Here is a 103,380-nt window from a genome sequence, read left to right as displayed (position 1 = left end):
GGCGGCCAGCGCCACTTTTGCCTTGAATTCCGGGCTGTATTGTTTCCGTTTCTTGATCATGTAAAGCTCCTTTCATGTTGTGAATCAGAGCTTAGCACATTGTCCAGTTTTTGGGGACCACCGCAGACAGCACCTTGACCTCATCCCCGTGTGCCAGCACCCAGGAAACCACCTCCGGCGCGGATGCGGCAGTAAACGTCAGGATATGTTTTCCGTCTTTATTCTCCCTGATTTTCTGGTCCGGACTAAACCGTCTTTCACGGGCATAAGCCGCGGCACAATGAAGGGCGGACAAGAGAAGGCTAAGTCGATTGTTGCCAAAATTAGATTCGGCTCGCTGGGGGATTTATTTTTGTGGAGATTGTGGAGGTGTTCATGCTATGTCTTTTTGAGGGGAAAAAGGGAATTAATGGCCGTTAAAAAATGAACGTTTGGTTTGAAATTGCAAAACAAATAAGATCCGGTGCTTTTAGAGCAAACCAAGGGAACGACTACGATCGAAAACACCCTATAAACAAATTTAAAACGGGCTTTAAAAAATGAACAATTTGTTTGAGTGTTCCCCAAAGGAGTTGGTTACAGATGGGTTTTTAGAGTGGTTTATAACAGAGCTTGATGCTGATCCGACTACTCGCAGCCCAATAAGCATGTTTTTCTATACGCTTGGACTATGTGATTCCTCAATGGATTCTATTGCTATCGATAAAATTTCAAGACAAGAAAAAAATACCGATTTAATTATACGGTACCATGTTAATGGTATAAAAACAGACGCGCTTTTTGAGAATAAAACATACACCTCAACACATTCAGGCCAACTTAAAAGGTACAAAGATGAATTTCCCGGCTTCAAATACTATAAGTATATGAAGCTTGGGTATATTTTTTATCAGGAAAGAAAAGATGCTGCACAGGCAGGTTATACTGTTATCGATGTATATCAACTTAAATTAGCATTGGATAGCGTTCCTTTAAACAATATGCTTGTAAATCAATATAGAGAGTTTTTAGGCGCTCGTTTTATTGATGTACAAAATAAAATTTTCAGGGAACTTGTTAGAGATAATAGACATTCTCTTTTAGAGGATAGCCATGGCCAGGCACAACAATATATTTTAAGTGAACTACATCACGATTTAGATAGTCAAATACCATACCTTAATTTCAAATATGCGGGGAATAAAGGTGGTACTCTTTGGACACAACTAGATATTGCAAGAAGAAAAGATGCTTACGGTAGTAATTCAGAGGAACTTTTGTTCTGGCGGATTGATAAACGTGGCAAAGGTTATTATTTACGGTTAAATCAATATTCAGAAATTAAGGATGCAAATTATTGGCCGCAAAAAAAGGCCAATCTTCAAATATTAAGAAACCATATTGAACCGTTAATGAAATCTAAAGGGCTTGTATTGGATAAACCCAACAACAAAGGTATGAACGAATCTGAAATAACAATATTATTCTTTGAAGATAATCATATAGAGCTGATAAAGAAACATTTAACAGATCTGAGTATAGATATTTATAAATTTTATTCATCATACAACTGGGTATAACAGCAACAAATAACACTCCTTCCAGGCAGTTTGACCTCTCATGCTGTTAAGCTACCCTTTCTGAAGTTTCTCTTCGAAGTTCAATAGTTTTCCACGCTGGTTTTCCTTTGTCAGGCCATCCTGACTTCACTTTCACTGATTCCCCGGCTCATTTTATTGTAAAAACTGGTCTTTTTTTGTTCAAGTCGCTGCCATTTCGATCAAAGTTCGAGAAAAACAGGTCTGTGCGGCACTTGTTTTATTCGAAGGACAATCAATTTTTCTAAAAGCACTTATCGAAACGTCTAATGAAACGATTGCCTTCTATAATGGTATCAAAAGAAACAATCAAATGGACGATTACGCCATAGACGAAATGGCACAGTGGTATGTGCGGCGCACAAAAATAATGGAGGAAGGCAATTATGGAGTACTGGCAATACCGGATAATCAAAAAAAATCAGATGCGAGGAAGGATCGTGTTCTCTCCCCACGGAGTTCGTGACAGGGACGAATCGTTCGTGGTGAAAAAATGTTGTGTTTACATGCTAAGGCTTATGTCCTGGCGGCTGGCGTTAACCGACGAAACTATGGAATTTCTTTGCTGGATCGCCGGAAATAACATGTCCCGGATCGGGGATTTCTTGCTGCCCTGCATACCGGAAGAGCAGCGGCATGAATATGAGGACGAGCTGGCATCAGAAAAGGGAAATCTCTGGTCTTACGGCCGGACGCTTATGAAAATTTTGAACTATTGCCCGATTAACTGGGTTGTCGCGGATTTTACCAGCTTTATCACATCAATACTGGAAGAAGTTGAGCGTGACCTGGCCGGTTGCCCGGGTTCAGATCTTGAGAAAAGTATTGCCCGTTTGAAGAGAATATTCAATTTGACCGATCTTGAAGCTGACCTGAGCTTCTTCTTTTTTATGATCGATGCCTACAACGGCCCGGAAAGCTACTTTGAAAACCATCTGAAACTGACTACTTTTCAGGGGCGCGGAAATTTGAGCACAATTCTCGGGGCAACCAGAAGCGATATCGACGCCGCTTTCTACAAAACACTGGCCCCTGCCGGTCTGATTGACCCCAGCGGCGGTCGCATAAATGTTTGTGATGAAGTACGTGCTTTTCTGGAGGGTCCCGGCGCTGACATCCTGACGGAAAAAAACCTGAAGCGAATAAAAGGCAAGGACACATTGCCCCTGGATGCACACTTTATTCCTTCGGAAGATATAAGCCACATGCTTTCCCTGCTGGATAGAAAAACAGATTCGGCCACTCACTTTCTGTTGTACGGCCCTCCCGGAACCGGCAAAACCAGCTTTGCCCGGGGTCTGGCAAGGCATCTGAACGACCCGGTTTATGAAATTGTTTCGCAGAAATCCGAAGAGAATGAAAGCAAACGGCGGCGGCTGGTATTAAGCGCATGCGTCAGCAGTATGAATCGGGATAAAGGCGCGGTCTTTATTATGGACGAGGCGGATAACGTCCTTAACACGGAAGATGCTTGGTCTCGGCGCGGAGAAACCCAGGACAAAGGCTGGCTGAACAACTTGATGGAAAATCCCGGCCTGCGCATCATCTGGATTGTTAATCATATACATGCCATCGAGGACTCTGTCCGGCGGCGGTTTGCCTTCAGTATTCATTTTAAATCGTTTAACCGCCAACAACGGGAGCGCCTATGGGAAAACATCGTCCGGCGTCATCGATGTAAACGATATATCAACGACCAGGATCTGAAGATGCTGGCGCAGGATTTCCAAACCAACGCCGGGGTTATTGACCTGGCCGTTAAAAAGGCCAGGGAGGCCGGGCATCATCATCGCACGGCTATGTTGCAGGCCATCAGGCAGGGGGTGGAGGCGCATCAGACCCTGGCCAATGGCGGTTACAAGAAAGACGACCCGGCCTCCCTTGATGCCTGCTATTCCCTGGAAGGGTTGAATATATCGGCCGACATTCAGTCGGTATTGTTCCAGGCGGAGCAGTTTGACGGTTATTTGAAAAGCGCCGGAAACATTCAGGCGACTTACAGCTTTAACCTGCTTCTTTACGGTCCGCCCGGTACGGGAAAAACCGAATTCGCCCGTTTTCTGGCGCGTCACCTGGATCGGGAACTGCTGGCCCGGCGATTAAGCGACATACTGGACCCATATGTTGGTATGACCGAACATCACATCCGCGAAGCGTTTGATCGGGCCGCTAATACGGGCGCGGTTCTGGTTCTTGATGAAGCGGACGCGCTTCTTTTCCCTAGGCAGGGAGCAATCCGATCGTGGGAAATCAGCCACACCTCGGAACTGCTGACCGCCATGGAACGGTTTCGGGGGGTTCTGATTGCCACCACCAACCGGCTGGACGGCGTGGATTCCGCGGCCATTCGACGGTTTAACCACAAGATTGCGTTTGATTTTCTGACCACGGACGGCAATCGCCTTTTTTATGACCGTATGCTGGGTCCGATTGCATCAAGCGGGCTTAACGAAGAATCCGCTTGCGCGCTTGACCAGTTACGTTGTCTTGCGCCCGGGGATTTTAAGATTGTCCGTGATCGGTTTGCCTTTTACCCGAAGGACAGGGTCACGCCGGCCATGTTAATCGAGGCCCTGCGGCAGGAGGCGGATATTAAGCAGAAACAGAGCGGGAACAAAACAATCGGCTTTTAAAGCGGGAAAAAGAAAGTAGGGCGCTATCATGACTGCTGAGAAAAAAGAGTTTGTTCATCTGAGCGTACACACCGGTTTCAGCCTGTTTAACAGCACCATTGGCATGAATGACCTGGCCAGACGTATCAGCGACCTGGAAATGAAGTCCGTGGCCATTACCGACGATGGCGTCATGTACGGTGTGCTGGGTTTTTATAAAACAATGATTTGGAATGGTATCAAACCGATCATCGGTTGTGATTGTTATCTGGCGCCACGAACCATCGCGGATAAAACCCTGATTGACCACCAGAAGGTCACCCGGCTGACCCTGCTGGCCGAAACAATGGAAGGCTATCGCGGCTTATGCCGATTAGCCACCATTGCCGCCACGGACGGGTATTACAATTGCCCCCGGATAGATCAGAATCTTCTGCGGCAGCACCATCAAGGGCTGATCTGTTTATCCGGAGGGATGCAGGGAGATATATCCGGGTTGCTGGCGCGGGGAGAAGAGAAGGAGGCTGAAGCAAAGGCCCGGTTTTATCAGCAGGTGTTTGGTGAAAACAATTTCTTTCTGGAAATCCAGTGCACTCAAATGGCCGGTCAGGCGGAAGTCAATCATGCCTTGTGCGAAATGAGCCGCAAAATGTCCATCCCTTTGGTCGGCACCAATAACTGCCGGTATCTTGAATCCGGTGACGGGGAGTATCTCGAAATTCTGCGCTGTGTGGGAGAAGAAAAAAAGCTCAGCGATCCGGATCGGCCGACAGTTGAATGCCATCAGCTTTATGTCAAATCGGCTGAGGACATGCACGCTTTGCTGGCTGATTTTCCTCAGGCCGCGGAAAACACCAACCACATAGCCGCCCGCTGCACCGTTGAGTTTGATTTTGAAACACGTCATCTTCCTTGCCCCGGGCAGGAAGAAGAAACCGGTCAAAATGCCGATGACATATTGAAAGAAAAAGCCGAACAGGGGCTTCTGCAGCGATTAAATGCGCGACAACTCTATGAAACCAGGCAGGGCGATCATCTTTATAAAACAAGACTGGCCCATGAACTGGCCGCGATAAAACAGGCCGGAATGGCCCGATATTTTCTGCTGGCCGCGGAGATTGTAGATTATGCCCGAGGCAATGACATACCCGTCGGTCCCGGGCGGGGTGCGGCACCCGGCATTCTGGTCTGTTACTGCCTGGGCATAACCGGTGTCGATCCCCTGTCTCACGGCCTGCTGTTTGAGCGGGCCTTTAATGCCCGATTTACAGCCGACATCGGTCTGGATGTCTGCGTCAATGGGCGGGACCGGATCGTCAAGTATGTACTGGATAAATATAATCAGGGCGATGTGCTGGAACATGGGGCGGCGCATATCATTACCTTCGGGAAGATGAAAGCCAGAGCAAGCGTCAGGGAGGTCGGCAATGTGCTGGGAATTCCCCGGGAGGAAACAACCAAAATTATTAGCATGATCCCTCCTGATGCATGGGACCTGGAAGATGCTCTGACAAGAAAGCCGGTATTAAGAGAAACAATTATGTCCGATTTGATATCCGGCGCTATGCTTGTCCGGGCCTGCCATAAATTGAATGGATTGCCCCGATACCCTTCAAAGCATGCTGCCGCAATTGTTATCGGGGATAAGCCGTTGACCCGCTATTTACCTCTTTCCGTAACAAGAGAAACGGTTGTCACCCAGTTTGAGACCTGGCAAGTGGCATCTCTTGGCTTATATAAAATAAACCTGCTGGGGCTCAGGGCGCCAACCATAATGAAGGAAACGATTGCCCTGATAGAAAAACAGGGGAAAACACCGCCGGATTTAACCGCTCTTGATTTGAAAGACGAGCCGACTTACCAGCTGCTGTGCCGGGCCGACACCGATGGCGTTTTTCAACTGGAAAGCCAGGGGATGAAGGACCTGCTGACAAGGATAAAACCGGATGTTTTTACGGATATTACCGCGCTTATTACCCTCTATCGCCCGGGGCCATTGGAAAGGGGCCTGGCAGATGAATTTATTGCCCGAAAAAACAGAAAAATAGAACCGGCCTGTCTTGTTTCTGAACTAAAGCCGATTTTCGAAGAAACCTATGGCCTCATATTATACCAGGAGCAGATCATGCAAACTGCCCAGAAACTGGCTGGATACTCCCCTGAAGAATCAGATATTCTGCGCCGGGCTATTGGTAAGAGAAAAGTCGAAGAAATCGCATTTCACCGGCAAAAGTTTATCCATGGTTTGGTGGCTAATCAAATCAACGAAAAATCCGCGCAGACACTGTTTGACCAGATTGCGGAATATGGGCAATACGGATTCATCAAGTCACACGCCGTCGCTTATGCCATGCTTTCATATCAAACAGCTTATTTAAAGGCACATTTTCGGGAAGAGTTCATGACAGTATGGCGGAACTACCGCGTTCATTAACCGCCTTCAGATGTGTGATCCGGACGGATCAGATAAAGGCTGAGAAGCTTTCGGCTCCGATCGTTCCGGCCGGAAAACCTGTTGACGGTTAAAGCAGATGAGCGTTATCATCCTGAAAAATGAGGGGGAAACAGGAGGGGAACTGGAATGTCTTTTTATCAATATTTTGATGGGCTATGCCCCGAATGCCTGTCAAAAGACATGAATAAAGAACTCTGGTTGAATCGGGGCGATCTGTTTGAATGCCCACAATGTCACCTCCAGATTTCACTCGCCTCTGGTTTACGTGCAACCATCTGCCGGAGACGGGGCCACGGAAAATTCAAATCACTTGAAGACAGATATTACGCCGCAACCAATCACGCCAGAGGATTATTACTGGTACGAGAAAGCCTTACCAGGCCTTATGAAGCCGACGGGCTTGATACATTTGAATCCGCGGGTGAATTGATAAATTATTTGAGCGAAATCAAAGAAGCTGAATGATGCGTCGGAGGTGTTATGGGTATCATTGATGATCTGGCAAAGGAAATCAGGCATGAGATCGATGCGCTTGAAGAAGGCGAATTCGGAGAAGCATTGATCGGGCGCAATAATGTTCCCGTAGTTTCCATAGAGAAATATCTCAACCCGGAACCGGATGTCCTCAAAGAAAACGAGTCGCCTTCCGAACGTCTTGAATGCAGAAAGATTCTTGGACTTTACATGCCCATGAGCAGTCCCGGCCGGATCTATCTATCAGCACGTAATCTCCGCGGCTTTTTTTGGAGCCTCGTCCACGTAGTCATGATGCGTGTCCGATATATTTCCAAAAACGATTTGGTGTTCGGATTTCATCTAGTTACCTTAAAAACATACCATCATGAGCTCTTCCATTTTTATTGTGACGTTTTAAGGGCTTGGTTCGGCGGCACCTATGATGCACTTACGGAGGAGGCCCTTGCCGTTGCCTGGGCCAGAATAAAAATAGCCCGAGAGAGGCAGAAATGGCAGGCTCAGATTGGAAGAATGAACCCCATTGTTTTTAATCAGATGATGTTCAATGCGTTCAATTATACATCGCCGGGGTACAGGGACTGGCCGAAATATGCCGACGAAGCCATGTTTAAACAGGGCGTAACAGCGTATTTGTCTCCCCCGAACAATACCCGTTTGCTCAATAACGGTGTTGATGTAGACGGAATGCTGTATGCCCTCCTTAACAATATCAAGGGCGGATACGTTGAGGCGGTATTATGAGACCTTTCAGATTATATGGATTGAGGTAACAGGCCTAAATTATATGCCTGGAAAAAGCGATATTGAGGGCCTTCATAGGACCGATTAAATCAAGAGGTGTAAAAATGCAACAATTGATAACCGATGTAGAAAAACTTTGGACCTCGAATCAAACTTTTGAAAAAACAATTTCGGGCTGGATAAATGATATAAACAAAAATATGCCAGAGGTTCAAAAGGCACGAAAGGCTTTTCATGAATGGAAGCCTCTCAAGGTATATACAAGTGTTACAAAATTGAAGAAAGCTACACCATCTTTTTCTGTCCGTCTTTTAGGGCAGGAAGTGGCTGAAATCAGGGTACTCAAGCATGGCGCTGTTAAACTTTATATCACGGAAAAACCTATCAATCATGTGGCGTCAAATAAAAAATACTTTGGACTTACTTTTAATAAAGATGATTTTCCAGTCGATTGGGATAGCAAAGAAGCAAAAGATTTTCGCAATACATTTAAGTTTTTGCAAAAAAAAACAACTCATTCACCGGAGCACCAGATTGAAACAAAAATTATAGAGGCGATGAAAAACCCGCCCACAAAACGGGGTATGCCCGGTATCCAGCCAGTTCTAATTGTTGGTTGTCCCCTCCAAGTACCGTTACCAGTAAAAGCTTGTAATGGCAAACCGGAGCCAAGTAATAGAGGCGGCAATATAGATATCCTTGCACGAAGAGGTAGGGGCCGGGGGACAAGGCTTTCTGTATGGGAGCTAAAAAAGCCGGGATTATCAACGCAAGCCCTAATAAAAGCCATTAAACAGAATCTTATCTATGCGAGTTCACTTGTCATGATGTTGCGTTCAAGCTCTGGCAATGCATGGTATAATTTATTTGAGTTTGGGGGTAGTGTCCCCAAAGAATTAAAAGTTGAATCTGTATTGACAATTGCGCTAAGCGACAAAACAATTTTTTCAAACGCAATCAGCATGTTTAAACAAAGGCCTCCGTTATCAATAAAGAACGATAGTATTATCCCTTATGTGGCTTATTATGATGACAGAACTTACAAAGTAGTATCAATAAATCAAATAACATAACGGTAAATGTTAATGCAGATCATCCCCCACAAAGGTACCCATGAGATCGGCGGAACTTGTGTTGAGTTAAGGTCCGGCGGTCATGGTCTGCTTCTGGATATGGGGTTGCCCTTGGTCAATCCCGATGGCTCGGAGTTTGACGACAAGACGGTCAAACGACCGGTGGATGAACTGATAAACAGCAAGGTTCTCCCCAATGTACCGGGTCTTTACGATGATTCAGATTGCGGCATTTCCGGGATTGTGCTGACCCATGCCCACCGGGATCATCATGGCCTCGGCCATTTTGTCAAACCCGGGGTTCCGGTTTTGGCCAGCGAGGTCACAAAAAAACTGATCGGAGCAAACCGTCTGTTTTTCCCCGACCAGATCGATCCGGCACGCATAACAACCCTCCCGGCCTGGAAACCGGTCTCGATCGGTCCATTTACCATCAAAGCCCATCCGGTAGACCACTCCGCGCCTGGCGCCATTGCGGTTGAAGTCGAGGCAGACGGAAAAAAAGTGTTTTTTACTGGTGATCTTCGGGCGCATGGTTATAAGCATCGACTCTTTGCGCATCTTATCGTTCACCCGCCAAAAGATGTGGATGCCATGTTAATGGAGGGGTCATCGCTGGGCAGAAAGCCCGGGGAATATCCGTATCCGGACGAACCCGCTGTCCGGGACGCGATTATCGATGAGATCAAAGACAGCAACAGGCTGGTACTGTTATTCTGCGCGGCCCAAAATGTGGACAGAATTGTGACCGCCTGCCGGGCGGCCCAGGCAACGGGCCGAAGCCTGGTCATAGACTATTATACCGCCTATATCCTTTTTTTATTAAAGGAGGAGTCGAAAAACATTCCCCAGTATTTCTGGGATGATATTCGGCTGCTATATTTCCATGGCCATGGTAATGCGCTTGCCGATGCCGGCCATTTCGGGTTCTTAAAAGCCCTGAAAAAAAGAGACGCCAGAATTTTTCCGGATGAATTAAAGGCCAACCCCGAGAAGTTTTTTGTTTTAGCCCGGGCCAACAGACGGTTGGCAGAACTGACAGACGGACTTGATCCCGCCAGGATACAATGCATCTGGTCCATGTGGACAGGCTATTTGAGTGACCCGGACAGTATCTTCACCAGTTTTTGCCAGAAAAAAAACATCACCTACAAACAGATTCATACCAGCGGCCATGCCACCATTGCCGATCTGGGCCGGCTGGTCACAGCTGTCAATCCCGGCATTCTTATCCCCATTCATACGTTTTTCCCCGACGATTATACGCAGTTCATCGATCCTGCCCGCGTTAAGGTGCTAAATGACGGGGAGGTGTTAGATTTAAAAATATTGCAATAGTAAAGCTGAAACACCTCAAAGCGAGAATTATTGCTTACCATAATTATACCAATCCACTGGATTCTTGGCGAAGATAAAATCTTTTAAGTTTGAGCAAGAACTAGGGGGAAAAAATTTTTCTGTTGTTCTGTTACGAAATGACTGGAATAAAGGGTGTGTTGACCAAAAGCATCAGGCAATAATGATCCAGCACAAACAGTTAGAACAATTGACATAAATAGCAGCCTTAATGTATATATAAAATATTAGGGGATTTTGTCTTGTGTCGCATAATAAGCGTTCTTTATTTTTATTTTAGCTTTTTAGAACAGTAAAGAAAGGGTCGGACCCGTGAAAAGTCTGATCAACTATTTTTTGTTAATTGCGGCTTTTGTGATGGCCTATTGTATTAACAACGTTTCTGCAGAAGGCAATAAAAACCAAGCAGAAGCAATTACAGTGGTGGCCACGGGAATCGGGCTGGATTATGAAAGTTCCTTTAAAAATGCACTTTCAAATGCAATCCAACAAGCTCTTGGGACAGTTGTGGATGCCGAAACGTTAGTTAACAATGAGACAGTAATCAAAGATCAGGTTCTGACGTACAGTGACGGGTTTGTAAGTGAAGTCCAAAAAATAAAAGATGAAAGAAGGCCAGACGGTTTATTCGAGTCATCTATTAAAGCCACTGTCCAAAAAAAAAAACTAATTGAAAAATTACGGGAAAAAAATATCAGTATAATTTCAGTGGATGGAACGTCGTTATTCGCTGAAACATTAACTCAGATAAAGACGCAAACGGATGCTAAAGAGTTATTCGCAAAAGCATTAGAAGGTTTACCAATCGGATTACTATCTCCTCGAATAGTTGATCAAAATCCAGAAATTACAACAAAAGAAAATGATGGCGCTGTGGTCTCCTGGAAAATGGAAATTTTATATAATCAAGCAGACTACTATGATAAAGTTGCGCCCTCACTTCAGGGAATCTTAGAGCAAGTTTGTGTCGATAAATCAAAAGACTATACATCTACCAACATTCCTCCCCCAAGTGGTATGCAGCAGCCAGGATGGGAATATCCACTATGGGATGTTGAGCAGAGGTTAGCAAAAAAATATAATAGCGACCAATATAGAGTAATATATTTGAATATTGGAAGCAATAGCAGCGGGGATAATTTAAGATGGAATTGGTATGTTCTTGATGAGAAAATATTTACATTTGCATTGAACAAGTTTAAAAGAACGCAGTATCCACTACGAATTGAATTGATTGGGTTGCAAGGAGGTATATTAAAATCAAACGAATTGAAGTGGGATGGCCATCATGAAACAAGAGGGTTTGTGCCTAATGTTGAACTTTATTTTTTACACTTTCCTTTTTTTGTTCATTCCTTTTCCGATCCGTCACGGGATGCCTTTGTTTGGATGATTTCACCTTTTTTCTTTGGCTCTGTAGGAGAATATCATCGAGGATTCAGCTTAAATTATATTACTAAATTAAGTTTAGAGGAAATGAAGAATTTAAAAGAGATAAAATGCTATTTTATTGAAGAAGAGCAGGCAGGAGAAGAAGATGATTAAAAAAATTTTTGTTTATCTGCTTATGTATTCCGCCTTCTGTTTTTGTGAAAATGCTTCATGCGCAACCATTAACGCCGATGACTTTCTTCCTCCCGTTCAAGCAAAAACTCCTGAGGAGCACGCTAAACGGATAACAGTAAATCAACCGCAATCAGTTACCATTGAAAAAGATCAATTGACCAGCCAGAAAGCAGTTACTGCCAGTACAGCTCAAGATGCAATCAATACCGTTGTTCAAAAGAGAGAAACTGGCTGCAAAATGATAAAATTCCCAAGCGGGTTTGGTTGGGTCGCGTGTGGTCAGAGCAGCTATCGAGAAATGAATAACTCTACCGCTACTCGTATTTCAAAACGTAATGCATATCTTAAAGCTTTTATGCAATCAAAAACCAGCTTAGCAGAATCTTTGAATGGGCTTTCAAATTCCGGAAAAGACAAGATCCGGCAAACACTTAGCACCATTAATACTGAAACTGAATCGTTGGCAACGTCTAAGGATGATTCACAAGAAACCCTGGAGCAAACGGTTCAAATGTTGTTAAGGGGATTTGTGGTGTATGAAGTCTTTGATGATACCGCTAACAATTCGGTATGGGTAAGTATTGTTACCACTCCCAAAACACAGGGAAAATATAAACGCCCGGATGTTAACAGCCTACAGGCAGATACAATAAGTGATGGCTTAAACGCAGTTTTAGTTGAAATCCAAAACGGTCTTGTTCCACCGATAGGGGGGAAAATTGTAACAGTTGACCAAACTGGTGAAATTGCTTTTGTCGGCTTTGGAAGCGCAGTTGTGCAGGCGCACCAAAATTCTACCATGCAGAACAAGTTAAATCTTCAAGCTGAAAGAAATGCGAGCTTGCGCGCCAAAGATGCCCTCTGCGGTCTGATCTTGGGTGATGATACCAGTTGGCGTGGAAAGCTGGATGAGCAAACCAAAGAAAGCATCGAAGATTTTGAAGAACTTAAAGCCAAAGATGTTGCTTCTTCCCCCGATCCTGTTGAATATAAAAAATTTGATCAGACTAAACAGACATTTATAAACAAGATTAAGTCTTCCGATGAGTGGGGAAGCATTCGCCAGGGGATTCTACCACCTGGGGTTACTTCAAAATCTTGGATGGATGATGATAATGCAATTGCATATGCTGTTTCAGTTTATCTTCCTAGTGTTTCGGCTCAGGCGGAAAAAACAGCTAAAGAAATGCATGAAAATACAATTATTAATCCTGACACAAGCCAGTCCGCTGTGGACGGAGGTGAAAACACTCAAAGCGGTTTTTTAGATGAAAACGATCCAAACATAGATCGCCCCAAAACGGAGATCAAGCAGGGCCCCTCTGGAAAAGTTCAGAAAGACGAGGATTTATAAGGGTTGAGTGGCGCTTATTGCTCGGCTTAAACTGTCCGGGAAGATTTTAACTTTTACAAACAATCAACCCTCTGGCAACACATCAGCATTTGTTTTTGACGGCCCATTGTTCCCAAAACGACTTTTGGTGGCCAAAAAAGCAAATAAAATCAGGTGGAATACGCCTGGGGAACGCTTTCTCACGCCTGTAACGAGGGTTCAATTCCCCGTGGGATCACCCAAAAATCAAAACGGGTTGGGAGATCTCTAAGCCCGTTGATGATATCGTCATACAAAACATGCTGGTTCACGGCTTATCGGTATGACGGGGGCACTCGGGTTTCCGATATGTTTTCAATCATGTTCCGGGGAGGATTAAAATGAACGTACTGGGTATCATGGGAAGTCCGCGAATCGGCGGCAACAGTGATGTTCTTCTGGATGACGCGCTGGCCGCTGCGGAAGCGGCCGGGGCCAGGGTGGAAAAAATCATCCTGGATAAAAAGAAAATATCCGGGTGCAAGGACTGCAAGAAGTGCAACCAGACCGGTCTGTGTGTCATCAAAGACGACATGCCGGCCATTCACAAAAAGATACTGGAAGCGGACGTCATTATCCATAGCGTTCCGGTCTATTTCTGGTCCATGACCGCGCAGATGAAAGCCTATCTGGACAGGTGGTGCGCTTTTTTTGATGAAAACTGGAGCTGGCACAAGGAGTACGGTGCCATAATGAAGCGCAAGCGCGTCGGGGTCATCACGGTCTGCGGGGACACCAATGTCCATACGGCCGACCCCGTAATGCATAGCTTTAAATCAACGGTTGATATGACCGGTATGCACTGGCTGGGCGTCGTCATGGCTTCGGCCGCCAACAAGGGAGATATCATCCGGGACGAGAAAGCCAGGAAAAAGGCGGCTGACCTGGGCCGGAAGGCCGCCACGCCTTAACGACTCCACCCGGGGAGTTCGATATAGTAATACCATAGCCTATTCGGCACCTTATTTATTGACTCTCCGGCAAAACTCTTCTATTGTTCCCATCTGCCGTTCCGGAATGGATTTTGCCGTCATCTGCTGTCCGTATTCCCGGACGGGAGCCAAAAGTGGATTGGAATTTATATGAAAGTCGTTCTGATCGCCTCTCCCTATCCTCTGGAAGAGGCGCCTTCTCCCCCGCTGGGCCTTTGCTATGCCGCCGCCGCCTTTGAGGCCGCCGGTGCGAAGGTGCGTATCCTGGATTACATGGTCCGGTATTATTCACCGGAAAAGATGGCGGCCGAACTGGCGGACTTTGACCCGGACGTTATCGGCGCCGGATCGGTGACCTTAAATTTTTTTGCCGCCGCCGATATTCTTAAAACCGCCAAGCGGCTTTTTCCGCGGGCGGTGACCGTTATGGGCGGCCCCCATGTCAGCTTTGATTATGAAAACACCCTGCGCCAATTTCCGGAAATCGACCTGATCGTTGTCGGCGAAGGAGAGGCGACCATTCAGGAACTGGTGCCGGTCATCGGCGACCGCAAGGCCTGGGCTGAGGTCCGCGGGATCGCGTTTGCCGACGGCGACCGGATCCGGTTCACCGGTCTCCGCGATCTGATCGACGATCTGGACCGACTGCCCCTGCCGGCCCGGCACCTGCTGCCCATGTCCCGCTATAAGGCCCTGGGGTTTCCCATCAGCATCATCACCAGCCGGGGCTGTCCCGGCCGGTGCATCTTCTGCCAGGGCCGTCGCATGGTCGGCAGCCGCATCCGCAACCGCGATCCCCGTCTGGTGGTGGATGAAATCGAAACCCTGCTGGGCTACGGGTTTGAGCGCGTCAATTTCGCTGATGATTTTTTCACCTCCAATCCCCGGCGGGTGCGGGAGATCTGCGCCGAAATCGAACGGCGGGGTCTTTCCTTCAGCTGGGCGGGCTTTGCCCGGGCCGATTCCGTGACCCCGGAAATGCTGGCCATGATGCGCCAGGCCGGGTGCGACTCGATTTTTTTCGGTTTTGAATCCGGAAACCAGGCGGTCCTGGACCGCATCAAAAAAGGTATTAAGCTGGACCGCGTCCGTAAGGCCGTGGCCGACGCCAAGGCCGCCGGCATGCGGGTGTTCGGTTCCTTTATCGTCGGCCTGCCCGGCGAAACCCCGGAAAATCTCATGGAGTCCCATCGCTTTGCCCGGGAGCTGGACGTGGAATACGGCTACCACTTCCTGGCCCCCTTTCCGGGCACCGAGGTCAAGGAGGAGATGGACCGGTACGACCTGGAACTGCTCACCGACAACTGGAACGATTTTGACGCCAACAGCGCCATCGTGCGCACCTCGGCCCTGAGCCCGGAAGACATCGAGCGGTTTGTGAAAACCTATTATTCCGATGAAATCGAAAAGGAAGAGGCCCGCATGGAAAAGGAGTTTGGCGAGGGGACGCTCAGTGTTGAGGAGCAGCTGCGCTACATGGGCAAACAGAAGCTGGAGATCGTTTTTCAACTCCTGTCCGAAGACCTGCTGGAGAACGCCCCGCCTTTTTCCATGGCCAACGGCCTTTCGCCGGTCAAGGCCCTGGCCCGATACCTGGCCGATGTCACGGGAAAACCCATGGACTTTGTCAACCTGAGCGTGCAGCAGTTTTCCGACCTGGGGTACATCGGTTATCGCGAGCAGGACCGGCAAGCCGTCTGGCACTGGTGCTGATTCGTTCCACAGTAAATCCATATGTCGGAGGGTTTTGTTCATGAAAAAGCGTTCCATTTTTCTGGCTTTAGGGCTGTGCCTCGCCGCCCTTGCGGGTTGCGCACCCTACTGGGTGAAGACTCCGGTAGTTGATCAGAATGAGGTTACGGTCAGCCTGGAACACAAGGTCCGCAAAGGGCAGGTGGTCCAACAGCAGTTCCACCATCCGGCCGATATCAGCCCGGAGAACCTGAAAAACCTCCTGACGCAACTGTCCTATCTTGCGGATTCCGCGATTTATGGAAAACCGGAGCGGAAACCGGTTTTTCAGGAAGTGGAAATCGAGCACCTGGCTCCCGCCCTGGTTCAGGCCCTGGCCAAAGCCAATCCGGAACAGCGGGTGAGGTTTGTTTCCCGCAACCGCGGCGGCGGCCTGCTGTTTAAAAAAGACCGGCAGACCGGCGGCGTGGCCTTTGTGGAAACCGGAGACCGTCTGAACCTGGCCTTTGGGTATGTGAATGAAGAAATTTTAAGCAGCAGACCGGATGCGTTATCACAGGCGGATAATGCCGATCCCCTGATGATCCGTTCCTCTTTTGCTCCCATCGTCGCGCCTGATTTTGTGGAACACCGTCTGACGGAAAAAGGTAACCCCTTCCCCCTGTGGATAGTGGCGGACATGAAACATATCCCCGAGCCGCCGCCTGCCCCGGCGGCTTCGCCCGCGACCGGAACACCGGAAGCCGCGGCTCCGGTTAAAACCGACTCCTTGGCGGCTTCTGAACCTGATAAAGCGCTAAAGACTGAGCCGGTAGTTGCGCCTGAACCCCAGACCATAAAAGCCGAACCGGTCCCTCTGCAGGAAAGCCCTTCTCAACCGCTCAAAGCGATCGAAAAAGAACCGGCGCCGGTTGCCGCTGATAAGCCGGCGGCCATGAAATCCGGCGATTCTTGGGAAACCCGCAAGCAGGAGAATACCGAAAAGCTGCGTTACCTCAAAGAGCTTTACGACTCCGGCCTGATCGATGAAAAGGAGTATAAGGCCAAGAAAGAAAAGCTGCTGGAACAACTATAGGCCGAGAGCCAGGTTTTTGCGTAGAGGCGGCCTTCCCGGCCGCCTTTTTCTTTCTTCGACAATAAAAGCAGCCCCTTGACAGCTTTTTGCCGATTATTATCTTTTAAATCAAAAAGCAAGGCATTCATCCAGAAACCATTCCGGTCAATACCGGAAAAAGGGAGTAACCATTAGAAAAGGGGGTATAATTATGATTAACTTTCCGACATTTGATTTAAGAAGCTCCTTTGACGAACTGGACAGCATGCGCCGCCGGCTGGACAATCTTCTGGGAAACATCAAAAGGAGCGGTTACCGCCTGGTCGGGAGCGGGGTGTTTCCGCTGATCAATCTGACCGAAGACAAGGACAATTATTATCTCCGGGCCGAGCTGCCGGGCGTGACCGCGGCGGATCTGGACATCCAGACCGCCCACAACGACATCGTCCTTTCCGGCGAACGCAAGGTCACGGAAGAGGGAGATAGTGTCCGCTATCATCGCCGGGAGCGGGACGCGGGGAAATTTTCGCGTATTGTCAAGCTGCCCACGGAAATTGACAGCGCCAAAATTGAGGCCAAACTGGCCCTGGGTGTTCTGACCGTGACCATACCCAAGGCCGAGGCCGCCAAACCCCGTCAGATCCAGATCAAGTAATCCGATTTTTCCCAATATAAGGAGGAACGACCATGTCAAACGATAAAACCAAGGAAATGCAGGTAAAGGAAAAACAGGAAGTGGCGGCTCCGGAACAGACGTTTCCGGGCCCGTATTTCACGCCGGCTGTTGATATATTTGAAACCGACAAGGCCATTACCCTGCTGGCCGATCTTCCCGGCGTCAAACCCGAGGGGTTGACCATCGATCTTAAGGATAATGTGCTGACCTTGACCGGAGACATAGCGCCGTTTGAATCCGCCAATGAGGAAGACCTGGTCATTGAATATGAGGTCGGAAAATATTTCCGTCAGTTTACTATTTCCGACATTATCAACCAGGAAAAGATAGGGGCCAACCTGAATGACGGTGTCCTGAAGCTGACGCTGCCCAAGGCGGAAAAAGCGCAGCCCAGAAAGATCACGGTCACCACGTAACCTGTGGGGGGTAATCATGCTTCGGGTGCGGTAAGAGATTTACCGCACCCGTTATTCAGTCGTTAAGATTATTTTGAAGAATTTTGTAGTCGTCTCCGAATATTTCCGTGAAGGCGACGCCGACCTCATATCCCGCCCCGTGGGCGGCCGGTCTGCACCAGGCCACTTTGACAACCGCCCGCACGGGAATGGAAGAGGCCATCAGGTAAAGCGACGTATGCCCGGTTTCATCCTTGACGCCGGAGATTCGGATGGTCATCTGCAACTCGGATCCGGGCGCATAGGGGTCATCACTGTAAAAACACAGCCCGCCCTGACTGATGTCCTTGCCCATGGTCTCCAGAAGGGGTTGGTCCTCAGCATCCGCCGACTTCAGCTTTCCTGCCACCTTATGCGTCTTCTTCTTGATATGGACGGAAATTTTTTTGTTGTATCTGGGGTAGTTCCTCCGCTCGAACCCTTTGGTTAACAGTCCCATGATCCACCCCCGGAATGATTGTGACGAAAAAAGAGGAAGGCACCTTAATAATAAAATATTGTACCCGCTGTTAGAGAGAACTGTCAACGGGTATAAGACATTTGTGTCTCGTTGCCTCAGCGCAACCCGCTATTAAAAATTGACGGACCGGCTGGCATGATTAGTCTTCATAACTGTAGCCTCTTGATTTTAGGGGAAAAAACTTGTAAATAGGAAGACAGGGGTTTTTTCGAACAGGCTCTTTTACTGGTATGATTCTTGAAGAGAACGGTTAATATAATTCCATATTCTTAAAATCCAGGCGTGATCGGATTTATTAGAGACAAAAATATCATGAGGAGGGAAAAATGAATTTCAAGGAATTGATGGAGGCACGGCGGGCTATCAATTTTTTTGATCCGGACAGGGCCGTCCCCGACAGTCTGATCCGCGAAATGGTGACCCTGGCGTCCAGAGCGCCGTCGGGGTTCAACCTTCAGCCCTGGAGCCTGATGATTCTGCGCGACCGGGAAAAAAAAGAAAGGTTAAAGGGCCATGCCTGGAAACAGGAAAAGATTACCGACGCGCCGGTAACGATGATCATTCTGGCGGATATGGACGGCTGGAAGTTTGAAAATCCCTTTGCGGAGAAAAATTTTGTCCAACTGGTCAATGCCGGAGAGATGAAAGAGGCTCAGCGGGAATGGTTTGCCAACGCCGCGTCCTCCCTTTACGGGGTCAGCGACGAGCGGAAGGTGGCCTTTGCCTGCAAGAATGCCGGTTTTTTTTCCATGTCCCTGATGCTGGCCGGGAAAAGCCTTGGGCTGGAGACCCATCCCATGGACGGGTTTGACATCGACGGTGTCCGAAAGGAGTTCAAGATTCCGGACAACTACTGGATCATGCTGCTTCTGGCTGTCGGTTATCTGAAGCCCGGCATTACCCTTCGTCCGCCCAAATGGCGCAAGTCGTTTGAGGAAATCGTGGTGGATTTTTCATAAAGGAGAATATTCGTTATGCTGGCATTAGGCCTTATGGGCAGCCCCCGCAAAAACGGCAACACCGCTTTTCTATTAAAAAGCTTTATGGATGAACTGGAGAAAAAAGGCGCGACCATCCGGATGATAAATGTGCCGGAAAAAAACATCAAACCCTGTCAGGGCTGTATTTTCTGTGAACAAAACGGTTACTGCCGCATGCAGGATGATGACATGAGCCGGGAACTTTATCCTTTGCTGCGGCGGGCGGAGGTGATCGTGGCCGCGTCCCCCATGTATTTTTACAGCGTCACTTCCCAGCTCAAGGCCCTGATCGACCGGTCCCAGGCCCTCTGGTCGCGCCGGTACCGGCTGAAACTGGCCGATCCCCGGGCCGCGACCCGGGCGGGCGTGATGCTGGCCGTGGGCGCCACCAAGGGGAAAAATCTGTTTGAAGGAACGCATTTTACCGCCAAATATTTTTTTGACGCCGTTGCCGCCAATTTTTCCGGAGAGATGGGTTACCGTCGGGTGGAAAACCCCGGAGATCTGCGCAAGCTCCCGGCGGTGCCGGACGAGGTAAAGGCCGAAGCCGCCAAGCTCGATCCGCTGTTCAGCCGGCAAAAGATATTGTTTTTGTGCGTGGAAAACGCCTGCCGCAGCAAAATGGCGGCGGCCTTTGCCGGGCACCTGGCCGGAGCCCGGTTCGAGACGGCCAGCGCCGGCAGCGCGCCGGCCGGAGCCGCCAATCCGGTCATGGTTGAGGCCATGGCGGAAAAAGGTATCGACCTGTTTCTGGATTCGCCCCGGTCCATATCCGAGGCCCTGGCGGAAATGAAACCGGACAAGATCGTGACCATGGGGTGCGAGGAAGACTGTCCCTATGTCCCGGGAGCGGAAGTCATTCAATGGAACATTCCCGATCCAAAGGGCCTGGGGATAAACGGCATGCGGTCGGTCCGGGATGAGATCGAGCAAAAGGTGCGGGAATTGACGGGGATATAGGGAGGTTCAAAACCATGAGATGCCCTGTATGCGGTTGTCTTCATTTTCATGTAAAAGACGCTGTTGACGAATACGACACCCATGAATTTACCATCGCCAACGATTCGGCTATTTTCCCCGAATCGCGGGAGGACCTGATCGTTGAAGACCTGACCCATGTTTATTGCAACGGCTGCGCCTGGCACGGTGAGTTCGGCAAGGTCCGAAAAACTCCTTGAGGCAAAAGATCATGCCCTTTATCGATGTACCCGGACTGCCGGGAAAGCTTTATGTTCCGGAGGCGATGGCGGCAACGAAGAAAAAACATGCCTGCCCGGACTGTTTTTCCTGCCAGCACTGCGGCGATGACCGCTGCCAGGTGTGTCGGTGCGGGAAAATGCCGGCAGACCGGAACGCCATTCATATTCAGGAGGGAATGAACAGCACACCATGAATGTCAGCCAGACCATTATTGCCTGCCCCCAATGCCGCGCCAGAAACCGGGTGGCCCTGAACCGGCTGGATGAGCGACCCCGATGCGGCAAGTGCGGAGCGGCGCTGCCGCCGGCCGCGGGCGACCGGCCGGTAGCCGTTACTGACGCCACCTTTGATCGTGAGGTTTTCGCGTCTTCTCTGCCGGTGCTGGTGGACTGCTGGGCCCCCTGGTGCGGCCCCTGCAAGGCCATCGGTCCTGTTCTGGACGAACTGGCCCGGGCCTACCGGGGCCGGCTGAAAATAGCCAAACTCAACGTCGATGACAACCCGCGCACGGCCGCAACCTACGGCATCCGCAGCATCCCCACGCTTCTGTTCGTCAAAAACGGTCAACTGGTCGACACCCAGGTGGGCGCGCCCCCGAAAAACGCCCTGGTCCAGCGGATCGAGCAGGTACTGTTGTCCTGAAGAAAGCGGCTACTCCGGTTTTTTGGCCCCGGCCAGCCCCAGTTCCTCCAGAGAGTGCTTGATCTCGTCGATGATCTGCGGGTCATCGATGGTGGCGGGAACGGTAAACGTCTGGTTGTCGGCGATCTTCTGGATGGTGCCGCGCAGGATCTTGCCGGAGCGGGTCTTGGGCAGGCGCTTGACCACCGTGGCCAGTTTGAAGGCGGCCACCGGACCGATCTGTTTTCGCACCTGCTGCACCGCTTCCTGGATGATCTCTTTCGGATCACGGGAGGTGGCCGCGTTTAACACCAGAAACCCCACCGGCACCTGCCCTTTGAGCGAATCCTCCACGCCCAGCACGGCGCACTCGGCCACGTCGGGTATGCCGGCCAGCACTTCCTCCATGGCCCCGGTGGAAAGCCGGTGGCCGGCGACATTGATGATGTCGTCCGTGCGGCTCATGACGTAGATGTAACCATCCTCGTCGATCATGCCGGCGTCGGCCGTCTTATAGTAGCCCGGGTACTCTTTCAGGTAGGCGTCGATAAAGCGCTGATCATTCTGCCACAGGGTCGGCAGGGTGCCGGGCGGCAGGGGCAGCCGGACCGAAAGGGCGCCGATCTGTCCGGCAGGCATTTCTTTGTTCTCGTCATCCAGCACCCGCACGTCCCATCCCGGCACCGGCTTGGTGGGGGAGCCGTACTTGACCGGAAACCGGTGCAGCCCCATGCAGTTGGCGGCAATGGCCCAGCCGGTTTCCGTCTGCCACCAGTGGTCGATGACCGGCGTGCCCAAATGCTTTTCCGACCATTGAATGGTGGCCGGGTCGGACCGTTCGCCGGCCAGAAAGAGAATCCGAAAATGGGACAGGTCGTATTGTTTGATCAGCCTGGCCTCCGGGTCCTCCCGGCGGATGGCCCGGTAGGCCGTGGGCGCGGTAAACATGCATTTGACCTGGTGCTGGGCGATAATCCGCCAGAACACGCCGGCGTCCGGCGTGCCCACGGGTTTGCCTTCGAACAGGACCGTCGTGCAGCCCTTGAACAGCGGGGCATAGACGATGTAGGAGTGGCCGACCACCCAGCCGACATCGGAGGTGGCCCACCAGACATCGTCCTCGTCGATATCATAGATAGCCTTCATGCTCCATTTCAGGGCCACCAGGTGGCCGCCGTTGTCCCGGACCACGCCCTTGGGCTGGCCGGTGGTGCCGGAGGTGTAGAGAATATACAACGGATCCGTGGCCGCCACCGGCACGCAGGCCGCGGGTGCGGACGCGGCCATGGCCTCGTCCCAGTCAATGTCCCGGCCGGGAACAAGGGTTGCCGCCAGTTGAGGGCGCTGACGGATGACGCATCGCCGGGGAGGGGATGAGGCGAGTTTGATGGCCTCGTCCAGAAGCGGTTTGTAAGCAATGACCCGCTGGCCTTCCATGCCGCAGGAGGCGGAGACAATGACCTTCGGCCGGGAGTCATTGATGCGGGTGGCCAGTTCCCTGGGCGCGAACCCGCCGAACACCACCGAATGGATGGCGCCGATACGGGCGCAGGCCAGTATGGCCATGACCGCCTCGGGGATCATAGGCATATAGATGACCACCCGGTCGCCCTTGACCACGCCCTGGCCGGCCAGGACGCCCGCGAACCGGGCCACTTCATCCCGCAGCTCGGCGTAGGTATATTTTTTAATAGTGTCGGTCACCGGGCTGTCATAGATCAGTGCGGTCCGGTCTCCCCGGCCCCGTTCATCCACATGATAATCAAGCGCATTGTAGCAGGTATTCAGCTCTCCGCCCGTAAACCAGCGGTAAAGGGGCTTGGCCGTATCGTCCAGAACCCGGTCCCATTTCTTGTACCAGTGGCAGTCTTCAGCTGCCTCGGCCCAGAACGCTTCCGGATTATTGATGGATTGCTGATAAGCGGTCTCATACCGATTGGTCATGGCAGGCTCCTTTCGTGATGGGAAAACAAAGAAAACAGGAGAACTCATTGAAACGAAAAATCAACGGATAACAACATGCTTGAAAAGGCATTATCACATAGCTGGCGTTATTCGTCAATTTCGTCAGGGCCGGAAAGGGGCTATTCCAGGCACCCCTTGGACACCCCGGCCTCGATGGGCACCGGGTATTGGCCGTCAAAACAGGCCTTGCAGAATTGCTTAACAGCACTAATGAATAGGCCCTTTTACTACGGCGATCACGTTCAGCAGGGCCTGCTCAAAACCAAAGTACAGATCTTTATAAAAAATTATTGTTTTTTTATTTACAATGGACTACGGTCAAAAATCAACACATCCAATTTCAACGGGAGGGGGATAATGTTCAAACAACGTACCATTGTCTTGCTTGTCCTGTCAGCCGTATTGGGCATCTTCGGGTTTAATGCCGGCAAAGCCCTGGCTGATCAAGCCGTGTTCGGCCCCAAGCAGTATTTGCGAACCACTGCCGCGCAAAATGTTTATGAAGACAGCTTTACAACTGCGACAGGATCCGGTGAACTGGTTATCCGCAACTGCGAAGAAGACAGCATCCATCGTGTTACCAGCGCGCGAATTCTATTAAATGGCGTCCCGGTTTTTACGCCTGAAGATTTCAAGCAGAACCAATTTGTCTTAAAATTTCCGCTCAGCTTAAGCCGGAGCAATAACCTCAAGGTTGAAATCAGCGGCAAGCCCGGTACTTATCTGGTCATCGAGATCAGGCAGGGCGGTGTGACCAACCCGCCGACGGCATCCTTATCCGCCGATCCGGAGACAATTGCCGGCGGCGGATCATCGACCCTGACCTGGACGTCAACCGGCGCGGATACCGCGATTATTGAACCGGGCGTGGGCAACGTGGATGTGAACGGCTCATTGACGGTAACGCCCGGAGAAACAACCCTTTATAAAATCACCGTCTTCGGCCCGGGCGGAACAGCCACGGCCGCTGTTGCCGTCAATGTGCTCTATCCGCCCACCGTGACTTTTAATGCCGAACCGTCCGAGATAAACGTCGGGGAGGCGGTCACGCTTTCCTGGACCACCACCCATGCCGACTCCGTGACCATTGAACCGGGGATTGGTCCGATTGAGTTGAACGGAACGCGGATAATTAAACCCGCGCAGACCACCACGTACACGCTGACGGCCGGCGGCGGCGGTGGGACAAGGTCCGCTTCCGTCACCATAACGGTTCATAACCCGCTGACTCTTTAGATCACAACCCCTCTTGACGGCGCCGGTATCATCGGCAACACGGTATCAGTAAAAGGAACCTTTACCCATGCCGGCAACAAAGAAACCGGGGTAACAGTCAACGGGGTTATGGCCCTGATCAGCCGCAATGAATTTACGGCCGATCATGTGCCTCTGTTGAGCGGAGAAAATACGATTACGGCCAGGGCTACGGATGTTTCCGGCGCCTTCATGGCCGATTCCATTACCGTCCAGGCGGATACATCTGGAGATTATATTGAGTTGACGGCCGATCCGGTCTCCGGCATGGCGCCCTTTGAAACCACGTTGCGGATCGATGGACCGTTTGACTTTGCCGTTTCCGATATCACGTATACCGGACCGGGCACGGCCGAGTTTCTGGAAAGCGGCCGCGATCAATACCGGGTTCGGTTGTCTGCCAGAGGGATCTATACCTTTACGGCGACCGTGACGGATGCGCAAGGCTATTCATATACAGACAGCATGTCCGTGGAGGTGGTGGATGAAGCGGCCATAGATGGGCTCCTGAAGCAAAAGTGGCTGGGAATGAAGGCGGCGTTAAATAGTGGCGATATTGAAGGCGCCCTGACGTTTATTGCCGATGGCGGCCGGGAAATGTACGCATATAACTTTGAGCTGTTAAGGCCATATCTGCCGGAAATTTCCGCGGGCTTAAACAATATTACCCTGGTGAACATTATCGATGGAGAAGCCAAGTATTACATGGTCGGCGAACAAGGAGGTCAGACATATTCGTTTTATGTCCTGTTTATAAAAGGCCCTGATGGCATCTGGCGGATCAGGTTTTTTTGATTATTAAGGGGGGATTAAAAAAATGAAGACAAGCCGATTGAAAATCATATGGTTTCTCCTTTTATTGGTTTTCTGTCTGTTAATCACGGGTTGCGGTATCCACCACAATGTCAAAGGAAGGGTGGTGGATGCAACAACCGGCGATCCTATTGAAGGGGCGTCCATTGCCATAAGCTGGACCGGGACGAAGATTGGCGCTCTTTTCGCTCCCTACGCTGACGGGACGTATATTTTAGAAGAGGCAAAAGACACCTCTAATAAAGACGGATACTTCAGTATTCCCAAGTATTTTTTAAAAAGTTTTAGCATGGGAGTTTATAAAAAAGGTTATGTCTGTTGGGATGCTAAAAATGTTTTTTTGCAAGGAGAACCCATCAAAATTACGGATCAGTACGGGACAAGAACATCTGATGATGTTAAGGAGAGAACCGGTTTTAAGGTAAGAAACGGGATGGTTATTGAGCTTGAGCCTTTTACAGCAACGGCCAGAGAGAGACTCCTTCGACATGCACAATTTACAGACTCTTTATCCGGTGAAGTCGGTGGTCTGGATGGAATCGGAGAAGAGATTGAGATGGTGATGGAAGATATACAAAAGAAGAAAGAAGCCCTTAATAAAAAAGAAAAGCAGGAAAAAGCAGGAGCGCCAAAATGAAGAAATATTCCTTTTTATTAATATTGAGCATTGCGATGTTACTTCCCATGAATGGGTATACATGGAATGACGAAATAACACATCCTAACATAACAAAAAATGCTGTTCGTTTTTCGAATGCTGATAAATATTTGCAGAGCAATTTTGGCTTTACTAAATCGGGAGATCCAAAACAGCCCGGGACGTTCTTTAAAGGTCAGTATGTTACAGAACTAATCAGCAAGGGGGCTATGCTTGAGGATGATCCTATATGCCGCGCATCCAACCATTTTCATAATCCCCTATCAGGCTGGGGTGATTCCGAATTAACGGATACTCGCTGGCTGACAGAGTTGTGGTGCTGGGGCTTTGGTATGGGACAGTATCCTCCGGGTGAAATCGCATCAAATATCACCTGGCAACTGGATATTTGTCGGTCGACCCGCTTATTAAAGATAATGAAGTTCAGAAATCCAACCAGTGGGACTGGGACAGTGCCAGAGAACACTTTTATGCTTATCTTACGGGAAAAGATTTTAATGGGGTGAACGTCGCGCCCGATGAAAGTACGCGGGACGAATCCATGATCAACTGCTTCCAGGCTATAGGTCAGGTTGTTCACCTTCTTCAAGACATGGCTGTGCCGGCCCATGTCCGCAATGATTTTTCCCAGGGCCATACCATGGTACGGATAGAAAAAGAATGGCCATCGAAATGGTTTGGAAACGGCTTTGAATTTTATGTCAAGCGGAACAATAGAGCGCCTTGGTTTGAAAGCGCAATAAAAGAAAATTTTACCGATCCATTTTTAACGCAATTCTGGGATACGGACCAACTGAATGCAAGTTACAACGGAATCGGCATGGACACGCTTGGATTGGCCGAATACACCAATTTTAATTTTCTTAGCGAATATACCATGTTTACCCAAAACTTTCCTTTCCCCAAGGCTGAACATTGTGAAGTCATCCTTGATTACGTACCGGAGGGTATTCCCGATCTTGACCGACAATATCTATCAAGCACCAATGGTCACCCTGGGGAGCAAATTAACCATTTGGCGGTCATCAGCTATTTGGAGTCTTTCCGGAAAGAGTATTTCCCTAATGTCAGCAGCAGGCAACTTCCTGTTTTTTTGGATGAAACCTGTTATGCCGACTACGCCGCCAAGCTCATTCCCCGGGCGGTGGGATATTCCGCTTCCCTGCTTGACTATTTTTTCCGCGGCAACATGAAGCTGGCGGCTGACGGCGAGGGGTGTTACATTGTCAACCCCATGGATGAGGATATTCAGGGCCGGTTTGAACTCTATTACGACAATGTCAATGACGAACGGGTGCCCGTCAACAATGTGGACAGCTATCCCTGGCAGGATGCCGTTAATCCAACCGAAGAAGACATCTTCAATATGACAGCCGCCTATATGTCAGTCGCGGCCGGAGGACAAAGCAATCCCCTGGAATTGTTCGCCATTCCTCAAGACGCCAAGGTGCCCGGAGAATTTATGCTGGTGATGAAAGGCCGCATGGGACAGGAAACAATCAATGCCGTGGCCGCCTCAAAAATTACCATCCCCCTGATAGAGCTTTCCCTGCCGACGGAGAAGGTTTACGCCATAACCGACCGGCATCCCTATTATGCGGATACATCAGACCCCAGATATGTCAATGACCCGGCGCACCTGGGGTTTAACAAGATCGTGATCAACGCCAAAAACATCTCCCAGGCGGGCAACATGACCGGCGGTTCGGTGGCCCTTCAGGTAAAATACCGGCTGGGACAATCAAACCAGTTTACCTATCCGCCGGGCGCCACCAGCAACGATACGTTTTACCGCATTGTCGCCGGCAAAGAAGGCGTCTCCCTTCCCAGCGGGGTTTCCACGCGGCTGGAGTTTAACCTGCCCACGGAATTGCCGTTGTGGGCCACGGATGTCCATCTCTTCCTGATCTATAACGGGACCGTGGGAGATAAATCCAATGCGTTGTGCCTGGGATATAAGGATATTTCGGAGCCGACGCCCGTGGATATCACTAACCGGATGGATAAAATATGCCTGTATAACAAGCTATATGACGCCGGATCGGCCGGGGCAATCGAGGCCGGGGATACAGACGGTGACGGCGTTGCCGACAGAGATGTTTATGCCCATGCGTTAAGAGACCTTGCTCTCCGGATCGGAGGTACAACTTATACAACCCCATATCTGGATGCGGGTGCTACCGCCCGCCCGGTGCTTGCGCTTTGTGATTACGCCCGGTCAGGCGTCATTGATGTATCGGGTCGGGTGACGAAGGTGCAGGACGCGGATCCCTTCAGTCACAGCAATATCAATTACTACAGCTCGATATATTTAACGGGCATCAAAAATCAGATGGTTTACTACAACAGTTTTCCAACCTGCTCGACAAGCCCCTGCTGGATCCGGCATGTGCCATGGTTTAAGCCGTACAACGGCTTCTACTCATGGGGAGGCTTTATTTCTATCAACACGCCTTATCCCAGCGGGTCGGTCTGTTCTTATACGGATTGACGGGTTTTCCGCGATTGGCGCGTTCATTTAAAATAGACGGGAGGAAGTATGCATAAAATCATCATATACAGCCTGTTTTTTGTAATCGTGATCGTCGGGGTCGCCTGTGGTGAAAATTTACAGGCCAGGGATTTTCGGCATGATCCGCAAATGGAGAATGCGGAAACAGCCGTTCTGGTTGATGCCGATACCGGAGATGAATGGACGGTACGTAAAGGTGACGAGGTTGACGGGTGGACGGTCGTGAAGATTACTTCTGAATACGTGGAAGTATCCCGCAACGAGGAAGAGCAGGGCTATGTCGCAGTCTACACGCTCTACTATAATGATGGCCCCGCCATCATGAAACCGGCTTCAAATCAGTAGGCAGGTTGCGACACAAACCCCAAAGCTCTCTATTCCAGGCACCCCTTGGATACCCCGGCCTCGATAGGCACCGGGTATTGGCCGTCAAAACAGGCCTTGCAGAATTGCTCTTTTTCCGCCGGGCTGCCGGCAGTGGTCGATTCCAGCAGCCCTTCCAGGGAAAGGTAGTGCAGGGAGTCCAGGCCGATAAAGGACTCGAGTTCCCTGACCGTCTTGGTGGCGGCGATGAGCTCGCCCCGGGTGGAAAAATCAATGCCGTAATAGCAGGGGAACCGGTGCGGCGGGCAACTGACGCGCATGTGAATTTTTTTGACGCCCAGTTCCCGCAGGGCTTTGATGCGGGTGCGGGCGGTGGTTCCCCGGATGATGGAATCCTCGATGATGATGATTTCTTTTCCCTTTAACAGTTCCCGGACCGGGTTGAGCTTGATCCGCACGCCGAAGTCGCGCATGTTCTGGGTCGGCTGGATGAAGGTCCGGCCGATGTAATGATTGCGGATCATGGCGATCTCGTAAGGCAGGCCGGACTCCTCGCAGTAGCCCAGGGCGGCGTAATTGCCGGAATCCGGAAAGGGCATGACCAGGTCGGCCGATACCGGCGCTTCCCTGGCCAGTTGCCGGCCATGGGCCTTGCGGGTCTGATAAACATTGCGGCCGTAAATGGTACTGTCCGGCCGGGCGAAATAGATGTATTCGAAAATGCAGAAGGTCCGTCGCCGGGGCGGCTCGCCGAACAGGCTGCGGATACCGGTATCGTCGATGATGACGATCTCGCCGGGCTCCAGTTCGCGGACAAATTCCGCCTGAAGCAGGTCCAGGGCACAGGATTCCGAGGCCAGTACGTAATGGCCGTTCAGCATTCCCAGGCACAGGGGCCGCAGACCGTTGGGATCCTTGATGCCGACGACCTCGCCGCGGCCGGTCAGCAGTACAAAGGAGTAGGCGCCTTTAATGCGGGCGACCATGTTCAGCAGGGCCTGTTCAAAGCCGAATTTCAGATTTTTGATGAAAATATGCAGGGCCAGTTCGCTGTCCATGGTGGAGCGGAAGATGGACCCGTCCTGCTCCAGTTCCTGTTTTAAAATATGGGCGTTGACCAGGTTGCCGTTGTGGGCCAGGGCGTAATCGTTGTTCATGTAATGGACGGTCAGGGGCTGGGTGTTGACCAGGGTGGAGCTGCCGGTGGTGGAATAGCGGACATGGCCGATGGCGCTGCCGCCGTTAAGCTTTTCCAGGTGGTCCATGCGGAAGACGTCGGAGACCAGGCCCATACCGTTGTGGGTGGTGATGCAGCGGTTCCGGGCCACGGCGATGCCGGCACTCTCCTGGCCCCGGTGCTGCAGGGCATACAGGCCGAAATAGGTGATCTTACCGGCTTCGGGGTGGGCGTGAATGCCGAAGACGCCGCAGGCCTCCCGGGGTTTGTCCATGTTACATGTCAAGCGGTTCATTGGCTGTCATTCCCCATACGCCGCACGGGCAGGCTCCGGCACAGAAGCCGCACCCGATGCACAGGTTTTCATCCACCACATAGGCATACCCGGTTTCATCCAACGTTTCCTTACGGCTGATGGCCGCCCGCGGACAGACGGCGACGCAGATGCCGCAGTCCCGGCAGTCGCCGCAGGAGGCGCACTGGGAACCGCACTGGCCGGTGTCCGTGAAGGACGACAGCCGCGGATCAAAATAGGCCAGGTGCACCCGGCGCTTGTCAATGGTCGGCCGGTTGTCAACCGCGGCCGGGGTTTTCCCCGCCAGCAGGGCATTGATCGTCTCGGCCGTCCGCCTGCCGGCGCCGATGGCGTCGGTCAGCAGGCCGGGTTTGACCATGTCGCCGATGGCGAAGATCTTCTCATCGGAAGTCCGGTAATAGTCGTCAACCCGGATAAAACCGCCTGCCAGGGTCACGGAGGCGGGCAGAAAATCCGTTTCCGGCGCGTCGCCGATGGAGATGACCACGGTATCGGCCGGGATCAGTTCGCCGCTGTCGAGCACCACGCCCCCGGCGGTGATTTCCTTGGTGAAACAGGGCCAGCGGAACCGGGCGCCGATAGCCTCGGCCGCCTCCCGCTCCTTGCCGAAGGAGGCCGGCTGCTGCACGTCGATCAGCGTAATCTGCTCCGCTCCCAGGCGATGGGCCTCGGTGGCCACGTCGCAGCCCACGTTGCCGGCCCCGATAATGACGACGCGTTTTCCGGGCTTTTGTTTTCCGGATCTGGCGTCGGCCAGAAAGTTTAAGGCCGTGATCAGTCGTTCCTTTCCGGGAACGGGAATCGACCGGGGCTTCCAGGCGCCGGTGGCCAGCACCACGTAGTCGGATTCCTTTTTAATCTGTTCGATCTGTTTTTTGGTCAGTTTCCGCTGAAGATGCACCTGCGGGATGACCTGCCGGACCCGGTCGATTTCAGCGGCGAGCACGTCTCCGGGAATTCGGGATTCCGGGATCACCGCCGTCATCTTGCCGCCGAGGACTTTTTCGGTATCGTAAATCACCGCCTCATGCCCCTGGCGGTTTAACTGCCAGGCCACGGAGATGCCGGCCGGACCGCCGCCGATCACGGCGATCCTGCGACCGGTCTTCGGAGCCGGAGCCGGCGTCACCGCCTTGATGCTGGCCCTGCCGAGCAGGGACACATCCACCGGTTTCATCAGGGAGGAGGTGCGGGTGCAGCCGTCCATGCAGAGGTTGGGGCATAAATAGCCGCAGACCGAAGCCGGAAAAGGGGTGTAGTCCAGGGCCAGTTCAACGGCCTCATCCATCCGGCCGTCGCGGATCATGCGCCAACGTTCCTGGACCGGAATGCCGGCCGGGCAGGCCGCCTGGCAGGGGGCCCGAAAGCGCCGGTTTTCCCAGACAGGAACATACCGTCGCATCACCCCGGTGGTAATCAAAGGAATGGGGTCCCGTGCGATGGTGGTCAGATCGCCGATCAGGCCGCCTTTTCCCAGCTCCCTGTCCCAGGTGCCGGACCGGAAATCGGCCATGGATCGCGGGCTTGATGTTTTCTTCTCACCGGGGCCACGGGCCGTAAGCAACTGCCATTCGTCGCGGACGGTAAGTCGTTCCAGCAGGTTGGCGCGATTGATGCTGGAAAGAAAAGCGGCCATGTTTTCGCAAAGCCACCGCCAGTCTTCGTCGGAAGGGGCGCGGATGTCGGCATCGGCGGCGCTGTATCCGCCATGCGGCCCGCGGAAATAAACGCTGCCGCCGACCATGCCGACCAGTGGCCGGTAGCCCAGGACGTTGTCCGGCGTCTGGGGATCGACGCCGCAGACCACGGCGATGCCGCCGGCCATGAATTCGCCGAAATAGTCGCCGACCGATCCCAGAACCCATAATTCCGGCGGGGCGAAACGGGGGTTGTGTTTGGTCATGGTCATGCCCCGGGAACCGATATTGCCGGCCACGTAAATTTTCCCCTGGGCCATGGCGTTGGCTACGCCGTTTCCGGCCTGACCGTGGACGACAATGGTCGCGCCGGCGTTCAGCCAGCCGACGTCGTCGGAAGCGGGCCCCATGATCTCGATAAAGGTGTTGGGAAACCCCATGGCGCCGGCCCGCTGGCCGGCCTGGCCGGTGATTTTCACCCGGACCGGTTCGCTGCCCGCCTTCCACAGGCGTCCGCCGATGCCGTGCTGACCGAAGGCCTCCACGGCGATCCGCCGCTCGCCCCGCTCCACCGCCTGCTGCAAGCGTTCTTCCATAACCCGGGATTCGATACGGATACCGTTATCCTTCCCGGAGATAAGATAAAAACCAGGACTGCTCATGAATGGTTTCTCCCGCGTTTTCTCTGACTACACCACATATTTGATCTGCAACCGTTCCGCCGCCGCCTGGTCGTCGATGCCCAGCGCATCGGACATGCCGATGGGAAGCGAGGTGGACCGTCCCAGGGGCGCGATTATTTTTTTAAATTCCGTATCAAAGCTGACGAATACGTCCACCACTCGCTGGGCCACCTGCTCCGCGTCCAGGCGGCGGTACAGCCGGGGATCCTGGGAGGTGATGCCCTTGGGGCAGAGGCCGACGTTGCAGATATTGCAGCGGTCGGACTCGGAGCCGAGGCACCCGGCGGCGGCCTGCATGATGTATTTGCCGGTCTGGACCCCGCTGGCGCCGAGCATGATCAGGGCGGCGGCGTTGGCCGCCAGGTTGCCGCTCTTGCCGACGCCACCGCCGGCGAACAGGGGCAGTTCGTTCTGCATGCCCAGCCGTACCAGGTTCTGGTAGCAGTCCCGGATGTTGCTGGCGATGGGATGACCCATGGTGTTCAAGGACACGTTGTAAGCCGCGCCGGTGCCGCCGTCTTCACCGTCGATGGCCAGGCCGGCGGCGTAGGTGTTCCGGGTCAGGTTGTTGAGCACCGCCAGGGTGGTGGAGGTGGCCGAAATTTTCGGATACACCGGCACCCGGAAGCCCCAGGCCATGTACATGGACTGGATCATTTTGGCCACCGCCTCCTCGATGGAGTATTTGGTCTGGTGGGTGGGCGGGCTGGGCAGGTTGACGCCTTCCGGAACGCCGCGGATGGCGGCGATGAGTTTGTTGACCTTGTTCCACATGAGCAGGCCGCCGTCGCCGGGCTTGGCGCCCTGGCCGTACTTGATTTCCACGGCGCAGGGATCGACCTTCATTTCCGGAATGGCGTGAATGATCTCGTCCCAGCCGAAGTAGCCGCTGGCGATCTGCAGGATGACATACTGCAGGAAACGGCTGCGCAGCAGCCGGGGCGGGCAGCCGCCTTCACCGGTACACATGCGCACCGGCATGTGCATTTCCTCATTCAGGTAGGCTACGCCCATCTGCAGGCCTTCCCACATGGGCGGCGAGAGGGCGCCGAAGGACATGCCGCCGATGATCAGGGGATAGATTTCCCGGACCGGCGGAATCCAGCCGTTTTCTTTCAGATGACGCAGGTTCTCTTCCGGCGTCAGCACCCGTCCCAGCAGGGTGCGGAATTCAAATTCGTGGCGGCCGGCATCCAGGGCCGGGTCGGTCAGCATGGAAATGCGGATGAACTTGATGCGGTCCAGAATGCCGCCGGGCGCGTTGCGGCGGCCGCCGCGTCGCCGGGGCGCCCCGCCCTGATTGATGTGAAAGACCAGCTTGTCGGCCTCGTCACCGCGAACCGGCAGGATGGCGTCATTGGGACAGACCAGGCTGCACATGCCGCAGCCGATACAGGCGTTTTCCGGGGCCGTCTTCTGGCGGATGCCGTAGTAGACGGAAAAGCTGCTGGCCGAGGCCTGGCGGATATCGATGACCGGCGTGATGGCCCGCTTCTGAAACACGCCCAGCTCCAGGGCGCGGACCGGGCAGACGGCCGTGCACTTGCCGCAGAGGGCGCACTTTTCCTTGTCCCATACGATCTGCCAGGGCAGGTCCTTGATGCTTAATTGGGAAGGTCCAATGCTTCCGTTTGACGACATAATTGAATCTCCTTGCGATCCGGTCCCACCAGGGCGGTATCCAAATGCATGGGTTGAATGTCCCGGCTTTTATCCCGGTAGGGCAGAACGGCGTCAAGGCCGCAGATTTCCGAAGAAAAAGCGTATCGGCCGGGGTACCCTCCGACCACGCCCGGGCGCAGTTTTTTCCTGTCCTGGGCCATGAACAGGGAGTGGTCCGGCAGGCAGCCGATGGTGCAGTTGGGGCCGTCGATGATCAGCCGGCGGCAGGTTTGTTTCAACTGCTTCAGCAGGGCGGCGCTGGGATGCCGCGCGATGTCCTCGTCCTGCAGGGGGGTGATGATATGCTTGTAGGCGTCTATCCCCAGGCCGAGCCTTTCCATGGTGTAGTGCAGGATATGGGTAAAGACCTCGGAGTCGGAATAAAAACCCGAATAACCGTCAAACCCCCGGGACATCAAATATTCCTTGATGGGGACAAAGGCGGTGTTCTCACCGTTGGTCATGGTGGCGTACCCGTGCAGGAAAAAGGGGTGGCAGGCATACAGGTTGATGGCATAGTTGGTGTTCTGCCGTCCCTGGGCCATGATTACCCGGGCGTGCAGTTCCTCCCGGTCAAGGTCCAGGTACCGGGCCACGGTCAGGGGGTCGCCGATTTCCTTGATCATGATCACGTCCGGCCAGAAGGAAAAGACCACCATGTCCTCTTTTTCACTGCCCATTTCCACCAGCTGCAGCCGGATCCGGGTCAGCCGGTTCTGGGTCTCCTCCCAGGTCAATTTATCCCACTCATCGGGATATTCATAGGCCCGGATCAGGTACACGTCACGCCGGGGGATTCCCTGGGGCTGGGCTTTGGGAATCTTGATGGATATTTTATGCTTGGTCAGAAAGCCGATGTCCATCATAAAATGGTCCAGCCGGCGCAGGCCGTCGGCGGTGAAGATACCCGACAGCACCGGGGAGTTTTTGATTTTTTCAAACGGCCCGCCGAGGTCCCGTAAAAAAAGGCCGACGCCGGAGCCGTCGTGGCCCTCCCTCATGACGTCCAGCGCTTCCAGCGCCACGATAGGGGACAGCGGGGTTTCACTGGTGATGGCGAATAACCGGCACATGGTTGATTGTCTTCCTTCCCGTCAAAAAAATTACGGTGTGTTCTCCAATTTTTTAAAAGGAAAGTAAAGCGCTTATTTCGTCAATCTCTCATATATTCGCACAAAACGGGGCCGGCGTCGAATCACTTCGCCACCGACCCCGTTTCCGCGGAGGAGTTGTCTTGGCCTGCGCTACAGTTTCGGCAGGTATTCCTCTAACTCAAACTGGCTGACATGGGTCCGGTAGCGATCCCATTCCACTTTTTTGTTTTCAAGGAACTTGTTGAATATGTGTTCGCCCAGGATATCCCGAACCAGCTCACTCTTCTCCGTTTCCTTGATGGCGGCATAGAGGTTGCCCGGCAGTTCGGTGATGCCTTTTTCGGCCCGCTCTTCCGGGGACATTTCGAAAATATCCTCTTCAATGGGTTCCGGCAGGGGATACTTGTTCTCGATGCCCTTCAGGCCCGCGCCCAGCATGACCGAGAAGGCCAGGTAGGGGTTGCAGGAGGGGTCGGGCGCCCGGAATTCCATGCGGGTGGCCGCTTCTTTGCCGGGTTTATACATGGGCACCCGGACCATGGCCGAGCGGTTGCGGTTGGCCCAGGAGACATACACCGGGGCTTCATATCCCGGCACCAGGCGTTTGTAAGAGTTGACCCACTGGTTGGTCACGGAGATAATTTCGGGCGCGTGTTTCAGGATACCGGCGATATAGTGCTTGCCCGTTTCGGACAGATGGTATTTGTCCTTGGCGCTGTAAAATGCGTTCTTGCCGTTTTTCCACAGAGACTGGTGAACGTGCATGCCGCTGCCATTTTCACCGAACATCGGCTTGGGCATGAAGGTGGCGTGAACGCCGTTTTTATGCGCGATTTCCTTGACCACCAGCCGGTAGGTCATGGTGATATCGGCCATGGTCAGCCCTTCGGCATAGCGCAGGTCGATTTCGTGCTGGCTGGGGGCCACCTCGTGATGGCTGTATTCCACCCGGATGCCCATGGACTGGAGGGCGAAGATGGTCTGGCGCCGCAGATCACCGCCCATGTCCGTCGGGCGGGCATCAAAGTAGCCGGCTTTGTCCAGAATTTTGGTGCCGGTGTTGTCGGCGAAATAAAAATACTCCAGCTCCGGACCCAGGAAAAAGGAGTACCCTTTCTTGGCCACCTGGGCCAGAAGACGCTTGAAAACATAGCGCGGATCACCCTCGTACGGTTCGCCGTGCGGGGTAAGAACATCGCAGAACATGCGGGCCACCGGCCGGTCGTTTTCTCCCCGCCAGGGAACGAACTGAAAGGTGGTGGGATCGGGCTTGGCGATCATGTCGCTTTCGTGAATCCGGCAGAAGCCCTCGATGGATGACCCGTCAAAGCCCATGCCTTCCTCCATGCCTTCATCCAGCTCATCCGGGGTAATGGCGAAGCTTTTCAACCGCCCCAGCACGTCGGTGAACCAGTACTGGATAAAGCTGACATTTTTTTCCTTGACGATTTTTTTTACATCGGCTGCTGTTTTGCATTTCATCATTTTCTGTCCTCTCGCGTCGTTATAGTAAAAAGGGTTTAACCACTTTTATCCGATGTCGCGTGTTTAGTCAATATTTGAGCAATATGCGTGCCAGACGAATAACCATATAAAATAACGACAATTTTAACAACACCGACGGCACGGCCAGGCCGGAGCGTAAGACAATTACGTAATTTTTTTAAAAAAAATATTACGTAATTGTCTTCCAATGTTTCTCCCGTTGTAGGTGGCCGGACTTACCGTCACCGGTCGGGCAAGACCATAAAAGCCCGCCGGCGGCTTTTGGCCGCCGGCAGGCATAAGGCGGGATCTTCAAATTTATGCTGCTGGATATCGATCTCTGCGGGTAGGGTTATAGCGGGCTTTCAGCAGTCTTTTTTAGTCGCTTATTGACTTTCAAAGCAGGTATTTGTTTTTCGGTGTCTCTTGACCGTCGCTTAATGCAAAAACGTTATTTTCTAAATAATCGTTCATGGTTAATCGACCAAATACGTTTTACAAAGTTCTGAAACGGCCGATCTGTAATCTGCAAAGTCAACAGCAGGCACAACGGACGGTTTTTCCTGAAGATTTAATTTGTGAATTTGTGCCCGCATGGCGACGTATGACTTTTTTAAACGTCCGGCTGACTCAACGTCAAGGATACCATGCTCCGCCATGGTTTCCAGAAGCCTGATGTTATCGGTCCATCGTGATAATTCCGGATGCTCATGGGCATTGGCCAGGACAAGATACTGAACAAGAAATTCAATGTCGATGATCCCCCCTTTGTCCTGCTTGAGATCAAATAGGTTGCTGTCCCTATTGCCATGTTCGGCTCGCATTTTTTCACGCATGGAATTGACTTCTTCAAGAAGTGCTGACCGGTTCCTTTTTTTACAGAGGACCGCCTTGCGGATGCTTTTAAACCGGTCAAAAAGCGCCTGGTCCCCGCATATTGGCCTGGCCCTGACCAGGGCCTGATGTTCCCATGTCCAGGCGTTGTTCTCATAATATTCACCGAATGATGATATATGGCTGACAATCATGCCGGCATCTCCGTTGGGCCGGAGTCGCATATCCACTTCATATAAACGGCCGGCAGTCGTTCGGGTTGTTAAAAAATGGATGATTTTCTGCCCCAGGCGGTAGTAAAAATGCGCATTGTCGACGGGCTGGTCTCTTCCGGTGGTGCGGCCGCTGTCCCCGGCATGAATAAACACCAGATCCAGGTCACTGCCGTAACCAAGTTCAATCCCGCCCAGCTTGCCGAACCCGATAACGACGAAGTCAGTATCGCTGTCTCTCCTGTGATGGGCCTGTGAGGGGAATCCGTGTTTTTTCGTAAGCTCATTCCAGATGATGCGATATACGATTTCGAGGATCACCTCCGCAATGTCCGTGAGATAATCGCTTACCTTCATCAGCGGGAAGGCGCCACTGACGTCAGATGCGGCCACACGAAACGTATTGACCTGCTTGAAAATACACGTTTCGACGATCATGTCTTCAAGATCGGCAATCGAAATTTTTTGAAGCCGCGCCTTCAATTCTTTTGACATTTTATCTTTTTCAGGCGGGACGGAAATGATCCGGTTATCCAGTAGTTCGTCAAGGAGAACCGGATGCTGGGTTAAATAGGAAATGATCCAGGGGCTTTCCTTGGTTAGCTTTATCAGATGATCGATGACTGAAGGGTTTTCGTTGAGAAGCGCGATGTAGCAGGTGCGTTTTTCAATCGTCAGGACAAGATCGATAAGCTTGTTGAGCAATCTTTCCGCGTTTTCCTGTAGCAGTGTTTTTTTTAAAATAACCGGGATGAGCTTGTTGACCCTTTCTCTTCCTTCACGGCTTAACGTCCGGGTATGGGAGTGCGTTCTTAAATGGTCGATCATCCGGTAAATGTGTTCGGGCATGTCAAATCCGGCTTGGCCTAAATCCTTGACGGCCTGCTCTTTATACTCGAAATTTTTCCAGGCATTTAAAAGTAACAGATCCAATTGGTCGGACGGCAGGGGGGGCTCTGAAACACCAAGAATCTGTGTAAAATGATGGTGGACCTTTGCCATGTGACTGTCTAGAACAGGAAGAAAATCACGCCAGTCGTTAAACCCCATCGATGCCGCCAGTCGGGCTTTTCCCGCGTTATCTCTGGGAAGGGTATGGGTTTGGGCGTCCGCATACTCCTGAAGCCGATGTTCGGTATACCTGAGAAATGTATACGCATCTTTCAATTCCCGGCTGACGGTCTGAGGAATATGGCCGCCTTCAACAAGAAGTTCCAGTACTTCAAAGATTTTTCTTTCCCTTAAAGCTGGTTCCACGCCGCCACGAATCAGCTGAAAAATCTGGCCGAAAAATTCGATCTCCCTGATTCCGCCGGTCCCTATTTTGATGTTATTTTTCAACCCCTTTCTTTTTATCTCCGTGACAATACTCTGCTTCATATCTCTTAAGGAATCAAAACTTGCATAATCAAGATGTTTACGGAAAACAAAAGCATGCAGGATTTCCTTAAGCCGGATAATGTCTTTTGTGTTCCCTGTTATGGCACGAGCTTTAATATAGGCATACCGCTCCCATTCCCTCCCCTGGGCAACCAGATAGTCTTCCATGGCATCGATGCTCATCACGACCGGCCCTGAGTCACCATAGGGACGAAGTCTGAGGTCGACCCGAAAGACGATCCCCTCGTCTGTGGCCTGGCCCAGGACTTTTGTCAATCGCCTGGCCAGCCGGGTGAAAAAATCTTCATTGGTTATGGCGTGTCGGGGCGGCGTTGCAACATTGCTGCCCGGGGATAATCCCGTTTCACCGTCATCGGGATAAACAAAGACCAGATCGATATCAGATGAAAAATTGAGTTCTTGGGCGCCCAGCTTGCCCATGCCGAGGGTGATTAGTTGATATTCTGCCCCGCCTGAAGAAACAGGCGTGCCGAATTCCTTTTCAAGAAAAGAGTGCAGCCTGAGAACAGTGCTTTGTATGCAGGCGTCGGCAAAGGAGGAAAGATCTTTCAGCGTCTCGAAAAGGTCGGCTTTCCGGCAAAGGTCGCGCCAGGCGATTCTAATCATTTCACGCTGTCGGATACGCCTCAAGGCACTGCCGATTTCTTCATCGTCCCGGGCAGGAGCAGTCACCTGTTGAACACGCGAAAAAAAATCCCGGTCATGATATGAACGGTTCAAATCACCGCTTTGGAAAAGATCAGCCAGGAATTCAGGGGTGTTCATTACCGTCCGATACACAAATTCACTGAACAAAAATACTTTTTCTGCCTCAGCAGCTTGTCTTTCACTTAATTGAAAGTGGCCTGCTTTTTCCGCAAATTTTTGTGTGAAAGCGGCCATTTTATTGCGGCCTTCAGATGTCAGCACTTCCGGAAGCAGTAATCGTGATGTCATGCGTGCTCGTTATGTCGATAAGTTTCTGTTTTCTATATAATACTTATAACAAAAGCAGTTTGGCCTGTAAATGGATCTGTAGGTATTACTCAGGCCATGCTATCGCGGACGAAGGGTTATGCATAAGGTCGATATTAAAAAAATTATTGAAATGCTTCTTGTTACAGGAATATGCAGCCTGATCAAAACAAAAAAAGGGGTGAAGGTTCACAATTGTGAAGCTTCACCCCCAGACGATCAAACGGTTTTTTATTTATATATCATAATAAAGGTGGAACTCATGGGGATGGGGCCGGAGTCTGACGGGATTGACTTCGCTGTTTATCTTATAATCAATCCAGGTCTCAATGACGTCTTTGGTAAATACGTCACCCTTGATCAAAAATTCGTGATCGTTAGCAAGCGCGTTCAGGGCTTCGTCCAGGGAACCCGGGGCGGATTCGATGTTGGCCAGTTCTTCTTTGGGAAGATCATAGATGTTCTTATCAAGCGGATCACCCGGATCAATCTTGTTCTGGATGCCGTCAATAGCCGCCATGAGTACGGCCGAGAAGGCCATGTAACCGTTACAGGACGGATCGGGCGTACGGAATTCGATCCGTTTTGCTTTGGGTGAGTTGGAATACATGGGAATACGCACGGCCGCGCTTCTGTTGCGGCTGGAGTAAGCCAGGTTGACAGGGGCCTCAAAGCCCGGAACCAGTCTCTTGTATGAGTTGGTGGTGGGGTTCGTGATCGCGCACAGGGCCTTGCAGTGTTTTAAAATCCCGCCGATGGCATACAGTGCTTCCTGGGATACGCCGGCATATTTGTTTCCCGCGAACAGCGGCTTGCCGTCTTTCCAGATGCTCAAGTGGGTATGCATACCCGAACCGTTATCACCGAACAGGGGTTTGGGCATAAAGGTTACGGTATGGCCATGCTTATAGGCCACGTTCTTTAAAACATATTTGAACCATGCCAACTGATCACCCATCTGAAGCAGCGGTTTGAACCGCATGTCGATCTCAGCCTGCCCGGCGGTGGCCACTTCATGATGCTGACATTCCATGTCGATACCCAGATCTTGAAGGATAAGCATCATTTCCGTTCTCAGGTCCTGAAATTTATCCAACGGCGGAACCGGGAAGTAGCCCTCTTTAGGTCTGGGTTTGTATCCCAGGTTGGGCCCTTCTTCCCGGCCGGTATTCCAGGTGCCCTCGATCGAGTCGATCTCATAGTAAGCCATATTCGAGGCGGAAGCATATTTGATATCATCAAAAATAAAAAACTCCGCTTCAGGACCGATAAAGGCGGTGTCACCGATACCGGTACTTTTCAGAAAAGCCTCTGCCTTCCTGGCGATATTTCTGGGGTCACGGGAATAGGACGCTCTGGTAATCGGATCGACAATGTTGCCGATGAGCACAAGTGTCGGTTCAACGCAAAAGGGGTCCATCTTGGCGGTTGTGGCATCCGGAACAACCAGCATGTCGCTTTCATTGATGGCCTGCCAGCCGCGGATACTGGAACCGTCGAAACCGAATCCGTCCTCAAAACTTGATTCTTCAAGTTCGCCGATGGGTACGGAAAAATGCTGCCAGACTCCGGGGAAATCCATAAAGCGGACATCCAGGACCTTTGACTTATTTTCTTTTGCCATACGCAATACTTCTTTTGGTGTCATGATCAGTTCTCCTTAAATGTTTTTTACAGTCCGTCCGTCATGCTTGTCTAAAAAAGCGAAGGCACGCTAACCTATATTCTTTTTCCTGATGCGGTGGCTTCATGCACAAACACCGACAATACTGCATTACATAAAGCAATAGCTATGCCATAGGCCTAATGTTAAATATCCCGCTGGTATAATTAAAAAACCGCTTAATTTCGGATACTCTAAACAATTTTCATGCCTACATTTCTGTGATTTCAAAATTCAAAATATTACATATTTGTCAGGATAGTTTCCTGTATCCCCTATACGTTTTCCGGAAAAGCGCCTTGCCGTTACGGAGAAAGTCCTCAAAACGCCACTCAGACGCCTCGAGAGAATCCACAAATGCCGGCTGCACGACGTAGGTCGCGGCAAGAAGCGTCGTTCCTTGCTTCAACTCGATCTTTACACATTGGCGCATGTACATCTCACCCTCAAATCGATCCAGGCGGGCCCATGCCGAAACAGGCAAATTCCGGTAAACGACACCTTCGACACATCCTTCACCATCCGGAACAAGAGCCGGATAATACTCTCCCTTGACTGCCCGTCGACTATAGCCCCACACCTTTCCGACGAGACAAGACAAGCGGCATCCTGAGACCTCTTCCATTATGTCTTCACACATCAAGGTTCCGTATGCAAAAAAATCCTGCCCTTTAGCAGCAGATATCAAATGGCGTTCTCCCCTGTCTCTCCGGTTCTGACGCGGAGGGCCTGTTCAACGGGAGAGACAAAAATTTTCCCGTCGCCCAGCTTGCCGGTTCTGGCGGTGGTTTCTATGGCGGCCACCACCTTGTCCGCCATGTCCGCCGGAACCACGACTTCAATTTTTACCTTGGGCACAAAGTCCACCACGTACTCCGCGCCGCGATAGATTTCGGTATGACCCTTCTGCCGGCCGAACCCCTTGACTTCCGTTACGGTCAATCCCTGCACCCCGATCTCATTTAAGGCCGCCTTGACGTCATCCAGCTTGAACGGCTTGATGATCGCTTCGATTTTTTTCATGATGCTGTCTCCTTAATATATTAATCCAGTTCAAATGCTCTTTCGCCGTGGATGGCGCTGTCAAGCCCCATCATTTCATCATCCCGGGTTACCCGCAGGCCGCCGGTAATTATTTTGGTAATGAAGACCATGACCAGCGTGGCCACGGCGGTAAAGCCGATGGTCGCCGCGATGGACAGGCCCTGAATCAAAACCTGCCTGGGGTTTCCGTAAAACAGGCCGCTGGCGCTGGCCGTGACCGAGGGGCTGGCGAAAAGACCCGTGGCCAGCGCGCCCCAGATGCCGCAGATGCCGTGAACGCCGAAAGCGTCCAGGGAATCGTCGTAGCCGATTTTATGCTTGAGCTTGGAAACGCTGTAGAATCCGAGCACGCCCGCCACCAGGCCGATGACCAGGGAGGCCGGCAGGGTGACAAACCCCGCCGCGGGCGTGATGGCCACCAGTCCGGCGACCACGCCGGAGGCGATACCCAGCACCGTCGGCTTCCTGCTGACCAGCCACTCGGCCACCATCCAGGATACGGCCGCCATGGCGGCGGAGGTGTTGGTGACCAGGAAGGCCGAACCGGCGATGCCGTTGGCCGCCAGGGCACTTCCGGCGTTGAATCCGAACCAGCCGAACCACAGCAGGGCGGCGCCCAGGGCCGTCAGGGCGATGCTGGAGGGGAACATGGCCTCGCGGCCGAACCCTTCCCGCTTGCCGAGCACCAGGGCCAGCACCAGCCCGGCGACGCCGGCGTTGATGTGGACCACGTTGCCGCCGGCGAAATCAAGGGCCCCCATTTTCGCCATCCAGCCCCCGCCCCAGACCCAGTGGGCCACCGGGCTGTACACGAAGGTCAGCCAGAGCAGGGAAAAGACCAGCCAGGAGGAAAATTTCATGCGGTCGACGATGGACCCCAGCACCAGCGCCACGGTGATGGCGGCGAAGGTCAGCTGGAACAGAATGAACACGTAAGTCGGAATAGTGCCGGTCAGCGTGTCCGGCGCGATGCCTTTTAGAAATAGAAAATCCAGGCCGCCGATCAGGCCGCCCCGGTCCGGACCGAAAGCCAGGGTGTATCCCCAGCAGACCCAGACCAGGCTGGCCAGGCAATAAGCGGCAAAAGTCATGCCGTAAGTGTTGAGCAGGTTTTTGCTCCGGGACATGCCGCCGTAAAAAAGCGCCAGCCCGGCCGGGGTCATCATCATGACCAGGGCAGTGGCCACGATGATCCAGGCCGTGTCGCCGGTGTCCAGAGCTGCCTCCGCGGCAAAAGCCGGAGACAGCGGAATCAACAAGCCCGTGAGTAACATGAAAATTCGCTTCTTCATTTTCTTCTTCTCCTTTTCATTACGTGTTGGTTGAAAGCGCGCGTTGTTTATCCGTAAGAGCAATGCCTGTGCCGAGTTCGGCGGCAGGCAAATGATTTTTTTAAAATATTGTAATTATGAGATTTTCAGTGCATCCCCCGGCCGCTTTTGTTGCCACAGTGAAATACAATTATGTAATATCGAATATATGAAAATACATTTATGTGTTTAAATGGCCGGGCCGTCGCGGCGGTGAATCGGGCGGATGGGGGGCCTTCAAATATCCGGGGGATTGAGAAAGAAGAAAAGCCGGGCCTTCAAATAAAGAGACCGGCCCATGAGATATCATGGACCGGTCTCTTTATAAAAAGGTTGTCGCGGCAAAAGCGGCAAGAAGGCGTTGGGTTCTTTTTCCTGGCCGCTGCTGGGTATGGCCATGCCTTCAGGGAGCCGGCGGCGCGGACAACCAGAGCGCCCTGAAGCGGGCGTCCGATGCGAAACCGTTATCAGATGGCGTTTTCGCCGGTCTCGCCGGTGCGGACCCGGATGGCCTGCTCCACGGGGGAGACAAAGATTTTGCCGTCCCCGAGCTTGCCGGTCTTGGCCGCGGCCGCGATGGCGGCCGCCACCTTGTCGGTCATGTCCGCCGGGATGACGATCTCGATCTTAACCTTGGGCACAAAGTCGACCACGTATTCCGCGCCGCGATAGATTTCGGTGTGTCCCTTCTGCCGGCCGTAGCCCTTGACTTCCGTCACGGTCATGCCCTGAACCCCGAGGTCGTTCAGGGCCGCCTTGACATCATCGAGTTTGAACGGCTTGATGATCGCTTCGATCTTTTTCATGTTTCTGCTCTCCTGTTATTTTACAAAATCCGAGTGAACCAGGCCGTAGCCGTTTTCACCGTGCAGGGACTGGTCAAGGCCCTCCACCTCTTTCTGTTCACTTATACGGAATCCCACGGATTTTTCCACCAGAAAATAGATGATCACCGTGCCGACGGCGGCAATGGCGATGGCTGCGCCCATTCCGAGCATCTGAATCAGGAACTGGTCCCCGGCCGTCCATGACCCGCCCGCCGCGGACGCGGCCTTGGCCATCCAGCTGTCGCGGATAAAAAAGCTCAGCAACAGTACGCCCAGGCCGCTGCCCACCCCGTGAATGCCGAAACAATCCAGGCTGTCGTCATATCCGAATTTTGCCTTGGCCCTTAACGCGTAGTAACAGGCGATGGATGAGCAGGCGCCGAGAAACATGGCGCCGCCGGGCTGAACCACGCCCGCGGCCGGGGTGATGGCCACCAGTCCCGCCAGGATCCCGGAGACAAAACCCAGGGAGGTCGCCTTGCGGTAAATCAGGGCTTCGATGATGATCCAGGTCAACGCCCCGCTGGCCGCGGAAATCTGGGTCATAGTCAGCGCCCGGGCCGTGTCCAGCCCGCTCTGCACGGTGGAACCGGCATTGAAACCGAACCAGCCGACCCATAGCAGGCCCGCGCCCATCATGGTCATGACCATGTTGTTGGGTATCATGGGCGTTTTTGGATATCCTTTGCGGCTGCCGAGCAGCAGGGCGATGATCAGGGCGCTGAACCCGGCCGAGACATGAATGACCGTGCCCCCGGCCAGGTCGATGACGCCGGCCGCGCCGGCATTGAACAACCAGCCATCCGGAGCCCAGACCCAGTGGCACAGGGGGCAGTAAACCAGGAGAAACCACAGGGAGATAAACAGCGTGTAACCGCGGAAATAAACCCGTTCGGCCAGGGCGCCGCTGATCAGGGCCGGCGTGATGATGGCGAATTTGCCCTGGAACATGGCCAGGACGTATTCCGGCACGCCGCTGACGACGCTGTCGTCGATGCCCCGCAACATGAAATAATCATTGTTCCAGCCGACCAGGCCGCCGAGAACATTTTTGCCGAACGTCAGCGAGTAGCCGACCACCACCCAGAGAATACCGATCAGGGACATGGCGACAAAACTGTGCATCATGGTGCCGAGAACGTTTTTCGTTCGGACCAGGCCGCCGTAAAACATGGCCAGCCCCGGCACCATCAGCAGCACCAGGGCGGTGGAAGTCAGCATCCAGCAGGTGGTGCCGGTATCGATTTCCCCTTCCGCGGCCGGCAGGACGCCCGGCAGCGTCAATAAGAGCAAGAGTTCCGCCAGCATCAGCGAGAATCTTTTTTTCATTTTTTAATTCCCTCCCTCCATGTTTATTGTTGTCGGTTTTGCCGCCGCGCGCAGCGCATGACAAGGCGGCAGCAGCGCTGCCAGCACCTGATCGATGTCCTGCTTCAGGCCTTCAATTTGATCCGGGTCGTCAACCTTCTGGCCGTCCCGGTCCCGGACATAAAAAACGTCCACCACCTGGTCGATTTTGGTGCCGATTTTGGCCACCCGAACATCCAGCTTGTGGCGGAACAGGGTGTCGGTGATGTAAAAGAGCAGTCCCGGGCAGTCGCGGGTGAAGACCTCGATGATAGTAAAAAAACTCGAGGTGCGGTTGTCGATGACGACGCGGTGAGGCCGGGCGACGTAGCAGTCCTTCGGTTTGAAGCCGTTCTGCTGGTCGGCCAGGGACCGGGCCAGGTCCAGTTCGCCGGCCAGGGCCGCCCGCAGGTGGCCGGCGGCTTTTTCCCAGCGCTGATGTTCATACACCAGGTCCGCCGGCGGCCGCACCGTGAAAATATCCAGGGCGATATTGTTTTTCCAGGTGTAGATTTCGGCTTCCAGGATGTCCAGGCCGTTTAGGGTAAAGACGCCCGCCATTTTTGAAAAGAGGCCGGGCCGGTCCTTGGCGCAGATGGTCACCGTGCGGGTGTTGGGATTGCGGCCGGCATCGATCCGCCAGACGAACGGTTGATCCGCAAGCTGATGAGACAGGCGCATGTGGTCAACAATGGCCTGCGCTTCCGTGTACAGAAAATATCGCGGGGAAAGAACCTCCAGGTGGGTTTCCAGAAGAGCTTTTTCTTTGCCGGAAACGGCGGCCAGCAGGGCCGGTTTTTTCCGATCCACCGTTTCCAGTGCCTTAGACGAGGCCAGCTCTCCTTTTTCCAGAATGTTCAAAATTTTAAAAAAGAGATCCCGCAGCAGTTCCGCCGTCCAGTCGTTCCAGGCTTTGGGTCCGGTGGCCATGGAGTCGGCCACGGTCAGCAGGTAGAGCATTTTGAGTCGCCTGGGGTCCTTGATTTTCCGGGCGCAGGAAATGGCGGTTTCCTCGTCATTGGTGTCCCGGCGGGTGGCGGTCTCAACGAGAAACAGGTGGTTTTCAATGAGAAAGGCGACGGTTTCCACCACGTCCGGCGCGTAACCCATATGTTTCAGGATACGGGAGGCGATCCGGGCGCCTCTTTCCGAATGTCCGCCGCCGGCCCGTCCCTTGCCGATGTCATGCAGCAGGGCCGCCCACAGCAGAATGGTTTTTCGTTTGCCGAGTTCTCGGTACAAGTCGTCCAGCAGGCCGGCGTCGGCGGCTTCAGTCGCGAACGCTTTAATGATCCGGACGGTCCGCAGGGAATGGCGGTCGATGGGAAACAGATGGTAACCGTCATACTGGATGCGGTCCTTGATGGCTCTGACCGGCGGTATGAACCGTTCCAGAAAGCCGGTCTGGAGCATGGCGCTGAGGGCGTTGAAAGAGCCGGCCGGCGTTTGCAGTATTTTTTCGAAAATTTTTACGTGTCGGGGGTCGGACCGAAACCGCTTGTCCGCCAGGTAGGAAAATTCCCGGACCACCCGCCGGGCCTCCCAGCTCAAGGGGATTTTCAGCCGGCCGCTTTCTTCAAAGATCCGCAGCAGCAGCTCGGGCTGCCGGAGAATATGTTCCGTGGAAACAAAGCCCATCTGGTTGTTCTCGATCTTAAGACCGTTGATGTCCGTTTTGCCTCTGCTTCCTTTTCTCAGCAGGGACGGCCGCGGGGAGGATGCTTCGGCCAGGAAGGTCAGGTTGGTCTCCTTGATAAACGCCATTTCCGAGTGGAGTTTTCCCAGAAAGCGTTCCACCGCCAGCTGCCCGTGGGAGTTGTGGAAATTTAATAGCGCGGCCAGGGTTTGCTGATGCTCAAAATAAAGCTGGTCGAATTTCCGCTGCGTCAGACGGTGCAGATGATTTCTGACTTTCCAGATAAAATCCAGGGCCAGGTTGAGGTGCTGGAACTCCTCGCAGGAGAGAAAGCCCATGAACTCCAGGTCGCGGGGCTGGATGATTTTCAACTGGACCCGGGCGATCCACAACAGGGTATGATAGTCCCGTAATCCGCCCTGACCGTCCTTGAGGTTGGGTTCCAGCAGGTAGCTGGAATCCCCGAACCGGCCATGGCGTTCATGGTTGCGTTCAATCAGGCCGGCCACGATCTTTCTGGCCCGGGAGCCGGTCAGGGAAAGATTCAGGCGTTCCCGGAGCTGGGCGTAGAGGGTGGACATGCCGCATAGAAACCGGGCATCCAGCAGGGCGGTCAGGACATCGAGATCATTGGCGGCCAGTTTCAGGCAGTCTTTGATGGAGCGGGTGGCGTGGCCGACTTCAAAGCCCAGATCCCACAGGGGATAAAGAATTTCCCGGATCAGTTGTTCCGCCTGGGGCGGTACGTTTTTTTCAAAAAGCAGCAGAATATCGATATCCGAATGCAGGCACTGCTCCTGGCGGCCATACCCGCCCAGGGCGATCATGGCATAAGGTTTTTTGTGGAACGCCATGCGGGGACCGACCTGGCTGGCTTCAAAACATTCGATAAAATACTGGTCCAGGAGGGCGGCATGATGAACAAGGAAATCCGTGGACTTCCCTTTTTCAAAAAACAAGGAAATCAACTGATCCCGTCCCTTTTTCAGGCGCTCGGACGGACTATGGACGGCCTCCGGAGCGCCGGCTGCTTTTTTGTTCATGCCGGATAATCAGCAACAGGCGTGCCAAAAATACAACCCTATAATTTTATACGATTTTATGCTTTGCCTCGGAATGCTTACCGCGCGGATGAGAAAAAAAACGACTTTTTTGTAATTATGATGTAAAACCAATAAAAAGGTATTGATAGACTACCCGGCAATCATGATAAAAGAAAACCATTGGGCTGGTTACCGGCATTTACCATCAATGACAACAATAAAAAGGATAGGGCAGATGAAAATACAAAAACTGTCGGGTGTGGTCGTGTGTCTGTGGCTTGTTCTTCTGATGGCGGGTTGCGCCACCGTGGGCAAGAATTTCGAGTCGGGAGCCGTTAAAGAGATCGTGGTCAATGAAACCACCGCCGAAGATGTCTGCAACCTGCTCGGCAACCCCTGGCGCACCGGTCTGGAAAACGGTAAGAAAACATGGACCTATGGATATTACAAGTACCGTCTTTTCGGGCCGGCCGACACCAAGGACCTGGTTGTTACCTTTAACAAGGACAACACGGTCTATTCCTATTCATTCAATACAACCGAAGAAGGCAAGCGCTGATTCATCCGGCGTTGGGTTCCCCGCACGGAGAACCCAACGCCCTTTGCCTGAATCGCGGTTTTTTTTATTGTTTTCCCCCGTTCGGTCTCCGCGTTCTTCTTTGCCACGCATGTCTATCTGTTTTGGTTTGCTTTTTAAAGCGCTAAAGGCTATTTAACAAAAAAGGATGGTTTTTTAACAAATTTGTAATTTCAAGGCGTTCCGGCGATGATGAAAGAAATTGAAAAAATTACCCTGTTTTACGAAATCAGCAAGGCGCTGGGTGAGCACCTGGATCTGGAAAAGTCGCTTTATACGGTTATGGGCATCCTGGCCGATCAGATGGGCATGGAACGCGGCAGCGTCGCCATTTTGAATCCCGGCCGCGAAGAAATCAGTATGGTGGTGGCCCACGGCATATCCAAGAGCGCCATGGAAAAAGGCAAGTATAAAATCGGGGAGGGCATTATCGGTGAGGTGATCCGGTCCGGCCGGCCGGTCGAGGTGGCCAAGATCAGTGCTGAACCCCGGTTTCTCAACCGCACCGAGGCCAGGCGAGGCAAGGGCGAGCAGGAGCTGTCGTTCATCTGCGTTCCCATTAAGAAAGGGCGGCAGATTGTCGGCGCCTTGAGCGTGGACAAGCCCTATGATCCCGGCTATTCCCTGACCGAAGGCAGCCGTCTGCTCTCGGTGGTGGCCACCATGATCGCCCAGCATGTGGTCAATCTGGAAAATATTCGCGCCGACCGGGAGCGGCTGGAGGATGAAAATAAGCGGTTGCAGGATGAGCTGGAGCGCAAATACAGTTTTACCAGCATCATCGGCAACAGCAACAAGATGCGCGAGGTTTACCAGATGGTCTCCCGGGTCTGCCGCAGTAACGCCACCGTCATTCTGCGCGGGGAAAGCGGCACCGGCAAGGAGCTGGTGGCCAACGCCATCCATTACAACAGCGACCGGGCCGACCGCCCCTTTGTCAAGGTCAACTGCGCCGCCATTCCCGAGAACCTGCTGGAAAGCGAACTGTTCGGACACGAAAAAGGCGCCTTTACCGGCGCCGTGCGGCAAACCCAGGGGAAATTTGAGGTCGCCCACAAGGGCACCCTGTTCCTGGATGAGATCGGCTCCATGAACTTAGACGCCCAGGCCAAGGTGCTGCGCGTGCTTCAGGAAAAAGAGTTCGAGCGAGTGGGCAGCCACCGGACCATCAAAACCGATGTCCGGGTCATCGCCGCCACCAACAAGAATTTGGAGGCGGCCGTGGAGGAGGGCACCTTCCGGGCGGACCTCTATTACCGGCTGTGCGTCTTTCCCGTCTACCTGCCGCCGTTGCGGGAGCGCAAGACCGACGTTTCGCTGCTGGCCGAGTATTTTCTGGAAAAGTATGCCACCGAAAACAAAAAGAAGATCAAGCGCCTGTCCACCCCGGCCATCGACATGCTCATGAGCTATCACTGGCCGGGCAACGTCCGGGAGCTGGAAAACTGCATCGAGCGGGCCGTGCTGCTGTGCGACGGCGGGGTGATTCACAGCTATCATCTGCCGCCCACGCTCCAGACCGGCGAACAGTCCAACACCCTGCCCAACCGGACCCTGGAAGAGGCCATCGCCACGGTGGAGCAGGAGCTGCTCATCGACGCGCTGAAAAACACCCGGGGCAATGTTCTGCGGGCGGCCGAGATGCTGGGCACGACCGTCCGCAAGTTTTCGTACAAGGCGCAGCGATACAACATCAATTACAAAAACTACCGCTGATACCAATTCCAAATCAAAGCGCTCTCTGCGTTGGCTGCGTCGTCGGCTCCTCGACGTATTACAATACGTCTGCGTCGCCTCCTCCTGGCCGCCTTGAGATCATCTTTGATTTGAAATTGGTATAAGCCCGGTGTTTATCCATAACGGAAAACGCTCATTCCTGGGTGGGGGATTGTTTTTTAGCCTTGCATTCCTCGGAGCTTGCGCGCCTTGACCTTGGCCTTTTTGCTTTGCCGGCTTACAGACGAAAAACCGAGGTTGACGCACTTCCCCCTTACGTCTGCGTCGCCTCCTCCTGGCCGCCTTGAGATCATCTTTGATTTGGGATTGGTATAACCCGATTTCCCACATAAAGGGAAAACGCTCGTCTCTGGATGGTACTCTGTTTTTTAGCCGTTCATTCCTCGGAGCTTGCGCGCCTTGATCTTGGTTTTGTACCCGTGACTCCTCGAATCATTGGACCCTGTTCGTTTGCTACATCTTCGCGATGGCTTCCGCCAATGGCGGATAATCCTTGCCCATATCCTGCAGGATGTTTTTTGTTTCGGCTGTCAGGTCAGGCCAGGCACTCTGAATTTTTGTCAGGTCCATGTGGGGCAGGGCGGCCAGGAGCTGCTGCCGGTCGACCAGCTTGATGAAGCGGTTGATGTCCTTCGGGTTCAGGGCGCCGGATACCCGGCCCATAACCTCCGGCGAGAGGCGCTGGGCAATATCCTTCAGCGTTTTGTCGTCGGTCTGCTCCATCACGCGGGCGATGGTTTCAGGCGGGTAGTGGGAGGCCAGGAGGGCGGCTTTTCCCGGTTCCATGCGGTTTAACATGCTGACCTGACGGTTTACGTCCAGCTCACGCCCCACGGCGGCCGCCAGATCAAGATCATCGCCGCCGGAGACCCGGTCCATGAAACCGAGCAGGTAATCGTCGGACAGGGCCACCGCCGTGCGGACCATTTTATCCTTGTTTTTCATGTGCCGCGCGATTTCCATCAGGCCGTCCGGGTCGTTGATTTTTTCAGTCACATACTTGAGCTTGTCGACGGAAAGCGCGTCGGCAAAACCGGCGATGACCGGGTACTCTTTTCTCTCCATCAGGATCCGGGTGACTTCCATCATCTGCTTTTCCGGAACGGCCGGGTCGGGGTTGTCCATGATGCGGGCGATGGTTTCCGGCGGATAATGGGAGGACAGGAGAGCGGCCTTCTGCGGATCCAGGCGGTTGAGCAGGCTGACCTGCCGCTTCACGTCCAGGGCGCTGCCCACGGCCGCCGCCAGGTCATAGTCTTCGCCGCTGGAGAGCAGGTTCATGAAGCCCAGCAGGTAGTCGTCGGAAAGGGAAGCCGACGTTTCCACCACCTTGGTCCTGTTTTGCATGTGTCGGGCGATCTCGATGAGGGTGGCCGGGTCGTTGATTTTGTCGGCCACGTTTTTAAGTTTGGCCGGGCTCAGGTCGTCGGAGAACTTGGCCACCACCCGGTACTCTTTTCGTTCAAAGAGGATCCGGCAGATTTCCACCAGTTGTTTATCTTCCAGCCCTTCCACCACCGCCGTGACTTTGCGCGGGTCCTGGTAGACCGCCACCCGGGCCAGAAAATCGGGCTCCAGGTGACCGGCGATGGCAATGGCCTTTTTCACGGATACCTTGTCGGAAATGCGGGCTACCGTGGCCGGTTCCATCTTGTCGGCAAACTGGGCGCTGATGATGGCCGGAACCCAGCCGGACACCACCGCCATGATGGACACCACCACCCCGGCTTCATCATCCACCCGTTTCTTGATCATCCGGGCCAGTTCCTGCTGCTCGGCCGGTGTCAGACGGGAAAGAAACGCGTATTGAGAGCGGTCATTGACCGCCAGAATGCTCTCCAGGTCCGGGTCGAAATACTGGTCGGGGGCCGAAATCACCGGCACCGGTTTTTCCGTTTTGGTTTCAACCGGGGAAGCCGCCTGAACCGCATCGGCCGCGCCGGCCGATGCGCCCATCAGGCAAAAGACAAAAGAAAGAACGAGGATAGCAATTCCGGCAGGTCGCATGGGGTTGTCTCCTTTTCATGCCAGGGTTGGGGAAAAAGAACCATTGGATTGTTTTGTACGCATGTACAATAAAATCCGCAAATATGTCAAGCATTTTTTGAGCGGTCAAGGCGACCAAGGGTGTGTCGGGAGGTTTGACGATCTGTTTCTGAATTGAAAGAAAAAAAAACTTGCTTTTAAATTTCAAATTGGTATGATGGTAGTACCAGTTGGGCGTTGTGTTTGCGAACAGACAAATTTATTGAATGATAACAAATACTAATAACATATTTCCCTCCGGACGAAAGCAGACATATTTCGTCGGGAATAGAAACTGGAAAAGATCATGACCCCTGCATTGGCTCCGGTTGAAAAGAGAAAAGCATCCGAGCAGGTTGCCGAAATGCTGATGAAATACATTCTCCAGGGCGGTGTCCGGCCGGGAGAAATGCTGCCGGCGGAACGGACCCTGGCGGCCCAGCTCAACGTGACCCGGGCCACCCTGAGGGAAGCGTTGAAAAAACTGGAGCAGTTGAAGCTGGTGGTAATTCGTCAGGGCAAGGGGATCATTGTCGAGGATTTCCGCAATGCCTCCATCGACCTGATTTTTTCTCTGCTGGTCATCAACGGAGAAATCGATCTGAAGATTCTGGAAAATATCATGGAGGCGCGGCAGCTTTTCGGAAGCGATGTCGCCAGGCTGGCTGCACGGCGGGCGGACAAAAAAGATGTTGATCAGATGAAGTCGCTGATGGAAAAGATGACCGCGACCAAAGACCCGGCTGAATCGCAACAACTGGATTTCGAATTTTTCCATCTCCTGGCCCTGGCCAGCAAGAACATGGTTTACATATTGCTGATGAACACCATCAAAACCATTCATGACCGGCACCTGGATATTTTTCTGCCCCTTTCTTCGCATCAAAATATGGCTTTGAAAAAGGACATACTCAAAGCCGTCATCAACGGCGATGAAGCAAAGGCAGCAGAAAAAACGAGGGAGTTTTTACAGACCGGCATGACGTTATTAAAAGGAGTATAGAAATGAAGCCCGCCAGAAAATTTGACGAATACCCCGTTGAATATACGGAAAAGCTGAACATTCTAAAAATTCAGCGCACCTGTGTCCATGACGGTCCCGGTATCCGCACGACCATCTTTTTCCAGGGGTGTCGGCTGCGATGCCTGTGGTGCCAGAACCCCGAGGCCCTTTCCCTCAAGCCGGAACTCGCGCCGGACAGCAATTATTCCACGGCCGACATCATGGACGTGGTGCTGAGGGATAAAGACTATTTTCTTGAAACCGGAGGGGGCGTAACCTTGAGCGGCGGCGATCCCCTGCTGCAGGACCCGGACAGCCTGATCCGTCTGCTGACGGCGATTAAAGATGAACATATCCACGTGGCCGCGGAGACCTCCCTTCACGTTCCGACGGAGCATATCGTCCGCCTGGCGCCATATATCGACCTGTTTCTGGTCGATTTAAAAATCGTCGGAGACGATACCCTGCATAAAACGCTGACCGCCCAGGACACCCGGCTGATCCACGCCAACATCAGAAAACTGATCGACCTGAAGGCCGGCATCAAATTCCGCATGGTCATCGTGCCGGGATACAACGACGCCGGGGAACATATCCGGGCCGCGGCGGATTTTTTAAAATCGATCAGCTCTCCGTCCATTGAACTGCTCAAGTATCACAACATGTACGAGGATAAAGCCCGGCGCCTGGGCCTGGTCCGTGAACCCCTGAACATAGCCCCGGAACAGAGCCTGGCAGCCCTCAAAAAATCGGTCGACCTGTTTGCCGCTCTCGGCATAAAGGTCGAATGCCTGGAGCTGGACTCCTCCCGGAACAAGGCGGTCTTTACCCAGCGGGTGTATGACATTCAGAAGGCCATCCGGGAAAGCGACCACCATCTCTGCTTCGAGGTCTCCAGGCTGAAGACGTCATTCTACAAAAAGAACGGCTTCAAAAAACCGGCCTACATTCATCGGGCGGAGCGCCTGGCCCATGTGCTGGACAACAAGCAGATTATCATCTATCCCGGGGAACTGCTGGCCGGCAACTTCACCTCCAAGAGAAAAGGCGGCCAGGTCTGGGAAGAGCACTACGGCACGCTGTTCCTGTCGATTATCCACCAGATCAATCGTCAGAAGCCGGTTTCATTCAAGTGCTCCTGGAAAGACAAGCTGGATTTTTATTTCAAGATTTTCCCCTTCTGGGCCAGGCACGGCCTTATCGCCAAGGTCAACCGGAAATTCTCCGACCTGATGCTGATGGTATCGCGGTGCTCGGAAATGAATACCGGCTTCAACAACAACATGGCGGCCATCGCCCATTTTATCGTCAATTTCGACCGTCTGCTGGAACTGGGGACCGAGGGGATCATCCGGGAGATCGAGGCTGCCCGCGAACAGAAGCCGGAGAGCGCCGATTTTTATGAAAGCGCGATCATCACCTTAAAGGCCCTCGAAGCCTTTGCCGACAGGTACGCGGCCGAACTGTCCCGGCTTGCCGCGGTGGAAACGGACCCGGACCGGCGCCGGGAACTGGAAGAAATGGCGGCCATCTGCCGGTATGTCCCCCGCAACCCGGCCCGCACCTTTCATGAGGCGCTCCAGTCCATGCTCTTCCTGCATATCGGCCTGTGCATCGAGTCTTACGAAAACGCCGTTTCCTTCGGACGGCTGGATCAGATACTTTATCCTTACTATCTGAAGGACAAGGAAGCCGGGCGGATCACCTACGAGAAGGCCAAAGAGCTGCTGGCCCTGTTTATCCTCAAAATGGATGAAGTCATCCTGGCCAACGACGGCGATACCTACCTCCGCATCGGCCGGCTCTTTGAGACCATGTCCACCGACCAGACCGTGACGGCCGGCGGTCTGGGCCGGGACGGAAAAGACGCCACCAACGACCTCACCTACATGCTGCTGGATATCTGCGAACTCCAGCCCTACGCCGTCAACATGACGGCCCGGATCCACCCCGACAGCCCGCGGGAGTACCTGGAACGTCTGGCCGAGGTGTACATCAACGGCGCCCCCATGCCGGCTTTATATAATGATGAACTTTATGTCCAAACCCTGCTCAAGCACTATGACACCACCGTGGAAGAAGCCCGGAATTACTCCATCGTGGGCTGCGTCGAGCCTAATGCCTCGGACAATCATTTCGGCAACACCGACTGCGCCAACATGAATGTCACCCTGCCCTTTCTCCAGGCCCTCAAGGGCGAGGAAAAAGATCTGTGGAACTTCGGTCTTACCGAGCAACTGGACAAAATGACGGCCAAGTTCGTGGAATACACCTTCCGGGGAAACAACCGGTTCTCCCGGTTTGTCTCCTCGACATACACTGCGGCCCGGGAAAAAAGAAAACGGAAAAACGCCGGCCCGGTCAATCCGCCGGCCGACATGAACGAACTGCTGGATCGCTTTCAGACGCGTTTAAACTGCCTGGCGACGGCCATTCTGACCGATCACCAGAAGATCGAAAAACAGATCAGCCAATATTTCCCCACGCCGCTGGCGTCGGCGCTGTTCAAAAGCTGCGTGGAAAACGGCAAGGACGTCAATGAAGGCGGTACGACGTTTAACAGCAGCGGTATTCAGGGCGTGGGAATCACGGACGTGGCCGACTCGCTTCACGCCATCGATGAAGTGGTGTTCAAGAAACAGCAGTATACCCTGAATGAAATCATCGAGGCCATCGACAGCAATTTTGAAGGGGAAAAGAATCAACAGATCCGCGCGGCCCTGTCGGCCGTGAAGAAGTTCGGCCACGACGAATCCCGGGAGGCGGTGGCCTGGGTCAACAAGACCCTGGAGATTTACGTCAACGCCCTGAACCAGGTCCCCAACTGCCCCCGCAACGGCATCTACACCGCCGGTTATTATGCCCTCAACGTCAATGACGTTTACGGGGCCAAGACCCCGGCCCTGCCATCCGGCCGGTTAAAAGGGGTGTCCCTGGCCAACAGCGTCTCCCCCCATTACGGCATGGAAATGGCCGATCTGCTGTCGTCGCTCAACTCCGTGGCCGGGGTGGATTTTGTTACCTACGCGCCCAACGGCACCACGGTCACCTTTACCATCGACGCCGCCCTGTTCCCCGGGCGGGAAGGGGTCCGCAACCTGGCCGCGATTTTTGGCACCTTTTTCAAGAAGGGGGGCATGCAGTTCCAGCCCAATGTCATCGACCGGAAAATCCTGCTGGAAGCCTACGAGAATCCGGAAAAGCACAAGTACCTGCTGGTCCGCGTGGCCGGATACTGCGCCTACTTTAACGACCTGTCCGACGAATTGAAAAAAATCATTATCAACCGGACCTGTTATTCATAAGAACGCTTTTGAAAACGATGATTTTATAGAGACCTGAAACCGGACCGGCGAGTGTCGCCGCCTTCTTAACGCCAGTCTTGATGTTTATTTTCTTCCTGCTGTTGCCGGGAAGAGCGCATGAAAAGGGGGGCTGTATTGACATACAGGCCCCCTTTTTTTCGCCTGCCCCGGAAACCGGCCCCCCTCCGCGGCCCTTAGCAGGCCGCGGGCTGAAATTATTTGACACCTAAAACCGGCCCGGTATATAGTATCGCCTAATTAACCGATTTTTCAATAAAACCTGCGGGAGAAACCATGGATATCAAAAAGAAAAAATCGTATCTCGTATTCCGCCGCAAAGAAAAGACGGTCTTCGCGCCGGGAAGGTTGGGCTTTTCCGGTTTTTTGATGGCCCTGATCCTTGTTCTCGCGGCGGCTGTTTCCGCCGGCGCGGCAGAGAAGGATTCCGCCCAATCCCGGGCGTGGCAATTCGGCGCGGACTTTTATCTGTGGATGATCGAACTTGGCGGCGAGACCGCCGGCGGAGAGGACCTCGATGTCCCCTTCCATGATATCCTGGACAATCTTGATTTTGCTTTTCTGGGCGCCCTGCAGGCCCGCAATGGCGGTTGGCATCTTTCTCTGGATGTCAACTACCTGGACGTTGAGGGGGACAACAGCAGCCGGTTGACCCTGCCCGGGGGGAACGATCTCAAGGCGGAGGTAACGGTTAAGGAACAGGCCTGGGTCGTTACGCCGGTCGCCGGCTACAGCGTCGTCGGCACGAAAGGGTTTTCGATGGAGGTTCTCGCCGGTCTCCGCTATCTTTATATGAAACCGGAACTGGAATTTGATATCACCGGGCCTTTAAATTCAAGGGGGAGATGCATCTCTGATTCGGAGGATGTCTGGGACGGCGTCGCCGGTATCAGGGGGGAAGTGAACCTGGCCGAGGACTGGTATCTTCTTTATTATGCGGACCTGGGCACAGGGGACAGCGATCTGACCTGGCAGGCGCTGGCGGGCGCCGGCTACCGGATCGGCAAGTCGGCGGATGTGGTCGCAGCCTACCGGTATCTGGAGTGGCAGTTTGAGGACGATAAGGTCCTGGACAGCCTGGACATCAGCGGACCGCTGGTCGGGGTGAGATTCCGGTTCTAACCGGATATTTCACGAGTCGATTTGGCCGCAGCCGCACGGCGCAGGACGCGAAGCTGTAGTAAATCTACTGCGAGCGGCCTGCAACACAGCGGATGCGGCCAAGGTGACTCGCCCAGAGGGTGAAAGGTTTCGACATAAAATTGGCGTAAAATTCATCAATCGCCTCATGACAGTTTGTAGTTTCAAAAAACGTCTGTTTTTTATTGCAACCGTATGTGTTTGATATAGATATTCATTCATGTCGAAAATTTTCATGAAATATCCGGTTCTAAGCGCATGGCCGGCATAATGGAGAACGTGTTCATCAGCGTTCAGAGCAGGTGTGGTGAGAAGTGCCAAGGGATCTGTCATTCATAAAACAGGAAGCGGCCGATGCCTTCATCAGAAAAATTCAGCGCAGTCTTTCCCGGGTTCAACGCCCCCCCCGAAGCGCAGCACTGTGTGGCCATCATCGTCCGGGGTGGTGAGTTCCGTAGCGCGGACTTTGTCTTTCCCATCTCCGACGGCGGCCTGAAGCTCATCGGGGGCATCGCCGGCAACGAATTTCTGCCCCCGCCTGACGGAAGCCACGGCCTCTACAGCCGGCCCCTGCCCGTGCCGGGAGGGGCCACCGCCATCGACCGGGTTTCCCGCGCCCTGGGATCCCTGGGGAACGCCACGGCCCGGGTGGAGGCGGTCAAGCCCCTGATCATCCACGACCTGCTGGCCTTCGACATCACCCTTTTCCTGCGGATCCAGGTGCAGAACCCGTTTGTGGGCGGTGACTGCTACATCGGAACCCCGGAGGAACCCGTGACGGTGCCGATCCACCGGGCGGACTGGGACCGGGAAATCCCGGCGCTGACCCGGGAAGGCGTTCCGGACGGGGTCATCGCCATCACCAATATTCACGGGGCGGCCTCCCCGTTCAAGGTTCCGGCTGTGTCCGGCGCGGGCCCCATGGGCGTGTTTAACACCCTGGTCAATGTCCGGGCCGGGCTGCCCAACCGGGGAAAGACAACCGCTCTCCGGATTCAGGCCGACGCCTTCCTGGCCCAGAATCCGGGTTACGGCGGGACGAAATGATAGAGGGCACTCCCCCCATCGTGATGGTGCAGGGCCTGGTCAAGGACTACGGCGAGTTCAGGGCCGTGGACGGCATGGACTTCCGGATCAGCGCCGGGGAATGCTTCGGGTTCCTTGGCCCCAACGGCGCCGGCAAGACCACGGTCATGCGCGTCATTTCCTGCTTCCTGCCGCCCACGTCCGGATCGGTGACGGTTTTCGGGCGGGAGGTGACCCGGGAGCCATCGGCCATCAAGGCCAGGATGGGTGTGATGCCCCAGGAGGACAACCTCGACCTGGATCTTTCGGTCATCGACAATCTTATCGTTTATGCCCGATATTTTGACATACCCAAAAAAACGTCAGCACCCCTGGCCGCAACACTTCTTGCCTTTGTCGAACTGCACGAGCGGGGCAAGGCGAAAATCAAGGATCTCTCGGGCGGAATGAAACGGCGGCTGATGCTGGCACGGGCCCTGGTCAACTCCCCGGAACTGATGATCCTGGATGAACCCACCACCGGCCTGGACCCCCATAGCCGTCATGCCGTCTGGGAACGGCTGAATCATCTCAAGAGCCGCAACACCACCCTGCTGCTGACGACCCACTATATGGAGGAGGCGGAACGCCTCTGCGACCGGGTGGCCATCATCGACCGGGGCAAAGTCGTGACCGTCGACGCACCTCAAGTCCTGATGGAGCGGCACGGGGGAGACAACCTCGAGCAGGTGTATCTCAAGCTGACCGGGAGGAGTCTTGAATATTAGACGCGTCTGGCGGGTGCTGCAGCGGCACTGGACCGTCCACACCCGGCTCTACAAAACGAATTTCGCCTTAAATTTCGCCGACCCCCTGCTTTATCTGGTGGCCATGGGCATGGGCCTGGGCGCATTTGTGGACGATATCAACGGCCAGACTTACATCGAATTTATCGGTCCGGGCATCGTCGCCTCCTCGGCCGTGTTCGCGGCCGTGTACGAGTGTACTTACGGCACCTATATCCGCATGACCTTTCAGAAGACCTTTGACGCCATTCTGGCCACGCCGGTGAACCTGGAGGACCTGGTGGCGGCGGAAATGGCCTGGGCCGCCACCAAGAGCGTCATCTACGGCATCACCATCATGATCGTCATCGCCCTGTTCGGTCTGGTCAAGTCGCCGCTGATCCTTCTGGCCCTGCCCGGCGTCTTTATCGGTGGCCTGATTTTCGCCGAGATCTCGCTGGTCACTACGGCCCTGGTGCCGGGCATCGACTCCTTCAGTTATTTTTACACGCTTTTCATGACCCCGCTGTTTCTGTTTTCCGGAATTTTCTTCCCGGTCGAGGCCATGCCAAAGATCATCGGCGATATCGCCTGGTTCACGCCCCTCTATCACGTGGTCATTATCTGCCGGGAGCTGACCGCCGGCCGGATCGCGGGATGCCTGGTCAGTTACGCCTGGGTCGCGGTCGCGGCGGCCGTGCTGGCGCCGGTGGTGTTCCGGCTGATGCGGCGGCGGGTGATTCAGTGAGACTCATAGATTCGCCTGACCGCTTCGATACCATGAAGACGTTCCAACCGGCGGATGATAAAGTGGCCTCTGCCCATGTTCTGGAAGTGATCCATAAACAGGGTATTGATGATCGCGCCGCCGAAGGCCCCGACAACGGGTACGGCTTGGGCCGCCGCCTTTTCCGAGACAACGATGGAAAAACGGGAGGCAATCTGGCTGATGAACCGGACAATGGCGGGCGCTCCTTTGTCGGATAGCCCCCGCCTGGCCAGATGGGCGGCGGCATCTGAAACGGACTTGGCCATGGCCGCGCGGGCGGTGAAATAGGCCGTCTCGGCCGCGTCGTCTTTTTGTGATCGGCCGCCGAGGGCCAGGACCTGGATGCAGGCGAGTCTGGCCTCGGGATTTTCCAGATTTTCACCTTCACTGCGGGCGATGTCCGCGATGGACCGGAGCATGATGGCCGTTGATACCGGCAGCTCGACGGCCAGGGCCGGCAGCCCGAAGGCGCCGCCGATGGCCCCGCTGGCTCCGGCCGCGAGTTTATGCCAGCGGTTGGCGGGGGGGTCCCGTCGGCTATGATCCAGGGTCCACAGGGCGACTTTCAGGGCGGCTTCCACGGATTTTCTGGCGGCGTCATTGACCGTCTGTTCCCAGGCGTCGGGCAACAGGGCAAAGCCTTTTTCAATCGGCGCGCCGATAACATCGCCGATTTTCGCGGCCAGACCGGGATTTTCAAGCAGCCGCCTGGCCAGCGCCAAGTCCTTTATTTCCAGGGAAGAGAACGCCATCACCCTTGTTCCTGAATTGTTTTTTTCAAGGAGATATCTTTTTTGCCGCGAAAAATCAAGAAGGGATAGTACCGGGACACGTTAATTAAAAAAATTCTTGCTATTCATTTTTGATTGCATGATACTTTATTCGCTGTAATTCTTCTGTTTATTCCCCGGCAGCAACCGATAGCACAGATCAGGAGGAGGGTGGATGTCGTCCGACAAACCATTGCGGGACAGCCCCATTGATTTTGCAAACGTGGGCATCGATATGGAAGATGTGTTTGACACCGCTGAAGGGCTTGCTTTAGAAAAAGAGACGACCGGCGAAAAACCCGCCGGCGACAGCCGCTTCATCATTTCCCCCAAACCGCCCCAGGAGAGGCGAAATTGGAAACGGTTTGCCATCGAGGGCGCGGTCGTCATGATCGGGAAAGCGCCGCTGCTTTCTTTTTTAAGGCCGACTTATATCATGCTGGGACCGGTGAAAGATATCGGCATGAAGGGGCTGGCCGTCCATTATGTGGAAAAAAACGGCGAATCCATTTATAGAAAAGCGCCGTTTTTATCAATCATGCTGCCGGGCGAACGGATTGTTGTGGACAAGGTCCCCTTTAAAGTGGTCAATACCTTCAAGGTGGCCGATCTTCCGGGCGACAAGGAAGTCTGGAGCCTGTGCGTTCAGTTTGAAAAACTGCTGCCCCAGCAGCGGGTTCAGCTTGAGGCTTTCATCGATGAGTTTGGAGCCGAAATGAAAAGCCCCTGGTCAAAAAAAGAAAAATAGGCTGATTTTTCAAAAACGATTTTGCTCCGGCCGATGTTCCCGGCAGGGGCATCGCCCTTAATAAAAGAATATATACCCCAGCAAAATTGCTGCCGTAATCCCGACACAGTCCGCTATTAATCCACAGGTCAGGGCATAACGGGTGTTTTTGATCCCGACGGAACCGAAATATACGGCCAGGATGTAAAACGTCGTGTCCGTGGAGCCCTGCACGACGGAGGCCACGCGTCCGACAAAGGAGTCGGCCCCGCGCGCGGTCATCACATCCACCATCAGTCCGCGCGAGCCGCTGCCGCTCAAGGGTTTCATCAGGGCGGTGGGCAGGGCCTCGGCAAAATCCGTGTTCAGGCGCATCAGGTTCAGCAGCCGGCAGATCCCGTCCACCAGAAAATCCATGGCGCCCGAGGCGCGAAACACGCCGATGGCCACCAGGATGGCGATCAGGTAGGGAATGATTTTTACGGCTGTCGTAAATCCGTCCCGGGCGCCGTCGATAAAGGCCTCATACACATTGACCCGGCGCCAGGCCGCCAGCGTCAAAAAAGCGATAATGATCCCGAACAGAATCAAATTCCCGGCGACCGAACTGTAGAGCTGGATCTTTTCCTGGGGCAGGGTGGTCAGGTAGACGACCGGCAGGACGATCAGGGCCGTGGCGCCGCCGACATACGCCAGAATGACCCGGTCAAACAGGTTGATGCGCTGATACAGGGCGACGCTGATCAGGCCGGCCAGAGTGGAAAAGAACGTCGCGATGAGGATGGGGATAAACACGTCGGTGGGGTTGACGGCTCCCAGTTGGGCCCGGTAAACCATGACGCTGATGGGGATCAGGGTCAGCCCGCTGGTGTTGAGCACCAGGAACATGATCATGGCGTTGGTGGCCGTCTCCTTGTCCGGGTTGTCTTCCTGCATTTCCTTCATGGCTTTCAGGCCGACGGGGGTGGCGGCATTGTCCAGTCCCAGCATGTTGGCGGCCACGTTCATCATGATGGAGCCCGCGGCCGGATGGTCTTTGGGCAGCTCCGGAAAAAGCCTGCGGAAAAAAGGCCCGACCAGCCAGGACAGGATGCGAACGGCGCCGCCTTTTTCGCCGATTTTCATGATGCCCAGCCAGAGGGTAAGCACCCCCGTCAACCCTAGGGAAATTTCAAAACCGGTTTTGGACATTTCAAAGGTGGCGTTCACCAGGCGGGAAAAAATTTCATAATCCCCGGCAATGAAAAATCTGGCCAGGGCGACGATAAAGGCGACCAGAAAAAAACCCGTCCAGATGTAATTCAACGCCATGCTTATCTCCCCATGCCCGTCTTGTCCGCCAGATAAAACACCACCCAGGCGCCGCACAGGTCGCAGTCGGCGTCATTGCCGTAGCAGCAGAATGGCCGGATGAAATGATCACCCTCCAGGTACAGGGGCAGAACAAACTGTTTGGCCGGGCATTTGTCGGTGATCGATTTGGCGTTTGGTGACAGGGTCAATTCCAGGGATCGCCGGGAGTTCCAGATAAAGTCCGGATATTTCTCTTTCAGCCGCAGGGCCTCGTTAACGGCTTTGTCCCGCCGTTCCAGAGAGCCCCAAGTGAACTCGGAATGGTCGACCTTGTTGGGAACGTAAAAGGAAAAGGTCATGCCTTCCAGCCGGGTCGGCAGGAGCAGGTTGACCAGGTCCTCCAGGTGGTCCTCGTTGGCCTTTGTCGCCACACACTGGCACATGATGGTCGATCCGAAATTATCCGGAACCCGGGAGAGGGTCTCCATGACCCGGGCAAAGGTGCCGTTGCCGCGGATGGCGTCATTGATCTCCGGAGGACCGTCAATGGAAATGACATAGATACAGCCGGGCAGGTCGATCAGATCGATGGTGCCGTTGGTGGTGATGTGGTTTTTGTGAAACAGTTTAACACCCTCGCGCAGCACATCGGGCCTCAGCAGGGGCTCGCCGCCCATCCAGAGCATGGTATGAATGTAGTGCTTCTGCTGCAAGTCCGCCAGGGTCGCCAGCATGGTCGGCGTATCCATTTCGTCTTTTTTCTCAACCGGATTGCCTTCCCGGAAGACAAAACAGTGGCGGCACCGCAGGGTGCACTTGTTGGTGATATTGACCATGGCCGCCGGATAGAAGGGTGAGGGCTGGTCCTGCTGGATCGTTTCCATTATCAATCCTAACAATCAATAGTGTCATCTGACTGACATGATATCAGGCGGCTTTGCAGAAAGCTCAAGATCAAGGCGCGCCAATCCCGAGGAATGAGGCGTACTTTTGGTACGCCGCAGTGACGAGGGATGCAGCGCAACGTGATATTGGGCTTTATCCGAAGCCGGCCCTATCCCTTAAAGGTGCTGCCGCCATAATCCCCAAACGGCTCATCCCGCTCCCGCACGGCCTGCCGGAAACCAGCCTCGGCCGACCGCTTCTGGAAATCGTATCCTTCCTTCGTATGCCGGGCGATGCCGTCAAAGACCGTGCCCAGGATCTGGGTCGGCCCCAGCCCGGCCGCCGTCACCGTCTGGTTGATCAGCAGCTTCATCATTATCAGTTGATTGACCGGCATGCGGGCAATGCGTCCCAGCAGAATCTCGAAGCGCTCGTCCAGTTTGTCCGCGGGCGCGGATTCGATGGCCAGTCCCCACTCCTTCGCTTCCCGTCCGCTGAAGCAGTCACCGGTGAACAGCAGTCGCTTGGCTTTTTCAATGCCGACGCGGAAGGCCCAGATGCTGGTGGTGGGTGAGCCCCAGACCCGGGCCGGCGGATAGCCGATCTTGGCGTTGTCTTCGATGACCAGAAGATCCGAGCACAGGGCCATATCCGTGCCGCCGGCTACGCAGAACCCGTGGACCTTGCAGACCACCGGCTTGTTGGCGTTAAACAGGCTCATGAACCCCCGGACATTCCGGCTCATCATCTGGTAGTCCACCATGGGGTCCCAGGGCTGAGCCGGAATGTGGTTGGTAAACAGGGTCAGGGGGTCCAGGGCCGAGCCTTTGGGCGCGTCCCACTGCAGCACATCCGTCTGCTTTTCGTCAACAGTTCCTTCGGCAAAGGCCAGCAGGTCATATCCGCCGCAGAACCCCTTGCCTCTTCCGGACAGGGCCATGACATGAACGGCCGGATCCAGATCCGCCTGCTCCACGCACCAGGCCAGTTCCCGGGGCGTCTCCATGGTGATGGCGTTGCCCCGGTCCGGCCGGTTGAAGGTGATCCGGGCGATCTTATCCGTTACCTCATAGGTCATGGTTTTTAACGTTTTCATGCGTTCTCTTTATCAATCCTTCCGGTACATGCCCACCACGCAGCAGCCGCCCAGGCCGATGTTGTGCTGCAGGGCCACTTTGGCGCCTTCCACCTGACGGACGCCGCATTCACCGCGGAGCTGCCAGGTCAGTTCGGCGCACTGGGCCAGCCCGGTGGCGCCCAGGGGATGACCCTTGGAGAGCAGGCCGCCGGAAGGGTTGGTGACATATTTGCCGCCGTAGGTGTTGTCGCCGTCATTGATGAATTTTTCAGCCGTGCCTTCCGGTGTCAGGCCCAGTCCTTCATAGGTGATCAATTCATTGGCCGTGAAGCAGTCGTGCAGTTCCACCACGTCCACGTCCTCGGGCCCCAGGCCGGACTGCTCGTAAACGTCATTGGCGGCCGCCCTGGTCATCTCGTAGCCGCAGATGCGCATGGGGCTGGCGCCTTCAAATGAACTGGCAAAGTCCGAATTCAGGGACTGGGCGGCGATATAGACCGGGTTGCTGATATTGTGCTTTTTGGCGAACTCGTCGGAGCACAGGATGGCGGCGGCCGATCCGCAGGTGGGCGGGCAGCACTGGAAGCGGGTCAGGGGGCCGTAGATATGGGGCGAGGCCATGACTTCCTCCAGGGAAAGCAGATCCCGGAACACGGCCCGCTCATTGTGCTGGGCATGCTTTCTGGCTTTGACGGAAATTTTGCCGAAGACCTCGTCCTTGATGCCGTATTTCTTCTGGTATTCCACGCCGGCCCCGCCGAAGAGCATGGCGGCGGGTGGCGCGCCGGGTTTGGGCTCCAGGAACTGGAACAGCTTGATGAAGAACTGCTGCATGGGAATGGGACGGTCGTTGAAGACAACGCCCAGGGCGCCCGGGGTCATCTGTTCAAAACCCAGGGCCAGGACGCATTCGGCGACCCCCGTGGCCACGGCCTGGCGCGCCAGAAACAGGGCGTTGGAGCCGGTGGAGCAGTTGTTGTTCAGGTTGAACACCGGGATGCCGGTCATGCCGATTTCGTAAAGCGCCATCTGGCCGGCGCAGCTGTCGGCATAGACCCAGCCGGTATAAGCCTGCTGGATTTCCTTGTAGTCCACGCCCGCGTCTTTTAAGGCGTCCTTTACGGCCTGTCGGGCCATGTCGGTATAGGGAATTTTCTGCTTGGGGGTGGTGAACGGGGTCATGCCCACGCCAATGACATTTACTTTTCTCACTGTTTTTCTCCTTTTAGCGTTTAGGGTTTTTGCTGCTGTTCCAGTCGATATCTATCCGTCAGGCAGGCGCTGCACGCCTGGCGTCGATATTTTCCAGCAGAGCTTCCAGCCGGACATAGACGTTTTCCTGACTGAACTTGCGGACATCGGCGTGATCCACGTCGATCATGACTGCCGGGATGCCCAGCTTTTCCTTGATATACCGTTCCTCATCCATCTGCATGACCGAGAACACTTTGCAACTGCGGTTGCTGGCAAAAACCACGCCGTCGATGCCCAGCCTGTCGATCAGGGGGTTCAGGGCGGCCAGTCGCAGGTCCATGCCCATGGGGCAGACCGAATGGTTCTGGACCCGGGCCATGTACCACAGGGGGTCGGCTTCCCGGTCGAAGGGCATCAGGTCAAAGCTGCCCTCCACGGCGCCGATGCACGAGGTGTAAGGCGCGGCCACGATGTTGGCGCCCATGTCCGCCAGCCGGGTGGACATCTTCCGCAGCTGGTGCCAGGGGGCGATGTTGTCCCACAGCAGCCGGTATTTTTCCCCGGGCACCGGAAAGATTCCCCGGCGGACGTTGTCTTCGGTCTCGTCGGCCAGCAGCCGGTAGTGATCGGCCAGTTCCTTTGTCCCGCGGACAACCAGGAACGGCGCCATCTGGACAAAGGAGTCGAAGACCGTGATGCCCGAGGGCCGGTGTTCGGCGCAGGCCATAAACCGTTTCCAGTCCGTCACCGCCGAAGCGGTATACATGGCGGCCTCAAAAAACCTGTCCTCATTGAATTTCTGGCCGGAGAGTTTCTCCACCATTTGAATCAGGTCCCGGAACTGGTTCAGGATATAGTGCAGGTCTTTTTCCTGTTGCGGACCATAGCAGAACGGCACGTCCAGGATAAAGTGGGGGATATTCAGGTCGCGGTGATGGACGTCAAACCACTTGACCAGCAGGGAGCAGTTGTTGGTGTTGGAGACCAGCAGGTGGGGTCGGGGCAGGCCCATGGTGGGCGAGGTTTTGCCGCCGTCGGCCATGCTGCCGATATCGATGCGGGCGTAGGAGCACAGGTCCATGGAGTAGCCCAGGGCTTCGGCCTTCAGGCAGAGGTCCGCGCCGACGCCCTTGGCGGCGCAAAGGGCGGCGTGACTTTCCGGCAGGCAGAAGACCACGTTTTCGAACCCCCGGAAAATTTCCGCCGGAACGATGATGGCCCCCCAGACCACGAAGGCCCCTCCGGCCGCCCGGGTGTGGATGTCCATGTAGGCGTTGACCAGGAGTCGGGTCAGGCTTTTGCCGGTTTGGGTTTTTTCGTCGATTTCCATGGCGGATGCGTCTCGCTATCTTTCGATTAATTCCCTGAATGCTTCCAGCCGTGTCCGGATGGTTTCCGCTCCGGTGCTGTCATCCAGGGATATTTCCAGGGCCAGGGCCGGAATACTCTGTTCCCGGAGCCGTTTTTCAAGGTAAGGAAATTCAAAATATTCATACTCGCAGAACTTTTCGCCGATGAACAGGAATCCCCGGGCGCCGGTTTGTTTCGCCAGATCCAAAATTTCCGCCATCCGTCGGTTGGCTGAATACAGCAGGGTGGGACAGGGAAAGTGGTCCCGGTAGAAACGGACGTAGTAGCCCGTGGCGTCGTCCCATGACTCAGGCGTCCGGGCGTAGGCGCGGTGCAAGAAGGCGATGTCGTTGCCGGCCACGCGCAGGCCGGCCTGATCCATCATTTCGCAGACGGCTGTCGGCGGCGGCATAATGCCGCTGACGATCACTCCGGCGGGATTCCCGCCGGGTGTCGGGCGGGCTTTAACTTCCTCCAGGATCGACTCCAGCAGGACAATCTGCTCATTGACTTCCATGAAATTGGCGGCGGTCAGCAGGCGGCAGAAATCGGCAAAGGGCATCCGGCCGGCAGCTACGGCCGCCTCCAGCTGTCGGCACAGTTCCCGCATCCGGTCATACAGGGCCACACTGTCGGCGAACCGCTCCTCTGAAAAGCCTACCCCATAGTGCTTTTCCAGGGCATAGATAAGGTCTTCAATTTCGTTCTGAAGATAAGCGGACGCGTCCGCCTGGTCCGGGGAGGTCATGGGCACATGAAGCCGGAACTGGGGGTGCAGCAGACCGCCGTATTCCACCAGGCCTTCCCGCAGAATTTCCGGGAGATTGCGCAGGGTGTCGCAGGCATTATAAAAAAACAGTCCGTCCAGGAGCTCTTCCCATTCGCTGACGACAAACTGGGTAAGACGGCGGGCCAGGGCGCAGGTATAGCTTTGCAGATGGCGGTCGGCGTCGTTTACATGGGGCACCACATCGGCCAGCCCCCACAGGACGATAGGGGTCAGCCCCATGCTGTGGAACAGCTCCAGGGGCGGGTAGAGCGGCAGGCAGCCGATAACGGGCCGGGGCCCGTTTTTCAGTCGGGTCAGGGCTTGCAGGGGTGTTTCCATTTCAATTCTCCGCCTCGTCCAGGGCCAGATCCTGATAGGCGTGAAAGAGCCGGCCGCAGAAATCATCCCACCGCGCGCAGGCGCGGATCGTCTGTTCATTCATATCGAAGAAATGGGGTGTTTCCATGATATCTTCCATTTCCCGGGTATTGTCAATGATCACGGCGGTATCCGCTCCTTTCAGCACCCGGCCGACAAACTCCGCCGGGGGGTACCACTTCCTGACTTTTTGAAAATCCAGAAAAAGCTGGGTCAGCAGGACATTCCGCGGTCCTTCCCACAGTTCATTGACCAGGCCGTCCCTGAACATGCGCGGAAAACTGGAAAAGTCTTCCATGACGCCGTGCCCGCCGAAGGCGCTGATCCCCAGGCGCGACAAGTCGACGGCATCACCGGCCACGGTGATTTTCTGGAGCAGGACCATCTGCCGGACGTCAAAACGCTGCTTGCGTATTTCCGGCGGCTCATCGCTCGTTGAACTGACCGACAATCCCCCGGAGTCCAGGCCTACGGACAGTCCGCCGGGAAGGTCGATAAAGGCCTTGTAAACTTTGAAGTTCCCGGCCGTGGTGCGCCGGACAAAACGCTCGTTTTTCAGGTACTGACCGGCCATCATGGGAAAATCCTTGAGGGCGAACCCGAAGGCCGTGCGGAACTGGCCGTATTTTTCCACCTCCCGCAGGCCCCGGGCCATGCCGCCGGCCGACCCGATGGAAAGGGCCAGGCGGGAGCAGGTCAGCACGATGCCGACCACGTTGGCCACGCCCCGGTTGAGCGGCCCGATCGGGTAGGCCGTGGCGCCGTGGAAGGTGATCTCCGCCGTGGGCAGTTCCACCGTGCCCATTTTCCATTTTAAGCGGTCGATGGTGTAGCTGTTACGGATTTCCTTTTCTTTGTTGCCGGGAAGCCACATGGGAATCACGAACAGCGCCACGGTTTCCGATCCTTTTGGCTTGGCCGTGACCACGGAATAATCGGCATGGGCCGCCGAGCAGAAAAATTTGGTGCCGTATAGCCGCCACTGACCGTTTTCTTCCACCGCCTCCAGCAGGTTGGCGGGCACGTCGGAGCCGCCCTGGATTTCGGATACAAACTGGGCGCCGATGGCGAAATCTCCGTTGATGCCGTCCCGGACGTGTTTCAGGATGTGAAGGGTTTCCGGGGTGTCGGCGTATTTTGTCAGCAGGTCCACCAGGCCCCAGGTGCAGATCAGCGGGCAGACCAGGCCGGCTTCGGAGTTCTGGCTGAGCAGGTAGAGCTTGATAAACCGGGTCCAGGGCGATGTTTTATCCGCGAACCAGGCCTCGGCAAAGACTTCCTTTTCCATAACTTCGATTTCATAAGGCCGGACGATCCGGTCGATGCGGTTCTTGTGGCCGTCATAATGCGTCATGTAAGGGCGGTTGTCCGGGGTGGCGATGCGTTCGGCCAGATCCCGCCAGCGGAAGGAGGCTTTCTTTGAAAAGGCCCGTGCCTCGGCATCCACCTGTTCCGCTTCCGGGCCGGCGTAAATTCCGACCAGTTTCTGCGCGAACGGATCTTCCCGGTAATAGTCGACATTTTTCCGCCATTCCAGATAGGGATTGAACGTATAGGGGTTATTCCTGTCGGGAAAAGACATGGGGCCTCCTTTTTTGATGGCGGACCGAGCAAAGCCGTTCCGGCTTTAAAATCCACAACCGGTAAAAAATATACCGGCCCGGTGGGGATTTGTCAATAGGGAAAATCCACAACCGGTAAAAAAAGGTTGCCCCCGACGCCGGATTAATGGTAGACCGTTTCCATAAACCCTTGAACCCTTGAATCCTCGACTCCTTGAACGCTTGTAAAGAGTAAGGCAGCGTCAGTGCCGACGAACGAAAAAATTTCCAAGAGCGATCAGACCCGGCAGCGCATCCTGCGAGCGGCCCGCGAGGTATTTACCCGCAACTCGTTTCAGACGGCCGCGCTTCGAACGGTAGCGGAAAAGGCCGGCGTTAAGCACCCCCTGGTCGTCCATTATTTCAAGTCAAAATCCGGCCTGTTCGAGGCGGTGGCCGCTCAGATTCAGGATGAGATCCTGGAAAGCCATCCCGGATTTTTCAACTATCTGCAAACCCTGGAGCCGGATAACCGCGGCGGCGTTTATCTTGACGGTATTATCCGGCAGGGGTTGCGTCAGCCGGACGCCTACCGGATGATTCTGCTCAACGCGGTGGAGGTAGTCGCCCGCCGTAAACCCCTGCCGGGACTGGATCGCATGGTCGGCATTCACCAGAAAATTCTTTCCCTGCTCAGTGATTATGTCATTCCCGATGCCCCGGCGGATCTGGCCGGGATGTTCATGATCGTTTTTACCATGGCCGTGGTTCATTTTGCCGGGGGCCGGGCCTTTCATCAGAAGGTGCTGGGTTTGAAATCCGACGAAAAATACGAAGCCTGGGTAGGAGAGACGGTCCGGCAGCTGTTCCAGCCGGTCCTGGCGGCTCTGCCCGGGGGGCGGACCCCCTTTCTGGCCCGGCACATGTCGCGCTGGCGGGAAGAGCCGCCGCAGGCGTCACAGCGGCCGCCGGCCGAAACGGAGGCGCCCCTGCGCCGGGGCGAGATCACCCGGCAGCGGATCATCGACGCGGCCCGCCGGGTTTTTGCCGCCTATCCGTATGACCGGGCCACTATCCGCATGATCGGTCAGGTCGGCAATTTCGACTTTTCCCGCATCCACCACATGTTCCCGACAAAAGCCGCGCTTTTTGAAGCCGTGCTCCAGGAAAACTTTCGGGAGTTTGTCGACACCATTGCCAGCTGGCAGGAAGGGGCGGCCGGCCTGCCGCCGGATGAAGTCTTTGTCCATTATCTTCAGAAGGGGCTGACCTATTGCTTTGAAATCCGGGAGACCGTCAGCCTGCTGGTCATCAACATCGCCCATTACGAAAATTACCGGGACGTGTCGGGCTTTCCCTTCATGGCGAAGGTTCACTCCAACATGCTGGAGATGGTGCGCCAAAGCGCGCCGCCCCAGGTCCCTTTTGAAAAGGTGAGCCGCTGGCTCTACACCATTATCATGATGGGCTATACCTTTGCCGGCGCCCCCAGTTATCCCGCCCGGATGATGAAACTCAAACCCGACACCGCCGCCTACCGGCAGTGGGTCTTTGAAACCCTTTGTTTTGTTTTCATGCCGTCGCTGGTGAATAACGTTAAAGGGCAGTAGCTCCCGAATGAAAAGCGTTCTGGTTGACGATATCTTCCATCTGCTGCAGGTTTTCGGTGATTTTCAGATCGGCCTGGCCATGCGGACCGCCGGCCCCCTGGACCGGGAACGGCTCCGGAAAGCCCTGTCCGCCCTGTCCGGCGCTTTACCGGTCCTGACCATGGCGTTTGTTCCGGGCCGGCGGCGCGGTCGCTGGAAACCGCATGCTGCCGGTGATGAACTGGTTGCGGTTGAACTTCTCCGTGACGGCGCCGCTCAGGTTCAGGACTTTTTTACCCGGCCCGTCAATCCCTGCACCGGCCCTCAGATCAAAGGCCTGCTTCTTGAAGGGGACGTGAATTATCTATGCCTGAATGTATCGCATTTCGTGGCGGACGCGGCCGGCGTCAGGGAACTGGCTTATCTGCTGTGCCGGGCATACCGGTCCCCGGACGCAATAAAGCCGGAGCATCACGACCGCGGGCTGGATATTCTGCTCCATCAGTTTCCGGGGCGGAAGAAGCTGGGTATTCTGCGGCGGACCATTGAGGATATTGGCAGCCAGCTGCCGTTTCCGCCGGCCGTCACCCTGCCGGGCAAACGATCGAACCGGTTTGACCGCCGGTATGTCATCCGGCAGATAGGGCCGGATAGCACGGCGCGACTGACGGCCCTGGCCGCCGCGTATCAGGCCACGGTCAACGACGTGCTTATGGCGGCCTTCATCCGTTCCCTGGCGATATTCGTGCCGCCGGGGAGGCGGCCGGCCTTCCGGCTGGTGGTGACGGCGGACCTGCGACGCCACCTTCCGCCGGGGCTACAGGCCGGCCAGGTCCGCAACCTGTCCGGATGGGTATTTGCCGACCTGGGCCGCGATACGGGGGAAAATCTGGAAGCGACCTGCCGACGGGTTTCCGCGCGGATGGACCGGAACAAGGCCAGCTGCCTGGGGATGGGGATGATCCCCCTGGTCTGGCTGGCCGGCCGCGGGCTGCCGCAGGCCGCGGCCAGGGCCTGCCTGGAGAAGCTCGCGCCGAAGGTGTTACAGGGACTGGCCGTGCCTCCTTCGTTCACGAACATGGGGCGGCTCGACCCGCAGGCGCTCATGTTTGACGGCCGGCCCGTGGAAGAGGCTTACCTGCTGCCGCCGGTAGTCCACGCCCCGATTCTGGGGGTGGGCGTCAGCCGTTACCGGGATACGATGACCTTGAGCTCCGGTTTCAACGTGCCGGGGTTTTCCGCGGACGACGTGACCGCCCTTCTGGACGGGATCGCGGCGGAAATTCATGCCGCCTGAACCGGCGTTGTCCATACAGGATTATCGTACCAGCCCCTGGGAGGCAGGAGCACCCTTCAGGTTTTCTGGTCCACTGGTTCTTCTGACCGGAGGCGGCCTTCGGCAGGGGCACGGCGCGCCATGCCCCTGCCGGCCTTTGGGAAATGTTCAGGTTAAGCTTAGTCGGAAATGACGCTCACAAAACAGCTGCCGCCGCCGTGGTGGCCGCCTTTGCCGTCCGTTGTGTCATCCCCGTCTCCGCCGTCCGTGTCGCCGCCGGACACCGCCGGTCCCACGGGATCCTCGATATAGCCGTTGACCGTGCCGTCCGCGTCGCCGGCGCCGCCGTCACGCAGGACAATGGTCAAAGACAGCCGGTCCTCGCTGACGGTTACTGAAGAGGAGAAATCATACCAGCCGTTGACGGCATCATACTTGTACCAGGCCGCGTCCTCGGGAATGGGCGAGGAACAGTAGATTTTCAACTCGAGGGTCCCGCCGGGCTGGCTGACGCGAATCCGGAATTTAACCATTCCCAGAGGGAAGGACACATCCGGGCGGCCGTTATCATCAGTTATGGTAGCGGCGTCGATCCATTCCAGGTATTCCGGGATTTCCTCTTCCGGCGGAATAAATCCGAAATAGAGGCCGGCGATTCCGGTAGCGATGTCCATGATATCCGTCTGGTCCCGGTCCGGGATGCCGTTGGCGTCCAGGTCCAGGTCAGCGGGCCAGGTTTCACGGTCCCGGCAGTCGGCCACGTCGTTACCGTCCCAGTCGGTGTCGGCCGTGCCGCAGCCGCACACCCCGGCCGCTGTTTTGTCCGGATCGTCCGGGCAGCCGTCATTGCAGTCTGCGGCGGCGTCACCGTCGCCGTCGGCGTCAGCCGTGCCGCAGCCGCAGGCGCCGGCCGTTGTCTTGTTCGGGTCATTCGGGCAGGCGTCATTGCAGTCCGGGGTGCCGTCACTATCGCTGTCCGTGTCCGCCGTGCCGCAGCCGCATACCCCCGGATCGGTTTTGGCCGCGTCCGCCGGGCACCCGTCAAGAGTATCATCAACGCCGTCTCCGTCCGTGTCCGGAGGATTCGGCACGGTTCCCGTGCCCTGCACGGTAAAGGTGTACGGGTCTTCATCCGGGTCATCATTGGCAATGGAGATGGTGGCGGACCTTAATCCCCCGGCCAGGGGCGTAAACGCGATGGTGAAGGTAGTTCCGGCCGGTTGCGGGAGGACGAAATTGGCAACATTTCCAGCGCCGGAAGGGATCACCGGCGAGACCGTGGCGGTTTCATCGACGATGAAGTCACCCGGATTGGCGCCGCCTTTTACTATTTTGGGGTCGCCGGTCAGGTTCAGCACGTCGGCGCCGTTGTTTTCAATGGTAAAGACGGTCGGTCCGGCGGTGCCGCTCACGAGCACAAAACCGAAATCATAGGTTCCGCCGGAAGCCAATGCTCTTTCGCCAACCAGCAGATCCATTTCCGGTCCGCTTACGATGGTGACCTGGTAGTCTTCCACCTCGCCGTCCGGGGCCAGACCGGTATAGGTGATCCCGCCGCCGGTGGTGGCCCGGAAGCGGGCAAAGGTGGTGCCGTTGACGGCCGCGGCCGGGATGGCGAAATTCAAATTATTGACGCCTGGCGCCAATACCTGACCGGAAAATATCTGTTCGCCGGCATCGGCCCAGTCCCCGTCGGCGTTAAAATCGATCCAGGCCGACAGGAAGCAGGCCCCGCTGACCGTTACGTTCACATTGCCGGTGCCGCCGGCTGCCAGGGTGTTGTTAAACACCACCCCGTCATCATTGGTGTCCCCGTCGGCGGCTGCCGTGGGCTGACCATCCAAGTCCGCGTCCACGCCGGCGCCCAGGAAAATCGGATCGGCGATTACGGCCGCGTTAACAGGCGCGAGAATATGACGGGCGCCGTCGCTGGCCAGCAGGGTCGGATAGGTCGGATCCGGCGCGTCCCCGAAATCAAGATCGACCGGAACAACAATCGCAAAGGCCTGGCCGCAGCCGGACGGGAAATCCGTGCCCGGCGCAATAATCATGGACAGGAAAACAAGAAGAACTAATAACGGTTTGGCGAAAATGGTTTTCATCTTCATCGGACACCTCAATTATTATTGATTGTTGCAAATGGTTTCACAAATTATGAAATTCTTAAAAACATATCACCCTTTGAAGAGGCCAACAAGCCGGAAAAGCAATCCGGAGGCATAAGTCCGAAACGACAGGCTAAGCTTGCCCGGGTCAGGCCATCAGCGCCAGGCTGCTGCCGCAACCGATCCGGCTGGCGCCGGCCCGGATCATGGCCAGGGCCGTTTCAAAATCCCGGATACCGCCGCTGGCTTTGACGCCCATGTCCGGCCCCACCGTTTTCCGCATCAGGGCGATGTCCGCCACGGTGGCGCCGCCGGCCGCAAAACCGGTGCTGGTTTTGACAAAATCCGCGCCCGTTTTTCCGGCAGCCAGGCAGGCCAGCCGTTTTTCTTCATCGTCCAGCAGAGCGGTTTCAATAATGACCTTGAGGACAACCGGCGCCGGGGCGGCTGCCCGGACCGCCGCGATATCCCGGGTGACCGCGTCCGTGTCACCGGATTTCAGGGCGCCGATGTTGATGACCATGTCCAGCTCCGACGCGCCGTCAAGAACCGCCTGACGGGCTTCGGCGGCTTTGGCTTCCGTGGCCATGGCCCCCAGGGGAAAACCGATGACCGAACAGACCCTGACCGGCGAGCCGGCCAGGCGCTTCGCCACCCGGGACACCCAGACGGAATTGACGCAGACCGCCGCAAACCCGCAGCTCAGGGCCTCGTCGCAGACGCGGTCAATGTCCGCCGGCCCGGCCTCGGGTTTGAGAATGGTGTGATCGATGTAAGCGGCCATCTCCTCCCGGGCCATTTCCGCGGGTGTCTCCGTCCGCGCGGGTTCGGCATAACCGGCGTTGATTTTCAGGTCATCGGGCAGATCGGCCGCGTCCGGGAAACTGGTCTGCGTGCCGGGCGCCTGGACGCTGATGGCGGCCAGGCGGTTGGCCTTTTCCATGGCCTTTTCCACCGGATCGCCACAAGCCAGATAAACGGCCAGGCCGCCCATGAAGCAGTCGCCGGCGCCGGTGGTGTCCACGGCTTTGACCGGGTCTACCGGCACATGACAAACGGTTTCCCGGCTCACGTAAAGGCTGCCCCTTTGTCCCAGGGTCAGGATAACGCCGCCGGCGCCGTATGAAATGAGCAGGCGGGCCGCTTTTTCCGCTTCTTCCAGTGAGTGGGCCGCCAGGCCGGTCAGAATTTCGGTTTCGCTTTCGTTGGGGCAGACCAGATCGCTTAAGGCGAACAGTTCCCGGGGCACGGTTTTCAATGCCGGCGCGGGATTGTAGATGGTGGTCACGCCCTCCTGCCGGGCGATGGCCATGGCCACCCGGTTGATTTCAAGGGGAATCTCGTTCTGGCAGATGAGGATATCGGCGGCGGCGATGGCCGGCCGGGCCGCCTCCACCTCTTCGGCGGTCAGCTCGTTGTTGGCGCCCAGCACAATGATGATGGAATTATGTCCCCGCGGGTCAACGGCAATGGGCGCCACGCCGGAAAAGGCCCGGTCGGTGAAATGGACATGAGTCGTGTCGATCCCGTGTCCGCGAAAATTTTTCAGGGTGTTTTCTCCGAAGATATCGTTGCCCAGCTTGGTCACCATGGTCACCTGCGCCGACAGCTTGGCGGCCATGACCGCCTGGTTGGCCCCTTTTCCGCCAAAGCCCATGGCAAAGCGTTGGCCGTGAAGGGTTTCACCGAGAACCGGCAGGCGGTCGACATAACTGATCAGATCCATGGCGCAGGAACCCACCACGCATATTTTCGGCTGCTTCATGCTTTTCTCCATTTTGGATATTAAAAAATAGTTTCGGGTTTTAAAAAAGGGATGCGCCGCATGATCCGCCACGCCCCGTGCCCCAGCCGGACAATGCTTTGCATGTGGGTCGACCGGCGGCCGGTCTCGCCGGTCAGGTCCATCGGCCAGTAAAGATGCCGGTTGATTTGGCCCGCCTGTTCCGGAATCCGGTCGACAGTGGCGGCCGGTGTTGCCAGGGCCATGGCGCCGATGATCATGGGGTCCATGTCCGGGCCGGTGGTTTGAAGTCCTTCCCGGTACAGCAGAACCGGCTTTCCGGCGGCAAATGCCAGGCCGATCTCGACCACGCCGCCTTCGTCCGGCACCCGGCCGTTGGCGTTAAACACCAGTGCCTGGCATTTTAAAATAAAATAGACGTCAACGGCAAAGGTCAGGCGATGGAAAAACCGGACCAGGGGCCGAACCAGGTTGGCCAGATAATTGTCGGTGTTCTTCATGACAAAGGCTTCCACCCCGTCCCGGTGGGGAAGATAGGCGTCCCGGCCTGAATCTTCCAAAGCCCGTGCGATAGCCGTCATGGCCCTGACCTCTCCCGGGCAGAACAGCGGGCCGGAACAATAGACAAGGTCGCGCCCCCGATCGCCCTTGCCGGGCGCCTGTTGGTTCTCCGGCTGTTCCGCCGGCGATTGAATATCGGCCCACTCGGACCCGTCGTAGACCGACAGAATCGTCCGGATGATCACGGCTTGGCCGCCGTCGGTCAACGGCAGTTGCCCGTCCAGCACTTCGGTCAGCTTCAGGCCCAGGTCCACGGCCGCGGCCACGGCCGGCGGGAGTTTGGCCGCGTTTTTATTCCAGCTCCCCTGCTCGATTTCACGCGCGATTGCCCGGATAATTTGTCCGGGACGCGTTACCGCGGAAAAGGTCCGGCTCAGGCCAATGATCATGGCGTTGTCAAAACCGTGAAAGGCGCTGCGATGATCCTGCTTGAAAAGGACAACCGGAATGCCGGTCATGGCGGCTATGGCGGTCACGATCAGGCCGCCTTCGTCCGGCACCCGGCCGTTCAGGGAAAAGAGTACGGCATCACATTCCCGGACGAGCCGGCCGACATTGAAGGCAAAGACGGCCCGGGCCAGTTTTTGCCGCCGGGTTGGATCATCGGCCAAAGGGTCTGGATAAAGGGCGTCGAGGCCGTCCCTGAAAGGAATGTAGGCGCGGTAGCCGTCGCCTTCCAGCCGGTCAGCCAGGCAAAGAAGCTGCCACCGGTCTTCAGGAAACGCGGATGGGCCCGCGCAGTAAATCATTTTCGGTTTTTCGCCGTCAGAAGGCATGGCAATTAATATGGATGTAAATTATGTTACGGCCCGAACAGAGCAGGCCCGGATACGACCACTTGAACGGATAGTAGCATTATTGCGCTGTGTTGACCAACCCTATTAAGGAGGCGTGCCCCCGGCGGCGGAAAACGTCCGAAAAGGTTGAATGCCGGCGGTATGGTGTGATATCCTCCCGATAATTTCAGAAACACAACCGCCTTTATCATCAGGCTGAAAACACCGGCTGCCGGCCCCCTTACCGGAATTTCTTCTTATATAAAGGAGAGCAGTCATGTCCGCGCGAGTCATCAGAACAATCCATTTCGTGGAGTTCAACGCCAAGATCAACACCCTCATGCATGTCCGGCTCTTTCCCAAGTACGGCACCCCGCTGCTGGCTGCCATCATGAAGGAAAAGGGCTATGACGTGAAAATATATCTCGAAGGCGTCAGCCCCATGAACTATGACAAGCTGATCGACTGCGACTGCCTCTGCCTGCCCCTTTTCATCCCCGCCTACAACAAGGTCAGGGATTTCGTCCGACGGGTCAAAAAAGACCGGCCGGACTTGCCGGTCATCATCGGCGGCCCCACCGCCATCCTCTATCCGGAACGGGTCGTCGACCTGGCCGATTACACTGTCCGCTGCGAGGGCGACGAGGTCCTGCCGGAGCTGATCGAAACCCTCCGGTCCGGCGGCGATCCCGGCCGGGTGAAGGGGATTTCTTTTGTGCGGAACGGGACCGTGATCAACACCCCGGACCGGGAGCCCCCGGCGATCCCGAAGACCATCCCGGATTACGGCCTCATTCAGGGGTTCCGGCGCGCCGCCTTCGGCACCGGCCGGCTCTACAACCTGGTCAACACCCTCCAGACCTCCCGGGGATGCAACTTCCGCTGCGCCTTCTGCCCCACGCCGCAGCTGTTCGGCTACTCCTTCCGCAACCGCGACATCGACAGCATCATCGCCGAGATCAAATACAAACAGAAGTTTAACGACTGGTTCCTGGTGGTGGACAACAGCTTTTTCGGCAACCGCCAGAAGGCCCGGGACCTGCTCAACCGGCTGATAGAAGAAAACCTGGGCGCGGAACTGACGGTCTTCGAGCGCCACGAGATCGGCTTTGACGACGAGATGCTCGACCTGATGAAACGGGCCGGGGTGCGCTGCCTGATCGTGGGCGTGGAATCCCTGGCCGACGAAAACCTGACGGCCTTCAACAAGAAGCAGACCAGCGCCCGGGCCCTGGAGGCCATCCGCAACATCAAGCGGCACGGCATTCACGTCATCGGCACCTTCGCCTTCGGGTTTGACGGCGACACAAAGGCAAAGGCCGAAGAACTGGTTGACTTCATTCATCAGAGCGGGCTGAGCCTGAACGTCTTTATCCTCCACGACATCCACATGGAAGAGGGTCGGGAACTCATCATCCCGCTGAACCGGCGGTTTATGACTTACTACCGGAACACCGACCCGGACAACACCGACTATTTAGATTATGCCACCGGCAGCTTCCTGACCTACTTCCCCAACCAGATGAAGCCCAGCACCCTGCAGAAGTGCATCGTGGATATTTACAAGCGGGTTTACACTCACCGGTATATCTTAAGCTTCCTGTTCCGGAAAAACGTCTTTGAGTCCCTCATGGGCATTGTCCACGGCTACGGTATCCGCCGCATGAACCGGAGCATCGAACGGATCTGCGAAGACCACTACTATGATTACCTGAAGCGAATCGAGGCCGGCCTGTACGATGAAAACGAGCGCCTGCTGACCGACAAACTGGACGCCCTGAAAACTCTGCCCATCCCCGAGCCCGTCAAAGAGCGGGTGGACATGTTTTCATACCAGCCGCTCATTTTTCTGGTTATCGGACCGGCCTTTTTCCGCTATGTGTTTCAGAAGATCCGCCGCCGCCTCGGCGGCCGCCCGCCTTCGCCGGCCGGCCTGCGCCCGGCCGCGGAACAATGAAGTCCGGACCGGGAAAGACAGGGCGGGGAACAAAGATGAACCACATGTTGCAGGGGCGAACCTTGAGTTCGCCCTGCAACGATAAATGCAAGTCGGAATATGAAATACGATAACGGAACGAGGAACAGGCGCCATGATCACCATTGCTGAACTGATCAACATGCCGGAGGAGGAGCGCGCCAGAATGCAGCAAGGCCTGGTGCGGGAAATGGTTATCGGCGCCTGGGCCCCGCGTGAACCCCAGATCATGAAACTGCTGCTGAACACCCTGGGGCCGAAGAAGCTGTTTTCCCGCAAAACCCTCCTGCGGATCATCGATCGCCTGGTCGGCCTTTCCATTTACACCCAGGTGGCCACTTACGAGGAAATGACGGCCTTTATCGCTTCCATCCCGGATGATTTTACCATTGTCCGCGGTCCCTGCGCCTGCCGGAAAAACACCCTGGCCGAGGCCGGCAGCGACGCCAGGGATATCGCGGCCGGCCGGCTGGATCTCTGCCGGCCGTCGCCTTTGAACCTGGACATCCAGTTCGGCGTGTGCGGCGACAAGTTCCGGGACTGTGACGGCTATGAACCTGTTTCCAAGCAGCAGTTGCTGGCCCTTGAACAGGAAACCCGGAACATGGGCCTGGTATCAAACCTCTACCTCATGATGGGCGGGGAAGGCAGCATCTGCCACTGTTCCTCCGCCACCTGTGTGCCGCTGATCGTCTATAATAATTTGAATGACAGCCGGGCCAGGGTGATCAAAAAGGGGCAGACCATTGCCGCCACCGATTTGGTGGCCTGCGATAATGCCGGGGCTTGCGCCCGGGTATGCCATTTCGGAGCCAGGACCATGGTGACGGGGAATGGGACGGCGACGTTGCGGTATGATCCGTCCCGGTGTTACGGCTGTGGATTGTGCGCCTTTGTCTGCCCGAACCGGGCCATCACCATGACGGCCCGGACCAGATAGAAAGGAGGATGGACTTGTTTCCTTTATTGAAGACGATGCGGTCGCTGACAAAGGCCAAACTGCCGGGCGTCATCCTGCTCTGCGCGTTCTGCGCGATCACCCTGGTGGTTGCTCTGGTGGTGGTGCTGACCTGGCTGGGCACCCATTTCGTGAATATCGAAACGGCCTGGCTGGCGGCACTGTTCAATGCCGGGTTCGGCATCACCATGGGGGTCGGCGGCTGGTTCATGCTGCCGGTTTTCACGGTGCTGATTTCCGGCCTTTTCCAGGAAAAGGTGATCCGGCGGGTGGAAAGCGTATATTATCCGGAGTCCAGGGCCAATGAGTCCCTTAATTTCGTGGCCGAATTGATGCATGACATCCGGTTCACCATCGTCGCCCTGGCCCTCAACGTGATCGTTCTGCCCCTGTACCTGATCGGGATCGGATTCGCGGTGTCCATCGTCCTGAACAGCTACCTGCTGGGACGGGAATTTTTCGAAAGCGTGGCCGGGTACCATATCGGCAAGGTCGAGGCCAGGCGGCTTGGAAAGAAAAACCGGCGTGGCCGTTATATCGGCGGGCTGATCATCACCGTCATCACGCTGACGCCCGTGGTCAATCTTTTCGCTCCCATCATCGGAACGGTGTGGATGACCCACCTGTACCACGGCATTGTTCCGGAAAAAAGATAAGCGAGTAAAAAGCGTGAATCCGCATTCAATCGTCACCCCGGCTCACGTTCCGCTTCGCGTCACGGGCCGGGATGACGGCGAGACAATGAAGTTTCATGATCGTTCAAGCCGGCAGCACGCCGGCGGGCCCGCTGGATTCAGGCTTTCAACGGAATGAAGATGTAAAATTTTCTTTGAGACTATCGTCATGAATGACGCAAATGATCTGCGTTCCCGGCTCTACGGCGCCTGGAACAGGAACCTTTACCTGTGGTGGGACTATTACAATGAGCTTTATCTTGCCCGGAGCCTGAAGCGACCCGTGATCCGGTTGTCGCCGCTGAAGGGGGCCATGGGCCAATGGGACGCGGGCATCAGGACCCTGACCCTGGCCATCGTTCACATCGAGGACGACGACTGGTTTTTGGTCATGGACACCCTGCGCCACGAGATGGCCCACCAGTACGTCAGCGAAGTCCTGCGGCCGGTCAATGAAACCGCCCACGGAACCGCGTTTAAAGAGGCCTGCCGGAAACTTCGCTGCGGGCACAAGGCTTCCGGCCGGGTTGTGCCCCCGACCGAAGACCGCGCCCTGCGGCGCCTGAAGAAGGTCCTCTGTCTGGCGGCCAGTCCCAACGAGAACGAGGCCCAGCGGGCGGTGCAGAAGGCCCGGGAACTCATGCTCAAGTACAACCTCGACCGGGTGGAGACGGACCGGAACGACGATTTCTCCTGCCTGGTCCTGGGACCGGTAAAGGGCCGGCACACCGCCGCGGAACTGAGAATGGCCTCGCTCCTGGGCCGTTTTTTCTTCGTGGAGGTGCTGTGGCAGCATACCTACGATGCCCGGCGCGACCGGGCGGGAACGGTGCTGACGGTCTACGGGACCCGGCCCAACTTGGACATGGCCCATTATGTTTATGACTATTTGTGGACGGTGATGGCGTCCCTGTGGACGTGGTACCGGGAGGCCCACCGGGTTCCGGACCAGCGCCAGCGCCAGCGGTATTTCGCGGGCGTGCTGGACGGCTTTTACCGCAAGCTGGAACAGCAGGAGCGGATCATTCGGGAGACAAAGGCACTGGTGTGGCGGGGCGATCCCCGGCTGACCGCCTATTACCGGTACCTGAATCCCCGGATCCGCACCTGTTACGGGGGCGGCGTGTCGGCCGGCGAGGCCTACCGCGCCGGCGTCGATGACGGCCGCCGGGTGACCCTGCACCGGCCCATTGAGCAGGCCGGGTCATCCCATGGCGGATATATCACGAACGGGTGAAGGGGCGGGGAAAAATTATTCCCCGGTAACCACGCAGGAGATGGTCTGGACAATGCCCAGGAAATTTTCCACCTGGATGTCCACCGTGGAAATTTTTTTGATGTTGCCGTCCTCGGCCGCGGCGGCAATGTTGGCGGAAGAGGCGTCCCCGAACATACCGAAATAAATCTTACCGGTGGCAACGCCCCGTCGTGGGCCGATCTCGTTGCCGGTGGCCGTGATGGGAATCGGATATGTGGCGCAGGCGGTCAGCGTTATTGCCAGAAAAAGACAGCTGATGGGAACGATAAATTTTTTCATGATTCTTCTCCTTATTTACAAATAATCTTTCCAGGCCCAGACGATCCGGCCTTCTTCAACACGGTGAGCCAGGCACCCCCGGTCAATGGCCCACTGCATGGCCCGGGCCACCCGCTCGGCGGGATAGTCGGTAAAGCCGCACACCCGGCCGGCCAGATCCGCCAGCAGGGCGTTCGGGTCAGCGTCGGTGCTTTCCTTTGCCGGCCACGCCCCCTTGTCCTCCAGAGAGGATTTCATCATCAGGTCGTAAAGCATAACCGTGTTTTCAAGGCCGATCAGGGCCCAGGCCTCTTCATCGGTGGCCGTTCCGGCCTCGATCAGCCGCTGGACGTGCCCCAGGTACTCGTCGTACTCGTCCTTCCAGCGGCCGGCCACCCGGTCCATCAGGGCGGCGTCGGCTTTTTCGGTTTCGACAATGGCTTTATTGGCGTGGTATTCCCGCCAGTCGTGGGTGAGGATGCGGATGCCCAGCTCACCGGCCCGATCCCGGACCTCGGTGCCCGGGAACGGGGCCAGCAGGTGAAACCCGTAGGAAGCGCCCAGGGCCTTGAGCTTTTCCCCGAAGGCTTTGGTCTCTTCAATGGTCTCCGGGGTCTCGCCGGGCAGGCCGAGGATAAAAGAGACATGGGGCAGCATGCCGGCCTCGGCGCAGGCCGTTACGGCCGCCTCGACCTGGGCGATGGTAATGCCTTTTTTGATGGTTTTGAGAATATCGGGGTTGGCGGTTTCGACGCCGAAGCTGACCGCCACGCACCCGGCCTGCTTCATCCGTTGCAGCAGGTCCAGGCTGACCAGGTCCACCCGGGCAAAGGAGGACCACTTGACCTTCAGGCCCCGCCGTTCGATCTCGTCGCAGACGCCGAAGCAGTGGGCCCGGCTGGCGGTGAACAGGTCGTCGGCGATGTTGATCTGGGGAAAGCCCAGTCCCATGAGGTATTCCAGCTCATCCACCACCGATATGGGGTCCCGGTAACGGACCCTGGCGCCCACCATCTTGCGGCCCACGCAGAAAATGCATTTAAAGGGGCAGCCCCGGCTGGTGGTCATGCTGACCGGCATGTTCAGGGCCTTGTACCGTCCCAGGGGCAGCAGGTGCCGGGCCGGCAGGGGCAGGGCCTTGACGTCCACGGCGTATTCCTTCACCGGCGTGGCGCAAACGGCGCCGGCCTTATCCCGGTAAACGATCCCCGGGACGGTTTCCCAGCGGCGACCGCCGGCCAGTTCCGCCGCCAGCCGCACAATGGTCTCGTCCCCCTCGCCCACGGCCACCATGTCCAGTTCCGGCAGGTTTGCCAGGGTGTCGGACGCGCACATGGAGACATGGGGGCCGCCCATGACGGTCAGCAGCCCGGGCGCCAGCGACTTGACATCACGAACGATTTGGGCGGCCTGGTCGAAACTCATGGTGACCGCGGTCAGACCGACAAAGTCCGGGGAAAATATTCGCAGCTTTTCCGCCAGGGCCTCGCGGCTGTAGGGGAAGACCACAAAATCCAGCAGGGCCACCTCCACGCCGGCGCGCTCCAGCACGGCCGCCAGATAGGCCAGGCCCAGGGGAGGTGAAGGCGTTTCCGAGATGGGATAAAAGGGGTTGATCAGCAGACATTTCATGGGTCACCTGAAAAAAGCAGGGTCCGGAGAGCCTCCGGACCCTGCATGATGGATCAACTTCAAACAACCGCCCTTTAGAACAGGCCGGACACCTTGCCGGTGGCCGGATCGACATCGATTCTGCGGAAAGCAGGATCAGAGGCGGTTCCGGGCATGAGGCTGATGGTCCCGGCGCAGGGGCACAGGAACTTGGCGCCGGAGTAAATCAGGACGTCACGGATGGGCAGACGCCAGCCCTTGGGCACGCCCTTTCTGACCGGGTCGTGGGTCAGGGACAGGTGGGACTTGACCATCATGGTGGCAAAGTCGGCGTACTTGGGATCTTTTTCCAGCATATCGGCCTTGGCCGCTGCTTCGGGCAGCCAGTCCACGCCGTCGGCGCCGTAAATTTCCCTGGCGATCAGGTCAACGCGGTCGCGCAGCTTCATCTCCAGAGGATACAGGAATTTGAAATCATTGCCGGCGTCGCAGGCGTCGATAACCGCGTCGGCGAATTCCAGCGCGCCCTGGCCGCCCTTGAGCCAGTGGTTGGACTCGGCGCAGCGGGCGCCGGCCGCTTCCGCGACCTTTTTCACCAGGGCCACTTCGGCGTCGGTGTCGGTGTAGAAACGGTTGATGCAGACGACCGGGTTGATGCCGGATTTGCGGATGACGCCGATCAGGTGGACCATGTTTTCGCAGCCTTTTTCCACCAGGGCCAGGTTCTCCTTGGTGTAGGCTTCGTCCAGGGGCTTGCCGGCCACGACCTTGGGCCCGCCGCCGTGCATCTTCAGGGCGCGAACCGTGGCGGTCAGGATGGACACGTGGGGCTTGAGGCCGGAGAAGCGGCACTTGACGTTCCAGAATTTTTCAAATCCGATGTCGGCGGCAAAGCCGGACTCGGTCACATGGTAATCCCACAGTTTCAGGCCGACGCGGTCGGCGATGATGGAGCTCTGGCCCACGGCGATGTTGGCGAAGGGGCCGGCATGAACCAGGCAGGGCTGATACTCGGCCGTGCTCATGAGGGTGGGGTTGATGGTGTTGCGCATGAAGGCCGCCATGGCGTTGCCCACTTCCAGGTCGCGGCAGGTGACGGGTTTGCCGGACTTGTCGAAGGCCACGGTGATGTTGTTGATGCGCTCTTTCAGGTCGGCCAGATCGGTGGCCACGGCCAGAATAGCCATCAGCTCGGAGCCCACGGCAATGCCGAACTTGGACTGCATGGTGTAGCCGTCGGTGCGGCCGCCGAGGCCGATGACGATGTTGCGCAGGGCCTGGGCGCAGAAGTCGATGATCCAGCCGAACTCGACGCGGGTGGGGTCGATGTCCAGGCGGCGCATCTTGGTCAGGCGGGCCAGCTGCTCGTCGTTGTAGTTGCGCTCATGCTGCATGCGGGCGGTCAGGGCCACCATGCCCAGGTTGTGGGCATTCATGATGTCGTTGATGTCGCCGGTAAGGCCTAAAGAGAATTCGGTCATGGGGATCAGCAGGGAGTTCCCGCCGCCGGCCGCCGTGCCCTTGACGTTCATGGTGGGTCCGCCGGAGGGCTGACGCAGGGCGCCGCCGACGTTTTTGCCCCGGGCGCCCAGGCCTTCGATCAGGCCCAGGGAGGTGGTGCTTTTGCCTTCTCCCAGGGGGGTCGGGGTGATGGCGGTTACTTCAATGTACTTACCGTCCGGTTTGTTCTCCAGACGCTTGATGATCTTCAGAAAATCCAGCTTGGACAGCCGGCCCATGGGCAGCATTTCGTCCTTTTCCAGGCCGAGTTTTACGCGCCAGTCTTCGGGCATGGGCATGTTCTTTTCCGCTTCCTCGGAAATCTGCCAGTCAGGCATTTTTGTCGCATCGTAAGCCATAATTCCTCCTTCGTTGCTTTCTTAAGGGTCCTATTTCTGTTGTGCCGTCAGCGGCATACAAATCAAGCCGGGGCGCGAAACATATCTAACATATTAAAATTGTTAAATATTATTGCGACACCGGATGTCCATAAAAATTAATAAAAGATAAGCTACCATCCTGTTGACATCAAAGCAATTATTTTTTTTTATCGGTCGTTGAATCAGGGGTCAAGGTGTAAGGTTCAGGGTTAAGGTTCAAGGAACAAGGGGGTACGGGGCGATCGAAAGAAAAATGCTGGCTTTTATCCGGAGAATTGTTATATTTTTCCAGAAATTGGGAGTATTAGTATAAAACATTACCGGTAAATACCGGTTGTTAAAGAAAGCGTTCTTATGGCATCAGGGAAAAAGACCGGAACGGAACCGGCGCTTTCGGACAAGCAGTTGAAATCGCTAAAACTGATTCCCGGCGTCGACACCGTTCTGGAATTGTTGAAAAACGACGGGAACATGGCGGATATCCCCCTGTCCGTTCTGACGGCCGCCGTGCGCGCCGCCGTCGGGGAGCAACGGGCGCGGGTCCTTTCCCGGAAAGCGGGTGTCTCCGCGGAATCCCTGAGCGCGGAAAAGACCGCGGAGATTGCCGGGGAAAAAGCCGGGCGGGCCATGCTGCCCAACCTGGACCGGGTGATCAACGCTACCGGCGTGGTGATTCATACCAACCTGGGACGTTCCCTGCTGTCTCCAAAAGCGGCCGAACATATTGTCCGCGTGGCCTGCGGTTATTCCAACCTGGAGTTTGATCTGGCCCGGGGCAAACGGGGCATCCGTTACGCCTGCGTGGAAGAGCTGATCTGCGAACTGACCGGGGCCGAGGCGGCCATGGCGGTCAACAATAACGCCGGCGCGGTGCTGCTCTGCCTGGAAAGTCTGGCCCGGGACCGGGAAGTCATCGTTTCCAGAGGAGAACTGGTTGAAATCGGGGGATCGTTCCGCATTCCCGACGTGATGAAAAAAAGCGGGGCCGTTCTAAAGGAGGTGGGCACCACCAACCGCACCCACCCCCGGGATTATGAAGAGGCCATCACGGACAATACGGCCCTGCTGATGAAGGTCCACACCAGCAATTACAGCATGATCGGATTCACCGCCGAAGTCGGCTTGGGGGATCTGGTTGACCTGGGCCGGAAACACGGCCTGCCCGTCATGAACGATCTGGGCAGCGGCACCCTGGTGGATTTCCGCAAATATGGCCTGGCCTACGAACCCACCATCCAGGAGGCGGTGGCCGCGGGGACCGACGTGGTCACCTTCAGCGGCGACAAGCTCCTGGGCGGGCCCCAGGCCGGGATCATCGTGGGCAAAAAAGACATCCTGGCAACCATCCGGAAAAATCCCCTGACCCGGGCCCTGCGTATCGACAAGCTGACCCTGGCCGCCCTGGAAATCACCCTGCGGGAGTATCGGGACTCGGACCGGGCTGTCGAAACCATTCCCACCCTGAAGATGATGACGGCGCCGGTGACCGAGGTGTTGGAAAAATGCCAGCGGCTGATGGCCCTGCTCAAGGACACGGGCGATGCCCGCCTTAATGCGGAGATCGTGGACGGCGTTTCCCGGGCCGGCGGCGGGTCGTTCCCCCTGCTGGAGATACCCACCAAATGCCTCTCCATCGAAATTGCCGGACTCTCTCCGGACAGTCTGGAAACCGCCCTGCGCGGCAACCGGCCGCCGGTGATCGGCCGGATTGAAAAAGAGATGTTGCTGATGGATATGCGAACCGTGGCGGCGGATGAACTCCCGGTTATCAGGGACGCTCTGCTTGCCGTTCTGAACCGGTAGATATAGAAGTAGTATCTGAAATGCACAAAACTTGAGGAGTTTTAAGATCATGCCCATCTATGAATACAAGTGCAAGGCCTGCAATAAGAAGTTTGAGGAAATTGTCCTGGGCGGAGAAGAGCCGGACGCCTGCCGCTTTTGTGGTTCCAAAAAAATAGGCAAACTCATGTCCGCCGGCTGTTTTCACACCAAAGACAAAAGCGGCCTGACCACCAAAAGCTCGGCGTCCGCCTCCTCCTGCTCCGGCTGCAGTTCCTCTTCATGCGCCGGCTGCCATTAAGGGCCGGCCATGTCATCAGCCGACCGCGTCATTAAAATCGGTACCCGGGGCAGCAAGCTGGCCCTGTGGCAGGCCAACTGGGTCAAGAACCGGCTGGAGGAGAGCGCCTCCGGCCTGACCTGCGAACTGGAAATCATCAAGACCAGCGGCGACAAGATCCTGGACGTGCCCCTGGCGGCCATCGGCGGCAAGGGGCTGTTTGTCAAAGAGATCGAGGAGGCCCTGTCCGGCGGTCGGATTGATTTGGCTGTTCACAGCATGAAGGACATGCCGGCCGAGCTGCCGCCGGGGCTGATCATCGGCGCCGTGCCCGTGCGGGAAACGCCCTTTGACGCCCTCATTTCCCGGGACGGGGTATCGTTTTCCGGCCTGCCGGAAAATTGCCGGGTCGGCACCAGCAGCCTGCGCCGGGCGGCCCAGTTGTTGTCCCTGCGGCCGGATATGACCATCGTGCCTCTGCGCGGCAACATCGACACCCGGCTGGCCAAGCTGGACCGGGGCGAGATGGAGGCCATCATCCTGGCGGCCGCCGGTCTTTCGCGCCTGGGCCTGGCCGGGGCCATCACCGAGCACCTGCCTGAAGAGATCATGCTGCCGGCCGTGGCCCAGGGCGCCCTGTGCATCGAAACCCGGGAGGCCGACGCCTTCATTAATAATATAGTGGGCCGTATCGGTCATGCCGACACCCGCCTGGCCGTCACCGCCGAACGCGCTTTTTTAAGGAAGCTGGAAGGCGGCTGCCAGATTCCCATCGCCGCCCTGGCGAAAACAGATAACGGCGCCATCTCCATGGACGGCCTGGTGGCGGACGTGGACGGCGGCACCATTGTCCGAGGCCGGATCAGCGGCCCGGCGGGAAAGGCCGCCACCCTGGGCATTCAACTGGCCGAGCGCCTGCTGGCCCGGGGCGCGGATGTGATTCTGAAGAAACTGAACGGCTGACAACAGGCCGGCGGATATTTCTAATTGATAGTCTTTTAGCGATCGGGGCCGGTCACCCTGTCATTTTGACCGAAGGGAGAAATCTCGTTTTCCGGGAAATGATATTTACGAGTGAATCAAAACATCAAAACAGGGAACTTGTAAAAAGCAGGTTTGTGTTCGCTCCCCGATCATTTTGGGCGGGATTAAAATGCTTCGCGAAAATTTCTCGAACTCGGGCTGTTCAATGGTTTTTAAAAACGTCCGGACTTCACCCTCAAACAGCAAGAAATTCTTTACGCGAAGGCTTTTAATCCCTTGTCTCCCAAAATGATCGCAGGTCGCTCACAAAACGCTTTTTACAAGAACATTTTCATAAGGTATTTGATCCTTTATTATATGAGCCCTGCTTGTTCGCCGTCATTCCGGAGAAGGCTCTCTGCGGTTTTTCGCCTTTGGGCGTCATCCCCCGGCTCGACCGGGGGATCCAGTATAAAATAGATACTATTCATTCCAAAATGATCGGGGAGAGAACAAACACTCTTTTTGTCAAACCATTAGACGTATAAAATAAGTTATGCGCTAAAACATGAAGACGAATGAAAACAAAATTGATCTTGCAGAGTACAATGTTCTGGGCTTAGAAGCCTCGGCTATACTTACGGACAAGCAAAAAAATGAACGACAAAAAATTATGCATGAATTTAATGAATTCTTGGAAGGAACCGTCATTAAAGCTGACAACCTTCTAAACAAATTTTTATACGGTAACCTTACGCGACAGGAAGCCGAAACAGTTTGGATGGATTACTCCTCAATAGAAGAGGCTATGGCGCATATACCAGGAAGATTAGCTGAAAAAGATTTGAACGAAGCTAAAAGAGATATGGTTATCTTTCCCATTCTTGAAAATCTTCAGAAGCTTATTGGGTATGGAAAGGAAAAGAAAATATATCAAAATGACTTCATATCCTTTAAACGCAGGCTCCTTGAATTGTTATTTGAACAGTTTGGAAGCCATGACGATATCTCAAACTTTGAGAACACGCTCCAATCACTTAAAAAAGCAGAAATGATTCCAGAGACATATTCGTTTGAAGAAATGACACAATATTGTTCCTTAGGCAGATGGTATTGATAAATTTTAAGAACCGCGGAACTGGGAAATACCTTAAAGAAGGATAGCAGCAGGACGTTTGACGATGAATGGCCGGTAAAAAGTTGGTTGTGAGCGACCTGCGGTCATTTTGGGAAAAAAGGGCGCGGCGGTCTTCGCGAAAAGAATTTCTCGCTGTCTGAGGGTGAAATCCGGACATTTTTTGAACCATTGAACAGCCCGAGTTCGAGAAATTCCGCGAAGAGCGCAGCGCCCGCCCAAAATGATCGGGGAGCGAACAAACACACTTTTTATAAAGCCAATAACCATATAGCAATAAGTCAGGCAGCACCAGGCATGGAGCCACCAGATAAAATAGAGAAGGCCGTTCGATTCGGTTGCGGATTTGTATTTGGCGTCATTGTTTTCGCTGGAGTACTGCTAACGGAAGCCATCGTAGGTGGCTACGGATACTTGGCAGCAGCAGTGCTGGTGGCAATTGCGTGTGGCTTGTTGGCCATGCATTTTGGAGATTCGTTTTGGGAGCACCTCAGCCGATGGTCTTGGCTATGGCGCTGGTGGTGGTGACATAATGCGCAAGGTCTGACGATTAGCAAACACGTTATGCAGTTTTTTTCTGGATGCCGGGTCGGAGCCCGGCATGACGCGGCACTGGGAAAAACCTTAAAGTAGGGTAGCAGCAGGACGTTTAACGATGAATGGCCGGTAAAAAGTTGGTTGTGAGCGACCTGCGATCATTTTGGGAAGAAAGGGCGCGGCGGTCTTCGCGATAAGAATTTCTCGTTGTCTGAGGGTGAAATTCGGACATTTTTTGAACCATTGAACAGCCCGAGTTCGAGAAATTCCGCGAAGAGCGTCGCGCCCGCCCAAAAGGATCGGGGAGCGAACAAGCACACTTTTTATCAAGCCATCAACCATAATAATAAGGCATGCAGACTTATTTTCTGGATGCCGGGTTCCCGGATCAAGTCCGGGACAGGCTTGCCCGGCATGACGACGCGGTTTTTTACGAAGCCGTCAAAAAAGGGAGAAAAACAATCGCATGGCGACAGGTAAAGTCTATCTTATCGGAGCGGGGCCGGGAGATCCGGGCCTGATCACGGTCAAAGGGGTTGAATGCATCCGCAACGCGGACGTGGTGGTCTACGATTACCTGGCCGCCGACCAGCTTCTGGCCTATGCCCGCCAGGACGCGGAAATCATCTATGTGGGCAAGAAGGGCGGGGACCACACTCTGCCCCAGGAGGGGATCAACGCCCTGATCGCCGACAAGGCGGCCGGCGGCAAGACTGTCGCACGCCTGAAAGGCGGCGACCCCTTCATCTTCGGCCGCGGCGGCGAGGAAGCCGAGTACCTGGTCGAGCGGGGAATTGCTTTTGAGATCGTTCCCGGCGTCACCTCGGCCATTGCCGCACCCGCCTATGCCGGCATCCCTTTGACCCACCGGGACTTCACCTCCTCGGTCTGCCTGGTGACGGGCCATGAAAAACCGGACAAGGAAGTCTCCAGCATCAACTGGCCGGCCCTGGCCTCCCTGGGCGGCACCCTGGTCTTTTTCATGGGCGTGAAAAACCTGCCCCACATCACCGGACAGCTCATGGCCAACGGCCTCGCGGCCGGCACGCCGGTGGCCCTGGTCCGCTGGGGAACCACGCCGGAACAGAAGACCGTCACCGGCACCCTGGCCGACATCGTGGAAAAAGCGCGGCAGGCGGGCCTGCAGGCGCCCTGCATCATCGTGGTCGGCGAGGTCATCCGCCTGCGGGAAACCATCGGCTGGTTTGAGAACCGGCCTTTGTTCGGCAAAAGAATCGTCGTTACCCGGGCCCGGGCCCAGGCCAGCGAACTGGTCAAGCTGCTGACCGATCTGGGCGCGGCCTGCCTGGAGTGCCCCACCATCCGCATCGAGGCGCCGGAGGATTTCTCGGCCCTGGACGCGGCCCTGGACAACCTGGCCGCCTACGACTGGCTGGTGTTCACCAGCGTCAACGGCGTGGAGTTCTTCTTTTCGCGGCTGTTTGAAAAAGGGCTGGACGTGCGGGCACTGCATCAGGTGCAAACCGCCGTCATCGGGCCGGCCACCCGGGACCGCCTGCTGGCCTTCGGGCTCCGCTCCGACATCATGCCCGACAGCTACCGGGCCGAGTCGGTGGTGGAGGCTTTCCGCGGCCGGGACATGAACGGCAAAAAGGTGCTTCTGCCCCGGGCCGCCGAGGCGCGTTTCGTCCTTCCCAGGGAACTTGCGGCCATGGGGGCGCAGGTGGATGAAATCCCGGTCTATTTTACCCGGCAGGACACCTCGGCCGCCGATGAATTGCTGGCGGCGTTAAAAGAGAAACAGGTGGACATGATCACCTTTACCAGCTCCTCCACCGTCAAGAATTTCCGCGCCCTGCTGCCGGCCGATCCGGCCGAAGCCGGCCGCCTGCTGCAAGGCGTGACCATTGCCTCCATCGGGCCCATCACCACGGAGACCGCGCAGCAGGAGGGGTTTACGGTGGATGTAACGGCCGGGGAGTATACGATCGATGGATTGACCGAAGCGATACGGGATTACTTTTCCCGATAAGGAGACAAATATGGACAAACTTGACGCGATATTCTCCCCCAAATCCGTGGCCGTGATCGGCGCCTCCACCACCCCCGGCAAGGTGGGCCATGACCTGTTTGAAAACATTCTCGACGGCCATTTCCAGGGAACCCTCTATCCGGTCAACCCCAGGGCGGAGGCCATTCTCTGCGTCAAAACCTATCCCAGCGTGCTGGCCATAACCGACCCGGTGGACCTGGCCATGATCATTCTGCCGCCCGAGGCGGCCCTGATCGCCATCGATGAATGCATCACCAAAAAGGTCAAAGGGGTGGTCATCGTCTCGGCCGGGTTCAAGGAGGTCGGCGGCAGGGGCAAGGAGATCGAGGAGGAGATCGCCCGGCGCTGCCGCAAAGCCGGCATCCCCCTGGTGGGACCCAACTGCTTGGGCGTGATCAATCCCAAGGACAAGGTCCGCCTCAATGCCAGCTTTTCCGCCCGCATGCCCAAAACCGGCAACATCTCTTTTATCTCCCAGAGCGGCGCCCTGTGCACGGCGGTCCTGGATTTCGCCGCCGACATGGGGGTGGGGTTCTCCAAGTTCATCTCCACCGGCAACAAGGCCGACGTGGACGAGCTGGACCTGCTCAAGTACCTTCACAAGGACGCCGACACCGACGTCATCATGATGTACCTGGAGCAGCTCAAGCGGGGCGGCCAGGAGTTTGTCGAGACCGTGCGGGAGATCACCTCCGGGAAAAATCCCACCCCCATCCTGGCCATCAAATCGGGCCGGACCGGCGCCGGCGCTGCCGCCGCCTCTTCCCATACCGGTTCCATTGCCGGGTCTGAAGGCGTGTATGACGCCATCTTCGCCGAGACCGGCATCATCCGGGTGGAGTCGGTCAATGAACTGTTTGATTACGCCGGCGCCTTTGCCGCCAAAAAATTTCCCCGGGGCAAGCGCATCGCCATCGTCACCAATGCCGGCGGACCGGGCATCGTGGCCACGGACATGACTGAAGTCAGCGGCCTGGAACTGGCCCGCTTTTCCCCGGAGACCACCGAGGTCCTGGCCAGCCACCTGCCGCCCACGGCCAATATCAACAACCCGGTGGACGTCATCGGCGACGCCGACCCGGACCGCTACCATAACGCCCTGGATGCCGTCATCAAGGATGAAAACACGGACAGCGCCCTGGTCATATTGACGCCCCAGTCCATGACCAACGCCATCAAGACCGCCCGGGTGATTTCCAAGATCGCCCGGCGGACACCCAAGCCGGTGGTCTGCGCCTTCATGGGCGTCATCGACGTGTCCGAAGGGGTCCGGCACCTTCAGGAAAACCATATTCCGGTCTACCGTTTCCCGGAAAACGCCGCCAAGGCCATCGGCGCCCTGTACCGCTCGGAGCAGTGGGTGCATCGCCAGCACCTGGCTCAGTTCAAGCTGACACACAACAAAAAACGGGCCAGAGAAATCATCAACGCCTGCCGGAAAAAAGGGCAGACCTATCTTGGCGAACTGGAAGGAAACGAACTGCTGGCCTGTTACGGATTTAACGTCCTGCCCACCCGGCTGGCCGAAACCGCCGACCAGGCCGTGGAGATCGCCGAAGCAACAGGGTATCCGGTGGTCATGAAGATCGTTTCTCCGCAGATCATTCACAAGTCCGAGGCGGACGGCGTGCGGGTCTGGCTGAAAACCGAAGATGAGGTCCGGGCCGCGTTTGAGACCATCGTCGCCAACGCCCGCAATTACGATTCCCGGGCCACGATCCGGGGCGTCCTGGTGCAGAAACTGGCCCCCCTGGGGGAGGAGGTTATCCTCGGCGTCAACCGCTATCCGGATTTCGGCCATCTGATCATGTTCGGCCTGGGCGGTATTTTTGTGGAGCTGTTCAAGGACGTGGTCTTCCGTCTGGCGCCCATCGGCCGCAACAATGCCGTGCGGATGATCAGAAGCATTCACTCCTTTCCCATGCTGGACGGATTTCGGGGAAAGCCGAAACGGGATGTGCTGGCCCTGCAGAAAATGCTGGTCAGCCTGTCGGACATGGTGGTGGACAACCCGTCCATCGTGGAACTGGATATCAACCCCCTGATGGTCCATGAAGAGGGCCGGGGCGCCACCGTGGCGGACGTGCGGATCATCATCGACCCGCCGGACAAGAGTCGATCGGACTTGCGGCCATGAAATATCTTTATCCCGTCATTATGACCGTGCCGGCGGCGGTGTCCGGCCTGCGCCGGGCCGAACGACAGCGCGCCTTGAGCCGTTTCGCACGGGAACCCCTGACCGTTTCCGCGGACAAAGCCGGGTTGACCCTGCCGGCTCTCCTGGAAAAGGATCGCCGGGGCGCGCCTCTTCCGGCCGACGGCCTGTGGTGGTCGGTAACCCACAAGCCCGAGTTTGCCGGCGGCATTGTTTCCACGGAAAAAACCGGCATTGATATCGAGAAGATTGCCCCATACTCACCGGCCCTGATGAAGAAAATCGTCAGCCCGGAGGAAGCGCGCCTGTTTGACGCCGATTCGGCGGATATCCTGTTCCGCTGCTGGACCGCCAAGGAGGCCGTCCTCAAGGCCACCGGCCGGGGGCTGGCCGGCCTTTCCCGGTGCCGGGTGGAAGCGGTGATGAACCATATGGAACTGGCCGTTTCCTTTGACTGCTACCTCTGGTCCGTGGAGCAGTGCTTTTTCAGTGGCCACCTGGCGGCCGTGGCGAAAAAAGAGGAGGATCGCGTTGTATGGGCCCTGCTGGACGAGAATGGGAAAGACATCCCGCTCGATAAAATGAAAGACTGAAACGTTGGCCCTGACCCGCACGGAAAAAAGCTGGATCCTTTACGATGTGGCCAATTCCGCCTTTGTCCTCATCGTCACCACCACCCTGATGCCGATTTTTTTCAAAACCCACGCGGCCCGGGAGGTGACGCCGGACACGGCCACGGCGTACTGGGGGTTCACCGTGGCCGCCTCTTCGTTGCTGTTGGCGCTGTTGGCGCCGTTTCTGGGGGCCCTGGCCGACTTTGAAGGCAACAAGCGGCGGTTTCTGTCCTGGGCCGTGGCCATCGGGGTGACCGCCACCCTGATGCTGTCCCTGGTCCGGCCCGGCCAGTGGCTGCTCTGCCTGGCCCTGTATGGCCTGGCCCGGATCGGGTTTTCCGGGGCCAATATTTTCTATGACGCCTTTCTGGTGGACGTGACCACGGATGAGCGCATGGACCGGATTTCCGCTTACGGGTACGGCTGGGGGTACATCGGCAGCGTCGCGCCTTTTCTGGCCGCCATCGCCCTTCTCTTTTTATTCAAAAGCCTTGCCGCCGCCGATCAGTTCCCGGCTCCGGGATTTTCAGCGGCTTTTCTGCTGACCGCCGCCTGGTGGGGGCTGTTCTCCATACCGATCTTCAGGAACGTCCGGCAGGCCCATTTTACGCCGGCGTCGTCCCGGCCCCTGGCCGATTCCCTGGCCGCCCTGATCACCACCATCAGAAAAATCGGGCTCTATAAAAACATCGCCCTGTTTCTGCTGGCCTATTTTTTTTATATCGACGGCGTGGACACCATCATCAGCATGTCCCTGGCCTACGGGCTGGACCAGAAGCTGAACCAGACCGTCCTGATCGGCGTGGTGCTGTTCATCCAGGTCCTGGGCTGGCCCTGCGCCATTGCCTTCGGCCTGCTGGCCGCCCGGATTTCCGCCAAGCGCATGATCCTGGCGGGGATCGGCGTTTACTGCCTGCTGACGTTTGTCGGTTACATGCTGCCGGTAATTGAAGACCCCGGTCTCAAGGTGGCGGTCTTTTTTGCCATGGGATTTCTCATCGCCCTGGCCCAGGGCGGCATCCAGTCCCTGAGCCGCTCCTTTTTCGGTCGCATGATTCCCAAGGAGCAGGCGGCGGAGTTCTTCGGGTTTTACAACATCTTCGGAAAATTCGCGGCCATCATCGGACCGGCCCTGATGGGCCTGACCACCCTGGCCACCGGGTCGTCCCGCCACGGGGTGCTGTCCATTTTACTTCTGTTTATCGCCGGCGGCGTGCTGCTGTGCTTTGTCAGGGAACCGGAGCGTCCTTAAGGCTTCATCCCCATGGCCCCTTTAGCCGCGGCCACCAGGCGGCCGACGCCGCCCTTTTTCCCGGCCATGATGGTTTCAAACATCGCCTCGGTTGATTCCGGCGGCACGGTTTCCATATCCTTTTTGACCAGCTTCAGCGATTGGGTCTTGCAGGTGGTCACGCACAGGCCGCAGCCGATGCATTTGTCCAGATTCAGGACGGCTTTTTTGTCCTTAATTTCAAAGGCGCCCATCTGGCAGCGCCGGACGCACTTGCCGCAGCCGTTGCAGGATTCGAGGTCCAGCGCGACGTAATAGTTGGAGGCCGTAAAATCCGCCGGCCGGGGCATGGTGCGCATCATTTCCAGGATGCCGCAGCAGCAGCCGCAGCACAGGCAGATGAACTGGGGCTCCTTCTCGTTGGACGGCTGAATCACCAGCCCTTCTTTTTCCGCCTGGTCCAGATGGGCCAGGGCCTCTTCTTTGGTAATCGGGCGTCCCCAGCCGTTTCGGGTGTACATGTCCCCGAAATCGCGAAACCCCAGGCATATTTCCTTGCGATCCGTTTTTTTGCACGGTTCGCCCACCATCTCCTTGGCCTTGCGGCAGATGCACTCGGCGATGGAAATCCCCTTTTCCGTGTTTTGGATGATCTTTCTGATTTCATCATAGGTGGCGATGGGGTGCTCCGGCGTGATGCTTTTTTCCACCGGGACGACCCGCATCTGGGGAATGGCCGATGTCAGGTATTCGATACCCCAGATCTTGGTCACGTATTCCCGCAGATCCAGGTAGAAGCCCGGGTTCATGCGGTTTAACTGCATTTCGTACATGCCGATGATCAGCGGATGCAGGGCGTACTCCCACACACCGTCCGTCTGCCGGGCAAAAATGATTCCTTTTTTTTCCATGGCCGAGAGCCGGTCGCTTATTTCTTCCCGGGACAGGCCCAGGGGCGCGCCGGCCCTGGCGAAAATCGCGTCCGCGGTTTCAAAATGCCAGTCCATGTAAACCGCCAGCCGGGCGTCGTCAATGCTGAACATGGCCTTGAGCAGCCGTCGCTCCACCCCGGAAAAAGTGGCCGGCATTCCCACCGGCAGGGTGTCCAGGTGCTTCCGCAGGGCTTTATAGGTTTTGTCCCACTGCCGTAATTCAACCAGCTTGTCTTTGATCGCCAGGGCCGCCTGTTTCATGTTGCCTCCGTATTTGAAAACAATATGATCTGAACCGCAGCCGTAACGATATAGCAACTCCCGGAATTTGTAAACCGCTCCCGCGTTTCGCCGGTCGATCATGACGTCTCAAGCCGGTTGTTCTGCCGATCGATGAAAGAATGGCCGGGGGGAGACGGCTCAATGTCAGCAGCAGGACAGACGGTTTCCGGAAAACATTCCCCTGATTGACGTTTCCCTGGCAAGAATGATATTCAATGGCGAAAACGGGATCCCCATCATTTACAGGAGGAGAAATTTTGAAAAAAATGATCCAGTGGGTTCTGCTGGCCGGACTGTGCCTGCTGTTCGCCTGTTCGCCGGCTGAGGTGAAAACGGCGTCGGACCAGGCGGCGGATTACGATGTGATCGTGATCGGCGCCGGCGGCGGCGGTCTCGGGGCCGCGGCCAGGCTGGCCCTGGCGGGGAAAAAAGTGCTGGTTTTTGAGCAGCATGATAAAGTGGGCGGGTACATGACCGGTTTTTCCCGCGGGGATTATACTTTTGACGTATCCCTCCACGCCATGGACGGCCTTGATCCCGGCGGCCTTACCCATGGATGGTTCCAGGAACTGGACATTTACCGGCGCCTCAAGCCGGTCCGGCTGGACCCCATGTACCGGGCCGCCTTTCCCGGATTTGCCCTGGATGTTCCCGCGGACATTGAACAGTACCGGAAACTGCTGAAGGAAAAGTTTCCTCTTGAGGCCGCCGGTATTGACCGGCTGTTTGAAACCCTGGACCGGATCGAACTGACCTCCTCCGCCGGCTTGCAATACATGAAAGGCAATACCTGGGGCGCCATGTGGGAAGGCCTGAAGCATCCCCGGGCGATTCGCACCATGCGCAAATACTGGGATGTCACCCTGACCCAACTGCTGGATGAGTTTATTTCGGACCAGCGGCTGCGGTCTGTCTTCACGCAGCTCTCCTATTTTCTGGGTGACGGTCCGGACCGGATTTCGGCCCTGGTGTTCGCGGCCATGTGGAACAGCTACCACCGCCACGGCTATTACTATTTTGAGGGCGGCTCCCAGTCCGTTTCCGACGCCCTGGCGGCGGTGATCCGGGAGCACGGCGGGGAAATCCGGCTCAACACCCTGGTGAAAAAAATACTGATCGAAGACGGGCGGGCGGTCGGTGTCCGGACCAAAAACAACCAGGTCTGGCGGAGCCGTTGCGTGATATCCAACGCCAACGCGCCCGACACCCTGCTCAAGCTGGCCGGTCGTGATCATCTGCCGGAGGATTACGCGAAAAAAGTGGAAGCCATGGAGATCGCCGCTTCCGCCTTTGTGGTCTATCTGGGAGTGGAAGCCGACTATACGCCTGAGTTTCCGGCCAGGGTCCATGAACTGATGATCAACATTTCCGAAGACCCGGTGACCAACACTCAAGGAATGCGGGAAGGAAAGATCGAAAAAGTGCCATACGCCATCACCAACTACTCCATGGTGGACCCCGGGGCGGCGCCGGCGGGTAAAAACGTCATTACCCTGACGACGGTCCTTCCCTATGACTGGCTTAAAGGCTGGCATGAAGACGAAGGGCACAGCAAATACACGGCTTTCAAAAATTTCATAGGCGAAAAACTGATCGCCCAGGCCGAAACTTACCTGCCGGGCCTGAACTCCCGGATCGAAGTCATGGAAGTCGGATCGCCGCGTACCATGAACCATTACACCTTAAACCCCAAAGGCTCCATCCTGGGCTGGGCCAATACCCCGCAGCAGAGCATGCTCAATCGGCTGCCCCAGGAAACACCCATAGAAAATCTTTACCTGGCCGGGGCCTGGACCTTTCCCTGCGGCGGGCAGTCGGCGGTGATCATGTCCGGCATCCTGGCGGCGGACAAGGTCTTGAAAAAAATGTAGACCGGAGAACGACGGGAACATCGTCATGGATCGGCTCGATTGCCAGCGGGAGTACTGGGACGGCGTGGCGGCAAAGAAAACCTTCACCCATCCCCTGCGGACAGAGCGGTTGCGTGAACATGTTCCGCCGGCAGGGAAAATCCTGGATTACGGATGCGGCTACGGCCGGACCTGCGCTCTGCTGCGGGAAAACGGTTTTCGGGACGTGGTCGGGGTCGATATTTCGTCGGAGATGATCCGCCAGGGGCTTCGCCTCCATCCCGGACTGGACCTGCGGCACATCCAGGGCGGGCCGCTGCCTTTTCCGGACGCTTCCTTTGATGCCTGCATTCTCCTGGCGGTCCTCAACTGCATTCCCACGGATCATGGCCAGAGAGAACTGGTGCGCGAACTGGTCAGGGTTTTGCGGCCGGGAGGTATTCTTTATCTCAGCGATTATCCCTTCCAGAAGGACGCCAGGAACACGGAGCGGTACCGCCGTTTTGAAGCTGAATTCGGAAGATACGGCGTTTTCCGGCTTTCCGAAGGCGCCGTTCTCCGGCATCACGACATGGCCTGGATTTACGAACTGCTGCCGCCGTTTGATATCATCATGGAAGAAAACAGAGAAGTGCTGACCATGAACGGCAGCCGGGCGGCCATATTTCAGATCATGGCGAAAAAAAGGTAGAAGGTCGGGCTACGACCGTTTTCTCCCGGCTCTCTCGGCTATCCCCCTGATTTTATTCTCCCAGCGGGCAACGGTCGCCGGATGATAGGTTGCCGGTATGTCACGATAGGCCGTTTCGATCGCCCGGGCGTCCAGCAGCGCCCGGGCCAGTTTTAACAGCAGGCCGGGACGGGACCTGCCTCTGACGGCACTTTGCAGCCCAGTGATTACCTGAAATGGCGGTCGTTCGCCAGCAATAAAGGGCACTGCCAGGTCATGGATTTGAATAACCCCTTTTCTGAACAGCCAGGAGATGTCACTGGCCGAGAGCGACTGAAAGCAGATCCGCATCATATCCAGGCCGGCGAAAGCGGCGCCCTGGCCGGTAATATAGCGCCGCGGATAATCCCATAAAGAGGCGGGACCATTGCCGCCGGACCGGCCGGCATGAACGATAGCCTCTCCGGCCATATGACCGGCCAGCAGGGCCGGTGAAATGCCGCCGCCGTTGGCCGGGTTGATCTGACAGGCCGCGTCGCCCGCGACCAGGTAGCCCTCACCCGCCAGCCGGGTCCGGCAGCGCCTGGCGGGCAACAGCCCGCCACCACGGCGAACCGGCGCAAAAGAGGATAGCCCCAGCCTGTCTTTGAGGCCGCTTAAAAGCTTTTTGATGCCGCCGGCTCTCTGCGTCCGCGGAACGGCAACGCCTACATCGATCATATTCTCCCGGTAAATCATCGTCCAGGCCATGCCGCCGCCATATCCCATAAG

The 103,380-nt window shown here is 55.7% G+C and carries 83 protein-coding genes and 1 pseudogene (1 of these 84 running past the window's edge); 50 read left to right on the top strand and 34 right to left on the bottom strand.

Annotated elements, in window-relative coordinates; genetic code table 11:
* Window positions 1-91: 91 nt before the first annotated feature.
* Window positions 92-295: a WYL domain-containing protein gene (locus tag AB1724_10930; GenBank protein ID MEW6078318.1), complete on the bottom strand. Its 204-nt coding sequence runs from the start codon at window positions 293-295 to the stop codon at window positions 92-94.
* A gap of 244 nt (window positions 296-539) precedes the next feature.
* On the opposite strand from AB1724_10930, the gene AB1724_10925 reads away from it, so the two are divergent.
* The 14 genes from AB1724_10925 (at window position 540) to AB1724_10860 (ending at window position 17,999) form a co-directional block, all read left to right on the top strand.
* Window positions 540-1,559 (top strand): hypothetical protein, encoded by a 1,020-nt coding sequence (locus AB1724_10925; GenBank protein MEW6078317.1) that lies wholly within the window; start codon window positions 540-542, stop codon window positions 1,557-1,559.
* A 602-nt stretch (window positions 1,560-2,161) separates the two neighbouring features.
* A complete protein-coding gene (locus AB1724_10920) occupies window positions 2,162-4,210 on the top strand; it encodes an AAA family ATPase (protein MEW6078316.1) in 2,049 nt (682 codons plus the stop codon).
* Window positions 4,211-4,238: 28 nt separating this feature from the next.
* Window positions 4,239-6,623: a DNA polymerase III subunit alpha gene (dnaE, locus tag AB1724_10915; GenBank protein ID MEW6078315.1), complete on the top strand. Its 2,385-nt coding sequence runs from the start codon at window positions 4,239-4,241 to the stop codon at window positions 6,621-6,623.
* Between the two features lie 147 nt (window positions 6,624-6,770).
* Complete coding sequence (locus AB1724_10910) at window positions 6,771-7,109, top strand: hypothetical protein (GenBank protein ID MEW6078314.1); 339 nt, start codon at window positions 6,771-6,773, stop codon at window positions 7,107-7,109.
* Window positions 7,110-7,124: 15 nt separating this feature from the next.
* A complete protein-coding gene (locus AB1724_10905) occupies window positions 7,125-7,862 on the top strand; it encodes a hypothetical protein (protein MEW6078313.1) in 738 nt (245 codons plus the stop codon).
* A 104-nt stretch (window positions 7,863-7,966) separates the two neighbouring features.
* Entirely contained in the window at window positions 7,967-8,935 is a 969-nt protein-coding gene (locus AB1724_10900) for a hypothetical protein (protein MEW6078312.1), read from the top strand.
* 12 nt (window positions 8,936-8,947) lie between these two features.
* Window positions 8,948-10,273, top strand: coding sequence for an MBL fold metallo-hydrolase (locus AB1724_10895; protein MEW6078311.1), 1,326 nt, complete (start codon window positions 8,948-8,950; stop codon window positions 10,271-10,273).
* A 330-nt stretch (window positions 10,274-10,603) separates the two neighbouring features.
* Complete coding sequence (locus tag AB1724_10890) at window positions 10,604-11,836, top strand: hypothetical protein (GenBank protein ID MEW6078310.1); 1,233 nt, start codon at window positions 10,604-10,606, stop codon at window positions 11,834-11,836.
* Window positions 11,829-13,211 (top strand): hypothetical protein, encoded by a 1,383-nt coding sequence (locus AB1724_10885; GenBank protein MEW6078309.1) that lies wholly within the window; start codon window positions 11,829-11,831, stop codon window positions 13,209-13,211. The genes AB1724_10890 and AB1724_10885 overlap by 8 nt, the downstream gene beginning before the upstream one ends.
* Before the next feature lie 359 nt (window positions 13,212-13,570).
* The gene (locus tag AB1724_10880) at window positions 13,571-14,140 is read left to right on the top strand and encodes a flavodoxin family protein (GenBank protein MEW6078308.1); all 570 of its coding nucleotides are present in this window, start codon (window positions 13,571-13,573) and stop codon (window positions 14,138-14,140) included.
* Between the two features lie 171 nt (window positions 14,141-14,311).
* On the top strand, window positions 14,312-15,874 hold the full coding sequence (locus tag AB1724_10875) for a radical SAM protein (GenBank protein MEW6078307.1): 1,563 nt from the start codon (window positions 14,312-14,314) through the stop codon (window positions 15,872-15,874).
* Between the two features lie 40 nt (window positions 15,875-15,914).
* Complete coding sequence (locus tag AB1724_10870; protein MEW6078306.1) at window positions 15,915-16,928, top strand: hypothetical protein; 1,014 nt, start codon at window positions 15,915-15,917, stop codon at window positions 16,926-16,928.
* A 190-nt stretch (window positions 16,929-17,118) separates the two neighbouring features.
* A complete protein-coding gene (locus tag AB1724_10865; GenBank protein MEW6078305.1) occupies window positions 17,119-17,562 on the top strand; it encodes an Hsp20/alpha crystallin family protein in 444 nt (147 codons plus the stop codon).
* Between the two features lie 32 nt (window positions 17,563-17,594).
* On the top strand, window positions 17,595-17,999 hold the full coding sequence (locus tag AB1724_10860; protein ID MEW6078304.1) for an Hsp20/alpha crystallin family protein: 405 nt from the start codon (window positions 17,595-17,597) through the stop codon (window positions 17,997-17,999).
* Between the two features lie 55 nt (window positions 18,000-18,054).
* On the opposite strand, the gene AB1724_10855 is transcribed toward AB1724_10860, so the two are convergent.
* Window positions 18,055-18,477 (bottom strand): PilZ domain-containing protein, encoded by a 423-nt coding sequence (locus tag AB1724_10855; GenBank protein ID MEW6078303.1) that lies wholly within the window; start codon window positions 18,475-18,477, stop codon window positions 18,055-18,057.
* 347 nt (window positions 18,478-18,824) lie between these two features.
* On the opposite strand from AB1724_10855, the gene AB1724_10850 reads away from it, so the two are divergent.
* From AB1724_10850 to trxA, 5 genes are read left to right on the top strand one after another with little or no spacing between them, the layout of a single operon-like run.
* Window positions 18,825-19,457 (top strand): nitroreductase family protein, encoded by a 633-nt coding sequence (locus tag AB1724_10850; protein MEW6078302.1) that lies wholly within the window; start codon window positions 18,825-18,827, stop codon window positions 19,455-19,457.
* 15 nt (window positions 19,458-19,472) lie between these two features.
* Entirely contained in the window at window positions 19,473-20,438 is a 966-nt protein-coding gene (locus AB1724_10845; protein MEW6078301.1) for an NAD(P)H-dependent oxidoreductase, read from the top strand.
* Window positions 20,439-20,452: 14 nt separating this feature from the next.
* A complete protein-coding gene (locus AB1724_10840; protein MEW6078300.1) occupies window positions 20,453-20,656 on the top strand; it encodes a hypothetical protein in 204 nt (67 codons plus the stop codon).
* A gap of 11 nt (window positions 20,657-20,667) precedes the next feature.
* Entirely contained in the window at window positions 20,668-20,871 is a 204-nt protein-coding gene (locus AB1724_10835) for a hypothetical protein (protein ID MEW6078299.1), read from the top strand.
* Window positions 20,868-21,320, top strand: a complete 453-nt coding sequence (gene trxA, locus AB1724_10830; protein ID MEW6078298.1) for a thioredoxin — start codon at window positions 20,868-20,870, stop codon at window positions 21,318-21,320. The genes AB1724_10835 and trxA overlap by 4 nt, the downstream gene beginning before the upstream one ends.
* A 9-nt stretch (window positions 21,321-21,329) precedes the next feature.
* Here the strand turns inward: trxA and AB1724_10825 are convergent, their stop codons facing one another.
* Window positions 21,330-23,243 carry a propionyl-CoA synthetase gene (locus AB1724_10825; protein ID MEW6078297.1) on the bottom strand — a complete coding sequence of 638 codons (1,914 nt, stop codon included), beginning with the start codon at window positions 23,241-23,243 and terminating at the stop codon, window positions 21,330-21,332.
* 378 nt (window positions 23,244-23,621) lie between these two features.
* Between AB1724_10825 and AB1724_10820 the strand changes: the two genes are divergently transcribed.
* The 6 genes from AB1724_10820 to AB1724_10795 are packed head-to-tail and all read left to right on the top strand — an operon-like array spanning window position 23,622 to window position 28,846.
* The gene (locus tag AB1724_10820; protein MEW6078296.1) at window positions 23,622-24,500 is read left to right on the top strand and encodes a hypothetical protein; all 879 of its coding nucleotides are present in this window, start codon (window positions 23,622-23,624) and stop codon (window positions 24,498-24,500) included.
* On the top strand, window positions 24,501-25,313 hold the full coding sequence (locus AB1724_10815; protein ID MEW6078295.1) for a hypothetical protein: 813 nt from the start codon (window positions 24,501-24,503) through the stop codon (window positions 25,311-25,313).
* Window positions 25,314-25,335: 22 nt separating this feature from the next.
* Window positions 25,336-25,968 carry a hypothetical protein gene (locus AB1724_10810; GenBank protein MEW6078294.1) on the top strand — a complete coding sequence of 211 codons (633 nt, stop codon included), beginning with the start codon at window positions 25,336-25,338 and terminating at the stop codon, window positions 25,966-25,968.
* Window positions 25,965-26,495 carry a hypothetical protein gene (locus AB1724_10805; protein ID MEW6078293.1) on the top strand — a complete coding sequence of 177 codons (531 nt, stop codon included), beginning with the start codon at window positions 25,965-25,967 and terminating at the stop codon, window positions 26,493-26,495. Before AB1724_10810 ends, AB1724_10805 begins: the two co-directional genes overlap by 4 nt.
* On the top strand, window positions 26,492-28,480 hold the full coding sequence (locus AB1724_10800) for a hypothetical protein (protein MEW6078292.1): 1,989 nt from the start codon (window positions 26,492-26,494) through the stop codon (window positions 28,478-28,480). Before AB1724_10805 ends, AB1724_10800 begins: the two co-directional genes overlap by 4 nt.
* 48 nt (window positions 28,481-28,528) lie before the next feature.
* On the top strand, window positions 28,529-28,846 hold the full coding sequence (locus AB1724_10795) for a hypothetical protein (GenBank protein MEW6078291.1): 318 nt from the start codon (window positions 28,529-28,531) through the stop codon (window positions 28,844-28,846).
* A gap of 29 nt (window positions 28,847-28,875) precedes the next feature.
* Here AB1724_10795 and purF read toward each other — a convergent pair whose 3' ends face one another.
* From purF to glnD, 13 genes are all read right to left on the bottom strand, one after another.
* On the bottom strand, window positions 28,876-30,297 hold the full coding sequence (gene purF, locus AB1724_10790) for an amidophosphoribosyltransferase (protein MEW6078290.1): 1,422 nt from the start codon (window positions 30,295-30,297) through the stop codon (window positions 28,876-28,878).
* A complete protein-coding gene (locus tag AB1724_10785) occupies window positions 30,278-32,617 on the bottom strand; it encodes an FAD-dependent oxidoreductase (protein MEW6078289.1) in 2,340 nt (779 codons plus the stop codon). The genes purF and AB1724_10785 overlap by 20 nt, the downstream gene beginning before the upstream one ends.
* 27 nt (window positions 32,618-32,644) lie before the next feature.
* Complete coding sequence (locus tag AB1724_10780) at window positions 32,645-34,279, bottom strand: glutamate synthase-related protein (GenBank protein ID MEW6078288.1); 1,635 nt, start codon at window positions 34,277-34,279, stop codon at window positions 32,645-32,647.
* Complete coding sequence (locus AB1724_10775) at window positions 34,243-35,373, bottom strand: glutamate synthase (protein MEW6078287.1); 1,131 nt, start codon at window positions 35,371-35,373, stop codon at window positions 34,243-34,245. The genes AB1724_10780 and AB1724_10775 overlap by 37 nt, the downstream gene beginning before the upstream one ends.
* A 171-nt stretch (window positions 35,374-35,544) precedes the next feature.
* Window positions 35,545-36,876 (bottom strand): glutamine synthetase family protein, encoded by a 1,332-nt coding sequence (locus tag AB1724_10770; GenBank protein MEW6078286.1) that lies wholly within the window; start codon window positions 36,874-36,876, stop codon window positions 35,545-35,547.
* A 479-nt stretch (window positions 36,877-37,355) separates the two neighbouring features.
* Entirely contained in the window at window positions 37,356-40,208 is a 2,853-nt protein-coding gene (gene glnE / locus AB1724_10765; protein ID MEW6078285.1) for a bifunctional [glutamate--ammonia ligase]-adenylyl-L-tyrosine phosphorylase/[glutamate--ammonia-ligase] adenylyltransferase, read from the bottom strand.
* A gap of 307 nt (window positions 40,209-40,515) precedes the next feature.
* Complete coding sequence (gene glnA, locus AB1724_10760) at window positions 40,516-41,928, bottom strand: type I glutamate--ammonia ligase (protein ID MEW6078284.1); 1,413 nt, start codon at window positions 41,926-41,928, stop codon at window positions 40,516-40,518.
* Between the two features lie 268 nt (window positions 41,929-42,196).
* The gene (locus AB1724_10755; GenBank protein MEW6078283.1) at window positions 42,197-42,631 is read right to left on the bottom strand and encodes a gamma-glutamylcyclotransferase family protein; all 435 of its coding nucleotides are present in this window, start codon (window positions 42,629-42,631) and stop codon (window positions 42,197-42,199) included.
* Window positions 42,628-42,966 (bottom strand): P-II family nitrogen regulator, encoded by a 339-nt coding sequence (locus AB1724_10750; protein ID MEW6078282.1) that lies wholly within the window; start codon window positions 42,964-42,966, stop codon window positions 42,628-42,630. Before AB1724_10750 ends, AB1724_10755 begins: the two co-directional genes overlap by 4 nt.
* Before the next feature lie 20 nt (window positions 42,967-42,986).
* A complete protein-coding gene (locus tag AB1724_10745; protein ID MEW6078281.1) occupies window positions 42,987-44,279 on the bottom strand; it encodes an ammonium transporter in 1,293 nt (430 codons plus the stop codon).
* Between the two features lie 485 nt (window positions 44,280-44,764).
* A complete protein-coding gene (locus AB1724_10740; protein ID MEW6078280.1) occupies window positions 44,765-45,103 on the bottom strand; it encodes a P-II family nitrogen regulator in 339 nt (112 codons plus the stop codon).
* 15 nt (window positions 45,104-45,118) lie between these two features.
* The gene (locus AB1724_10735) at window positions 45,119-46,453 is read right to left on the bottom strand and encodes an ammonium transporter (GenBank protein ID MEW6078279.1); all 1,335 of its coding nucleotides are present in this window, start codon (window positions 46,451-46,453) and stop codon (window positions 45,119-45,121) included.
* A 3-nt stretch (window positions 46,454-46,456) separates the two neighbouring features.
* Window positions 46,457-49,150 (bottom strand): [protein-PII] uridylyltransferase, encoded by a 2,694-nt coding sequence (gene glnD, locus AB1724_10730; GenBank protein ID MEW6078278.1) that lies wholly within the window; start codon window positions 49,148-49,150, stop codon window positions 46,457-46,459.
* A gap of 235 nt (window positions 49,151-49,385) precedes the next feature.
* On the opposite strand from glnD, the gene bamE reads away from it, so the two are divergent.
* Both bamE and AB1724_10720 read left to right on the top strand, forming a co-directional pair.
* Window positions 49,386-49,709, top strand: a complete 324-nt coding sequence (gene bamE, locus AB1724_10725; GenBank protein MEW6078277.1) for an outer membrane protein assembly factor BamE — start codon at window positions 49,386-49,388, stop codon at window positions 49,707-49,709.
* Between the two features lie 210 nt (window positions 49,710-49,919).
* Window positions 49,920-51,443 carry a sigma 54-interacting transcriptional regulator gene (locus AB1724_10720; GenBank protein MEW6078276.1) on the top strand — a complete coding sequence of 508 codons (1,524 nt, stop codon included), beginning with the start codon at window positions 49,920-49,922 and terminating at the stop codon, window positions 51,441-51,443.
* Between the two features lie 474 nt (window positions 51,444-51,917).
* Here the strand turns inward: AB1724_10720 and AB1724_10715 are convergent, their stop codons facing one another.
* A complete protein-coding gene (locus tag AB1724_10715) occupies window positions 51,918-53,471 on the bottom strand; it encodes a hypothetical protein (GenBank protein MEW6078275.1) in 1,554 nt (517 codons plus the stop codon).
* A 325-nt stretch (window positions 53,472-53,796) separates the two neighbouring features.
* Here AB1724_10715 and AB1724_10710 point away from each other — a divergent pair, with 325 nt between their 5' ends.
* The 6 genes from AB1724_10710 to AB1724_10685 all read left to right on the top strand — a co-directional run bounded on the left by AB1724_10710 (window position 53,797) and on the right by AB1724_10685 (window position 61,493).
* The gene (locus tag AB1724_10710) at window positions 53,797-54,492 is read left to right on the top strand and encodes a FadR/GntR family transcriptional regulator (GenBank protein ID MEW6078274.1); all 696 of its coding nucleotides are present in this window, start codon (window positions 53,797-53,799) and stop codon (window positions 54,490-54,492) included.
* Between the two features lie 2 nt (window positions 54,493-54,494).
* The gene (locus tag AB1724_10705) at window positions 54,495-57,797 is read left to right on the top strand and encodes a pyruvate formate lyase family protein (protein MEW6078273.1); all 3,303 of its coding nucleotides are present in this window, start codon (window positions 54,495-54,497) and stop codon (window positions 57,795-57,797) included.
* Window positions 57,798-58,091: 294 nt separating this feature from the next.
* Window positions 58,092-58,937, top strand: coding sequence for a hypothetical protein (locus tag AB1724_10700; GenBank protein ID MEW6078272.1), 846 nt, complete (start codon window positions 58,092-58,094; stop codon window positions 58,935-58,937).
* A gap of 372 nt (window positions 58,938-59,309) precedes the next feature.
* Window positions 59,310-60,002 (top strand): hypothetical protein, encoded by a 693-nt coding sequence (locus tag AB1724_10695; GenBank protein ID MEW6078271.1) that lies wholly within the window; start codon window positions 59,310-59,312, stop codon window positions 60,000-60,002.
* On the top strand, window positions 59,999-60,748 hold the full coding sequence (locus AB1724_10690; protein ID MEW6078270.1) for an ABC transporter ATP-binding protein: 750 nt from the start codon (window positions 59,999-60,001) through the stop codon (window positions 60,746-60,748). The genes AB1724_10695 and AB1724_10690 overlap by 4 nt, the downstream gene beginning before the upstream one ends.
* Window positions 60,738-61,493, top strand: coding sequence for an ABC transporter permease (locus tag AB1724_10685; GenBank protein MEW6078269.1), 756 nt, complete (start codon window positions 60,738-60,740; stop codon window positions 61,491-61,493). The genes AB1724_10690 and AB1724_10685 overlap by 11 nt, the downstream gene beginning before the upstream one ends.
* Here the strand turns inward: AB1724_10685 and AB1724_10680 are convergent.
* The gene (locus AB1724_10680) at window positions 61,487-62,266 is read right to left on the bottom strand and encodes an EcsC family protein (GenBank protein MEW6078268.1); all 780 of its coding nucleotides are present in this window, start codon (window positions 62,264-62,266) and stop codon (window positions 61,487-61,489) included. The two genes, AB1724_10685 and AB1724_10680, sit on opposite strands and share 7 nt — an antisense overlap.
* A gap of 193 nt (window positions 62,267-62,459) precedes the next feature.
* On the opposite strand from AB1724_10680, the gene AB1724_10675 reads away from it, so the two are divergent.
* Window positions 62,460-63,032: a hypothetical protein gene (locus tag AB1724_10675; protein MEW6078267.1), complete on the top strand. Its 573-nt coding sequence runs from the start codon at window positions 62,460-62,462 to the stop codon at window positions 63,030-63,032.
* A 57-nt stretch (window positions 63,033-63,089) separates the two neighbouring features.
* On the opposite strand, the gene AB1724_10670 is transcribed toward AB1724_10675, so the two are convergent.
* The 7 genes from AB1724_10670 to AB1724_10640 all read right to left on the bottom strand — a co-directional run bounded on the left by AB1724_10670 (window position 63,090) and on the right by AB1724_10640 (window position 71,540).
* Complete coding sequence (locus tag AB1724_10670; protein ID MEW6078266.1) at window positions 63,090-64,322, bottom strand: nucleoside recognition domain-containing protein; 1,233 nt, start codon at window positions 64,320-64,322, stop codon at window positions 63,090-63,092.
* 2 nt (window positions 64,323-64,324) lie between these two features.
* The gene (locus AB1724_10665; protein MEW6078265.1) at window positions 64,325-65,188 is read right to left on the bottom strand and encodes a radical SAM protein; all 864 of its coding nucleotides are present in this window, start codon (window positions 65,186-65,188) and stop codon (window positions 64,325-64,327) included.
* A 170-nt stretch (window positions 65,189-65,358) separates the two neighbouring features.
* A complete protein-coding gene (locus AB1724_10660) occupies window positions 65,359-66,285 on the bottom strand; it encodes a crotonase/enoyl-CoA hydratase family protein (protein MEW6078264.1) in 927 nt (308 codons plus the stop codon).
* A gap of 12 nt (window positions 66,286-66,297) precedes the next feature.
* Entirely contained in the window at window positions 66,298-67,479 is a 1,182-nt protein-coding gene (locus AB1724_10655; protein MEW6078263.1) for a lipid-transfer protein, read from the bottom strand.
* Window positions 67,480-67,537: 58 nt separating this feature from the next.
* Window positions 67,538-68,791: a 2-hydroxyacyl-CoA dehydratase family protein gene (locus AB1724_10650; protein MEW6078262.1), complete on the bottom strand. Its 1,254-nt coding sequence runs from the start codon at window positions 68,789-68,791 to the stop codon at window positions 67,538-67,540.
* 15 nt (window positions 68,792-68,806) lie between these two features.
* Window positions 68,807-69,919 carry a 2-hydroxyacyl-CoA dehydratase family protein gene (locus AB1724_10645; protein MEW6078261.1) on the bottom strand — a complete coding sequence of 371 codons (1,113 nt, stop codon included), beginning with the start codon at window positions 69,917-69,919 and terminating at the stop codon, window positions 68,807-68,809.
* Window position 69,920: 1 nt separating this feature from the next.
* Window positions 69,921-71,540: an acyl-CoA dehydrogenase family protein gene (locus AB1724_10640; GenBank protein MEW6078260.1), complete on the bottom strand. Its 1,620-nt coding sequence runs from the start codon at window positions 71,538-71,540 to the stop codon at window positions 69,921-69,923.
* A 225-nt stretch (window positions 71,541-71,765) separates the two neighbouring features.
* Here AB1724_10640 and AB1724_10635 point away from each other — a divergent pair, with 225 nt between their 5' ends.
* Entirely contained in the window at window positions 71,766-73,109 is a 1,344-nt protein-coding gene (locus AB1724_10635) for a TetR/AcrR family transcriptional regulator (protein ID MEW6078259.1), read from the top strand.
* 7 nt (window positions 73,110-73,116) lie between these two features.
* Window positions 73,117-74,385 carry a hypothetical protein gene (locus tag AB1724_10630; GenBank protein ID MEW6078258.1) on the top strand — a complete coding sequence of 423 codons (1,269 nt, stop codon included), beginning with the start codon at window positions 73,117-73,119 and terminating at the stop codon, window positions 74,383-74,385.
* Between the two features lie 158 nt (window positions 74,386-74,543).
* On the opposite strand, the gene AB1724_10625 is transcribed toward AB1724_10630, so the two are convergent.
* The 4 genes and pseudogenes from AB1724_10625 to AB1724_10610 form a co-directional block, all read right to left on the bottom strand.
* Window positions 74,544-76,472 carry a choice-of-anchor U domain-containing protein gene (locus AB1724_10625; GenBank protein ID MEW6078257.1) on the bottom strand — a complete coding sequence of 643 codons (1,929 nt, stop codon included), beginning with the start codon at window positions 76,470-76,472 and terminating at the stop codon, window positions 74,544-74,546.
* A gap of 145 nt (window positions 76,473-76,617) precedes the next feature.
* Window positions 76,618-77,268 (bottom strand): deoxyribose-phosphate aldolase, encoded by a 651-nt coding sequence (gene deoC, locus AB1724_10620; GenBank protein MEW6078256.1) that lies wholly within the window; start codon window positions 77,266-77,268, stop codon window positions 76,618-76,620.
* A gap of 75 nt (window positions 77,269-77,343) precedes the next feature.
* Window positions 77,344-78,234, bottom strand: a pseudogene (gene rbsK, locus AB1724_10615) (ribokinase).
* Between the two features lie 20 nt (window positions 78,235-78,254).
* On the bottom strand, window positions 78,255-79,523 hold the full coding sequence (locus tag AB1724_10610; protein MEW6078255.1) for a nucleoside 2-deoxyribosyltransferase: 1,269 nt from the start codon (window positions 79,521-79,523) through the stop codon (window positions 78,255-78,257).
* Between the two features lie 304 nt (window positions 79,524-79,827).
* Here AB1724_10610 and AB1724_10605 point away from each other — a divergent pair, with 304 nt between their 5' ends.
* The 4 genes from AB1724_10605 (at window position 79,828) to AB1724_10590 (ending at window position 84,394) form a co-directional block, all read left to right on the top strand.
* Window positions 79,828-81,507 (top strand): radical SAM protein, encoded by a 1,680-nt coding sequence (locus AB1724_10605; GenBank protein MEW6078254.1) that lies wholly within the window; start codon window positions 79,828-79,830, stop codon window positions 81,505-81,507.
* Between the two features lie 133 nt (window positions 81,508-81,640).
* On the top strand, window positions 81,641-82,465 hold the full coding sequence (locus AB1724_10600) for a 4Fe-4S dicluster domain-containing protein (GenBank protein ID MEW6078253.1): 825 nt from the start codon (window positions 81,641-81,643) through the stop codon (window positions 82,463-82,465).
* Window positions 82,466-82,479: 14 nt separating this feature from the next.
* Window positions 82,480-83,139 carry an EI24 domain-containing protein gene (locus AB1724_10595; protein MEW6078252.1) on the top strand — a complete coding sequence of 220 codons (660 nt, stop codon included), beginning with the start codon at window positions 82,480-82,482 and terminating at the stop codon, window positions 83,137-83,139.
* A 187-nt stretch (window positions 83,140-83,326) separates the two neighbouring features.
* On the top strand, window positions 83,327-84,394 hold the full coding sequence (locus AB1724_10590; protein MEW6078251.1) for a DUF2786 domain-containing protein: 1,068 nt from the start codon (window positions 83,327-83,329) through the stop codon (window positions 84,392-84,394).
* Window positions 84,395-84,409: 15 nt separating this feature from the next.
* On the opposite strand, the gene AB1724_10585 is transcribed toward AB1724_10590, so the two are convergent.
* The 3 genes from AB1724_10585 to AB1724_10575 all read right to left on the bottom strand — a co-directional run bounded on the left by AB1724_10585 (window position 84,410) and on the right by AB1724_10575 (window position 88,143).
* Entirely contained in the window at window positions 84,410-84,694 is a 285-nt protein-coding gene (locus tag AB1724_10585) for a TRL domain-containing protein (protein ID MEW6078250.1), read from the bottom strand.
* Between the two features lie 15 nt (window positions 84,695-84,709).
* A complete protein-coding gene (locus AB1724_10580) occupies window positions 84,710-86,305 on the bottom strand; it encodes a radical SAM protein (GenBank protein ID MEW6078249.1) in 1,596 nt (531 codons plus the stop codon).
* Between the two features lie 74 nt (window positions 86,306-86,379).
* On the bottom strand, window positions 86,380-88,143 hold the full coding sequence (locus AB1724_10575) for a formate--tetrahydrofolate ligase (protein MEW6078248.1): 1,764 nt from the start codon (window positions 88,141-88,143) through the stop codon (window positions 86,380-86,382).
* Between the two features lie 375 nt (window positions 88,144-88,518).
* On the opposite strand from AB1724_10575, the gene selA reads away from it, so the two are divergent.
* The 8 genes from selA (at window position 88,519) to AB1724_10535 (ending at window position 98,896) form a co-directional block, all read left to right on the top strand.
* Complete coding sequence (gene selA / locus AB1724_10570) at window positions 88,519-89,967, top strand: L-seryl-tRNA(Sec) selenium transferase (GenBank protein MEW6078247.1); 1,449 nt, start codon at window positions 88,519-88,521, stop codon at window positions 89,965-89,967.
* Window positions 89,968-90,016: 49 nt separating this feature from the next.
* On the top strand, window positions 90,017-90,247 hold the full coding sequence (locus tag AB1724_10565) for a zinc ribbon domain-containing protein (protein ID MEW6078246.1): 231 nt from the start codon (window positions 90,017-90,019) through the stop codon (window positions 90,245-90,247).
* A 9-nt stretch (window positions 90,248-90,256) separates the two neighbouring features.
* Window positions 90,257-91,189 (top strand): hydroxymethylbilane synthase, encoded by a 933-nt coding sequence (gene hemC / locus AB1724_10560; GenBank protein ID MEW6078245.1) that lies wholly within the window; start codon window positions 90,257-90,259, stop codon window positions 91,187-91,189.
* Between the two features lie 568 nt (window positions 91,190-91,757).
* Window positions 91,758-92,306, top strand: coding sequence for a hypothetical protein (locus AB1724_10555; GenBank protein MEW6078244.1), 549 nt, complete (start codon window positions 91,758-91,760; stop codon window positions 92,304-92,306).
* Between the two features lie 1,021 nt (window positions 92,307-93,327).
* Window positions 93,328-94,854, top strand: coding sequence for a uroporphyrinogen-III C-methyltransferase (cobA, locus tag AB1724_10550; protein ID MEW6078243.1), 1,527 nt, complete (start codon window positions 93,328-93,330; stop codon window positions 94,852-94,854).
* A 10-nt stretch (window positions 94,855-94,864) separates the two neighbouring features.
* Window positions 94,865-97,012 carry an acetate--CoA ligase family protein gene (locus tag AB1724_10545; protein MEW6078242.1) on the top strand — a complete coding sequence of 716 codons (2,148 nt, stop codon included), beginning with the start codon at window positions 94,865-94,867 and terminating at the stop codon, window positions 97,010-97,012.
* Complete coding sequence (locus AB1724_10540) at window positions 97,009-97,623, top strand: 4'-phosphopantetheinyl transferase superfamily protein (GenBank protein MEW6078241.1); 615 nt, start codon at window positions 97,009-97,011, stop codon at window positions 97,621-97,623. The genes AB1724_10545 and AB1724_10540 overlap by 4 nt, the downstream gene beginning before the upstream one ends.
* A gap of 4 nt (window positions 97,624-97,627) precedes the next feature.
* Window positions 97,628-98,896 (top strand): MFS transporter, encoded by a 1,269-nt coding sequence (locus AB1724_10535; GenBank protein ID MEW6078240.1) that lies wholly within the window; start codon window positions 97,628-97,630, stop codon window positions 98,894-98,896.
* Here the strand turns inward: AB1724_10535 and AB1724_10530 are convergent.
* A complete protein-coding gene (locus AB1724_10530; GenBank protein ID MEW6078239.1) occupies window positions 98,893-100,170 on the bottom strand; it encodes a 4Fe-4S binding protein in 1,278 nt (425 codons plus the stop codon). The two genes, AB1724_10535 and AB1724_10530, sit on opposite strands and share 4 nt — an antisense overlap.
* A 185-nt stretch (window positions 100,171-100,355) precedes the next feature.
* Between AB1724_10530 and AB1724_10525 the strand changes: the two genes are divergently transcribed.
* Window positions 100,356-101,960, top strand: a complete 1,605-nt coding sequence (locus AB1724_10525; GenBank protein MEW6078238.1) for an NAD(P)/FAD-dependent oxidoreductase — start codon at window positions 100,356-100,358, stop codon at window positions 101,958-101,960.
* A gap of 25 nt (window positions 101,961-101,985) precedes the next feature.
* On the top strand, window positions 101,986-102,630 hold the full coding sequence (locus AB1724_10520; protein MEW6078237.1) for a class I SAM-dependent methyltransferase: 645 nt from the start codon (window positions 101,986-101,988) through the stop codon (window positions 102,628-102,630).
* Window positions 102,631-102,639: 9 nt separating this feature from the next.
* Here AB1724_10520 and AB1724_10515 read toward each other — a convergent pair whose 3' ends face one another.
* Window positions 102,640-103,380, bottom strand: the 3' portion of a protein-coding gene (locus tag AB1724_10515) for an NAD(P)/FAD-dependent oxidoreductase (GenBank protein ID MEW6078236.1). 630 nt of this gene lie beyond the right edge of the window; only the last 741 of its 1,371 coding nucleotides appear in the window; its start codon lies off the right edge, out of view; its stop codon occupies window positions 102,640-102,642.

It is taken from the genome of Thermodesulfobacteriota bacterium (assembly GCA_040753795.1).
Classification (GTDB): Bacteria; Desulfobacterota; Desulfobacteria; order Desulfobacterales; family Desulfosudaceae; genus JBFMDX01.
This window is presented reverse-complemented; position numbering and strand designations above follow the sequence as displayed.

Coding starts and splice junctions, on each gene's coding strand:
- AB1724_10925 (MEW6078317.1), top strand. CDS start 540: ATGAACAATTTGTTTGAGTGTTCCCCAAAGGAGTTGGTTACAGATGGG.
- AB1724_10920 (MEW6078316.1), top strand. CDS start 2,162: ATGTCCCGGATCGGGGATTTCTTGCTGCCCTGCATACCGGAAGAGCAG.
- dnaE (MEW6078315.1), top strand. CDS start 4,239: ATGACTGCTGAGAAAAAAGAGTTTGTTCATCTGAGCGTACACACCGGT.
- AB1724_10910 (MEW6078314.1), top strand. CDS start 6,771: ATGTCTTTTTATCAATATTTTGATGGGCTATGCCCCGAATGCCTGTCA.
- AB1724_10905 (MEW6078313.1), top strand. CDS start 7,125: ATGGGTATCATTGATGATCTGGCAAAGGAAATCAGGCATGAGATCGAT.
- AB1724_10900 (MEW6078312.1), top strand. CDS start 7,967: ATGCAACAATTGATAACCGATGTAGAAAAACTTTGGACCTCGAATCAA.
- AB1724_10895 (MEW6078311.1), top strand. CDS start 8,948: ATGCAGATCATCCCCCACAAAGGTACCCATGAGATCGGCGGAACTTGT.
- AB1724_10885 (MEW6078309.1), top strand. CDS start 11,829: ATGATTAAAAAAATTTTTGTTTATCTGCTTATGTATTCCGCCTTCTGT.
- AB1724_10880 (MEW6078308.1), top strand. CDS start 13,571: ATGAACGTACTGGGTATCATGGGAAGTCCGCGAATCGGCGGCAACAGT.
- AB1724_10875 (MEW6078307.1), top strand. CDS start 14,312: ATGAAAGTCGTTCTGATCGCCTCTCCCTATCCTCTGGAAGAGGCGCCT.
- AB1724_10870 (MEW6078306.1), top strand. CDS start 15,915: ATGAAAAAGCGTTCCATTTTTCTGGCTTTAGGGCTGTGCCTCGCCGCC.
- AB1724_10865 (MEW6078305.1), top strand. CDS start 17,119: ATGATTAACTTTCCGACATTTGATTTAAGAAGCTCCTTTGACGAACTG.
- AB1724_10860 (MEW6078304.1), top strand. CDS start 17,595: ATGTCAAACGATAAAACCAAGGAAATGCAGGTAAAGGAAAAACAGGAA.
- AB1724_10855 (MEW6078303.1), bottom strand. CDS start 18,477: ATGGGACTGTTAACCAAAGGGTTCGAGCGGAGGAACTACCCCAGATAC.
- AB1724_10850 (MEW6078302.1), top strand. CDS start 18,825: ATGAATTTCAAGGAATTGATGGAGGCACGGCGGGCTATCAATTTTTTT.
- AB1724_10845 (MEW6078301.1), top strand. CDS start 19,473: ATGCTGGCATTAGGCCTTATGGGCAGCCCCCGCAAAAACGGCAACACC.
- AB1724_10840 (MEW6078300.1), top strand. CDS start 20,453: ATGAGATGCCCTGTATGCGGTTGTCTTCATTTTCATGTAAAAGACGCT.
- AB1724_10835 (MEW6078299.1), top strand. CDS start 20,668: ATGCCCTTTATCGATGTACCCGGACTGCCGGGAAAGCTTTATGTTCCG.
- trxA (MEW6078298.1), top strand. CDS start 20,868: ATGAATGTCAGCCAGACCATTATTGCCTGCCCCCAATGCCGCGCCAGA.
- AB1724_10825 (MEW6078297.1), bottom strand. CDS start 23,243: ATGACCAATCGGTATGAGACCGCTTATCAGCAATCCATCAATAATCCG.
- AB1724_10820 (MEW6078296.1), top strand. CDS start 23,622: ATGTTCAAACAACGTACCATTGTCTTGCTTGTCCTGTCAGCCGTATTG.
- AB1724_10810 (MEW6078294.1), top strand. CDS start 25,336: ATGAAGACAAGCCGATTGAAAATCATATGGTTTCTCCTTTTATTGGTT.
- AB1724_10805 (MEW6078293.1), top strand. CDS start 25,965: ATGAAGAAATATTCCTTTTTATTAATATTGAGCATTGCGATGTTACTT.
- AB1724_10795 (MEW6078291.1), top strand. CDS start 28,529: ATGCATAAAATCATCATATACAGCCTGTTTTTTGTAATCGTGATCGTC.
- purF (MEW6078290.1), bottom strand. CDS start 30,297: ATGAACCGCTTGACATGTAACATGGACAAACCCCGGGAGGCCTGCGGC.
- AB1724_10785 (MEW6078289.1), bottom strand. CDS start 32,617: ATGAGCAGTCCTGGTTTTTATCTTATCTCCGGGAAGGATAACGGTATC.
- AB1724_10780 (MEW6078288.1), bottom strand. CDS start 34,279: ATGTCGTCAAACGGAAGCATTGGACCTTCCCAATTAAGCATCAAGGAC.
- AB1724_10775 (MEW6078287.1), bottom strand. CDS start 35,373: ATGTGCCGGTTATTCGCCATCACCAGTGAAACCCCGCTGTCCCCTATC.
- AB1724_10770 (MEW6078286.1), bottom strand. CDS start 36,876: ATGAAATGCAAAACAGCAGCCGATGTAAAAAAAATCGTCAAGGAAAAA.
- glnE (MEW6078285.1), bottom strand. CDS start 40,208: ATGGCCGCTTTCACACAAAAATTTGCGGAAAAAGCAGGCCACTTTCAA.
- glnA (MEW6078284.1), bottom strand. CDS start 41,928: ATGACACCAAAAGAAGTATTGCGTATGGCAAAAGAAAATAAGTCAAAG.
- AB1724_10750 (MEW6078282.1), bottom strand. CDS start 42,966: ATGAAAAAAATCGAAGCGATCATCAAGCCGTTCAAGCTGGATGACGTC.
- AB1724_10745 (MEW6078281.1), bottom strand. CDS start 44,279: ATGAAGAAGCGAATTTTCATGTTACTCACGGGCTTGTTGATTCCGCTG.
- AB1724_10740 (MEW6078280.1), bottom strand. CDS start 45,103: ATGAAAAAGATCGAAGCGATCATCAAGCCGTTCAAACTCGATGATGTC.
- AB1724_10735 (MEW6078279.1), bottom strand. CDS start 46,453: ATGAAAAAAAGATTCTCGCTGATGCTGGCGGAACTCTTGCTCTTATTG.
- glnD (MEW6078278.1), bottom strand. CDS start 49,150: ATGAACAAAAAAGCAGCCGGCGCTCCGGAGGCCGTCCATAGTCCGTCC.
- bamE (MEW6078277.1), top strand. CDS start 49,386: ATGAAAATACAAAAACTGTCGGGTGTGGTCGTGTGTCTGTGGCTTGTT.
- AB1724_10720 (MEW6078276.1), top strand. CDS start 49,920: ATGAAAGAAATTGAAAAAATTACCCTGTTTTACGAAATCAGCAAGGCG.
- AB1724_10715 (MEW6078275.1), bottom strand. CDS start 53,471: ATGCGACCTGCCGGAATTGCTATCCTCGTTCTTTCTTTTGTCTTTTGC.
- AB1724_10710 (MEW6078274.1), top strand. CDS start 53,797: ATGACCCCTGCATTGGCTCCGGTTGAAAAGAGAAAAGCATCCGAGCAG.
- AB1724_10705 (MEW6078273.1), top strand. CDS start 54,495: ATGAAGCCCGCCAGAAAATTTGACGAATACCCCGTTGAATATACGGAA.
- AB1724_10700 (MEW6078272.1), top strand. CDS start 58,092: ATGGATATCAAAAAGAAAAAATCGTATCTCGTATTCCGCCGCAAAGAA.
- AB1724_10695 (MEW6078271.1), top strand. CDS start 59,310: ATGCCTTCATCAGAAAAATTCAGCGCAGTCTTTCCCGGGTTCAACGCC.
- AB1724_10690 (MEW6078270.1), top strand. CDS start 59,999: ATGATAGAGGGCACTCCCCCCATCGTGATGGTGCAGGGCCTGGTCAAG.
- AB1724_10680 (MEW6078268.1), bottom strand. CDS start 62,266: ATGGCGTTCTCTTCCCTGGAAATAAAGGACTTGGCGCTGGCCAGGCGG.
- AB1724_10675 (MEW6078267.1), top strand. CDS start 62,460: ATGTCGTCCGACAAACCATTGCGGGACAGCCCCATTGATTTTGCAAAC.
- AB1724_10670 (MEW6078266.1), bottom strand. CDS start 64,322: ATGGCGTTGAATTACATCTGGACGGGTTTTTTTCTGGTCGCCTTTATC.
- AB1724_10665 (MEW6078265.1), bottom strand. CDS start 65,188: ATGGAAACGATCCAGCAGGACCAGCCCTCACCCTTCTATCCGGCGGCC.
- AB1724_10660 (MEW6078264.1), bottom strand. CDS start 66,285: ATGAAAACGTTAAAAACCATGACCTATGAGGTAACGGATAAGATCGCC.
- AB1724_10650 (MEW6078262.1), bottom strand. CDS start 68,791: ATGGAAATCGACGAAAAAACCCAAACCGGCAAAAGCCTGACCCGACTC.
- AB1724_10645 (MEW6078261.1), bottom strand. CDS start 69,919: ATGGAAACACCCCTGCAAGCCCTGACCCGACTGAAAAACGGGCCCCGG.
- AB1724_10640 (MEW6078260.1), bottom strand. CDS start 71,540: ATGTCTTTTCCCGACAGGAATAACCCCTATACGTTCAATCCCTATCTG.
- AB1724_10630 (MEW6078258.1), top strand. CDS start 73,117: ATGAAAAGCGTTCTGGTTGACGATATCTTCCATCTGCTGCAGGTTTTC.
- AB1724_10625 (MEW6078257.1), bottom strand. CDS start 76,472: ATGAAGATGAAAACCATTTTCGCCAAACCGTTATTAGTTCTTCTTGTT.
- deoC (MEW6078256.1), bottom strand. CDS start 77,268: ATGGCCCGGGAGGAGATGGCCGCTTACATCGATCACACCATTCTCAAA.
- AB1724_10610 (MEW6078255.1), bottom strand. CDS start 79,523: ATGATTTACTGCGCGGGCCCATCCGCGTTTCCTGAAGACCGGTGGCAG.
- AB1724_10605 (MEW6078254.1), top strand. CDS start 79,828: ATGTCCGCGCGAGTCATCAGAACAATCCATTTCGTGGAGTTCAACGCC.
- AB1724_10600 (MEW6078253.1), top strand. CDS start 81,641: ATGATCACCATTGCTGAACTGATCAACATGCCGGAGGAGGAGCGCGCC.
- AB1724_10590 (MEW6078251.1), top strand. CDS start 83,327: ATGAATGACGCAAATGATCTGCGTTCCCGGCTCTACGGCGCCTGGAAC.
- AB1724_10585 (MEW6078250.1), bottom strand. CDS start 84,694: ATGAAAAAATTTATCGTTCCCATCAGCTGTCTTTTTCTGGCAATAACG.
- AB1724_10580 (MEW6078249.1), bottom strand. CDS start 86,305: ATGAAATGTCTGCTGATCAACCCCTTTTATCCCATCTCGGAAACGCCT.
- AB1724_10575 (MEW6078248.1), bottom strand. CDS start 88,143: ATGGCTTACGATGCGACAAAAATGCCTGACTGGCAGATTTCCGAGGAA.
- selA (MEW6078247.1), top strand. CDS start 88,519: ATGGCATCAGGGAAAAAGACCGGAACGGAACCGGCGCTTTCGGACAAG.
- AB1724_10565 (MEW6078246.1), top strand. CDS start 90,017: ATGCCCATCTATGAATACAAGTGCAAGGCCTGCAATAAGAAGTTTGAG.
- hemC (MEW6078245.1), top strand. CDS start 90,257: ATGTCATCAGCCGACCGCGTCATTAAAATCGGTACCCGGGGCAGCAAG.
- AB1724_10555 (MEW6078244.1), top strand. CDS start 91,758: ATGAAGACGAATGAAAACAAAATTGATCTTGCAGAGTACAATGTTCTG.
- cobA (MEW6078243.1), top strand. CDS start 93,328: ATGGCGACAGGTAAAGTCTATCTTATCGGAGCGGGGCCGGGAGATCCG.
- AB1724_10545 (MEW6078242.1), top strand. CDS start 94,865: ATGGACAAACTTGACGCGATATTCTCCCCCAAATCCGTGGCCGTGATC.
- AB1724_10540 (MEW6078241.1), top strand. CDS start 97,009: ATGAAATATCTTTATCCCGTCATTATGACCGTGCCGGCGGCGGTGTCC.
- AB1724_10530 (MEW6078239.1), bottom strand. CDS start 100,170: ATGATCGACCGGCGAAACGCGGGAGCGGTTTACAAATTCCGGGAGTTG.
- AB1724_10525 (MEW6078238.1), top strand. CDS start 100,356: ATGATCCAGTGGGTTCTGCTGGCCGGACTGTGCCTGCTGTTCGCCTGT.
- AB1724_10520 (MEW6078237.1), top strand. CDS start 101,986: ATGGATCGGCTCGATTGCCAGCGGGAGTACTGGGACGGCGTGGCGGCA.